Below are 114,848 nucleotides of genomic sequence, written 5' to 3'. Positions count from 1 at the left end.
GACCGGACCGTACATATCCGGGAATTTCCTGAGGCTTGAGGAGGACCGGGACGATTTCAGGATCGTTCGAACTAAGCCACAGCGTCCGGGACTCTCCCTTGAATTGCAGACCAACGCGTTCGAACATGGCCATCGTTGATTCCTGCAGGCTCCCCTTCGGGATACCTAGACGAAGTTTGTTCTTCTCAGAGAACACGACTACTCAGCCCTTCTGAAGTGCGTAGCCTTCGGCAAATGAGGTTTACGTGCTTATGCTTCATTTTCTACTCTCTAAAGTTCATAGATTTCAGCGAGTCGACGACGAAAGCTCGTCAATCGTCTTTCGGATGTCAATGTCCTGGGCCGCCACCTGGCCGTAGAGCGCACCCTCTTTGCCGTAATATTTGGCCCATTCTTTGTCGCCGTACGAGAAGTGCCACCACTCGCCGTCGAATGGAGCAAAGCCGGCTGCCATCATGGCGCGACGCAGCAGTTGCCGATTTTCCCACGCCTCGCGCGAAATGAAAGGAGAAAACGTGAATGCATCGCGAGTCGAATAGTCCCACACTTTGGTGCCCATGCCGACCGGCTCTCCATCACGCAGGATATGCACGTCGACGGCCCCGCCTGTCGGGTGGCCGGCGACGTCCGGCACCGCAATCTGTCGGTGAGCCGCTGCAAGCAACTCTTGCTCGTCGTCGTACTCAGCCGCCAGGGAACTACGGGCTTCTTGGAACAGCTCTTCTTGTACCTCCAAGGCGCGGTAGCCGTAAACCAGCTCCAGTTGCAGGTGCTTGTCCAGCGTCTTCAACTCTTGGCCGGCCCAGTAGAGCTTGTCGGCGACAGCGCTGCGCAACATGATCTCGTTGCCAGTGTATTGAATAGAATCGCGACTCATCGGATTGACGCCGAGAACTGTCGATGGCTGCACAGGCACAAAGCCCACTTCATCTTCTTCGGGGATGACAGGGATATCCATGTAATCCCTGTAACTGAGCATCTTCTGCTCTAGCAGTTGGTATATATCTTTCTTACTCATACTCATGACAGTTGAACCTCTCCGTCAAACATTACTTTTACTGGACCGGCGATGGCCGACGATCCGACGCCCGAAGCGGCATATGTTGCCCTAGTGGCGATAGTTTCGCCGGATGGCTGGACGACGTTCAGCGATATGTCTTTCCTCGCCGCTTCTGCGAGCGCGATGCCGATGGCACTCGTACCGCTGCCGCAGGCAGTCTCATCGAACACTGTGTTGACGTCTCGAACCCATACACTGAAGTCTGCGGCGCTGGTGTCCGGGTCATAGTAAGATACGCCGACCGCTGGCATCTTGTTGAGGTCGTACGCTCCTTGGGCGAGCAGCTGGGTCAGCAGTTCGCGGGGAGTCAGTCGGCCCCTGGAAAGAGGGCCGGTTACGACCAGGTGGGTGATCCCCTCCAGCTCGACCAGCGTCCCTTCGTCTACCGATCGCGTTGCACTACTACCACTTGGCAAGGGCATATCGAGCTCGACAGTTCCAGCGTGGACTTCGAACCGCAACACACGGGCGACCCCGGAAACCTCGATTGAGCCTGCGTAGTCCTGGTCACCGATGATCGACCAGATGACGCTACGGGCAGCGTTGCCGCAGAACTCTCCGCCGAACATCTCCATACGGCCGATGGCGCTCGGGTCGTGGTCGGGGGTTGTCACGAAGCAGCACTGCTCGACCCCAGGCAGTTCGGGATACTGTTCGCCCAGGGCGCGGATCAGCCGGGTATTCAGATCCTCTCGGTCAGCGCCGAGCAGCTGGTCAAAGACCACCGCAGTCGCGTTGCCGCCCGGATAGGCGACTACGACGCGGCGCAACCGGTCAGCGGGTTCGATGTTCATCTGCTCATTCTTCCGGCAGACCAGGTAGGCCCGCTCGTCGACTGCCACTCTGCCGTCCGTCCGCAGGTGTGCTGCTGCCTGTGTGGGGGGTACGTCGACAAAGCCCTCCGAGCGGTACAGTCCGCGTGCGACAACATTCTTGGCAGTAGTTCGGATCTCGTGCCAGTCAGCTTGCCGAGCCTGATTGGTTTGCTGCAGGGCACGCAGCATCAGACGGCCGATGCCTTGCTGCTGGAACGCGGGGAGCACAGCCATTTCTTCGATGAAATAGCCAGCACCCTGCGGGTAACCACCGGACAGGGCAACGACCCGGCCGTCGAGCGAACCGAGGATGAGGTCGCCACCCTTGCTAAACAGGTAATCCAGCGCCTCGCGGGCGGCCGTCTCGCTGAACTCCTCACGGTACGGCTCTGCTCGGAACGCCTGGCGGTAGACCTCAATGGCCTCGGCGAATGTGTCCGGATGGAGGCCGTCGAGATCGGTGACGCTTGTGTAGGTCAGCGCGGCAGGTATCAGCCGCTGGGCATCAGATGTCATTGCTTCAAGTCTCCATTTAGTGTTAGCCAAAAGAACAAAACGCCAGCCGATGCTGGCGTCTTCGTTCGGCCTGGAGACCGTAGGGAAGCGGCTAGCCAGCAGCGCCTGGCGACAGATGGTGATGATGGACAACCTGAACGACAAAAAAACCGCGGTCGAAGGCGGCACTCAGAGTCTCATCTACACTACTGCTGGCATTTGACATAACTTTGCCAGTTTATCATCTGTCACTCAGGGTGTCAAGCGGCAATTTGATACCAGATTCCTCCTTTCGCCTTGGGCGCACCAAAAATAGTGCCAGTCAGCATTCGGTTTCCCCGGTGGCCCGCGTAGCGTCTATCCTCTGGGGCGAGCGTACCGAGCGGCCTGGCTGAACGCGTCGCGAAAGAAAACATTCCGCCGAGTCTGAAGTTGTGATCAACCAAGCCGCCGTTTGGTATCTGCAACCGGCAGTGGCGGCGAAGTTCCATGCGACAGCGGCGTGACTGTCGGTCGTTCGTCGGGTCGCGGATAAGATGAGCTTGACGCCAAAGACATGATGAATGATATTTAGTGAAGGAGAAAGTATGACAGCCCCAACATCTATTAGCGGTTTTCCAGAGTACACCCCAGAAGAACAACTTGCTTTCAACCGGCTGCTCGACATCATCCGACAGGGATACGAGCGCTTTGGCTTCTCGGCAATCGAGACCCCTGCCGTCGAGCGTCAGGAAGTGCTGCTCGCAAAGGCGGGTAGCGAAAATGAAAAGCAAATCTATTCGCTTGCTCGGCTGGCGGCCAACGAAGAAGAAGACGATTCGACCGGGCTGGCGCTGCACTTCGACCTGACGGTGCCCCTCGCGCGGTATGTCGCGACTCGGCAGGACCAGTTGACTTTCCCGTTCCGCCGTTACCAGATCCAGAAGGTATGGCGTGGTGAGCGCCCGCAGTCGGGCCGCTTCCGTGAGTTTTACCAATGCGATATCGACATCATCGGCAACGAACAGCTCAGTTTGTTCGCTGACGCGGAAATTCCCAGCGTGATTTATCATGTCTTTTCGGCCATGGATATCGGACGCTTCAAAATCAGGGTGAGCAACCGCAAGGTCCTTCAAGGTTTTCTGGAAGTCCTCGGCGTTGGCTCGGAAGAGCAGTCGCGCGCAGCGCTGCAAATTGTTGACTCGCTCGAAAAGATCGGAGTCAACAGGGTCATGACTGAACTTGGGGCCGATACCGATCTAGATGCCGCCGGGATACGACGCTTGATCGAGTTTGTCACGTACGACGGCGATACAGATGCCCTCCTCGCCTACCTGGACAGCGTGCAGTCGACGCAGGACAGCGACGGTACCGGTACGGCCGGCCTCAAGCTGAAGGAGGGCGTCGAAGAGCTGAAGACCGTCGTTGTATCAGTGCGAGCGCTCGGAGTTCCGGACGACTTCTTTGCCGTCGATCTGAGAATCGCCCGCGGCTTGGACTACTACACAGGCACGGTCTATGAGACGGTCCTTGTTGATCACCCCAGCCTCGGCAGCATCTGCTCGGGTGGACGTTACGATAATTTGGCAAGCCACTTCACCAACAAGCAGTTGCCGGGCGTCGGCATCTCGATTGGATTGACCCGCCTGTTCTCACGGTTGGTCCAGGCTGGGATCGTGGCCACCAGCAGGTCGACACCGTCGCAAGTCATGGTGGCGGCGATGAACGAGACCCGCATGGCTGACTACTTTGGCATTGCCAACGAGCTGCGAACCGCCGGAATCAACACCGAGGTCTATATCGACAACAAGCGTCTGGGCGGACAGCTGAAGTATGCCTCCCGCAAAGGCTTCGACATCGCCGTTATCGCCGGTGACGATGAACTCGCCAAAGGCACGCTGACCGTCAAGGATCTGCAGTCGGGTAGCCAACGAGAGATCGCCCGAGCAGACCTCCTGACTACCGTCCAATCCATCCTGTCGACCGAGTAACGATGTCAACCCGGGCCGTCCAGGACAGTTACACGAATTCGTGTCTCGTGCGACTTTCTTGGACAAGGGCCTCGAAATCGTCAGGAGAGAGGTAGCGCCGATACAGCGGATCATGCTGCAGTTCCCGAGTCGTGCGTTCGCGAAAAGCCGCTTCCAAATAGATCATTCTCCGGAAGAAGCGGCCGTGAATCCAGTGGCGCGTGATGTCGAGTGTTTCGTCTGACGCAAGTGCTCTGAGTGCGTTTGTATTGACTAGGCGGTTCGTATCCAAAAGCCGGAGATCTCCGGCCCGGTCGATGACTAGGTTGCGGAAGCGGTCGTCAAAGATGTCGGGCAGGAGAGTCGGCCGCCGCTGAGCGTTCTCTACAAGCGTCCGCGTGATGGCGATGAACTGATCGAGCTGAGCCGCGGTGCCGTGGCGGAGCTGCGTGCGCCGGATGCGACCCAGCGGCAGCATGACGTCAGTATGGACCCACCGCTTGACCACCACAGCTTCGGAGATGTGGTGATTTAGACTCCGCACGAACAGCCGCTGCCACGGGATGAGTTGGGGCAGAGCGTCATACACCTTGCGGAGGTAGTCGTATTCAAGCCGCACTTTGTGCGGCGTCAGCTCTGGGCAATTGAGCGTGAACAACTGGATGCAGTAGCGGCTGCTGTGGCGGCGGAAGACTTGGCTGTGTTCCCCGTCACCGATCAGTGTGTAAGCCGATGGTGGAGGCTTACGAAGCTGCGGCATCGACATCGCCCCCCACTGCTCCCGAAAACAGCACCAGATCTTCTTCTGCCACGACGGCATCCACGCCCAGCCGAGCAGCACAGCGCAGCGCCTGATCGGCCGTCTCGACAATCGGTTCGCCGGGACCGTTGAAGGACGTGTTAAGCAGCACTGGCGGATGGCCCCGCTTCACTAGCTCGTCAAGCACATCGGCGATAAATCTCTCATCCTCTCGCATTAGTTGCTGTGGTCGGGTCGTACCGTCAACATGCCGAACCGCGGGGATCGTGCCTTCGCCGCTGTCAGTGAGCGTCGTGGCTCCGATCATGTAGCGCTCCAAGAACCCGGTGGGCTTCCACAAGTCGCTCGGGCCATGGGTGACTGGCCCGAACGGCCTCCAGCCCTCACGCCGTTTGACCCGATTCATGTGGTCGCGCATATCGACATGTACGGGGGAGGCCAGTAGAGACCGATGGCACAGCGCCCGCGGCCCCACTTCGCTCCGGCCTCGGCATATGCCCACGACCGCACCGCGCAGCAGCAGCTCGGCAACGGAGTCGACATCGAGTGGCTGGCTGGCGCCAATCTCGCGGCCAGCCTCCGCGTTGCCGGGGGCACCGCCAGTGAACGGAGACAACAGCTGTGCCGTTCGTGGCGGCACCAGAGACCACGCTGCCCCGAGCGCCACTCCCGCATCGTGCGGAACCGGGGGGACGTAGACCGGTTGTGGCAGCAGGCCGTTGGCGGCGCAGTTGAGTCCGACGCCGCCGGCCAGGCACAGTGATTCCGTGTTGGCGAGAGCCCGTGCTCGATCGGTCAGCCACCGCATGACGTGCTCGGTCGTTCGCTGGACCGCTGTTGCCACCCTTACCGCGGTCCCGTCCATGTGTAGCTCCGCGGCTCGATGACGTGGCCCGGATGCACCGGCATAGTCCGAGATGCGCTTACGCCAGCGTGGCCGGGTGGATTCGTAGTCGGCGCGGGCATCGTCGCCGAGCGCCGAAATCAACTGGTCTCCAAGAGGGACGATCCACCCAGGGTCGTCTAGGTCGAGATCGGCACCGTACGCGGCGAGCCCCATCGTTTTGCCCGCGCCCCGCTTGCCCAAGCCGAGCCAGTCGCTGGCCGCCTCATAGAGATGACCCAGGCTGTGGATTTGCGGCCAGCGTTCCAGTCTGATTAACGGCTGCCCGCGCTGAGCCCGGTAGATCGAGGTCGACTCATCCTCGCCGTTGCCGTCCACCACCGCGACCGCCGCTTCCTCGAAGTCACTGCCGTAGAAAGCTGAGACCGCGTGGGCAAGGTGGTGTGGCACGAAATACACGTCGGGCAGGCGCGAGCGTTGGATGCCCAATGCGGCCAGTAGTTCTCGCGGACTGTCGAATGCCCACCGGCCATCGCCGAGGCGGTGGTGGCGCGGTTCGTTCCAGCCAACCGCGACAGCATCAATCTCGCCGGGGTCGATGGCTGCCAACTGCAAGCATCTGGCGACGGCGAAGATCGGAAACCGGACGTTCGGTGCGTGCCGGATTCTCGACAGCCGTTCCTCTTCGATGAAGGCCAGTATCTCGCCGCGGCCGTCGACCACACAGGCCGCCGCGTCGTGATAGGTGTAGCTTCCGGCGTTGACACCCAGGATGTACGTCATCTCGTAATCCCCCTCTCGATTGTCCCCACGGTCTGACTGCGAATCACTGCCTCGTAGCCATCGACCATTGCGTCAAGTGTGAATCTGCGGGCACTGGCCCGGCCTGCGCTACCGATCCTGTCGTGCAGGTCCGGATCGCGTAATAGCCGGCGAAGCGCAGTTGCCAGTGCTGCCGGATGATCGGGAGGTATAAGAAGACCGGAGACGCTATCGGTGATGTATTCCAAGGGACCACCGTGAGCCGTGGCCACCACCGGCACCCCAGCCAGCATGGCTTCGATATTTGCGTAGCCGAACGGCTCTGGTTCCCGCGACGGCAGCACAGCGACATGCGCCGCCGCATAGCATGCTGCCACCTCGTCCTGCGTGAGCTGATCGAGCAAGAAGACAGTATCGGTCAAGTGGAGTCCGGAAATCAGCTGCCGCAGTTCGGAGTCGTATCCCATCGACCGAGAATCCTGTAACCCGGCGCCATTGATAACCACGCAGCTGTTGTCAAAATCACCCGCCGAAACTAATTGAGTCACGGCGTGAATGAGATCGACATGCCCCTTCCATGGCACACGACGTGCTGACATCAGGACGATCTTCTTGTCGGAAGGTACTCGATTGCGTTGGCGCACGACCGAAAATGTGTCTTCGCTGCGCATACGCTGGATACGCCGCGAAAACGGTTCGATGTCCATGCCGTTGACCACCTTGCGCACGCGCTCGGCTGGCACACCGGCCTCGCAGAGTGCCGTCCGCACAGACTCCGACACGGCAATCAGCGACAGTTGCGAACGTCGGGTGGCCATCACACGCCGGGCCAAGTAGCGAAAGCGACCGAGCGAACCAGCGCTATCATGGATTACCCCTGTCATCCGGAGGCGAGAGTCCAATAGCCCCAGCTCGATAGCCTTGAGGACGGCAATCAGCGGATTGATGTTCTGCAGCAGCAGATTGCAGGTCTCGGCCGCATTCACGCACGAGGCATACTGCCGCGCCAGCGACGCCCACACGGGGTTGCGCTGGTCTTCGACGCTGTCCTCGTAGAACTGGCGGACCAGCTCCGCGTCCTTGTGGTTCGAGCTCCCTGCCATGAGCTGCGGCATGTGCGTCGCCACCCGGTAAAGTCCGACCGTCGCTCCCTCCGGCGTCCGCAGCTGGCCGAGCTGTTCTAGTCGCTGACCGCCGGTAATTGTGACGGAAAATCGGGTCCGAGGGTGACAACGTGCCAACCCGCCGAGTAGCTGATGAGTATGGCCAACCAATCCTGATTCTCTGGTGGGCCACGGTGCCGACGCCCCGCTCAGCGTGCCACGGATATCGTAGGTGCTAATCATCAAGGAATGAGGGAATGACGACCCCACCACTCGGACCTCCTGGATTTATCATTGTGAATCTGGCGGGCGATGCAGCGATCCACGCCCGTCCTTGATCGCTAGACACAGCGCGTAGTAACCCCGATCATCGGTCCACCACGAGTGCAGGCCCAGCCCTGCTTGTGCTAGTTCATCTGCCATCTGTTGGCGAGTAAACTTTGCCGATATTTCGGTACGGATGTATTCGCCCGCACGGAACGACACCTCAAGCTCGGCGCGGTCGATCCGCACAGTGTGTGATTTGTTGGCATAAAGCCGCATCTCGATCCAGCTCGGATCGTCTTCCCACGTAGCGGCATGATCGAAATTGGCGAGGTTGAAATCCGCCTGCAGCTCGTTGTTGATAACCGACAGCACGTTCTTGTTGAACCGGGCGGTCACCCCTGCGCTATCGTCGTAGGCGGGAATAAGCACATCGGGAGATTTCCTCAAGTCAACACCTACCAAAACGCAACCGCCCTCGTTGAGAAGATGCGCCATCTCCCTGAGTAAGGCAATGCGCTTTTTCGGCATTAGGTTGCCGAGCGATGCGCCCAGGAACGCGATCAACGTCGGGTCAGCAAATGCCGGCAGTTGGCCAAGTTGGGTTTCGTAGTCAGCGACAATCGTGGACACGGCGACGTGGGACTTCCCGAGCATAGAACGGATAGCGTCGCTCAGCCAGCCGTCCGAAAAGTCAATCGGAACGTATGAGCGTAAACCTGCCGAAATAAGCGGCAGCAGGAATAACTCAGCTTTGGCACCCGAACCTGGTCCTAGCTCGACGACCGTGTGCGGCTGCGCAATCGAGGCCAACTCACTGGCATGTGCGACAAGCAATTCACTTTCGATGCGCGTTGGATAGTACTCGGGGAGCCTAGTGATGAGGTCGAAAAGCTCGCTGCCATGTTTGTCGTAGAGCCATTTGGATGGCAACCACCGCTGCGTCGCCGTCAGTCCCGTAACCACATCTGCACGGAACTGTTCTTTTACGTAACGGTCGCTAATCAAAACAGTGGTAGTCATAGCACCCTGCCAGGTTCGAGAAGAAGTTTGGAAAAGACCCCCGCCTGAGAGATTATACGGCGAAGACCACCGCATCTGCCCGGTCATTTCGACGTTCGGGTGCCCACCCGCATGACAGCTAACCGGTAGCGTCAAGAGTTGCCAACGAGAATTCGGATCAATCTCAAGGAGAACCCTAGGCGCCGTGCGTGAAGCAACGTCGAATGTTCGACTTGAGTAGACATCCGGCTAACTTTCCGGCGGCTTAAAACATACTTTACGGTTTTTAGTGATTGCCGTAGTCGTGCAGCATGTTCAGTCGTGGCAGTACTCTGGGTTGTGGACGACGAGTTATGGGCAGTGATCGAACCGCTACTCCCGATCAAGCCAGCCGGAACACCCGGACCGGCGCGGATGGACGACCGGCTGGTGTTCCAGGGGATCCTGTTCGTGCTGTTCACCGGCATCGGGTGGGAGGACCTACCGCAGGAACTCGGGTTCGGGTCCGGGATGACCTGCTGGCGGCGGGTCCGGGACTGGACCGAGGCCGGGGTCTTCGACCGCATGCACCAGGCGATGCTCGACCACTGCAACGCCGCCGGGCTCATCGACTTCGACCGCGTCATCGCCGACGCCTCCCACATCAGAGCGAAAAAAGGGGCGCCGAGACCGGCCCGAGCCCGGTCGACCGGCGCAAGACCGGCTCGAAACACCACACCCTGACCTGCGGCAACGGGCTACCACTCGTCATCACGATCTCAGCAGCCAACCTCAACGACCACCTGGCACTGCCCGCCCTGCTCGACGGCCTCCGCCCACTACGCGGCAGACCAGGACCACCGCGGCGCAAGCTGCGGGCCCTCATCGCAGACAAAGGCTACGACTACCCCCGCGTCCGCCAAGAGCTGCGCGAGCGCGGCATCACCGCCCACATCCCGCGCCGCGGCACATCCGACAACGTCACCCCGGCCCGCTGGGTCGTCGAGCAGACTCTCGCCCTGCTCCACCAGTTCCGCCGGTTGGCGATCCGCTGGGAACGCCGGACCGACATCCACAGCGGATTCCTGTCCCTGGCGGCCGCGCTCATCTGCTGGCGACGCCTCAGCAACAGAACCCGTTAGGAGCTCTTAGCTGCAACGACACAATATGTCGGACTCCTCTCCCCTTGGGCCTCGATTCTGCTGATGTAGCCGTCTAGCGATGTATGATATGCGAATTAGAACAAATGAAGAGGGCCGAACTGCGAATCGCAATGCGGCCCTGCCCCTTCATTCCACGCCAGCTGCCAGCTGATCTTCGAGATCGTTCATCGCCGAGAAGTAGTCCTCGGCCAGATCGAGCCGTTCGGCATGCTCCTCCAGGCGGTACCCGAAGCAGACGATCGTTTTCACGAAGCTCATTGACACGCAACAGATTCCGACGAAAACCAGCAGTCGCAGCAGAGGCCACAAGTCGTCCCACAACAGTAGGAGGACCAAGCACTTGGCCACGAAGAGTGCCGGTTCGCAGGCTGCATGAATGAATACGCCCAGCCAGCTGTAGCGCCAGTCTTCACGGCGCTGGTTGAAGGAACGGATGATCGCCGCCATTTTGACCTCCGAAGGCGAATACCTGACTAGAGTTCAGGGGTCGCGACGGGAATGCCGACGACCTCAACATCTACTGCTTTAAGTAGGTGCTGAGGTACTATTATTGTATCATATTTTGTATTAACAGTCAATACTCACAGCACTATCGCAGCCAATGAGACTTGCTCGAATGATGCACCAGGCTCCGACGAGTAGAGGCCGTAATATACGCCATTTTCCATAGATAACCCGCCAATTTGAGATTTGAAGTATCCCGGATCTTCAACCCATTTGACGGTTTTCAGTAAGCCATCTTCTGAAAATATCCAGTCAACGGCCACGATCGGTGAAGGCTGGATTCCACATCGGAATATCGGATTCTTGGGGGTCTCTTCATTCACCGCAAAGACCATCTCGTAAGTATTCACTTCTGGGGCCGATATTAGAATTCCCGTCATAGACAAACATGACGTTCCGTCGTGCAAGATTACTTCGTACGGCCATGGCGCCGCTCCTGGAGGAACTGGATTATGTTCAGGAAGTTCCACAGCTGGCGCACGCCATTTCGTATACTTCTTTTCAGAGCCCAAACTTGGGCACGCTACCGCCCCTTGCTGGACAGCAAAACATGGATCCAGCTTTATGCGCGTAGCACCATCGGGGCCAGGAACGAGACATAGATAGGCGTCTGACCGGTTAGTAGCCGGAGAGTTCCCACAAAATGCTTCTCCCGGCGTGCTTTCATAGGGAACATCGAAGAATCTGCTCCCCGCCACATAAATTACATTGGTATGGCCAGGCGCTGGAGCTTTCGAGTCTCGAACGATTACTGCGACGATGGAAGCAACTGCAGCGAGAACGGTCAAAAGCCCAACAAAGACAGCCCACTTGGGAGAGCGCGCTATCTTCCGCGCTGAACGATCGAGCCTTCGATTTAATTTTTTCCACCAGCGACTCCAAGCAGAGGCGTTCGCCCGAGTAGATTCACTCCTGTGACTCTTTCTTGAACTGTCCTCGCCGCCAGGACTTTCAGAACTTCCCGCCGTGCTTTGCGCCAGCATTTCTTCACAATACTCTCTGATCGAAGCCGCCAGCTTCTGTATCAAAGGGTTTTCTTTGTGCCGCCTGAACCCATCTGCGGTCAAAAATAGAGACCGAGCCGCTTTCTCTCGACGGTGCGTCAACGAGGTTCGGCGAACCTCAGGCCGAATTCCAAATAGTAGGCTAAGCGCGTCCCGCTCTCCATCGTTATCAAAACGCTCGATACCCGACGATATTACGTTTTCTAGCTCCTTACCGGTCGTCTTTGATCCACCTGAGCCAGCTGCGAGAGCGCACCGCCGTAGCGACGGCACCTCGACCTGTCCAACTGAGTTCACCCCCTTCTTCCGCACAACGACAAGGTCATGGCGAACTGCGTCGATAGACGGCAGCTGCGAGCTGTCGGTCATCCTCAGATCATGCCTCACTAGCGAATGAGCATGGGTAGCCGGATCAGGCACCCTCCGCCGCCGACGGTTGCGCCCACTCTTGCCCACTCTGCTGATTGACATCCGCCCAGTTCAGCCCACTTTTTGGCCTGATGATGGTGATCGTCAGCAGTTTTCGCGAGAAGGAGAATCTCATGACTCGATCTGCGGTGTTGCCGATCCGTGCACCATCTGCGCGTACAGCCCGCTTCGCCCGTACCGGAGTCACTACCGCCGTCGCACTGTCCGCACTGCTCGGCGTCACCGGATGCGCGCCGGCTCCTGCGGATACTCCGGCCGGAATCGTCCTCGTCGTTAGCGCCACCAGCGCGGAACCTCGCCCAGCCGTAGCGCATTTGATGGCCGATAAGTTCACCAGCATCGCAAAGCAGTCCAAGCGCCCCGGCGGCGCCACCGTGCACCTCGTCGCCTCCACGACTGGAGAGGCCCGCAGCACCGACCTGACGCCACTTCGGCCGAACGGCCAGGTGCAGCACGCTGCAGCTGGTGCCGAACGCCAGATAGACGCCGCCGTAGCCAAGCTCGGCGATTCGCTGAGCCAGATCACAGCCCCGGTTCCGGGCCTGGCGGTACTGCCGCTACTCGACCGGGCTGCGCAAATCCCGGATGTCGACATTCACGTCCTCTCGTCCGGCATCAGCACGGAAGCCCCGATGGACTTCCGGGTCATCGGCTGGAACACCAACGTGGACAGCGTCATCGACAGCGTCGCCCGACAAGGACAGCTCCCTCGCCTGACTGATCGTCACGTGACTTTTCATGGCCTGGGTATTGCTGGCGGCTCTCAGCCGAGCTTGCCGCCCTTTGCCCGCGCCATCGTCGAACGGGTTTGGGTCGGCATCTGCCAGCGAGCCGGAGCGGCGAGCTGCACTGTCGCCCATGACGCGCCGTCCACAGCGGCACCCGTGGCCACGATGCCCGTGCCAGTCATCCCTGTACCGGAGGCGATCACCGAGGGCGGCTGCCCGGTCTGGCTGAACCTCTCGGATGCGGTGCTGCACTTCGCGGGCGGAAGCGCGGTCCTGTCGGCCAGCGCCGACGAGGCCCTGCGTCCGATCGTGGAGGCCACGACCCGCTGCACCATCCGGTCCATCGACATTATCGGGCACATCGCCGATACCGGCGACGGCGATGACCACGACGACCTGGCCGGTCGCCGCGCCAGCGCAGTGGCAGATCGGCTGATCGCGCTTGGGCTGCCGCCTGCGCTGCTCGGCGCGGTCTCCGGCCACGGCGCCCGGGAGCCGGTGATCTTCAACTTCACCGGCGGCCTCTTCGACGAGTCCAAAGCCGCGGCCAACCGCCGCGTCGAGATCACCTTCCACCAGAACGGCCAGTGATGTCTGCTGACCATCCCCTGATCCCCGAACCCGCCTCCTCCAACCAGAACGGAGACCTCGCCATGACCATCACGCCCTCCACCCAGAGGAATGGGCAGCATCCTGCGTCGCTGCCGCCGAGGACGGTGACGCTGCGCAAGCCCACCGATCCGCCGGCCGCCGCACCGGCGCCGTACACGCGGAGCAAGGTACCGAAGAAGGAGATCGCCACCTCGCTGCTCGGCCGTGGCCCGATTCCGCTGGAGTGGCTGGTGATGGTGCTGGCCCTGGTCGCCGAACAGTGGCGCATCGGCGTCCGGCGCGCGGGCGACGCCTTCAGCAACATGGAAGCCCTGGTGCTCAGCAAGGGCATGGCCGGTGCAGGCAAGGTCCGCGACAAGGGCGCCGAGCAGCTCACCAAGCTGGCCGAGCAGTACCACCGCGCCGAAGCCGAAATCGACGTGATCAACGCCGAACTCGCTCGGCTGGACGAGCAGCCGGTGACCGGCATGAACGGCGAGATCACCAGCGCGAAGAACGCCGGGCAGCGGATGCAGGACGTCTCGGCGACCGTGCAGACCGAGCGCGACGCGGGCAGCCTCAAGCACCGGAGGGTACCGCAGTGGCTGCACCGATTCTCGACCTGGGCGGCGCTGCTGGACTTCCCGGTGCTGCTGTACTTCGTGACGCAGGTGTTCAACGTCGACCTTGTCGGTCTGAGCAGCGGCGACGGTGCTGCGTGGGGTGAGAGCCTGATCCCTCTGATTACCTCGATCGTCTTCGCGCTGCTCGGCACCGCGGCGGTGGCAATCGGCCTGAAGTTCTTCGGCCGCGACCTCAAGGGCTTCAAGGACGAGCACGGCCACATCCTGCTGCCGAAGGGGCAGGCGCGGGCGATCCCGTTGCTGTTCATCGGCTTGGCGACGCTACTGGCCATCGGGGCTGGCATCGTTATGGCCTACCGGATCGTCAGTGACAGCTTGGCCGCTGGCAACGGCATCACCAGCGCACTGATCCTGGGCGTGTTCTTCGCGGTCATCGTGGTCGTGGTGAATGTGGCGGTCTTCGCGGTGTACTACCGCGACGGCTCGCTCCAGACCGACGAGATCGGGCACCTGGCGGCCAAGCTCGCCCCGCATGCCGCCCGTCGGGCCGAGTTGCACCGCAAGCTCGACCAGCTCACGCCCGAACTCGATCTGCTGCGCGCCCGCGGTGAGCGGGTGTACTCCACCACGCTGACCAAGATGGGCGAGGCGATCAAGGGCGCGGATCAGCTGCGGCTGCTCGCGCGGTCCTACCACCAGGGCTGCGGCGCCGAGGCGGAGCTCACCGACCAGCAGGACCGGCCGCTACGCGGTCTGCTGCTGCCGGATGTATCGGTCGATACCTCGCTGCTGGACGGGCTGCTCAAGCAGCTGGAGCCGAGGCCCGACACCAGCAAGAACGAGAACACCATGAGCGGGGAGACCGCGCGGCGCGGTGATGCCGCAACGGCCGCACGGTCCGAGACCGTCGGGTCCGACGACACGGAAGACGACGACCTCGGTGGGGAGTGGTGATCCTATGAGCGACGACCTGAACATGGCCGAGAAGTTCAAGCGCGGCTGCATCAGCGTGCTGGTCGGCACCATCGCTGTCTACTGCGCGATCAGCGTCATCGAGTCCATCTGGCCGACGCTGGCGATCATCATCGGGGTGCTGGGAGTGGTGGCACTGCTGGTCGGCGCGGTCATCCTCTACCGCAAGATGCGTTCCGGCTGGTAGATGAAATGACTGTGGAAAACTGGCGCTCTCCACCCCAGTGGAATGTGTTCGCCCCGCTGTAGTAGTTTCCACAACCTTTCTTTGCAATTGCGTTCACGCAACGCATAGTGGCACTTGAACTTGTTGCGCGAAAGCAACAATGAGTCGCCGACGCGACATTCGCGTCCATTCGAAGAAATCAAGTAATTCATCGAGGAGGAGAGCTATGTCCAAAACAGGAAGAACAAATCATCGCCGCGCCGATCGAGAAGCCAAGCGCCGCAGGGGATCAACCAGCGCCAATCGACACATCACCGTGCGCAGCGAGCAGCGCACCCCGCCTGATCTGTACAAACTCAGCCGCGCGGTGATCGCCATCGCAATGGCAGACGCCGAGGCAGAGAAGAAGGCTGGGAGCGACGGTCCTCGCATCGACGAACCAACGACCGGAAAGGAGGGCACACATGACGACAAATAGCCCCTCCCCCGAGCTCACCGCCGATTCCCTGATCTGGCAGTTGTTGTTCTGGCCGAGCCCATTTCGGGAAGGAGCCGCCACCTCGCTCCTGCGCCACTGGGCCGCCCAGAAACACGCACCGCAGCTCATTCTGGAAGCCCGCGCTACCAGTGACGGGGTCGAGTACCTTGTCGGCAGCCGACTACGACATGCTCACGGCGTTCGGCGCGCCGTCGAGCAGCTGGTCGGCGGCGCGGTGGTGACGCCATTCGATCCGACCGAGCGCGGTGACATCGTCACTGCCCGCCGGATGAGGCTGACCGCGACGGACTGGCCGCTGGAGCCAGTCGACCGGGTTGCCTCCAGCCGCTCCATCCTCTCGGCGCTGACAGCAGTCAAAGCCGGGGAGCGCCTCGTGATCCAGGTTGTGCTCGGGCCCCGCCGCCAGCCCACGTTGCCGCCGGTCGAGCAGCCCCACGGCGGGCACCAATCGACGGCGTCGAAGGTCTGGCACGGGCTACTGCCGGATAAACGCCCGAACGCCCGCCAGGCCCTCGTCCGCAAGCTCGGCCAGCACGGTTTCGCCGCGGTCGTGCGGATCGGCGTCGAGGCCGGCACCGCCGAGCGTCGCAAGTCCCTGCTGCTCGGTCTGGCCGCGGCCATCGGCACGGTGGAAACAGCCGGGGTGCACTTCAAGCTGGCCGAGGAGAAGGCCGGGAAGCTCAACCAGCCCAAGGCCACCTGGTCGATCCTGACCCCAGCTCAGCCGCTCAGCGTGCCGGAGCTGAGTCACCTACTGGCCTGGCCGGTCTCGGACAACCGCGACGACCGGTTTCCCGGGCAGCCACCCGTCCACCCGCGCCCGATTCGCCCCACCACGGCAATCCTCAGTGGTGAACGGGTGATCGCCGAAGCCAACGCGCCGGGCACCTCCGGCACGGTCGGCTACGACGTCCTCGACGCCATGCGCCACAGCTGGGTCATCGGGCCAAACGGCACCGGCAAGTCGACCCTGCTGCTCAACCTGATCGTCCAGGACCTCCAGGCCGGACGGCCGGTGGTGGTGATCGAGCCCAAGGACCTGGTGGCAGACGTTCTAGCTCGGATTCCTGAGCATCGCAAACAGGACGTGGTCCTCCTGGACGCCCTTGATGATGCGCCGGTCGGCATCAACCCGCTGGCGCACAGCGAGGGCCGTACACCGGAGGTGATCGCCGACTCGCTGTTCGGGACCATCCATGCCATCCACGGCGACCTCGGCCCGCGCTCCGCAGACATCCTCCGGAACAGCCTGGAAGTGCTGGCCAAACGTGACGACGCCAGCCTGACCATGCTGCCGCTGCTCCTCACCAATCCCGGGTTCCGCCGGTCGCTGACGCAGCGGGTCATCCGCGACGATCCGTTCGCGGCCGGACCGTTCTGGGCCTGGTTCGACTCATTGTCGCCGGAGGCGGTCGATACCAAGATCGCCCCGCTAAGCAACAAGCTGCGTCCATTACTGACCAGGCAACTCCGAGCCGTGCTGGCCCAGCGCAACCCGAAGTTCAACATCCGCCAGGTGCTGCGGGAAAACAAGGTCCTGCTGGTGCCGCTCCAGAAGGGCGTGATCGGACCGGAAGCAGCGCAGCTGATGGGGGCGATCATCCTGGCCGAGCTCTGGCAGGCGGTTCGGGAGCGAGCAGGCACGCCGGAGGAATCCCGAACGCCGGTGATGGTCTACATCGACGAGGTCCAGGACTACCTGCGCCTGCCGACCGATCTCGGCGACGCCCTGGCTACCGCGCGCAGCTTGCGCGCCGGGTTCCATCTGGCCCACCAGTACCAGAAGCAGCTCCCGCCCGCGATGCTCGACGCCTTCCGCAACAACGCCCGAAGCCGGATCACCTTCCAGCTCCAAGCGGGCGATGCCAAGGACATGGCCACTGGGCAATCCGTCCTCGCCCCAGAGGACTTCGGCGCGCTGCCCGCCCACCACGTCTACGTCAACCTGATGCGCGACAACACCGTGCAGCCGTGGGCCTCGGGCGTGACGCTCCCACCGCCGCCGGTCACCAGCGACCCAGCCGAGATCCGGCACCTCAGTCGCGAACGCTACGGCCAGCCCCTGGACGAGATCGAAGCCGGATTCACTGAACTACTGGAGCAGGTGAGTGGCGGCGCCGACGAGGGAGCTGGCGGTCGACGCCGAAGGAGGCAGGCATGACGGAGAAGTCGTACAGAAGTAGCGGAAGCGACGTAGAAGTCACATCAGTTGGCCGTATTCGTTCCGCTATTCGCTCCGGCCCGACCACGAACTCCCCCTTGACCTTGTCATCCCCCGCCCTGCGGAAGCCGAATGATGGTGCCCATAGGGGCACCACACCACCCCGGCGGTCAGTCCGCGATCTTGGCAAGATCGCCCAGCAACTTAGCGACCGGGACTGGGAGGTGCTCCGTTCGGTTGCCGAGCACCGCTACCTGAGCGTCCCGCATATCCGGGTCCTCCACTTCGGCGAGATGCCCCAAGCCAGCGGTCTGCGCACCACCCAACGGGTACTGGCCCGACTGCGCCGCGACCGCGTACTCGCCAGTTTGCCCGCCCGGATCGGCGGCCACCGCTCCGGAAGCGGTGCCACCATCCACTACGTCGACGAGATTGGCGACCGGCTCCTCCGCCAACAGGCAGAGCGACGCACGCGCCGCCCCTTCCGCGAACCAACGCAGCGGTTCCTTGATCACCAGCTGGGCATCGCCGATGCACATGTTGCTTTCGTGGAGGCCGCCGCCGTCGGTCAGCTCGAACTCCTACGCTGCGAGGTCGAACCCGCCTCCTGGCGGGACTATCTCGGCCTCGGCGGAGCACGACTGACGCTCAAGCCGGACCTCTACGCCGAGATCGCCAGCCCGCCGGGCAGCGACAACGTCGACGCGGCATTCATCGAGATCGACCGCGGCACCGAGAGCATCCCAACCCTGCTGAAGAAGTGCCGCGAGTACGAGTCCTACCGACGCCAGGGCATCGAGCAAGACCGCAGCGACGGAGCCTTCCCGCTCGTCATCTGGAGCATGACCGCCCCCACCCACGCTCGAGCCGAACGACGCCGCATTGCCCTGCGGGAGGCCATCAGGAGGGACCGCAGCTTGCCGGATGGCCTCTTCGTCGCCATCGCCCCGGAGCAGCTCATACAACCCCTACAGAAAGGAACCGAATCATGAAGGAGACCGACGCAACCGACACATCCACACCGGTCAGGCGCTACCGCACCATATTGGCCGACCCGCCCTGGGACATCCTGCAGCAGGGTGACCGTGGCGCCGAACACCACTATCCGCTGATGACCACCGGCCAGATCGAGGCGATGCCCGTCGCCGACCTCGCTGAAGACGACGCCCACCTGTGGCTTTGGGTCACCAACGGCTCGTGGCGGGCCGGATACGACGTCATGACCGCCTGGGGCTTTACGTACCGCTCGCCGCTCACCTGGGTCAAACCCCGCCTGCAGCTCGGCCACTACCTGCGCAACATGACCGAACACGTTCTGTTCGGCACCCGTGGGAAGGCACCGGTCAACTTCCGCGCCCAGCCGACCTGGTTCATGGCTCCCACCCAGGAGCACAGCCACAAGCCCGAGGAGCAGTTCGGCATCATCGAACGGGTCAGCCCCGGGCCGTACCTGGAGCTCTTCGCTCGCCGCCGTCAGCCCGGCTGGGACGTGTGGGGCAACGAGATCGACTCCGACCTCGTGATTCCGGGCTACCCAGTGCCGTCCGACTCCGCCCAACACCGCGCGGACCGCTGAGACCGCCCGGTGCCTACTCGTGACATCCCACTCCGAGCTCAACCGCCGCCTCGTCGGTGTCGTGCGGCCGTTCTCGTGAACACATCGCGTGTTCGCCGGCCGCTCGCACCGAGGAGGAGCGACATGTCCACACCCGACCCGTCGAGCACGGCCAAGGAAATCACCCTGGCCATCCGCATCGACACCGCCCGGCACGCCCAACTCACCTGGATCGCGGAACTGCGCGGCAGCAACCTCAAGCGCGAATGCTTGAAGGCCGTCGATGCCCACATCGAAGCCGCCAAGAACGATCCCGAGCTGATGGCCAAGGCCGACGCCGCCCGCGCGGCGATCGAAGCCGAGGCCCAGGCTCGCCAGGCGGCCATCGCCAACCTGTTCACCGCCACCCAGCCTCCCGAACCCGTACAGACCGACGCGCCCGACGACGGGGGTAGCGGCGAGGGCGACTCAGCGAAGGAGGCACCGCGAAGCACGCGGGGGCGGCGCGGCCAGCAGGCCAGCGAGTAGGAGTCACCGGGTAGCGGGCAGCGTAGCTCGTACTCCCCGACAGGGCCGGGCGGATAGCACATGCAGGCGAGGTCCAGAGAGGACCTCATTGCTATCCGGTCGGCCCGCCACTCCATATTTTTCACGCAGATGCATTACAGCAAATTACTTAATTGTATTTCTGCATTTTATTGTTGCTTTCGTGCAACAAAGGAGTTATGGTCAATGGTAGGGGAAATTGAATAAGGAGAATAGCGAATGAGAGCATCGCACAAAGAAGCGGCAATAGCGATCGGAAAAGCGATCGACGCGCGATGCAAAGAATTGAAGCTCACGCGAGCTGCAATCGCAGCACGATCCGGACTGAGTCGATCGACAATCACACGGATCGCGCAGGGAGTCTTCGTCCCCACGCCAAATAGCCTCATGGCTATCGCGGATGCTATCGAAGTACCGCATGAGGAGCTGTTCAATCTGGCGGGGTGGAGAGATTCGCTCGCAGCAGCCTCTCGCAGGCAAGGTCCCCATGCCCAAATCACGTACCACAATATTCCACGCGAGATCGCACAGGAGATCGACATCGCGATCAACGAAGTGGCAGCGCGCCACAACCTATGCCGGCGACCAAACTGCGCTAAACCAGAGTGTCATCACTGAGCAGGCGGCATCAATATACGACAGCAGCGAGAGGAGGTACCAGAATGAGGAAACAAGAACACAAGTCCGAATCCCCGCGGAGTACCGCACCTCAATGTGGCAACCTCCGACCGGCGCTATTTAGCGAGCTTCGTAAAATCGCCCGAAATGAAACACATCCGATCGGATACGCCGGTACGCTGCGTATTGCACAGCAGCAGGCCGCCCTGCTGCTTGCCGGGCACGGATCAATCGCTCCCGTTCCCATAGAAATCATCTCAAGTCTGCGACGAGTGCGCGTAGAATACCTCGACGATCAACATCTGCCGAGCGCGGGGTTCTGGGACACTTCGGCCCACCGATGGGTTATCCAGGTTTCCTCAAGGCTCGAACTGGCGCAGCGCCGAGTGGCCATCGCGGGTGAGTTCAAACGAATCCTCGACCACCCGGAAGCCACGACTGGCGTCAACGAGTTCGTCGGCCACTTCCTCGTCCCCGGAAAGTTGCTCCGTGAGGCGATCGAAGCCGGTCACACCACGCTCAAAGAGCTCTCAGAATACTTTGACGTGCCCGAGTCTGTAGTCAGCCGACGGCTCCGAGAGGTTGGTCTGAGCCCATGGGATGGAGCGCGGGCCCGGATTGAGATCCACGCCTCCGCGAATCGTCCACAGACGAGCGTGGACAGCGCCTCCAAGGGCAGTGAGCCGCAGTTCCCAGCTGCGGTGTTGTATCTCTCTATTGAGGCCCTGTCTGCTGCCGATAGTGCAGCCGGAGGCAAAGAGCCCATCCAGATCGGGATACAGCGTGAGATTGGAAATCGCCTTGCGGTCGACCGTGGTATGGGAATCGTTAAGGAGTTCGTCGAGACCGGCATACCAGCAGCGAGCCTGCGGCGCCGACCAGTCCTACGGCGGCTGCTGACCTTCCTCGAAAATCACCCCGACATCAGCTACGTGGTGGTACCGGGCCCGGTCCCCTCGATCAGTACTCGCGCTCATGCCGAACTGTTGGTGAACCATCTCAAGCGCCTTCAAGTACGCGTCGTAATCACCGACGAGACCATCGCTACTGCCCCTGAACTATCGATAGAGCCGGGAGTTCTCGCATGACCAAAACGACCGACGCGATCGACATCGCATCCCCAGACTTCGCGCTCGACTTCGCCGTATCCTACCTCCGCGTTTCCAGCAAGAAGCAGATGGACACCGCTCGCGACATCGATCCTGATGGCAACTCCATCGCCACCCAGCGCATCTACGTCGACCGTAAGGCCGGCGCGCTCAACGCCCGCATTATCGAGGAGTTTCTTGATCCCGGCCTGTCGGCGAAGTCGATCGACAAACGCCCCGATTTCCAGCGGATGATGGAGTACCTCCGCGAACATCCCGAGATCAAGTACGTCGTTGTCTATGCCCGCTCACGCGCCTTCCGCAATTACATCGACGCGGCGCTGACCAAACGCCTGCTCGACAAGCTGGACGTCAAACTCATTTCCGCCCGCGAGGATTTCGGTGATGGCATCTACGCTGAGATGATGGAGGCGGTCACCGATATCTTCAACGATGTCCAGATCAAGCTCTCCGGCGAAGACGTGCGCATGAAGATGCGCAACAAGGCCATCAACGGCGGCACCATCGGCGTCGCCAAACTCGGCTACCTCAATGCCCGCGTCGACGTCGGCGGGCGCCTGGTCAACACCATCGAGATCGACCCCGATCGAGCACCGTTAGTACTGCGCGCCTTCGAGCTGTATGCCACCGGTGAATACAGCATGGATTTGCTGGAAGCGACCATGGGCGACCTCGGATTGACCTCACGACGCAGCGGCAAGCCCGTCACCGACGGCACGTTGCACAAGATGCTCTCCGACCCCTACTACCTCGGCTACGTCGTCTACAAGGGCGAACGCTACGAAGGACGCCACCCGGCCATCATCACCCCAGAACTCTTCCATCGTGTGCAGGATGTCCTCGATGCTCGCAGCGCCCGCGGTCAACGCGACCGCGTCCTGACCCACTACCTCAAAGGCGGACTCTTCTGCGACCGCTGCCACCGGGCCGGACGGCACGCTCGCCTGATCTACACCGAAGTCACCAACCGTCACGGCACGCGATACGGCTACTTCCTGTGTCGCGCCCGGCAGGAGGGCTTCTGCGACCTACCGCACCTATCCGCCGCTCTGGTCGAACAAGCCATCTCCGACCACTACCGCACCCTCCAACTACCCGCCGACTTCGCTACCGAGACCCACAGGCGCCTCGAAGCGGCCATCGGGCAGGAGCAGTCAGCCACCCAGGAGATGCACAACAGCCTCAAGAAGCGTCTGCGCGAGATCGAGCAACAAGAGAGCCGACTCATCGAGCTCGCCGCCCACGACACCATGCCGCAAGCCAAGATCCGCGTGCGGCTCTTGGAACTGAGCGAGGAACGAAAGCGCGCCGAGGCCGGGCTCAACGACACCAGCGCCGAACTGCAAGTCGGCGCCCAGGTCCTACGAGACGCGCTGCACCTCGTTGCCGACCCGCATGCGCTCTACCGCGACGCACCCAACAGCGCACGCCGCCATCTCAACCAGACCTTCTACGAGCGGCTCTACCTCGACGACACCACCGTCGCTGACGATGAACTCAGCCCGCTCTTCCAGGAGATCAATGACGCCATGCGCGAGTACATGCGCACCACACCCGGCACGCGCCCACGAACTGCTCGCACGCAGCCGGAGCACACCACCACGCCGGTGCGACAACACGAAGGAAGCCCCCGCGATGCGGAGGCTTCCAGATCAACTACCTTGACCGATCTGCTCACCCTTGCCGATGTTTTTTCGGTCAAGGGTTCGAGTAAACCTGTCATGGTCGGGGTGACAGGATTTGAACCTGCGACCCTCCGCTCCCAAAGCGGATGCGCTACCAAGCTGCGCCACACCCCGTGACCTCGGGCGGCGCCGAGGGATCCGTCCGTGGAGCGGGTGACGGGAATCGAACCCGCACCATCAGCTTGGAAGGCTGAGGTTCTACCATTGAACTACACCCGCAGGCATACGACATCAATGGGATCGCCACGATGTCGTGTGCGAAGCGACTGTACCGAACGGCGGACCGCTTGCGCCAATCACGCGGGCGGGGGCGGGGGCGGCAGGGGGGTTGACGGGCGGGTGGGCAGCGGCGAGCTCGGAAAAATAAACAGCAGTATGTTCCGTGAAATCGCGGCGCTTTCGGGCAATGCGAGCAAACATGGAGGCACGACCCGATCCGGCGGCGCCGGAGAGGGTCGGCCAGCATCGTTGGAGCACCATCGTCAGGGGCAGCATGGGGAGTTCTGCGCACGTCGCCGGGGGCGGAGCCCGGTGCGCGCACCCCCGGCGGCCCGGGGCGGGGGCGAACTCCGCGCATCCGGGGGCGGCGGGGCGCGGGCCGCCGGGTTATGGAGCACGTGCCGCCGGCCCGCGATCGAGCAGCGAACAAAACGCTCCGAAGGTCACGCGGAGGTCACGGTGGTGTCATACTCTCCCCATCGCCATTGCACGGCACCGTGAACCCCGACAACCATTGTCAAGTGGCGTTTTTCGGTGCCGAGTGGCTTGCTAGGATCCTTTTTGCCGGACGGGGGTATCTGGAAAGGGGGCGGTGAGCGTGCACCGAACTCGGTGGACCCGACCGCATAGCAGTGGGCTCTATCGGGGTGACGCGGGTACCCGCGGCACGGGCTTCCACGTCACCCGTCGCCGGTGATCTCGATGTCCACCTTCGAGCCACCGGTCGCCGTCATGGCCAGGGCGTGGGCGCAGGCGATCTGCGCGGAGCCGGGGTCGAGCACGACCGTGCAGCACGCGGAGCCGAAGCTGGCCGAGATCATCCAGCGGCTGCTGTACCTGGCCGGGTCGGAGCCGTTCCCGGTCCGGGAGGCGCGCAGGCTCGGCGCCATGCTGGCCGAGGAGCCCTTCGAGCGCACCCGCATGCTCGCGCAGGCCACCCGCTGGCTGCTCGGCTTCCCGTCGGGCACACCGGGTTCGCTGGTCGCGACGCGCTGGCCGCTGGTCGCCAGCCAGGCCATCGACAGCTACGCGGAGACGCTGCAGAACCGCGCGCTGGCCCAGGAGAAGGAGAAACAGGAGGCGAAGACGTCGCAGCGGGTGCGGGAGATCGCGGCGCTGCAGCACCGGCTGCGGCACGAGGCGACGCACGACGCATTGACCGATCTCGCCAATCGCACCCTGCTATTGGACCGGGTCCGCGCCATCGCCGCCGACCGCGGCAAGGGCATCGGCGTGCTCGTGGTCGACCTGGACCGCTTCAAGCAGATCAACGACGGCTACGGCCACGCGGTGGGCGACGAGGTGCTGGTCGAGCTCTCCCGCAGGCTGCGCGAGGTGAGCACCCCGGAGATGATCATCTGCCGGTACGGCGGCGACGAGTTCGTGCTGGCGGGCAGCGTCTCCCCGACCGCGCTCACCGAGCTCGCGACCGTGATCGTCGGCGCGCTGCGCGAACCGGTGTGGTCCAGCGTGGGGCCGGTGCCGGTCTCGGCGAGCGTCGGCACCGCCTACAACCTGCCGGGCACCCCGTGCGACTTCACCGAGCTGCTGAGCCGCGCGGACGGCGCCATGTACTCGGCGAAGACCGCGGGCGGGCGGCGCTACGCCCCGGCGGAGTCCGGCGGCACCGACATCGACACGGCGGTCGCCGGCTAGCCGGGCTGACAGACCGGGCACCAGAACAGATTTCGCGCCTCCAGGACGGCATGCCGGATGGGCGTGGCGCAGATTCGGCAGGGCTCGCCCTGCCTGCGGTAGACGTAGGTGCGCGGCCGGTCCGGCCCGTAGGCGGGGGCGCCGTGGTCGTCCTCGGGGCGGATGACGACGATCTTGCCGACCCGCACCCCGACCCGCATGAGCGCCACCAGATCCGTCCACATGGCCGCCCACTCCGCCGCGCCCAGCTCGGCGCCGGGGCGGAAGGGCGAGACGCCGTGCCGGAAGAGCAGCTCCGCGCGGTAGATATTGCCGATCCCGGCGACCACCCTCTGATCCATCAGCAGCGCGCCGATCGGCCTGCGCGAGCGGTGCATCCGGTCCAGCGCGCGGGCCGGGTCGGCGCCGCGGCGCAGCGGGTCGGGGCCGAGCCGGTCGGCGAGCGCGGCGACCTCGGCCCGGTTCAGCACCTCGCAGGCGGTGGGGCCGCGCAGGTCGGTGCCGAAACCGGCGGCGCCGACCATGCGCATCCGCACCTGGCCGGTCGGCTCACCCATGGGCAGCGGCAGCTCGGTGAAGACGCCGTACAACCCCAGGTGCACGTGCACGGCGAGCCCGGACTCGTAGTGGTGCAGCAGGTGCTTGCCGTACGCCTCGGCGCGGGTCAGCACCTGGCCGTCGACGAGCGCGGCACCCGCGGCGAAGCGGCCCTGCGGGCTCCGGACCCGCACCGGCGCACCGGCATAGCGCGTCCGGTGCAGCTTCGCGAGCCGGTGCAGGGTGTGCCCCTCCGGCACGGGCTCAGGAGGCGGGCAGCGCCGGGGCGACGCCGGTCTTCTCGTACTCGGCCAGGATGTCGATCCGGCGCTGGTGCCGCTCCTCGTCCGACCACGGGGTGCTGATGAAGGCGTCCACGATGGCCAGCGCCTGCTCGGCGGAGTGCATGCGGCCGCCGATGCCGATGAGCTGGGCGTTGTTGTGCTGGCGGGCGAGCTGCGCGGTCTCGACGCTCCAGGCCAGCGCACAGCGGGCGCCGGGCACCTTGTTGGCGGCGATCTGCTCGCCGTTGCCGCTGCCACCGAAGACCAGGCCGAGGCTGCCCGGATCGGCAACGGTGCGGCGGGCCGCCTCGATGCAGAACGCCGGGTAGTCGTCGAGCGCGTCGTACTCCAGCGCGCCGCAGTCGACGACCTCGTGCCCCGCCTGCTCGAGGTGGGCCTTCACGGTGTTCTTCAGCTCGAAGCCGGCATGGTCGGCACCCAGGTATACGCGCATGGCAGCGATTGTGTCAGGCGCGTTTCCGGGGCCGCACGGGGGCGGGTTCCGGCGATCCTGCCTAGAGTTCTTCCCATGCTGCCGTACCATCCGCCGCCGTCCGCGCCCGCACCGCGCGGGCTCTCGCCCTTCGGCCTGCCCGCCCGGCACACCTGGGAGATCCCGCTGCTGGTCGTGGTGATCGTGGTCACCGTCATCGGCTACCTGATCGCGCTGGCGGTGCTGGTGGCGGGCAGCGTCAACCAGTACGTGCTGCTGATCGCGGGGGCGCCGATCGTGGTGTGGTTCGGCCGCGGCGTGAACTACGCGTCGCAGCGGGTGGGCGCGGTGAAGATGTCGCCGACCCAGTTCCCGGAGGGGTACCGGCTGGTGCAGGAGGCCGCGGCGCGCTTCGGGATGAAGCAGGCGCCGGAGGCGTACGTGCTGCTCGGCAACGGCCAGATCAACGCCTTCGCCTCCGGGCACGGATTCCGGCGGTACGTGGTGGTGTACAGCGACCTGTTCGAGATCGGCGGCGCGGCACGGGAACCGGACGGGCTGGCCTTCATCATCGGGCACGAGGTGGGGCACATCGCCGCCGGGCACGTCTCCTACTGGCGGCAGCTCGGCATGTTCCTCGCCCCGTTCCTCCCGCTGCTCGGCTCCGCGCTGATCCGCGCCCAGGAGTACACGGCGGACAACCACGGGTACTGCAACCGGCACACCGGGGCGCCCGGCGCCATGGGCACGCTGGGGGCGGGCAAGTACCTGAACTCGTCGGTGCGGTTCGACGAGATGGCGGATCGGGCCGCCTCGGAGCGGGCGTTCTTCATCTGGCTGGTGAACGCGCTCTCCTCGCACCCGGTGCTCACCTGGCGGATGTGGGCGCTGCGCGATCGGAGCAGGCACGGGAAGCTGTTCTGGTGGCCGTCGGCGCCGGTGCCGTACGCGCCGGGTTTCCCGCCGCCGTACCGGGCGGTGCCGCTGGACAAGGGCGATGCGCCGTACGGGACGCCGGGTGCTCCCGGACCGTACGACACCGGCGCGCAGCCTCCCGGGCCGTACGTCACCGGCGCGCAACCGGCGCAGCCGCAGCCGTACGGGCCGGGCGATCCCTACGGCAGCGCGTCGGGCGGAGGTCCGTACGGACCCGCGTACGGGGGGCCGTCGTGGAGCGCCGTGCCGCAGGCGGCGCCGCAGTGGGGGCCCGGCAGTGTGCCACCCTCGGCCGCACCGCACGGGGATACCGGCCCGGCAACGCAGTGGGCCCCGCCCCCGAACCCCGCCGCCGAACCGCCCGCGCCCGGCCCGGCGGACAGCACCGGGCCCGGCGGACCGAACCCGGCGAACTAGGACCCGCCGCTCAGTCGAACTCGGGCCCCTCGTGCCTGGTCCGCTTGAGCTCGAAGAAGTGCGGGTAGGCGGCGAGCGCGACGGCACCGTCCCAGACCTTGCCCGCGTCCTCGCCGCGCGGGATGCGGGAGAGCACCGGGCCGAAGAAGGCGACGCCGTTGATGTGGATGGTCGGCGTGCCGACGTCGTCGCCGACCTTGTCCATGCCCGCGTGGTGGCTGGCGCGCAGCGCCTCGTCGTACTCGGTGCTCTGCGCCGCCTCGGCGAGCTCGGCGGGCAGCCCGAGCTCGGCCAGCGAGTCCGCGATCACCGCGGCGAGCGACTCCTCGCGGGTCGGGCGCTCGTACTCGTCCTTGCGCTGGTGGATGCGGGTGCCGAGCGCGGTGTAGAGGTCGGGCAGGATCTCGTCGCCGTGCTTCTGCGCGGCGGCGATCGCCACCCGGACCGGGCCCCACGCGCTCTTCATCATCTCGCGGTACTCGTCGGGCAGGTCCTTGCCCTCGTTCAGCACGGCGAGGCTCATGACGTGGAAGCGGGCGTCGATATCGCGCACCTGCTCCACCTCGAGGATCCAGCGCGAGGTGATCCAGCACCACGGGCACAGCGGGTCGAACCAGAAGTCGGCAACATCCTTGCTCACGGTCGGAGTCCTTCCACAGCCTCGGCAGCGGTGGCGCGCGCCACCCTCTCCCGGAGCAACCACCCCGGCTGCCGAATCGTTCCCGAACCGCGCCGCGATTCCGGAGCCCGCGGGCGACCGGCCGCACTAGGGTGGGCGAGGTCGCCGCCAGGCCCTTCCACCGTGAGGAGTCCGTCATGACCACGGATCGCCGCTTCCTCGTCGTCGGCGCCGGACTCGGCGGCGCCGGTATCGCGAAAGCATTGCGGGACAACGACTTCGACGGCCTGATCACGGTGATCGGGGCCGAAACGCACCTGCCCTACGAGCGACCGCCGCTCTCCAAGGAGCATCTCGCGGGCGACAAGCCCTTCGCCGAGTTCACCGTGGCGCCCGCCGCCTGGTACCGCGATCACCACGTCGAGCTACTGCTCGGCACCGAGGTGACGGCGATCGACCCGGCGGCGCACACCGTCACCCTGCCGGACGATTCCACGCTCACCTACGACAAGCTCGCGCTGGCCACCGGCTCCCGCCCGCGTGCCCTCGACCTGCCGGGCGCGGACGCCCCGAACGTCTACACCCTGCGCACCCTCGACGACTCCGACACGCTGCGCGAGCTCTTCGGCGGGGGCACCCGGCGGCTCGCGGTGATCGGCGCGGGCTGGATCGGGCTCGAGGTGGCCGCCGCGGCGCGCAACGCCGGGGTCGCGGTGACCGTGGTGGAGAACGCCGAGCAGCCGCTGCTCGGCGTGCTCGGCCCGGAGATGGGCGCGGTCTTCGCCGAGCTGCACCGCGAGCACGACGTGGACTTGCGGCTGAACACCGGCGTCGCGGAGATCGTCACCAGGAAGGCGGGCGCGGCCCACGTCGCGACCGGGCTGCGGCTCGACGACGGCGAGGAGATCGAGGCCGACGCCGTGCTGATCGCGGTGGGCGCCGCCCCGGAGATCGGGCTGGCCGAGGCCGCCGGGCTCGACACCGAGCACGGGGTCCTGGTCGACGAGCACCTGCGCACCAGCGACCCGGATATCGTCGCGGTCGGCGATATCGCCGAGCAGCAGCACCCGGTGCTCGGCGCGCGGATCCGGGTGGAGCACTGGGCCACCGCGCTGAACCAGCCGGAGGTCGCGGCCGCGACCATGCTCGACCGCGAGGCGAGCTACGACCGGATTCCGTACTTCTTCACCGACCAGTACGACCTCGGCATGGAGTACACCGGCTACGTCGCCCGCGGCGCCGCGGAGCGGGTGGTGGTCAGGGGCGATACCGCGGCCCGGGAGTTCGTCGCCTTCTGGCTGGACGGCGAGAACCGGGTGCTGGCCGGGATGAACGTCAATGTCTGGGATGTCACCGACCGGATCCGCGAGCTGGTCGTCGCGGGCGAGCCGGTCGATCCGGAGCGGCTGGCGGACACCTCCGCCGAGCTGTGACCGCCACTGTGTCGAGCGGGCGCGATCGGCTCCGACCATGCTGTGAGCGCGCCCGCCGGGCGCCCGCACCGAGGAGCATCCCGTGAAGTACATGCTGTTGAAGTCGCACCGCCCCGCCGCCTACTGCGACACCCCGCTGCCCGAGTGGGAGCCCGCCGATATCGCCGCGCACATCGACTTCCAGCAGACGCTGGCCGCGCAGCTCGCCGCCGCCGGTGAGCTGGTCGACGCGCAGGGGCTGGCCGGGCCGGACCAGGCGCTGGTGGTGCACGCCGACGGCCGCACCGCGCCGGTAGTGACCGACGGGCCGTTCCCGGAGACCAAGGAGTTCCTCGCCGGATTCCTGGTGGTCGACGTGCCGAGCCGGGAGCGGGCGGTGGAGATCGCGGCGCGGATGTCGGCCGCGCCGGGCCCCGGTGGCGAGCCGATCGGGGAGTTCATCGAGGTGCGCGCGGTGATGTCCGCGCCGCCGCGGTGAGGGAAGGGCGGCCGCCCGAGGTCGAACTGCTGCTGCGGGAGCTCGCCCCGCAGGTGCTCGGCGTGCTCGCCCGGCGCTCCGGCGATTTCGGCGCCGCCGAGGACGCGGTGCAGGAGGCGCTGATCGCGGCCGCCGCCCAGTGGCCCGCCGACGGGCTGCCGGAGAGTCCGCGCGGCTGGCTGCTCCGGGTGGCGCAGCGGCGGCTCACCGATACGGTGCGCGCCGAGATTGCGCGGCGCAGGCGCGAGGAGACCGTCGTCGACCGCGAGGTCACCGACGCCGAGGTGTCCGCGCGCGACGACACCCTCGCCATGTACGTGCTCTGCTGCCATCCGGCGCTGCCGGAGGCCGCGGCGGTCGCGCTCACGCTGCGGGCGGTCGGCGGGCTGGAGACGAGAGCGATCGCCGCGGCGTTCCTGGTGCCGGAGGCGACCATGGCGCAGCGCATCGCCCGCGCCAAGAAGAAGCTCGCCGGGCTGCCGTTCATCCGGCCGGAGCCCGCCGAGTGGCGGGAGCGGCTGGAGCCGGTGCTGCGGGTGCTGTACGTGATCTTCACCGAGGGCCACACCGCCAGCGCGGGCGCCGAGCTGCACCGCGCGGACCTGGCCGCCGAGGCGATCCGGCTGACCCGCGCCCTGCACCGGCTGCTGCCGGACGACCCCGAGATCACCGGGCTGCTCGCGCTCCTGCTGCTCACCGATGCCAGGCGGGGTGCCCGCACCGGGCCGCACGGTGAGCTGATCCCGCTGGCCGAGCAGGACCGGGGGCGCTGGGATCGCGCCATGATCGGCGAGGGTGTCCGGCTGGCGACCGCGGCGATCGGCGCCGGGCTGGCGGGGCCGTACCGGATCCAGGCGGCGGTGGCGGCGCTGCACGCGCAGGCGCTGCGGGTCGCCGAGACCGACTGGGCGGGGATTCTGGCGCTCTACACCATGCTGGAGCGGGTGGCGCCGAGTCCGGTGGTCACGCTGAACCGGGCGGTCGCGGTGGCCATGGTGGACGGCCCGGCGGCCGGGCTGGCGGCGACCGAGGGGCTGGAGCCGGCCTTCGCCACCAGCCACCGGCTGGACGCGGTACGCGGGCACCTGCGCGAACTCGCCGGTGACACCGCCCGCGCGGTCGCGCACTACGACGCGGCCGCGGCGAAGACCACCAGCACCCCCGAGCGCGACTACCTCACGCTGCGCGCCGCCCGGCTGCGGCATACTGCTGGACCGTGAGCGAAACGTTCAGCGCCGGCGTGCTGCTGTACCGGGAGTCGGGGGCTGGCGCCGAGGTGCTGCTCGGGCACATGGGCGGCCCCTTCTGGGCGAAGAAGGACGCGAGCGCCTGGACGCTGCCCAAGGGCGAGTACGACCCGGAGGGCGAGGACCCGAAGGCCGCCGCCGCGCGGGAATTCACCGAGGAACTGGGGCTCCCGGTGCCCGAGGGCGAGTGGAGCCCGCTCGGCGCGGTGCGCTACCGCAGCGGGCGCAACCACAAGAACCTGACGGCCTGGGCGGTGCGCGGTGAGCTGGACCCGGCGGCGATCGTGCCGGGCACCTTCGACCTGGAGTGGCCGCCGCGCTCCGGGACGATCACCGCGTTCCCGGAGCTGGACCGGGTCGAGTGGTTCGACCTGGCGGCCGCGCGGGAGAAGCTCGGCGCCGGGCCGCGGCCGTTCCTGGACCGGCTCGCGCGGCACCTCGGCGACGAGCCGAGCTGATCCCCGGCCCGCGAGCCGGTGCTCCGGTCAGGCCGGGACGCCCGCCCAGGTGCGGCCGGTCACCAACTCGTACGCCTGCACGTACTTGGCCCGCGTCGCCTCGACGATATCGGCCGGGATCTCCGGCCCGGGCGGCTCTTTGTCCCACCCGGTGGAGGTGGCCCAGTCCCGCACGAACTGCTTGTCGAAGGAGCGCTGCGGGCGCCCCGGCTCCCACTCGGCGGCGGGCCAGAAACGGGAGGAGTCCGAGGTCAGGACCTCGTCACCGAGGGTGAGAACGTCACCGTCCCAGCCGAACTCGACCTTGGTGTCGGCCACGATCACCCCGCGCTCGGCGGCGTGCGCGGCGCCGCGCGCGTAGATGTCCAGGGTCAGGTCGCGCAGCCGCTCGGCGACCTCGCGGCCCTCCTGGTCCACCACCTCGGCGAAGGTCAGGAACTCGTCGTGCCCGGTGTCGGAGATCTTGGTGGTGGGGGTGAAGATCGGCTCCGGCAGCCTGTCGCCCTCGCGGAGCCCGGCAGGCAGCTTCACCCCGGAGACGGCGCCGTCGCGCTGGTACTCGCGCAGCCCCATGCCGACCAGGTAGCCGCGGGCGATGCACTCCACCTGGACCATGCGCAGCGGCTTGACCCGGATGGCCCGCCCGGCGAACTCGGCGGGGACGTCGGTGGTGGAGAGCACGTGGTTCGGGATGTCGCCGAAGAATTCGAACCACCAGTTCGAGAGCTGCGTGAGCAGCGCGCCCTTCTCCGGGATCGGCGTCGGCAGCGACACGTCGTAGACCGAGACCCGATCGGAGGCGACCAGCAGCAGGGTGTCGCCGTCCTCGTACAGATCCCTGACCTTCCCGGCGTGCACGTGCTTCACTCGGACCTCCGTCGCAGGTTGATGACCCCACCATATTTCGTAGGGTGAAAACTACAGACCGTGGCATCGTTGCCGTCACCCGAACCCAGAAGGAGCGCTGTGTCCGCACCCAACCTGACCCGCGACCAGGCGATCGAGCGCGCCGCGGTGGTGCAGGTCGAGAACTACCGCATCGACCTCGACCTGACCGACGGCGCGGGCAAACCGGGTGAGGGAACGTTCCGCTCCCACACCACGATCACCTTCACCGCGACCCCGGGTGCGAGCACCTTCGCCGACATCGTCGCCCGCACGGTGCGCTCCGCCACGCTGAACGGCACCGCGCTCGACGTGAGCGGCTACGACGAGGCCACCGGCATCGCGCTGACCGGCCTGGCCGAGCGGAACGAGCTGGTGGTCGAGGCGGACTGCGAGTACTCGCACACCGGCGAGGGGCTGCACCGCTTCGTCGACCCCGCCGACGGCAGCGTCTACCTGTACTCGCAGTTCGAGACGGCCGACGCCAAGCGCATGTTCGCCTGCTTCGACCAGCCGGACCTCAAGGCCACCTTCGACGTCACCGTCACCGCCCCCACCGACTGGCAGGTCATCTCCAACGGCGCCGCCGCCGCGCGGGAGAGCGCCGCGCCCGGCACCCACGTCTTCGCCACCACCCCGCGCATGAGCACCTACCTGGTGGCGCTGATCGCCGGGCCGTACGCGCAGTGGACCGACGCCTACACCGACGAGCACGGCACCATCCCGCTCGGCATCTACTGCCGCTCCTCGCTCGCCGACTTCATGGACGCCGAGCGGCTCTTCACCGAGACCAAGCAGGGTTTCGCCTTCTACCACGAGAACTTCGGCGTGCCCTACGCCTTCGGCAAGTACGACCAGCTCTTCGTGCCGGAGTTCAACGCGGGCGCCATGGAGAACGCGGGCGCCGTCACCTTCCTGGAGGACTACGTCTTCCGCTCCAAGGTGACCCGGGCCTCCTACGAGCGCCGCGCCGAGACCGTGCTGCACGAGATGGCGCACATGTGGTTCGGCGACCTGGTCACCATGAAGTGGTGGGACGACCTGTGGCTGAACGAGTCCTTCGCCACCTTCGCCTCGGTGCTCTGCCAGGCCGAGGCCACCGAGTACAAGAGCGCCTGGACCACCTTCGCCAATGTGGAGAAGTCGTGGGCGTACCGGCAGGACCAGCTGCCGTCGACGCACCCGATCGCCGCCGACATCCCGGACCTGGCCGCGGTGGAGGTGAACTTCGACGGCATCACCTACGCCAAGGGCGCCAGCGTGCTCAAGCAGCTCGTCGCCTACGTGGGGCTGGAGCCGTTCCTGGCCGGGCTGCGCGCCTACTTCGCCGACCACGCCTACGGCAATGCCACCTTCGACGATCTGCTGGCCGCGCTGGAGAAGTCGTCCGGGCGCGATCTCTCCGGCTGGGGCGCGCAGTGGCTCAAGACCACCGGGCTGAATATCCTGCGGCCGGAGTTCGAGGTCGGCGCGGACGGCGCCTTCACCGCCTTCGCGGTGGTGCAGGAGGGCGCCGCGCCGGGCGCGGGCGAGCAGCGGGTGCACCGGCTCGCCATCGGCGTCTACGACGAGCAGGACGGCAAGCTGGTCCGCACCACCCGGATCGAGCTGGATCTGGAGGCGGCCGAGCGCACCGAGGTGCCGCAGCTCATCGGGGTCCCGCGCGGGAAGTTCGTGCTGGTCAACGATGACGACCTGACCTACTGCTCGGTGCGGCTGGATCCGGATTCGCTGGAGGTGCTGGTCAATCGGATCGCCGATATCGCCGAGCCGCTGCCGCGCACGCTGGCCTGGTCGGCGGCCTGGGAGATGACCAGGCAGGCCGAGTTCAAGGCGCGCGATTTCGTGGCGCTGGTGCAGCGCGGGGTCGGCGCGGAGTCCGAGATCGGCGTGGTGCAGCGGCTGCTCATGCAGGCGCACGCGGCGCTGGCCTCCTACGCCGAGCCGGAGTGGGCGAGCGGCACCGGCTGGCCGGAGTTCGCCAACCGGCTGCTGGAGCTGGCGCGGGAGGCCGAGCCGGGCTCGGATCACCAGCTCGCCTTCGTCAACGCGCTGGCCGCGGCGCGGCTCTCGGCCTGGCACACCGAGGTGCTGCGCGAGCTGCTGGACGGCGACCCGGCCGGGGTCGGGCTGCCCGGGCTGCTCGTCGACACCGATCTGCGCTGGCGGATCGTGGCGGCGCTGGCGGCGGCGGGCGAGCTCGACGCCGACGGCACCGAGTCCCCCGCCATCGACAAGGAGCTGGCGAACGATCCCACCGCGGCGGGCAAGCGGCAGGCGGCGGCCGCCGCGGCGGCGCGGCCGATCGCCGAGGTCAAGGCGCAGGCGTGGGCGACCGTCATGGAGGACGACACGGTGCCGAACATCACCGCGCGGGCCATTGTCGGCGGGTTCGCGCCGACCGGGCAGGGTGAGCTGGTCGCGCCGTACCTCGATCGGTACTTCGGCGATATCGCCGGGGTGTGGGAGCGGCGCTCCAGTGAGGTCGCGCAGACCGTGGTGGTGGGGCTGTACCCGTCCTGGGTGATCAGCGAGGAGGCGGTCGCCAAGGCGGACGAGTTCCTGGCGGGTGAGCACCCGCCGGCGCTGTATCGGCTGGTCAGCGAGGGGAAGGCCGGCGTCGAGCGCGCCCTGCGCGCCCGCGCCTTCGACCAGGGGTAGAACGAAACGCGTTCGGCGCGGTCCTATCGGACCGCGCCGAACGCGGAGAAACGGTGCTGCGCACCGCGGCCGGGCCGCCGCGCGACCCGGTGCGGCTGGCCTGGCCGGGCGCGGTAGCGCCGGAACCTGCGGCCGCGTCAGCGGCCGATGGCCGCCGCCATGACGCGGACTGCGGAGACGAGACCGTCGATCAACTGCCCCTGGCGGAACGAGCTGGAGGCGGCGGTGACGCCGAGCTGGCAGACCCGGTCGTTGGCCCGGTCCTCGATCTCGTGCCCGGAGCGCACCTCGATGGCGCGGTCGTTGGGCGAGACGGCGATGAGCACGGCGCGCTCGGCGTCGGGGACGGTCGGGAGGAGCGCGTCGGCGCCGGCCGCCGGATCGCCGCCGAGATCACCGATGAAGACGGTGAACCGGACCCCGGTGGCCCTGGTCGCCTCGGTGAGGGCGTTGTCCAGCGCGACCCGCTCGTGGTCGGAGAACGGCGGCCTGCGGAACTCGGTGCCGGGCTCGTGCACCCCGGAGACCCGCCCGCTGCTGGTCAGCGCGAACCCGTGCGGCAGGTCGGTCTCGACCACCGCGGGCCACTTAGAACTTGCCACTTGCCCGGCCTCCGATCAGTTCCGCGGCGGCACCGTGCCCACCGTGGTGCCCGTGCCCGATCACCTCGTCGGTGGCACTCCACAGCACCGGATCCTGCGTCCACGGCTGACCGAGTTCGTAGTGCACCGGCTTCTCGCCGGGCAGCGGCTTGCCGAGGTACGACAGGCCGGCGATCGCACCGTAGATCACCAGCGGAACGCCGCCGAAAATCAGCACAGTCTCGAGAATGCTCACCGACCCAAGATATCCGATCCTGTGTAGTAGTTCTTCCTCCGACCCACCGTCAGACCAGCCAGGCGGCGGTATCCGGCGGCAGCTCGCCGTCCGCGAGCGGGCCACTGGCCAGCAGCAGCTCGCCCGGCGGCAGCGCGATCGGCGCCTTCGAGGCGTTGAGCACGCAGGTCAGCCCGCCCGGCCTGCGCACCGCGACGGTGTCCGCCGGGGTGTCCAGCCACGCCAGCCCGTCGGCCGCGAACTCCGGCCTGGTGCGGCGCAGCCCGAGCGCGGACTTGTAGAACGCGAGGGTGGAGCCGGGCCGCGCGAGCTGGGTTTCGACGGTGCGATCGGCCCACGCCGCGGGGATCGGCAGCCAGCTCTCCGCGCCGCCGGTGAAGCCGAACGGCGGCGCCGCGCCGGACCAGGGCAGCGGCACCCGGCACCCGTCGCGGCCGCGCTCGGTGTGCCCGGAGCGCTCCCAGACCGGGTCCTGCAGCACCTCGTCGGGGAGGTCGTCGACGTTCGGCAGCCCGAGCTCGGCGCCGTTGTAGACGAAGACCACGCCGGGCAGCGCGAGCTCGAGCAGCGCCATCGCGCGCGCCCGGGCGAGCCCGGCCGCCCCGCCGCCGTACCGGGTGACCTCGCGCTCGATGTCGTGGTTGGAGAGCGTCCAGGTGGGGGTGGCGCCGACCGGGCCGACCGCGGCCAGCGAGTTCTCCACCGCGTCCCGGATGTCGGCGGCCTCGAAGGAGGTCTCGGCGAGCCGGAAGTTGAAGGCCAGGTGCAGCTCGTCCGGGCGCACGTACTCGCCGAAGCGGACATTGTCGTCCACCCAGACCTCGCCGATGCTCACCGCGCCGGGGTACTCGTCGATCACCTTGCGGATGCGCCGGTGGATGTCGTGCACGCCCGGGTTGTTGAAGCGCGGGTCGTGGTCGTCGTGCACGAGCATCTTGGTGTCCACCCGCGCCATGTCCGGCAGCCCGGGCGGCTTGGCCATGCCGTGTGCGACATCGATCCGGAAGCCGTCGACGCCGCGGTCCAGCCAGAACCGCAGGGTCTGCTCGAAGTCGGCGACGACGTCGGCGTTCTCCCAGTTCAGGTCGGGCTGCTCGGCGGCGAAGATGTGCAGGTACCACTGCCCCGGTTTGCCGTCCGGCTCCACGATCCGGGTCCAGGCCGGGCCGCGGAAGATACTCGGCCAGTTGTTCGGCGGCTCGGAGCCGTCCGCGCCGCGGCCGTCCCGGAAGATGTAGCGGGCCCGCTCGGGGCTGCCCGGCCCGGCGGCCAGCGCCGCCTGGAACCAGGCGTGCTCGCTGCTGGTGTGGTTCGGCACCAGGTCCATGGTCACCCGGATGCCGCGCTCGTGCGCCGCCGCGATCAGCTCGTCCATCGCGGGCAGGCCGCCGAAGAGCGGGTCGATATCGCGCGGGTCGGCGACGTCGTAGCCGCCGTCGGCCATGGGCGAGCGCATGACCGGGCAGATCCAGAGCGCCTCCACCCCGAGTTCGTGCAGGTAGCCGAGGCGCTCCCGGATGCCGCCGAGATCACCGACCCCGTCACCGTCGGAATCGGCGAACGAGCGCGGGTACACCTGGTAGAAGACGGCCGACTTCCACCAGGGCGTGGACTCTGCGGGGGGAACAGTCACACCCGCCATAGTGCCGAACAATCGGACATCACGCCCGCCGGGCGGCGCTCACCATGTCGCGTTCATCAGCGAATTCGCGGCCATCTCCAGGTAGTCGAGCAGCTGCTTGCGGTGCCGGTCGTCCAGCACCTCCGGTTCGATCTCCGCGACCGCGGTGCGCATGCAGCGCAGCCAGGCGTCCCGCTCGATCGGGCCGATGCTGAACGGCATGTGCCGCATCCGCAGCCGGGGGTGGCCGCGCTCGTCGGAGTAGGTGCGCGGGCCGCCCCAGTACTGCTCCAGGAACATCAGCAGCCTGCGCTCGGCCGGGCCCAGATCCTCCTCCGGGTACAGCGGCCGGAGCACCGGGTCGGTGGCGACCTCGCGGTAGAAGGTCGCCAGGATCCGCCGGAACGTCTCGGCGCCGCCGATCTCCTCGTAGAACGACGTCGTCGGTTGCTCGCCGGAAGTCATGGGTCCTCTCGGGGCTGGTTCGGATGCGGTGCCGCGGCTCCATTCTGCCGTCTCCCCGGCGGCCGCGCCGCCACGGGCCGGGGGCACCGGAAGCGGCTACCCCACCCAGGGTCATTCAGCCGCCGTTAACCGGAGATTGCGCGAAATCACCGTGCAATCCAGGGGAAACCGTGGTCAACTGGGGGACAATCTCAGCTGAGATAACACATGATCCTGCCAATCATGAAATCGAGGTCCCCCGATGAAGCAGCGGCACGGCGCGCGGTCCCCCGAGGCGCGTGGGCACCGACAACTCCAGCCCGCCGACGTCCACAATCGTGGGTCGGGGGCTACTCCGCTGCACATCCTGTCCGACCGATATCCGGGTTCCCATCACCCCACCGGCCACCTGCCGGTCCTGCGATCGGCCCCGCCGCCCGAGGCTCCCAGTTGGTTGAAGCGCCGGGTGCTGCTACTGAACGCCACCTACGAACCGCTCACCGCGCTCTCCGCCCGGCGCGCCGTCGTCCTGCTCATCTGCGGGAAGGCCGACCCGGTGCACCAGGCCCCGGAGAATCCGGTGGTGCACTCCGCCGAGTCCGCGGTCGCCGTGCCGTCGGTGATCCGGCTGCGCACCTACGTGCGCGTCCCCTACCGCGCCCGGGTCCCGATGACCAGGGCCGCGCTCATGCACCGCGACCGCTACCGCTGCGGCTACTGCGGCGGCAAGGCCGAGACCATCGACCACGTGGTCCCGCGCAGCCGCGGCGGCGAGCACTCGTGGGAGAACTGCGTGGCCAGCTGCGCGCCGTGCAACCACCGCAAGGCCGACAAGATGCTCAGCGAGCTGGGCTGGGTGCTGCGCGCCCCGCTGGTCTCGCCGAAGGGGCCGCACTGGCGGCTGCTCTCCACCACCGCGGAGCTGGACCCGCAGTGGCTGCAGTACCTCGGCGAGGGCGCCGCCTGAGTCAGGTGTACTCGACCACGAGCAGCGCCCAGGTGCCCGGCTCCAGCGCCTCGAAGACGTGCGGGCGGTCACCCGGGTAGGAGATGTAGTCGCCGGGGGCCAGCTCCACCGGCTCCGCGGTGGGTCCCGCGAGGGCGCGGCCCGCGGCGAGCAGGATGTGCTCGACCACGCCGGGGATGTGCGGGTCGGAATCGCGGGCGTGGCCCGGCTCGCTGGTGATCCGGAAGAGGTCGCGGCGGGAGTTCACCGGCCCCGCGGCCAGCAGCGTCGCCCGGTAGTCGGCCTTGGCCGAGGCGACCACCGGCCCCTCCCCCGCGCGGATCACCTGCACCGCCGGGTGCGGCGGGTCGAGCAGCCGGGAGAACGGCATGTCCAGGGCGACGCAGAGCGCCCACAGCGTCTCCAGGCTGGGGTTCCCCGCGCCGGATTCCAGCTGCGAGAGGGTGGATTTCGCGATGCCCGCGCGGTTCGCGACCTCGCTCAGCGAGAGCCCGGCCCTGGTGCGCTCGCGGCGCAGGGCGGCGGCGATCGCCGCCTGCGGCGGGGCGGATGCGGGGTCGGGCCTGGCCATGCGCCCAAGGAAACCACGTGCCCGGCCACGTTGACGAACAGGCGGCCGGGCGTTCAGTATAAAAGTCATGCGTTCGATATGGCGAACACTCGTTCCCGATGTGCTGGACCGGGGCACGCTGCGCGGCATCGTCGCGGTGTGCCTCGCGGTCGGCGTCATCGGCGTCTCGTACGGCGCCACCGCGGTCGCGGCCGGGCTGCCCGCCTGGGTGCCGATGCTGCTCTCGGTGCTGGTGCTGGCCGGCGGGTCGGAGTTCCTGTTCGTCGGGATCGTCGGCGCGGGCGGAAGCGTGGTCGCCGCGGTGCTGGCCGGGCTGCTGGTGAACACCAGGCACCTGCCCTACGGGCTCGCGGTGCCGGACGTGGTCGGGCGCGGGGCGCGGCGGCTGCTCGGCGTGCACGTCATGAACGACGAGGCGGTGGCGCTCGCGGTGGCGGAGTCGGAGCCGGAGCGGCGGCGGGCCGCCTACTGGCTCGGCGGGGTCGGGGTGCTGCTGGCCTGGCCCGCCGGTGCCGCGCTCGGCGCGATCGTGGGCAGTCTGGTGCCGGATACCGCCGCGTTCGGGCTGGACGCGGTGTTCCCCGCGGTGCTGCTCGCGCTCATCCTGCCCGCGCTGGCCCAGCGCCGGACTCGGCGGGCGGCGCTCACCGGCGCCGTCCTCGCGGTCGTCAGCACCCCGTTCCTGCCCGCCGGGTTACCCGTGCTGGTCGCCCTGGCCGGGCTCGCCGTGGCCTGGCCAGCCCGCGATGCGCGGGAACCGGCGCCGTGCTGATCGCTGAGCGGCCCGCCCGCAACGCGCGGAAGCCAGCGGCGCTGACCGCCGGGCAACTCGCCCCCGCTGCGCGGGAGTCGGCGCCGTGTTGATCGCCGGGATGCTGGCGCTCGCAGCGGGCACGTATGCGCTGCGGGCGGCGGGGCCGGTGCTGCGCGAGCGGGTCCGGTTCCCGGCACGGGTGACCGAGCTGCTGGAGATCGCCGCGGTGGTGCTGCTCGCCGCCATGATGGCGACGCGGACGTTCCCGCTCGGCGAGCGGGTCGGGCTCGCCCTCCCCTGCGGGGTCGCCGTCGCGGGGGTCCTGGCCTGGCGCCGAGCGCCCTTGCTCGTCGTCGTGCTGGCCGCGGCGGGCGTAACCGCCGGGTTGCGCCTGCTCGGCGTCGCCTGACGCAGGCACACGCTGTCGGCCGCGCGCCGAGGCGCCCGCCCCGAAAAGGCGTCGATGGCAACCCCCGCGGTGCGGCTTCACTCCCGTTTCTGTGAGCAGATCGGCGACGACCCATGTCCCGCGTGGTCATCCGAATCGCGCACCCGGTGCGACCGGGCCCCGGCTCAGGTCGGCAGGAGCGGAATTCCGCCCCCGTGCCTGCGCGCGACCGACCCGTAGCGGGCGTCGATCCGGAACCAGGTGCGGGTGCTGCGGACCCGGACGACCTCCTCGGCGGGAATCCGCCGAGCCTCCGCCCTGTCCCCGGAGTGCGGAATGAAATCCATGGCGGTGAGCGCGAAGACCACCCGCATGGGCACCGCGACCTCGGTCTCCGCCGCGGTCACGGTGAGCACCGGCTGGTCGAGCAGCGAGGCGGGCGGCCCGTGCCCGCTCCCGTGCTCCCTGGCCAGCTCGACCCCGCGCTCGGCCAGCTCGACGAGGGTGCGCGCGGGCACGTCGTCCACGTGCGCCCACCCGTCACCGGGGGGAAGCGCGCCGCGCCAGGCGGAGTCGAGCGAGTAGCCGAGGTCGATCGGCAGCCCGGTGCCGAGCCCGTTCAGCAGCAGGTCGGCGGAGACGGTCACGTCGTCCAGCGCGAGATCGGCGGAAACCGTCCGTACCGCGAGCGTCTCGAAGCCGGTCGCGGCCCAGGCCGAAACCTGCTTCGGCCCGCGCCTGCGCAGCCGGACGACCGCCGCCGGGTCCAGCCGGACCGCCCGATTCGCGAAGGTCGCCAGGTTCTCCCGCTCCGCCGGATCGGCGACGTGCAGAACCCGCTGGTCCCCGGTCAGCAGCTCACTCCATCCACTCCGCGAGGTAGCCGCGCTCCGCCTCGGTCAGCCGGCGCAGCCGCTGCGTCCTGATGTCGAACGCCGCGATCTGCGTCGACGCCGTCACCGCCGGGGTGGAGTCCGGCGCGGCGCCCGCCGCCCGCACCTCGTACCCGATGGTGAAGTCGACCGCCCGCAGCTGGGTGATGTGCATGGCGATATCGAGCGGCGTGTCCTCGTGCCGCAGCTGCCCGCGGTAGCGAACGCGCAGGTCGGCCAGGACACAACCCTCCCGCATGGCCGCGGTCGGCCTGCCGTCCTCGAAGAGCCACGGGATCCGCGCCTCCTCCAGCAGCGTGACCATCCTGGCGTGGTTCACGTGCTGGAAGACGTCCATATCGGACCAGCGAATATCCACCTTCGCGTGGAAGCGGAGCGGGAGCGCCCCCGCTCCCCGGACACGGTTGCGTACGTCGACGCTGGTCACTTGTGATACCTCCGGTTACGCACCCACGCCGCTCACCATGCTTCGGACCTGCCGCGCCGCAACCGAGAGGGTGGCGAGGTCGTGGGTGCCGGACTCGAACAGTTCGGCCAGTGCCGCCCGGGCGCGCCCGAGGCGGGACTGATTCCTCGACTCCCAGTATGCAATCTTGTCGCCCGGCTCCTCGTCCGGCTCCGAGTCGCTCAGCACATCCATGGTGAGCGAACGGAGCGAACCGTACATATCGTCGCGCAGCGCGAGCCGGGCCAGCGCGTGCCAGCGATCGCCGCGCTCCAGGCCGCTCACCGCGGCGAGCAGCCAGTCGATCTTGAGGTGCTCGTTCAGCGCGTAGTACAGCGCCCCGACCTCGTCGCCGTCCCGGTTCACGATGTCGGCGACGTCCAGGATATCGAGCAGCGGATACAGGTTGAGCAGGCCGAACACCTCGGTGGCGAGGTCGGTCGGGGCGCCGCGGGCGATCAGGTCGGAGGCCTGCTCGGTGAGGCTGGCGACGTGCGGCCCGCGCAGCCAGTTCGGCGCCGCCTCGCGCAGCTCCGCCACCCCCGCGGCGTACCGGTTGATCTCCGCACCGACCGCGATGGGCTGCGGGCGATTGATCAGCAACCAGCGCGAGGCGCGGTCGAGTGTGCGCTTCGTCTCGAGTTCCAGCTGGTCGCGGACCACGGCGGGGGCATCGCAGTCCCGGATCCGCTGCCAGAGCGCGGGCAGGTCGAAGATCTGCGCGGCGGCGGCGAAGGCGCGCACCGCGTCGGTGGTGCCCGCGCCGATCTCCTCGCGCAGCCGGTAGGCGTAGGTGATGCCGCCGTAGTCGACCACCTCGTTCACCACCATCGTGGTGATGATCTCGCGGCGCAGCCGGTGCCGCTTGATGGCGGGGGCGAAGCGCTCGCGCAGCGGGGTCGGGAAGTACTGCGGCAGCCGGTTGGCGAAGTGCTGGATATCCGGCAGGTCGGAGTCGAGCAGGTCGGCCTTGAGCGCCAGCTTCACGTGCGCCATGAGGTTGGAGAGCTCGGGCGAGGTGAGCCCGCTGTGGTGCTCGTAGCGGTGCTCCAGCTCGGTGTCGGCGGGCAGCGCCTCCAGCTCCCGGTCCAGCCCGCGGCGCTGCTCCAGGTCGTCGATGAGCCGGCGGTGCACGCTCACCATGTGCGCCGCCTCGGTGCGCGAGACGCCCATGAGCATGTTCTGCGTGACATTGTCGCGCAGCACCATCTCCGCGACCTCGTCGGTCATGGAGGCGAGCAGCGGATTGCGGTCGGCCTCGGCCAGCTCGCCGCTGCTCACCACGCCGTCGAGCAGCACCTTGATATTGACCTCGTGGTCGGAGCAGTCGACGCCGGCCGAGTTGTCCAGCGCGTCGGTGTTCATCTTGCCGCCGTCCAGGCAGAACTCGATGCGGCCGAGCGCGGTGACGCCGAGGTTGCCGCCCTCGCCGATCACATCCACCCGCAGCTCGTTGCCGTTCACCCGGACCGGGTCGTTGGACTTGTCCCCGACGTCGGCGTTCGATTCGCTGCTCGCCTTGATGTAGGTGCCGATGCCACCGTTCCAGAGCAGCTGCGCCGGCGCCTTCAGAATGGCGCGCACCAGCTCCGGCGGGGAGAGCGCGGTGACGCCGTCCGCCAGCCCGAGCGCCTGCCTGGCCTGGGCGCTGATCGGCACCGACTTCACGGTGCGCTCCCACACCCCGCCGCCCGCGCTGATCAGCGCGGTGTCGTAATCGGCCCAGGAGGAGCGGGGCAGCTCGAACATCCGCTGCCGCTCGGCGTACGAGGTGGCCGCGACCGGGTCCGGGTCGAGGAAGATGTGCCGGTGGTCGAAGGCGGCCACCAGCCGGATGTGCGCGGAGAGCAGCATGCCGTTGCCGAAGACGTCGCCGGACATGTCGCCGACGCCGACGACGGTGAAGTCCTGCGCCTGGGTGTCGACGCCGAGCTCGCTGAAGTGCCGCTTGACGCTCTCCCACGCGCCGCGCGCGGTGATCCCCATGGCTTTGTGGTCGTACCCGGCCGAGCCGCCGGAGGCGAAGGCATCGCCGAGCCAGAAGCCGTACCGCTTGGCCACGTCGTTGGCCTCGTCGGAGAAGCGCGCGGTGCCCTTGTCCGCCGCGACCACCAGGTACGCGTCGTCGCCGTCGCGGCGCACCACCCGCGCGGGCGGGCGCACCGCGCCGGTGGAGAGGTCGACATTGTCGGTGAGGTCGAGCAGCCCCGCGATGAAGGTGCGGTAGCAGGTGACGCCCTCGGTGGCGAGCGCCTGGCGGTCGGCGGCCGCGTCGCCGGTGGCCGCGGGCGGCCGCTTGACCACGAAGCCGCCCTTGGCGCCGACCGGCACGATCACCGCGTTCTTCACCGCCTGCGCCTTGACCAGCCCCAGGATCTCGGTGCGGAAGTCCTCCAGCCGGTCCGACCAGCGCAGCCCGCCGCGCGCCACCGAGCCGAAGCGCAGGTGCACGCCCTCGACCCGGGGCGAGTAGACGAAGATCTCGTACTTCGGCCGCGGCTTGGGCAGCTCGGCGATCTCGGCGGGCTCGACCTTGATCGAGAGGAAATCGCGCGGCTCGCCCTCGGCGCCGGTGACGTAGTAGTTGGTGCGCAGGGTGGCGCGGATCAGCCCGAGCAGGGCGCGCAGGATGCGGTCCGCGTCCAGGCTGACCACCTCGTCGATCCGGGTGCGCAGCCGCCCCTCCAGCTCGGCGGCGCGCTCGGCGGAGTTGGCGTCCGGGTCGAACCGGGCCGCGAAGAGGTCGACCAGCAGCCGCGCCGCCTCCGGGTAGACCAGCAGCACCCTGGCGATATTGGCCTGGCTGTAGGGGAACCCCGCCTGCTGCAGGTACTTGGCGTAGCCGCGCAGCACCGAGACGTCGCGCCAGGCCAGCCGGGCGCGCAGCACCAGCTCGTTCAGCCCGTCGGCCTCGGCCCGGCCGAACCAGGCCGCCTCGAAGGCCTGCACGAACCGGTCGCGCAGCCCCTCCAGCGGGGCGTGCACCGCGGTGGTGCCGTTCGGCGAGCGCAGCAGCTCGGCGTCCAGGTCCTTGTCCAGCGCGTCGCGCAGCAGCTCGGGGCGGGCCTGCACGCCGAAGTCGTAGATCCACCACTCGGCGCGCTCCGCGGCGCCGGTGCCCGCGCGCGGCGCGATCCGGTACGGTCGCTCGTCCACCACCTCGACGCCGAGGCTCTGCAGCACCGGCATCACCTGGCTGAGCGAGACCCCGGAGCCGCCGATGTAGAGGCTGAACCGCCACGACCCCGGCGCGGAATCGGGGGTGCGGTAGAGGAACTGGTCGATGGTGTCGGCGCCGAGCCGCTCCAGCCGCACGATGTCGGCCAGCGCGCGGGCCGGGTCGAAGTCCTGCTTGTAGCTCTCCGGGAAGGCGCCGGTGTAGCGGTCGAGCACCTCGGAGGTGACGACGGCGGTGGCGGCGAGCTCCTCCTCCAGCCGGTCCTGCCAGGACCTGCTGGTCTCCACCAGCTGCCGCTGGATCCGCCTGCGGCTCTCGTCGCCGGTGTCGGGCAGCTCGGTCCCCCGCGGCATCCGCACGGTGAAATAGACGCTGGCGATTTCATTTTCGCTGACCCGAACCGAGTACTCGATGTCGTCGCTGCCGAACTCCTGCCCGAGGATGCCCTGCATGCGCAGCCGCACCTCGGTGGTGTAGCGATCCCGCGGCATGTAGACCAGGCAGGCCACGAAGCGGCCCTGCCGATCGGCGCGCAGGAAGAGCCGCACCTGCCTGCGCTGGCGCACGGTGAGCACGGCGGCGGCGGTGTGCTCCAGGCTGTCCGCGTCGGAGGAGAAGAGCTCGGTGCGCGGCAGCGACTGGATGGTCTCCAGCATGGCCTGGCCGGAGTACGAGGACAGCTCGTGCCCGCTGCGCGCGATGGCCCGCTGCACCCGGCGCGCGATGACCGGGATGTCCAGCACGTTCTCGTGCACCGCCGTGACCGTGAAGACGCCGAGGAAGACGTGCTCGCCGACGACCGCGCCGGATTCGTCGAAGTCGGCGACCCCGACGAAGTACGGGTAGGCCGCCCGGTGCACGGTGGCCCGCACCAGCCCCTGGGTCAGCACCAGCAGCGGCCGGTCGGCGCCGGCGAAGGGGACCGCGAAGTCGGTGCCGACGTCGGGGGCGAGCACGCCGAGGCAGCTCTCCCGCACCGGCTCCGGCACCTCGTCGCCGTCGTGGTAGCGGTATCGGCCGTAGCCGAGCACGGTGAAGTTGCCCTCGGCGAGCCAGTCGAGCAGCTTCGCGGTGTCGCCCAGATCCTCGGCCGGGAACGGCGCGTCACCGCGCTCCGCCGCGGCCCGCAGCGCGGCGGCGACGGCCTCCTGCTGCCGGAGGATCTCGTCGGTGTCGGCGACCACCTGGCGGACGTCGTCGATGACGTCGGTGATCGAGCCGCGCACCTTCTCCAGCAGCGCGGAGCTGACCGTCGGCGGCAGCTGAACGAACATCCAGGACTCGGGGACCCCGGCCGCGCCCCTGCTCCCGGCCTCGTGCGGGGTGACCGCGGTGAGGACGCCGTCCGTGCGGCGCACCTCGAAGATGGGGTGCACCAGCTCGACCATCCGCACGCCGAGCTTGCCGAGCGTCGCGGTGACCGACTCGACCAGCAGCGGCATGTCGTCGGTGACGATCTGCACCGCGGGGCCGAAGTCCGAGGCGTCCGGGTGGAAGACCCGCACCACGGCCTCGCCGCGCCGCCGCACGCGGGCGAGTTCGATGTGCAGGCGGAAGATGTCGGTGCCGCCGCGGATGGCGTAGTCGACGTCGCCGGCGTCGACATGCCGGAAGTACGCCTCCTCGAGGTCGGCCAGCGACCCGCGCACCTGCTCCGGCAAACTCTCGGACCACTGCTCTGTGGACACTTCGGACGACACCGTCATGCTCCTGACATCTCCCTCGGTACGGATTCGGTGATCTGCCGTGCATCGGCCCTGATGCGGGGAGAACCACCTCGGCGAAGCGCGCCGGAGATTCCAGCGGGTCCGGGAACATGCACTGCGACGGCGGATTTCACCACTCGGCGGTGGAGGGCGAGTGCACGGCGGAGCGAGGAAGGTTCAGACCGAACCTGGAATTGCACGTAACCCACACTATCGACTCCGCGCGAATACGGCGCGACAGTCCGGAAGCTACTGGTGGGGCAATAAGTTACGAGCCGTGGGGAAGGGCGAAGCGAGCCGGCCGGATGGGTCCGACCGGTCGCGATCGAACCCACCCGGAAATTCCGGCCGGAAAAAACTAGTCGCGGGTCAGTTTGCGGTGCGTGAGCCGGTGCGGGCGGGCCGCTTCCAACCCGAGACGTTCGATCTTGTTCGCCTCGTACGCCTCGAAGTTGCCCTCGAACCAGAACCACTTGGCCTCGTTGGACGAGTCGCCCTCCCACGCCAGGATGTGCGTGCAGGTGCGGTCGAGGAACCAGCGATCGTGCGAGATCACCACGGCGCAGCCGGGGAACTGCTCGAGCGCGTTCTCCAGCGAACTCAGAGTTTCCACGTCGAGGTCGTTGGTCGGCTCGTCGAGCAGGATCAGGTTGCCGCCCTCCTTGAGGGTGAGCGCCAGGTTCAGCCGGTTGCGCTCGCCGCCGGAGAGCACCCCGGCCGGCTTCTGCTGATCCGGGCCCTTGAAGCCGAAGGCCGAGACGTAGGCGCGGGAGGGCATCTCCTGCTGGCCGACCTGGATGAAGTCGAGCCCCTCCGAGACCACCTGCCACACCGTCTTGGCCGGGTCGATCCCGCCGCGGCTCTGGTCGACGTAGCTCAGCTTCACCGTGTCGCCGACCCGGACCGTGCCGCTGTCCGGCTGCTCCAGCCCGACGATGGTCTTGAACAGCGTGGTCTTGCCGACGCCGTTCGGGCCGATGACGCCGACGATGCCGTTGCGCGGCAGGGTGAAGGACAGGTCCTTGATCAGCTGGCGGTCGCCGAAGCCCTTGTCCAGGTGCTCCACCTCGACCACCACATTGCCGAGCCGCGGCCCGGCCGGGATCTGGATCTCCTCGAAGTCCAGCTTCCGCATCTTCTCGGCCTCGGCGGCCATCTCCTCGTAGCGGCCGAGGCGGGCCTTGTTCTTGGCCTGCCGCGCCTTGGCGCCGGAGCGCACCCAGGCGAGCTCCTCCTTGAGCCGCTTCTGCAGCTTCTGGTCCTTCTTGCCCTGGACCTCGAGCCGCTCGGCCTTCTTCTCCAGGTAGGTGGAGTAGTTGCCCTCGTACGGGTAGGCCCGGCCGCGGTCCAGCTCCAGGATCCAGCCGGCCACATTGTCCAGGAAGTACCGGTCGTGGGTGACGGCGAGCACGGCGCCCGCGTACTGCGCCAGGTGCTGCTCCAGCCAGAGCACCGACTCGGCGTCGAGGTGGTTGGTCGGCTCGTCCAGCAGCAGCAGGTCGGGCTTGCTGAGCAGCAGCTTGCAGAGCGCGACCCGGCGGCGCTCGCCACCGGAGAGGTTGGTGACCGGCTCGTCCGGCGGCGGGCAGCGCAGCGCGTCCATGGCCTGCTCCAGCTGGGAGTCGACGTCCCACGCGTCGGCGTGGTCCAGATCCTCCTGCAGCTTGCCCATCTCGTCCATGAGCTCGTCGGAGTAGTCGGTGGCCATGAGCTCGGCGATCTCGTTGAAGCGGTCGAGCTTGACCTTGATCTCGCCGAGCCCCTCCTCGACATTGCCGCGGACGGTCTTCTCCTCGTTCAGCGGCGGCTCCTGCTGCAGGATGCCGACGGTCGCGCCGGGCGCGAGGAACGCTTCGCCGTTGTTCGGCTGGTCCAGTCCGGCCATGATCTTCAGCACGCTCGACTTACCCGCGCCGTTCGGACCGACGACACCGATCTTGGCGCCGGGAAGGAAGTTCAGCGTGACGTCGTCGAGCACGACCTTGTCGCCGTGCGCCTTGCGAACCTTCTTCATTTGGTAGATGAACTCAGCCATGGAGCAAAGCCTATCGGTGGAAGGAAACGGATAACGTGCGGGAGCTGGCCCGGTCGGCACCCCGCCGACCGCGCGCTCAGGCGTCGACCGGCTCGGCGATGCGGGTGGGACCCGGGCGGCCAACCGTACCCGATCCGGCCGCTCGATCCGGGAACGGGCCGGGGGCGGCGGCCGCCGCTTCCGGCAGCGCCCGCGGCGCCACCCCGGCCTCCGGCATGGGCTCGGTGACCGCGTCCGGCTCCGCGCCCTCCGGCCGCGGCCGCTCGGCCCGCCTGCTGATCGCCGCGGTGCACCTGGCCAGGTCGGGCCCGATGGCGACGGCCCGCATCTCCAGGTCGCGCCGCTCGACGCCGTCCTTGGCCCGGTACTCGTGCGTCCGCAGCTGGCCGTGCACGAGCACCGGGTCGCCGCGGCGGACCGAGGCGTGCACCCCCGGCACCAGCCGCCGCCAGCAGCTCACCGTGAGGAACAACGTCCCGTTGTCCACCCATTCCCCGGACGCCTGATCGAACCGCCGGGAATTGCTCGCCACCCGGAAGGTGATCACCGGCTCCCCGTTCGCCAGCTCCCGCTTCGCCGGGTGGGTGACCACCGTGCCCGCCACCGTCGCCATCGCCTCGTACATGGTCGCGCCCCCTTCGCTGTTTCGTGTCCGGCTCCCAGGGTGCCGCAGCGGGCCCGGCGAAGACCCGCGCCGACGGCGTGCCTGTGGATAACTCCGCCCCTGTGGAATTCCGGGCTCAGCGCGCGGCCGGGTCACCGTTCGCGCCGCACAGCACCACGATGGTCCGGCGCCCCGGCTCGGGCACGAAGGCACCGCTGAGCAGGGCGGCGAGCGCCGCCGCGCCGGAGGGCTCGACCACGATCCGGAACTCCCGCCAGAGCTGCTCGCGGGCCGCGTCGACGGCGTCGTCGGTCACGGTGAGCGCGGGCACGGCGGCGCGGCGGGCGAGGTCGAGCGCGATCGCCCCGACCCGGTCCGGCCCGGCGGAATCGGCGGCGGGCACCGCGACCGGCCGCTCCGCCCGCAGCGCGGCGCGCAGCAGCGCCCTGCGCTCCGGCTCGACCCCGATGACCGGCTGCCGCCTGCCGAGCGCGGCGGCCAGCCCGCCGATCAGCGCGCCGCCGCCCACCGCGGCCAGCACCGGCGGCCTGCCGCGCACCTGCTCCTCCAGCTCCAGCCCGAGCACGCCTGCCCCGGCGACCACCGCGGCGGTGTCGTGCAGGGGCAGGTACAGCGCGCCCCGCTCGGCCGCGAGTTCGGCGGCGTGCGCGCAGGCCGCGGCGTGCGTGGTGCCGTGCCAGCGCACCTCGGCGCCGTGCGACCACATGGCGGCGACCTTGCTGTGCGGCGCCGTCTCCGGCACCACGACGGTGCAGCTCCGGCCGAGCCGGGCGGCGGCGAGCGCGGCCGCGACCCCGGTATTGCCGCCGGAGGCGAGCACCACCTGCTCGGGGTACTCGGCCGCGGTGAGCAGCGCGTGCAGCGCGCCGCGGAGCTGGAAGGTGCCGCCGTGCTGCAGGTACTCCAGCTTGAGCGAGACCGGGAAGCCGGCGACGCTGGTGTGGAAGACGGGGGTCTTGCGGAGCTGCCCGGCCAGCCGCCTGCGGGCCGCGCGCACGTCGGAGCGGAACACCCGGGCCGGCGCGACGGTGGTCGCGGCGTCAGTCACCGCGCGGCCCACGGTCCCGGCGCGCGAGCTCGGCGTACATGGCGTTGTGCGCGGCCAGGTCGGCGTCGTGGTCGCGCTCCGCGGCGCGGTCGGTGCGCTGGGCCAGCCGCTCGTCGCTGCGCGACCACTGGATGAGCAGCGCGAGCATCACGACCACCAGCGGCACCTCGCCGCTGGCCCAGGCCAGGCTGCCGCCGGTGCGCTGGTCGCCGAGCAGGTCGCTGTTCCAGTCGATGCCGAGGCTGCGGTAGAACCAGGCGCCCATCACCGTGGTCATGCTCATCAGCGCGATCCCGAAGAAGGCGTGGAACGGCAGCGAACCGAAGACCATGCCGAGCCGGGTCAGCGGCTCCACCCGGCGCGGCTTGGGGTCGATCCCGATCACCACCCAGTAGAAGAGGTAGCCGCTGAGCAGGAAGTGCAGGTTCATCAGGACGTGCGCGGCGTGCGAGTCGGCGTAGGCGTCGAAGATGCCGCCCAGGTAGAGCGCGTAGAAGCCGCCGACGAAGATCACCGAGGCGACGATCGGGTGGGTCAGGAACCTGGACACCGGGCTGTGCACCGCGGCCAGCAGCCACTCCCGCGGCCCCGGCGGGTTCTCCCGGCCTGCCGGGGGCAGCGCGCGCAGCGCCAGCGTCACCGCGCCGCCGAGCGCGAGCAGGATCGGCGTCAGCATGGAGAGCGCCATGTGCGCGCCCATGTGCACGCTGAACACCGCCGGGGAGTACCGCCCGACCCCGGACGAGGTCGCGACGAGCAGCACCGCGCAGCCGGAGAGCCAGGCGATGGTGCGCCCCACCGGCCAGCGGTCGCCGCGCTTGCGCAACCGGCGCACACCGAGCAGGTAGAGCACCGCGAGCACGACCGCGGCGGTGCCGAAGAGCAGGTCGAAGCGCCAGTCGACGGCGAGCCGGGCGAAGGTCGGCGGCCCGGCCAGGTCGTACCCGAGCTCGACCTCGGTCGGCGATGGCACGCTGCCGGGCGCGGGCGGCGGGGTGCGGCCTAGCCCGGCGGCCAGCCCGAAGGTGGCCGCCAGCAGCAGCACCTCGACGCCGGCGAAGCGCACCAGCGCCCTGCGGTCGCCCGGGTCGGCCGCCAGCGCGGGCAGCGCGGCCCGCCGCTGCAGGTACCCGAAGATCCCGAGCACGATCAGCGCGGCCGCCTTGGCCAGCACCAGCCGGCCGTAGGTGGTGTCCAGCAGGTCGCCGGGCGGCACCCGGACCCAGGCATTGATCACCCCGCTCGCCGCGATCACCGCGAAGGCCACCGCCGCGACGGCGGAGAACCGGCGCGCGGCGAGCGCGGTGTGCGAGCCGTCGCGCAGCGCGTGCGCCAGCACCGCGGCCAGCCCGCCCGCCCAGACCGCGGCCGAGACGAGGTGCAGGATGAGCGAGTTGGTGGCGACGTCGTGCGCCCCGCCGGAGGAGGAGTGCCCGGTGAGCGCCAGCGGCATCATGGCGATCACCGCGCCGAGCAGCAGCAGCGGGGTCCAGCCCCAGCGCAGCGCCAGCCGGGCGCCGACCGCGACGATCAGCGCGCAGAGCACCGTGCTGCGCCAGGCCCCGGCCAGCTCGATCTGCCCGACCGCGCGCCACAGCTCGGCGGGCTGCCAGACCTCCCGCACCGGCCGCCCGGTGGTGTCCGAGGCGGTGAGCGGCACCAGCAGCGCGGCGCAGCAGGCCCACACCAGCGCGGCGTCCGATCCGCGGCGCACCGCGCGGTACCCGGCCACGTCGAGCAGGCCGTCCCGCTGCGGCGGCACCAGGAAGGCCGCGAAGAGCAGCGAGCCGACGGTGAGCGCCGCCGCCAGATCGGCCAGCGCCCGCACCGCGGGCAGCCCGTAGGTGGTGAGCGGCCCCGGATCGGGGATGCCGAGCAGCGTCAGCGCCTCGGCCGCGGAGAGTCCGACGACGAGCGCGGCGACCACCGCGCCGGCGGCACCGGCGACGGCGAGCAGGACGGGAAAGGTGAAGGGCCCCGCGACCGGCGCCGGAGCGTCCGCGGGAACATCGCTCACCGGAGCGGATTCGTGCGGGGCGGACATACGACCCAGCGTAGTGGGAGCGCGAAACTCCGTGACGGACGGCTGCCGGGTCGACCTCGCACCGGGTCGCTATACTCGCCGTGCCGGTTCGCGCGGGGTTGCGGCCGGCCACCGTGGATGCGACTGCCTCCGTAGCTCAGTTGGATAGAGCAAGGGCCTTCTAATCCCTAGGTCGCAGGTTCGATTCCTGCCGGGGGCGCACACCACTCTCGACCGGTGCTGTGCACGCAGGTCCCCGGAAATTTACCCGGTACGCCCGGCAGGCAAACCAGCAAATCTCAGTCGCAGACCGCGGCCACCGCGGTGCCGATCAGCCCGAGCCCGTGGTCCAGCTCGTCCGTGCTCAGGGTCAGCGGCGGCATGAGCTTGACGACCTGGTTGGTCGAGCCGGAGGTCTCCACCAGCAACCCCAGCTCGAAGGCGGCCTGGGAGACCTTGCCCGCGTGCGACGGGTCGGTGAAGACCAGGCCGTGGATGAGGCCGCGGCCGCGGGTGGTGGTGCCGGGGCACCCGGCGGCGATCTCGGCCAGTCCGGCGGCCAGCCGCTCTCCCTTGGCCAGCACCGAGCGCTCCAGGACGTGGTCGGACCAGTACTGCTCCAGCGCCACCCGCGCGGTGACGAAGGCCGGGTTGTTGCCGCGGAAGGTGCCGTTGTGCTCGCCGGGTGCCCACTGGTCGTGCTCGGCCTTGAAGAGCACCAGTGCCATGGGCAGGCCGTAGCCGCCGATGGACTTGGACATGGCGACGATGTCCGGGGTGATGCCTGCCCGCTCGAAGGAGAAGAACGGCCCGGTGCGGCCGCAGCCCATCTGCACGTCGTCCACGATGAGCAGGATGCCGCGGGCGGCGCAGAGCTCGGCCAGCTCGCGCAGCCACTCGACCCTGGCGACATTGATGCCGCCCTCGCCCTGCACCGTCTCCACGATCACCGCGGCGGGCTTGTCCAGCCCGGAGGAGGTGTCGTCCAGCGCGCGGCGCATCCAGCGCAGCTCGTCCTCGCCGCCGAGGAAGCCGTCGTAGGGCATGGGGTTGGTGTACGGCAGCGGGACGCCGGCGGCCGCGCGCTTGGCGGCATTGCCGGTCACCGAGAGCGCGCCGAGCGACATGCCGTGGAAGGCATTGGTGAAGTTCAGCACGGTCTGCCTGCCGGTGATCTTGCGCGCCAGCTTGAGCGCCGCCTCCACCGCATTGGCCCCGGTCGGGCCGGGGAACTGCACCTTGTAGTCCAGCCCGCGCGGCACGAAGACCAGGTCGCGCAGCGCCTCGAGCAGGCCGCGCTTGGCGACGGTCGCCATGTCCAGGCTGTGGATGACGCCGTCGTTCAGGATGTAGTCGACCAGCGCCCGCTTGAAGACGGGGTTGCTGTGGCCGTAGTTGAGCGCGCCCGCCCCCGCGAAGAAGTCCAGGTAGTCCCGGCCCGCCTCGTCCCGGAGCCAGCTGCCGCTCGCGGTGGCGAAGACCGTGGGCCAGGCCCGGCAGTAGCCGCGGACGTTCGATTCGACGGTCTCGAAAATGGAGGCGGTCATGGGCGGTCCCCGATCGGTGAGCGACGGCGCTGTCGAACATTCTGAAGCGCATGCGTTTCTAACACTGCGCACCGGGGTTCTGCAGGGTTTTTGCCGAAAACCGGGAGGTCAGTGCGCGGAGTAGAGGCTGACCTCGCCGTTCTCCCCGAGGAAGGCGTTCACCAGCAGGATGCCGCCGGCCCGCAGCTGATCCGGCTCCGGCGCGGTGGTGGTGACGTTGATCTGCGGGATGGCGGCCCAGTTCACCACGAACCGCTCGGGCAGCGCGTCGTCGTCGGAGAGCCGGGCCAGCCGGAATACCGAGACGGTCTTGCCGACCACCAGGTCGCGCACCACGTCGGCGACCCGCTCCGGATCCTCGAGCGCGAACAGGAACCCGAACGTGAGTTCCGGGGAGGAGACGTAGGCGGGCACGACCCGAAGATTAGCTGATCGCTCGCCGGAGCGGCGGGCGCGCGATACGACCCCACCGGGCAGCTCGCGGCTACAGCACGCGGCCGGGCCGGACCCACACGACGCCGGACAGCGCGGTGCCCCGGCCGCCTGGTTGCAGCCGGGGCACTGCGCGTCGAACTCGGGTCAGCGCGGCCCGTCGCCCGGGTGGTCGACCACCTCGGCGTCCAGGATCACGCCATCGGGCTTCACCGCGGGGGCGGGCGCCGGGCGCTCCGGCTCGGGCGCGGCGAGATCCTCGTCCTCGGCGCGCTGCGCCGCCGCGTCGCGCTTGGCGGCCGCGGCCGCCTCGCGCATCTCGATGGCGTCGGTCATCCACTCGCCGATCTCGCGGGTGACCGCGCCGACCGTGTCGGTGATGATCGAGGCGATCGTGCCGACCCGCTTCGCTCCGGACACGGTCAGTTCCTGGATGAGATCCTTGTTGCTCTCGAATTTCCCGATCATCTACACGCCCGCTTCGGTCGCCTCTCGCTTACGCATGACGATAACACCGGGGGTGGGATCGCCCTTCGTGAAGCTGTCGGGCAGCGCGAGCTTGAAGATCTTGGCCCAGACCGAGCCGATCTGCTTGGCGAACGGCCCGGTGTTGTAGGGCAGCCCGAACTTCTCGCAGAGCGCCCGCACCTCGGGCGCCATCTCCGGGTACCGGCTCGCGGGCAGGTCCGGGAAGAGGTGGTGCTCGATCTGGTGCGAGAGGTTGCCGGACATGATGTGGAAGAGCTTGCCGCCCTCGATATTGGCGGAGCCGAGCATCTGCCGGATGTACCACTCGCCGCGGGTCTCGTCCATCGTCTCGTCCTGTGTGAACGTCTGTACGCCGTTCGGGAAGTGGCCGCAGAAGATAATCGAGTAGGCCCAGACATTGCGGACCAGGTTCGCGGTGGCGTTGCCCGCCAGCGTGCTGAGGAAGAGCGGGCCGGTGAGCGCGGGGAAGACCACGTAGTCCTTGAGCGTCTGCCGCCCCGCCTTCTTCCACCACCCCTTGATCAGCGGCTTGAGGTCGGCCCACTTCCGCTTGCCCTGCACGATGTTCTCCGCCTCGGCGTCGTGCAGCATGACGCCCCACTCGAAGAGCACCATGAGCAGGAAGGCGTAGAGCGGGTTGCCCAGGTAGTACGGGTTCCACTTCTGGCCCTCGTCCATCCGCAGGATGCCGTAGCCGATGTCCCGGTCCATGCCGTGGATATTGGTGAAGGTGTGGTGCATGTAGTTGTGCGAGTGCCGCCACTGGTCGGCGGGGCAGACGTTGTCCCACTCGAACTCGCGGGAGTTGATGTCCGGCTCGCGCATCCAGTCGTACTGGCCGTGCATGACGTTGTGGCCGATCTCCATATTGTCGAGGATCTTCGACACGGAGAGCGAGGCCACCGCGGCCAGCCAGAACGGCGGCAGGAAGCCGAGGTACATGAGCCCGCGGCCGGCCACCTCGAAGCCGCGCTGGGCCTTGATGACCTTGTAGAGGTACTCGCGGTCGCGCTCGCCCAGGTCGGCGCTGACGCGGTCGCGCAGTTCGTCGAGGGCGCGGCCGATCTCCTCGATGTCCTCGGGGCTGAGAACGAGCGGGCCGTCCTTGGTCTCGGTCAGGATGGTCATGGTGACTCCCTTCAGATCTCGATGTCGACGTCGCCGACGGCCGCGCTGACGCACAGCTGGATGGGCTGGTCGGGGTCGCTGTCGGTCTCCCCGGTGCGCAGGTTGCGGGTGCAGCCGGTGCGCTTGACCGCCGTGCAGGAGAAGCAAATCCCCATGCGGCAGCCGAACTCGGGGGTGAGCCCGGCGGCTTCGGCCTGCTCGAGCAGGCTCTCGCCGGTGTTGTCGGAGCGGACGTCGCTGGCGGAGAAGGTGGTGGTGCCGTGCACGTCGGCGTCGGCGATCGGGGCGAGCGCGACGGTGAACTCCTCGCTGTGCACGCGGTTCGCCAGGCCGTCGGCCGCGAAGACCTCGCGCACCCCGTCCATCAGCCGGGCCGGGCCGCAGACGAAGGTCTCGGCACTGCGGTACCAGGGGGCGAGCTGCTCCAGCTCGGCCCGGTCGAAGTAGCCGGTGCCCGCACGGCGATCCGGGTAACGGAACTCCACCCGGATATTCGGGTGCTCGGCGGCGATCCGGGCCAGCTCGTCCCGGTGCGGCACGAAGACCTCGGCCTTGGCGAAGTGCAGGAAGAGCACCTCGCCGCGGTAATCCTCCTCCGCCAAGGTGCGCAGCATGGAGAGCACCGGGGTGATCCCGCTGCCGCCGCTGACCAGCAGCACCCGCTCCGGGCGCGGCTCGGGCAGCGCGAAGGTGCCGGCGGCCTGCTCCAGATCGACCACCAGGCCGGGGGCCGCGTGCTGGTACAGGTACTGCGAGACGATGCCGCCGGAGTGCGCCTTGACGGTGAGTTCCAGCCTGCGCTCGCGGCCCAGCTCGCCGTTCACCGGCGAGTAGCAGCGGGTGTGCCGCACCCCGTCGACCACGACGCCGAGCGTGACGTACTGCCCGGCGGTATGGCCGCGCCAGTGCCGGGTGGGCCGCAGGGTGAGCGTCACCGAGCCGGGGGCGGAGCGGTTCACCCGGGTCACCTCGGCGCGCATGCGACCGACGGTGAGCGTCGGGCGCACGAGTTCCAGGTAGCGGTCGACTGGGTGCGGGGAGGTGAGGGTCTGCACCAGGTTGACGAGATCCACCATGTCGCTGCTCCATACCGTCGATGACTGTCGTCGACAGGCATGCCCACTTATTTTCAGTGCACGCCTGTACACTCATCCAGTGTGACAAACGGGTACAGGTATGTGTCAACCGCGCAGACGTGTGACGGCAGCAACAATGACGCGAGGAAGTCATGGTGAACGCATGTATGCTCAGCGAGATGACTGAGCAGGCGGTGACCAGGGGCGAGCGCAAGGAGCGCACGCGGCAGGCGCTGCTCGACGGCACGCTCGCACTCGCCGCCGAGCGGGGCTTCGCCGCGCTCAGCCTGCGCGAGATCGCCCGGTCGGCGGGAATCGTACCGACCGCCTTCTACCGCCACTTCCCCTCCCTCGACGACCTGGGCCGGACCCTGGTCGACGACGGGGTGAAGGCGCTGCGGCTGGCGCTGCGCGAGGTCAGGCGCAATTCCGGGACGCAGCTCTCGGAGATCGTGCGCTTCGTCTTCGATCAGGTGCGGGCGAAGCGGGAGCTCTTCGGCTTCTTCGCGCGCGAGCGGCACGGCGGCTCGGCGGTGATCCGCGGCGCCATCGCGCTGGAGATCCAGCTGATCGTGCGCGAGCTGGTCACCGACCTCTCCCGGGTGCCGACGCTGGACACCTGGAGCTCCGACGATCTGGAGATCGCGGCGGAGCTGCTCGTCGCCACCGTCTCGGACGGGATCGCCGCGTTCGTCTCGGTGCCGGAGCGCGAGGAGTCCGCGATCGTGGAGCTCACTGTGCGCAAGGTCACGCTGATCGGCGTCGGTATGGGCTCCTGGAAACCGCCCCGGGCCTGAGCGCTCAGTACTCCGCCACCTCGGCCCGGTCCGGGCTGCGCACCGGGAGCAGCACCAGCAGCCCGGCCCCGAGGACGAGTACCAGCCCGACGATGCCCGCGCGGTCGGCGTCGAAGAGCCAGACGAAGAGCCCGAAGAGCCCCGGCGCCAGGAACGACACCGCACGCCCGGTCGTGGTGTAGAGCCCGAACAGCTGCCCCTCCCGGCCGGGCGGTGCGAGCCGGGCCAGGAACGAGCGCGCGGCCGCCTGCGCGGGCCCGACGAACGCGGTGAGCAGCAGCCCGAACACCCAGAACAGCACCGGCCCCGACACCAGCAGCAGCGCGAGGCCGCAGACGATCATGCCCGCCAGCGACACCACGATCACCGGCTTGGGCCCGATGGTGTCGTCGAAGCGGCCCGCGGCCACCGCGCCGATCGCGGCGATGACGTTGGCGGCGACGCCGAAGAGCAGCACGTCGGAGTCGGCGATGCCGTAGACGTTCACCGCGAGCACCGCGCCGAAGGTGAAGACCCCGGCCAGCCCGTCCCGGAAGACCGCGCTGGCCAGCAGGAACTGCACGGTTCGGCGATCCACCCGCCAGAGTTCGCGCAGGTCGCGCCAGAGCACCCGGTACGAGCCGAGCAGCCCGGCCTCGGCGGCGCCGGGGTCGGCGTCGGTGCGCGGCAGCTCCGGGACGGCGAAGAGCACCGGCAGCGCGAAGGCCGCGAACCAGACCGCGGCCAGCATCGCCACCAGACGGATGTTCAGCCCGTCGTCGGTCGGCACGCCGAGCAGCCCGCGGCTGTCGCCGTCCCCGGAGATGAAGCCGAAGTAGCAGATGAGCAGCAGGAAGATGCCGCCGAAGTACCCCATGGCCCAGCCGAAGCCGGAGACCCGGCCGATGGTCCGCGGCGTCGAGACCTGGCGCAGCATGGCGTTGTACGGCACGTTCGCCAGCTCGAAGAAGGCGGCGCCCAAGGCGAGCAGCACCAGCCCGAGCCAGAGGTCGCTGTAGTCGTCGTGCACGAAGAACATGCCGGTCATGCAGGCGACGGTGAGGCCGGTCAACACCCCGAGCCCACGCTTGCGCCCGGCCGCGGCGTCGAAGTACTGCCCGCTGACCGGGGCGGTCAGCGCCACCACCAGCCCGCCCGCGGCGAGCGCCCAGGCCAGCCAGGCGCTGGCCGAGGTACCGCCGGGCAGGTCGTCGCCGACCGTGTCGGTGAGGTACACCGAGAAGACGAAGGTGAGGATGACGGCGTTGAACGCCGACGACCCCCAGTCCCACAGCCCCCAGGCCACCACCTGTCCGCGCGTGGCCGCGCCACCGACGGTGGCCCGGGCGTTCACCTCCGCCATACCGGGCAGCCTAACCGGCTCCGGCCCGGGAATCGCGGCGAAACGCCCTATGCACTCAATTGCATAGTACCCGGTGTTACGACTACCCTTCCGGCATGGCCCTCGAGCACGCCCTGCTGGTTTCGCTCACCGAGCGGGCCGGTTCGGGGTACGAACTGGCGCGCCGCTTCGACAAGTCCATCGGGTACTTCTGGCGCGCGACCCACCAGCAGATCTACCGGGTGCTCAAGCGTATGGCCGAATCCGGCTGGGTGACCGGCGAATCCGTGCCGCAGGCGGGCAGGCCGGACAAGAAGGTCTACGCCGTCTCCGAGGCGGGCCGGGCCGAGCTGGCCCGCTGGATCGCCGAGCCCACCGATACCGGCGTGCCGCGCAACGAGCTCGGCGTGAAGATCCGCGGCGCCGCGCACGGCGACGTGGCGGCGCTCTGCGTCGAGGTGGAGCGGCACCGCGAGCAGCACGCCGCCCGGCTCGAGGTCTTCCGCATGTTGGAGAAGCGTGATTTCCCCGCGCCGGAGCAGCTCTCCGGCACCACCCTGCACCAGTACCTGGTCCTGCGCGGCGGCATCCGCGTTGAGGCCGGGTTCGTCGACTGGTGCGACGAAGTACTCCGGGCGCTGCGCCCGGGAAAGGCCGGGCCCGCATGACTCGCTTCCCGCACCTGTTCGCCCCGCTCGACCTCGGCCACGTCACGCTGCCCAACCGGGTGGTCATGGGGTCGATGCACACCGGGCTGGAGGACCGGGCCCGCGATATTTCCAGACTCGCCGCGTACTTCGCCGAACGCGCGCGCGGCGGGGTCGGGCTCATCGTCACCGGCGGCTACGCGCCGAACCGCACCGGCTGGCTGCTCCCGCTCGGCGCCAAGCTCACCACTACCGCCGAGGCGCTGCGGCACCGGCAGGTCACCGGCGCGGTGCACGAGGCGGGCGGGCTCATCGCGCTGCAGATCCTGCACGCCGGGCGCTACTCGTACTGGCCGGGCAGCGTCTCCGCCTCCGCGATCAAGGCGCCGATCAACCCGTTCCGGCCGCGCGCGCTCTCCGCCCGCGGCATCGAGCGCACCATCGACGACTACGTGCGCTGCGCCCGGCTGGCCCGGCTGGCCGGGTACGACGGGGTCGAGATCATGGGCGGCGAGGGGTACTTCCTGAACCAGTTCCTGGCGCCGCGCACCAATCGGCGCGGGGACCGCTGGGGTGGCTCGGCGGAGAATCGGCAGCGCATCGCGGTGGAGATCGTGCGCCGGATCCGCGTCGAACTGGGTACCGACTTCCTGCTGCTCTTCCGGCTCTCCATGGCGGAGTTCGTGGAGAAGGGGCAGACGCTCACCGAGATCACCGCACTGGCACGGGAACTGGAGGCCGCCGGGGTGGACATCCTGAACACCGATATCGGCTGGCACGAGGCCAGGGTGCCGACCATCGTCACCTCGGTGCCGCGTGCCGCTTTCACCGAGTTCACCGCGCGGATCACGCGGGCCGTCTCGATCCCGGTCTGCGCCTCCAATCGGATCAATATGCCCGAGGTGGCCGAGGAGATCCTGACCCGCGGCGATGCCGCGCTGGTCTCCATGGCCCGGCCGCTGCTCGCCGACCCCGACTGGGTGCGCAAGGCCGCCTCCGACCGGGTGGACGAGATCAATACCTGCATCGCCTGCAACCAGGCCTGCCTGGACCACGCCTTCAAGCACAAGACCGTCTCCTGCCTGGTCAATCCGCGCGCCTGCCACGAGACCGAGCTGACGCTGCTGCCCACCCGGCGCGGCAAGCGGGTCGCGGTGGTCGGCGCGGGGCCCGCCGGGCTCTCGGCGGCGGTGGCGCTGGCGCAGCGCGGGCACACCGTCGAACTCTTCGAGGCCGAGGAGCGGATCGGCGGGCAGTTCGACCTGGCCCGGCGGATTCCGGGCAAGGAGGAGTTCGACGAGTCGATCCGGTACTTCGCCCGCATGCTCGAGGTCACCGGCGTCACGGTGCACCTCGGCCGCCGGGTTACCGCGGCCGAGCTGGTCGAGGGCGGGTACGACGAGGTCGTGCTCGCCACCGGGGTGCGGCCGCGGATTCCGGAGATCCCCGGGATCGACCACCCCATGGTGATCTCCTACGCCGAGCTGGTGCGCGCGGAGAAGCAGCCCGGCGCGCGGGTCGCGGTGATCGGCGCGGGCGGGATCGGCTACGACATCAGCGAATTCCTCACCGTCGAGGGGCATCCCACGCTCAAGCTCGACGAGTGGAAGGAGGAGTGGGGGGTGAGCCTCGACGAGGAGCTGCCCGGCCAGCTCACGGCGCCGCGCCCCGCGCGCGCCGCCCGCGACGTGGTGCTGCTGCAGCGCAAATCCGGCGCCTTCGGCGCCACGCTCGGCAAGACCAGCGGGTGGGTGCACCGGGCGGCGATCAAAGCCAAGGGCGTCGAGCGGATCGGCGGGGTGAACTACGAGCGCATCGATGACGCCGGGCTGCACATCAGCTTCGGGCCGAAGCGCGAGCGGCCGCGGTTGATCCCGGTGGACACCGTGGTGATCTGCGCGGGGCAGGAGCCGGTGCGCGAGCTCGCCGAGCCGCTGCGCGCGGCCGGGGTCGCCCTGCACGTCATCGGCGGCGCCGACGTCGCCGCGGAGCTGGACGCCAAACGCGCCATCGACCAGGGCACCCGCCTCGCCGCCCGGCTCTGAGCCCCGCATCCCCTAGGCTCACCCGGGTGAGCCTGCCCTCCCCCACCACCGACAACCGCGCCGTCGTCACCGGCGCCTCCTCCGGCATCGGCACGGCGCTCGCCGCCGAGCTCGCCGCGCGCGGCTACTCGCTGATCCTCGTCGCCCGGCGCGAGGAGCTGCTCACCGCGCTCGCCGAGGAACTCACGGCCAAGCACGGCATCACCGCCGAGGTGCGCGCCGTCGACCTCGCCGACCGGGCCGCGCGGGCGCCGCTCGCCGAGGAGCTGGCCGGCCGGGACATCGCGGTGCTCTGCAACAACGCCGGTATCGCCACCTTCGGCGCGGTCGCCGAGCTGGACCCCGCCTACGAGCGGGACCAGCTGGAGCTGAACGCCGTCGCGGTGCACGACCTGAGCCTCGCGGTGCTGCCCGGCATGCTCGCCGCCCGCGCCGGCGGCATCCTGATCAGCGGCTCCGCGGCGGGCAATATGCCGATCCCGAACAACACCACCTACGCCGCGAGCAAGGCCTTCGCCAATACCTTCTCCGAGTCGCTGCGCGGCGAGCTCAAGGGCACCGGCGTGCACGTCACGCTGCTCGCCCCCGGCCCGGTGCGCACCGAGATCCCGGACCCCGCCGACGCCTCCATCGTGGACCGGCTGGTGCCCGACTTCATGTGGGTCTCCTCGGAGTACACCGCCAAGGTGTCGCTGGACGCACTGGCCAAGAACAAGATGCGCGTCGTCCCGGGGCTGATCAGCAAGGGCATGAGCGTCGCCGGGCAGTACGGCCCGCGCGCCGTCACCGCGCCGGTGGCCGGCGCCTTCTACCGCAAGCTGGGGAGCTGAGCGCGGCCGCTCAGCGACGCTTGCGGGTCCCGAAAATCGAGCGGCTGATCTCCCGCCCGGCCGCACTGGCCGCCGAGCGCAGGAAGCTTTTCACCGCCGGGTTCTTCATGATCCGCTCGGCCGCCGACTCCTCCGCCCGTTCGGCGCGGCCGGGCACCGGCTCCGGCTGCGCGGCGGCCAGTTTCGCCGCCATGATCTCGTACGCCGACTCGCGGTCGATGGTCTGCCCGTACTTCCCGTGCAGCCCGGAGGAGAGCGCGCGGGAGCGGATCGCCTCGGCACCGATGGTGTCCATGAGCGAGCGCGGCGGCGCGATCCTGGTCCAGGCCACCGGGGTGGGCGCGCCGCGCTCGGAGAGCACGGTGACGATCGCCTCGCCGGTGCCGAGCGAGGTCAGCGCGGACTCCAGGTCGTACACCTCGGTCCTCGGGTAGGTGCGCACCGTCCTGGCCAGCGCCTTCTGATCGTCCGGGGTGAAGGCGCGCAGCGCGTGCTGCACCCGGGCGCCGAGCTGGGAGAGCACCGCGTTCGGGATGTCGGCGGGCAGCTGGGTGCAGAAGAAGACGCCGACGCCCTTGGAGCGGATCAGCTTCACCGTCTGCTCCACCTGCTCCAGGAACGCCTTGGAGGCGTCGGCGAAGAGCAGGTGCGCCTCGTCGAAGATGAAGACCAGCTCCGGCCGCTCGACATCGCCGACCTCGGGCAGGGTCTGGAAGAGCTCGGCCAGCACCCACATGAGGAAGGTGGAGAAGAGCACCGGCCGCGCCGCCTGCTCGCCCAGCTCGAAGAGCGTGATCACGCCGCGGCCGTCCACCCGGCGCACCAGGTCGGCCGGGTCCAGCTCCGGCTCGCCGAAGAAGGTGTCGCCGCCCTCGGCCTCCAGGTTCACCAGGGCGCGCAGGATCACCCCGGCGGTCGCCGCCGAGACGCCGCCGATTCCGGCCAGCTCGGCCTTGCCGTCCGGGCTGGTCAGGTGCGTGATGACGGCGCGCAGATCCTTGAGATCCAGCAGCGCCAGGCCATTGCTGTCGGCCCAGTGGAAGATCAGCCCGAGCGTCGACTCCTGGGTGGGGTTGAGCCCGAGCACCTTGCTCAGCAGCACCGGGCCGAAGGAGGTGATGGTGGCCCGGATCGGCACCCCGATCCCGGCGGTGCCGAGCGAGACGAACTCGACCGGGAACTCCTCCGGCGCCCAGTCCCGCGCGCCGGTCTCGGCCGCGCGGGCGGTGAGCGTGTCGGTGCGCACGCCACGGGCCGCGAGCCCGGAGAGGTCGCCCTTCACGTCGGCCATGACCACCGGGACGCCCGCGCGCGAGAGCTGTTCGGCCAGCCCCTGCAGCGTCTTGGTCTTGCCCGTTCCGGTCGCGCCCGCCACCAGCCCGTGCCGGTTCACCGTGCGCAGCGGCAGGCGGACCACCGCCTCCGGGTCGACGACGCCGTCCACCAGCACCGTGCCCAGCGTGAGCGCCGCGCCCTCGGCCAGGTACCCCGCCGCGATCTCGCGCGCCGCGCCCGGCTCGCCCGCGACCGCGTACCCCGCGTTCGCCGCCTCCACCGCGGCCACCTCGCCCGCCACCGCCGACGCGCTGGTCACCGCGGGCTGGCCGAGCACCAGCTCGAGCTCGGCCGCCTCCGCGGCGGCGACCGCCTCGGCCGCGACCCGCGCCGCCTCGTCGGCGGCCCGCCTCGCCGCCGCGGCCCTCTCCTGCGGGGTCGTCATCGCGTGTCCTCCTGTACTCGAAACCGTGGCAACTCCGGGGCGAACCGGGATCCACTGTATCCGCGCCGATCCGGTCCGTGGCGTCACCGGTAGCCGCGGCGCCCGCGTTATGGTGCTCGGATGTCGGACAAACTTGTGGTGTGGATGGATTGCGAGATGACCGGGCTGCGGCTCGACAGCGACAAGCTGATCGAGGTGGCCGCGCTCGTCACCGACAGCGATCTCAATGTGCTCGGTGACGGCGTGGACATCGTGATCCACGCCGACGAGGCCGCGCTCGCCGCCATGCCGCCGGTGGTCACCGAGATGCACGCCCGCTCCGGGCTCACCGAGGAGGTGCGCCGCTCCGCCGTCACCGTCGCCGAGGCCGAGGAGCAGGTGCTCGCCTACATCAGGCAGTTCGCCCCCGCCCCGCGCACCGTGCCGCTGGCGGGCAACTCGATCGCCACCGACCGCGGCTTCCTGGCCAGGGACATGCCCGAGCTGGACGCGCACCTGCACTACCGGATGATCGACGTCAGCTCGATCAAGGAGCTGTGCCGCCGCTGGTACCCGCGCATCTACTTCGGCCAGCCGGAGAAGGGGCTCGCGCACCGCGCGCTCGCCGACATCACCGAATCCATCCGGGAGCTGGACTACTACCGGCGCACCGCCTTCGTGGCGCCGCCCGGGCCGTCGAGCGCCGAGATCGCCGCCGTGACGGCCGAGCTGAACGGCGCGCGAACCCCCGGCGGCCAGGGCGATTAGTGGTTCCGGCGCCGGGCACGCTACTATCGAGCGCGCCGGTTCTACCGGTGATGGTGAGTGTAGTTCAGTTGGTAGAGCACCAGGTTGTGATCCTGGATGTCGCGGGTTCGAGTCCCGTCACTCACCCTTCGAGGGCCCGGGAGCGTTTCGCTCCCGGGCCCTTTCCCTTTCCGCCATGCGTGGCAACTATGTGACAGAAACGTTTTTCACTCCGTAGACTGCCCGAGCGGAGCGCGTCGTCGGAATGTCGCTCCGTTCGACAGAGAGACGATCCACCTGTGATGCGTTCCGCAGTATTCGCCGCCGTCGCGGGTGCCACGCTGCTCGCCGGGGTCCCGGCCACCGCGGCCGCGGCGCCTGCCCCGAGGGCGGTCGCCGGCGGTGCCGTGCAGCCCGTTCAGCTGAACGCGGGCACCGGCTCCGCCGCCGCCTTCGACACCGGCTCCTCCGCAGGCGCCACCACCACCGGCTCCTCCGGCACCGGCTCGGCGACCGCACTGGAGAGCCTGCTCTTCGGCGGGCCGCTGCTCTGCGCCGCCATCGGCAGCGCGATGAACCGCAACCTCACCTGCCCCGGCACCGCGGGGCCGGTCATCCCCTGAACCCTCCGGCCACGCGAAAGGCCCCCGGAATACCGGGGGCCTTTCGCGTCGGGGGGCGCGGGTCAGACGTCGGCGTTGCCCGCCTTCCACTGCGCCCACGGCATGTTCCAGTCACCGAGGCCGTCCACCGGCGAGAGCGTGCCGCCCACGGTGTTCTTCACGATGGCGATATCGCCGAGCTTGGCGTTCTCGTACACCCAGCGGGCGTTCTCCGGGCTCAGGTTCAGGCAGCCGTGGCTGGTGTTCGAGTAGCCCTGCTGCCCCACCGACCACGGCGCCGAGTGGAAGAAGATCCCGCTGTAGGACATCCGGGTGGCCCAGTCCACCGGGGTGCGGTAGCCGTCCGACGAGCTCACCGCCACGCCGTAGGTGGAGGAGTCCATGATGATGTGCTCGTGCCGGTCGGCCAGGATGTAGACCCCGTTGTCGGTGGGGGTGTTGTTCTTGCCCATCGAGGTCGGCATGGTGCGGATCACCTCGCCGTTGCGCTCCACCACCACCTGCTTGGTGTTGTCGTCGGCGGTGAAGATCACGGCGTCGCCGATGGTGAAGTGCGTGTTCGCGTCCTCCTGGCCGAAGAGCCCGTCGCCGAGGTCGCGGCCGTACACATTGACCTTGACCTCCACCTTGGTGCCCGGCGCCCAGAAGTGCTCCGGCCGCCAGCGCACCTCGCGGTTGTTCACCCAGTAGAAGGCGCCCTCCACCGGCGGGGTGGTGGTGACGGTGATGGCGTCCTGCGCGGCCTTGCGGTCCGGGATGTTCTCGTCGAACTGGATCGCCACCGGCTGCCCGATGCCGACCACCGCGTCCTCGGCGATATTCAGGTACGGCTTGGTTTGGCTGTCGGGTGAGCTGGTGGTGAAGCTCACAGCGGCGTTCTGCGCGCCGCCCAGCCCGATCGCCCTTGCCTGCATGGTGTAGGTGCGGCCGTAGCCGAGCACCTCGGCCGTCTGCCAGGTGCGGCCGTCCGGGGAGAGCGTGCCGTTCACCGGCTTGCCCTGGTTGTTCAGCAGCTGCACATCGGTGAACTTGCCGTCATTGACCTGGAACGTCATCGGCATGGCCGGCGAGACGCCCTTGTCGCCGTCCTTCACCGGGGACACCAGCTTGGGTTTGATCAGCTCGGTGATGGGGTTGCGGTCGATGGCGACGCTGTCCGCCTGCACGCCCGACGAGGTCGAGCACGCCGACAGCGCCAGCACCAGTACCGACAGCACCACCAGGGGCACGGACGCGCTCTTCCACCTCGGCCGCCGCCGCCCTCGATCAACTCTCATGTCAAACCCCGTTCCCGATGACCTCTTCTGTCATTCTGCCAGCAGAACCGGGCCGGCCCGTGCTGGACCGGGCCCCGTTCTCGCACGGCACCTCCCTGCGGATCGCGGGTACCCGCGAAAGCGTTAACAGCAGGTCACGGTGGGCGTGCGGGGCCGCCGGATACCGATTTCACTTTCCGGCCCCCGGCCTGTTAAGGTCTCTCTCGCACCGGAACACAGCGGAGCACGCGCCATTAGCTCAATTGGCAGAGCAGCTGACTCTTAATCAGCGGGTTCGGGGTTCGAGTCCCTGATGGCGCACTCATAACACCAGTTCAAGCCCACCTTAGCGGGTGGGCCTGTTTCGTTCTACTGGACGATTACCAAGAAACACCAAACCACGCAGTCGGCCATTCATTAGCCAACGAACCGCGCACGCCGATCCGGCGGCCGGGCTTCACCGGCCTGGGCTGCAGGTCCCCGACCACCATCTGCACCATCGCCGATCGCGCGGCGAGGTGACACGCGGGCACGCGGCGAGATCGAACAGTGCCCGCAGCTCGCTCGTAAACCGGGAACGTAGGGCCGATTCCCACGGCGACCGAGCTGGCCGATAGCAGCGCCCCGGATCACCCAGCGATCTCGCCCATTGCATCAGCGGAAGGCGCTCCGGCGCACTGTAGCCAGGTGTTGCCAGCCTGTTCAATAATCGGTCGTGTTACGAACGCGGCCGATCAGCGGGCAGCTGGTGCTCGACCGGGAGGATGACGTCCTCGGCGGGGATGTCGGTGCTTAGCCCGCGCCAGCTCGGATGGCACCGCGCGGCGCCGGTGAACTCCCGGTACCGACGAGCACCGGGCTAACCCACCGCACTGGCGCCACGCGCCCGCCCGCCGCCGCGGCCGCAGCGTTCCGGAGCGGCGGGCGGTCGACGGCGAGCTGGTCGAGCTCGCCGCAGTGCGGGCGTCAGCGGGTGGCGGGAAAGCGGTGCCGGGCGGCGTCGAAGCGGGTATGGATCAGGGCCGGTCGGCGGAGGAGAACCGGCGCTCCAGCGCCGCGGACCCGGTGAGCATCACCGACGTAGTAGTTGATGGGTTGCGATGCATGGGTTTTCACGGAAATGACAGAGTGACGCAAGCCTGAGCGACGGCTACGATCTCCAGGAAAAGCATCCAGGGGTGGTTACGTTGGTGAGCGTTCTTCCGTCTGTCGCAGAACCCGCGATTCAAGAGGTCTGACGTGTTCGGGAGAAAGAAGAAGCCCGGGGCGGCGCAGGCGCCGACTGTCAGAGGTGCGACCGCTGCGGAGCACATCATCGTCCTCTACCGCGACGCCGCCCCCGACCGCGATGAACTCATACAACTCATCGCCACGACCCTCGGCCCCGCCTTCGGCAGTGTGCCTGTCTCGACGTACCGCGTGGACGAGCCAACGAGAGACATGGCCTTGGCGATGGTCGCGATGCTCATCGCCAAGAGGGAGGTGAACGCCGACGCGCTCGAGCGGACAAGCACCAAACCGTTCGAGACGAGGAAGGGGCCGGTGGTCCTGGCGGTCGTGGGGCAGTCCGTCCCCGGCACCGTCGGGCAGAGACTGTGCCCGCACTGCGGTTCGCCGGACCTACGGACGGACCGGCGGCCTTCCACCGTCGAGAGGCGGCTCGACGACAAATGCCGCATCGCGGTCGATATCACCGTGACCGTGCTCCAGTGCGGCGGCTGCGGCACGCTGCTGAACGACGATATGAACGGCGATGTCGCGGCCACGCACGCGCGGCTGGCCGCCCAAACCGAAAAGCCACGGACGCGGACCTCCGCGACGGTGCGCGACGCACTGGAGCAGGCACGGCGGTTGCCAGCGCTATCCGAACTCGAGCGGCAGCAGGACCACGACCGGGTGCGCGGGACCTGGGGGTGCCTGGGCCTGCGCCATGTCGCCGCGGAGAACCTGGAGGACGCGGTGGTCACGATCGTGGATGGATTCATTGCCGAAGGTGCGTCCGAGATCCAGGTGCGGACCTTGAAGCAGCATGTGTTGCAGCTGTCCTTCATCACCGCGGCTGGCTTCTGCCCGGCCAGGATCGCGCGCGCCGCCGAGGGTGGGTTCGCTGTGTACGGAGTGGCGCCCGTCTACCGCTTCCTGGACAGCCGCGGCTCCAACGTGCAGTTCCATGCGTCGCCGTCTGCGGGGGAAATGCACGCGCAGTCCCGGCCGATCGACGCTCCCGCACAGGGTTCACCGCTGACAGCCGCCGAGATCGCCGAGCCGGGACGGGTCGGACGGCAGCTGATCACACTGATCGAGAGCACCGGGCAGGATTCTGCCGAAGTCACCGAGGCGCAGCGCGACCTCCGCATGAACCGGGATCACCTCGATTCCGAACTGGCGAGCGGTCGACCGCTCGACACCTGGCTGCGCGCATATGCCGAGGTTCGCACGATCGGGCACCACCTCAATCGCGTCGGCGGACTCACCCTCATGCGGCGCGTGCACGACACGATCGACCCCAGGCAGCACCGGAGGGCCGTGGTCCTCGTCAGCTACCTGTGGGACGGGATCGGCGGGTGGTGGGACTAGGTATCGCCCGGGCCGGGACACCACGCGCTCGAAGTGCGGCCACAGACGGCACACGTGATCGAAAGTGTTCGAAAATCGTTCGTTTTTCGAACATCCGAGGTGTAGGTTCCATCCGCTGTGGCGAGGATCATTTGCCAGGTGGGGAGAGGTTGTAAGGCCGCGGTGAGGTACACGCGGGCATGTCGCTAGGTGCCTGTGGTGAGAACAGACGCTGGAGGTCATCGGGGCGAGGTCGATGTCCTAGGCTGCGCCGGTGCCTAGTATCTCGTTTTCCAACCCCTTCCTGGATAGGCCCGTGGTGGTGTGGATCGAGCCGTGGGGTCAGGACTTCTGGATGCGGCACAACGATGCGATCACCATCGAGTTCGATGGCGCCCACTTCATTGAGGGCATGACTCACACGAATCAGCCTTTCGATGTGTACTGGGACGAAGACGGCATGGTCGTTTGGGTAGCGGCCTGGGACTGCAGCGTGCGCGACCAAACGGGTACCGAGCTCGAGAGTGGTCATCAACGTCCGGAGGATGCAGACCGGACCTAACGTGGGAAAGTCCCGGCCCGGTTGACGCCCGCGGCTCTCGGTTGGGTGTTCGAGATCGTTTGGTTTCCGAGCGCGGCAGGGCCGGTGGGGCCGCCAGATCGAGGGCGATCGGCTCTGCGGTCGCGCTGGTAGGTTCGCTCCGAGTGCGGCAATGGGGAGGGTGATGACCGGCCGGGTCGTGACCACGCTGGAGGACTTCCAGCTGGGTATGTTGCACGCGATGTGCGTGGGTGCGCCCCCGCGTGCTGCGGACCTGCTCGTGCGGGTGGGGGCGACTCGTGCTAATGCCGCGGCTGCCGAGAAGCGCTGGTGGTACGCCGACCGGGTCAACGACTTCACCTCGATCGCGGAATACGTGGAGGCCTGGGGTGCACCGGCTGCGGAGCGGGTCGAACGCCACGATGGGGGCGAGACCCGGTGGGCGGCGTGGGACCTGACGTTCTGGCCCGACTACCGGGTGGAGTGGATGCAGGTCTCCACGTACCCGCACCTGTTCAGGCAGGTCATCCGGCACCCCGATAGCCCACCGCCGCAGTGGGACTCCGTGGCCGGGTTGACTCCCTGGTCGTGCACGCTGACCGAGTTCCACGACAGCCCCTTCGCCCCGGTCGACCACATCGACGGATTCGGTAGCACCAACGATGTGGGGTTCTTTCGGGCGGTCGCTCCCGAGTCCGGGGAGCTGCGGGTGTACCGGATCCGGTTCGACTGGCACCTGCTGCAGTCCGTCGAGCCGGCTCCCGACAGCTACGTATGGAAGCTGTGAGCCCCATCGGCGGTGCTGCCCAGCCATGCCGCTCGCGCCGAGCTCGGACTGCCCCGCCTCTTCCTCGAATCGGAGTGCTCTATGGCCGCGACCCCCGACACCTACTACGTGTGGTGCCGCAAACCGACGGGTACGTGGCGGCGACCTACTACCCGCCGAAGGACCGCGAGGGCGCGACGTTCGAGATCCTGCACATCACGCAGGACTGGCTCGAAGCTCGCGACCGCATCCGCGTTGAACGCTCGGCCGCCTAACCGTCCGCGCGGTCTGCCCCGGTGCCGAGCGCGCGCGGCCCGCGTGTCGGAAATGGATCGTTTTCCGACACCCACCCCCGGATGACGGTCGGGCCTGGTGGTGAGTGTCGGCAACTCGCGTCGAAAATCAACGTCGCAAAACCTCTGTCCGGCGGTATTTTCGACGCATGTTGATCGGGTACGGGCCGGTCTCCACCGCCGAGCAGCGCGCCGACCACCAACGCGACGCGCTCATCCGCGCCGGGGTGGCCGAGCGCGACGTCCACATCGACGTCGCCTCCGGCGCCAAGGCCACCCGACCCCAGCTCGACCTCGTGCTTCGGATGGGGCTGGTGCACGAACAGGTGACGGTGGTTAGGCAGCCTGTCGGGCTGCAGGGGTCATAATTGCTTCGTACTCGATCGGGGTCAACCGGCCGAGCCGGTCCTGGCGCCGACGCCGGTGGTAGGTGCGCTCGATCCAGACCACGATCGCGATCCGGAGTTGCGCGCGGTTCTCCCAGCTGCGCCGGTCCAAGACGTTGCGCTGCAGCAGGCTGAAGAAGCTCTCCATCGCCGCGTAGTCACCGGCTGAACCCACCCGACCCATTGAACCCACCATGTGAAACCGGTTCAGCGCGTGCACGAAGCGACGGGAGCAGAATTGCGACCCCCTGTCGGTGTGGACCACGCAGCCGGCCACCTCACCGCGGCGAGCGACCGCGTTGCGCAATGCCGTGACGGCCAACCGTGAAGTCATGCGTGAGTCGATCGAATAGCCGACGATCCGCCCGGAGAAGACGTCCTTGACGGCGCAGATGTAAAGCTCGGAATGGGCAACGAGTAGTGCCGCGCCGCCCACCCCGGCGCTATTGGCCCTTGCTGTACTGCTCATTCTGTTCGCCAGCTGCGGGTATGCAGGTGCAATCCGTTGTCGCGCTGCACCGCGATCAGGCCCGCGCCGCGGCGGCGCTGTGCGTGTCGGTGGCGGTTCTGTCGTCGATCACGGTGTGCGCGGCGGTAGTCGAACCCTCTTCCATCGTCTCGACCCCACTGACCCTTGCGACAGCGCTGGGGCATTTCTGTTCGCGATCCAGTTCCCGAACGACGTGGGTGCCCGCGAGACGCGATGAGTCGCACGTGCGATCGGCGGCAGCGCCCTCGAGCCATCCGGCCGAAAAAGCGGCTGCGCGGCGGTGGATGATCCGGCATGATCATGATGAATCTCCGACAACGGGCGTGAGGCTCGAATCCCTGACAGCGCACCACGACGCACCTCACGAGGCCGATGTGATCGACTGGTACACCGCCGATCTGCACATCGGCCACCGTCTTCTCTCCGGCCTGCGCGGTTTCCCCGACATCCCCGCCCACGACGACGAACTGGCGCGCCGCTGGGACGCGCTCGTCGGCCCCGAGGATCGGGTGTGGGTGCTCGGCGACATCTCGGTCGGCGGTAAGCGGCAGGAGACCGCGGCGCTGGAGTGGATCGCCCGCCGCCCCGGCGAGAAGCACTTGATCACCGGCAACCACGACGGGTGCCACCCCATGCGCTCGCGCGCCGCCGCCTGGCAGGCGACCTACCTGGCGGGCGGTTTCGCCTCGGTGCAGCAGACGGCGGTGCACAAGATCGGGGGGCGGCGGGTGACGCTGTCGCACTTTCCGTTCCGGTTCGATCCGGAGGGGGATCACACGCCGGAGAATCGGTTCGAGGAGTGGTGGGTGCCGGATATCGGGCAGTTTCTGCTGCACGGGCATACGCACTCGAAAATCAAGGTGCGGGGGCGGCAGATTCATGTCGGGCTGGACGCGCACGAGTTGCGGCCGGTCACTCGTGCCTGGGTAGCCGAGCAAATCGAGCGCGCGGGGTAGCGGTTCGGGTACGCCGACAGCGGGGACGGGATCGGGCCGAGCGCAATGCTCGCCCCGCCCTGACCGCGCGGCAACAATCGGCCCCATGCGAATCGTGGCGGGAATCATCGCGGCGGGGGTGATCGCGGGCGTGCTCGCGGCGGGGAACGCACAGGCGGCGCCGCCCGCGCCCGATTACGAGCAGCCCGCGAACGGGGCCGGGAACGATCCGGCAAAGAACCTCACCCCGGGGTTCTCGCCGGTCCAGGTGCCGCCGGTGCGGATCGAGGAGAGCCAGGAAGCTACTACGGTGGTCGCGCAGCCGTACCTGGCGCCCTGGGTGCACGACCTGGTGCCGCTGGAAGGCGTCGAGCTGTACGGTGCGGCACGGATCACGCTTCCGGGCGCGGACGGGCGGGCGGTGGTGATCGCGCCGAGCGGGCACTGCGATTTCCGCGGGACGGGAACTCCGGCGACGCCGATCCGGATCGATACGCCTGCCTTCGGACTCGCCATAGACCTCTCTCTGCGGGGCTGAAACGCGCGAAACGCGAATCGTCACCGTTGTAATTCTGTGACGCTACGCACAAGGCGTTTACTTCCATCTACCCCGGTCACGGCACGATTTCCGGCGCGGGTGCTGGATTCGATCAGGCGCCAGCGTCTCCGAGACGGTTTCTGTTCACCTTCCGTTAACCTTCCGTGACCATTCTGCAATCTGGCCCGAGCGGCCACGCTCCGTTCGAGGAGGAGTGGGACGTAGGTCCCCGACAACAGAACCCGACAAGAGCACATCGTCCGGAGACACCGGAAATCCCCCGCACCACTATCGCAGAACCGGCCGGCGGCCGGTCGATCGGTGCTGCCCGGAATCGGGTTCGGGGCCCGTCACCGACCGAAGCAAGGAATCGAATTCGCATGCCCGACTCACGTTTGTCCACCCTGCGGCGCCCCACCCTGCGCGAGAGCATCACCGGCGCGGTCGCGGCCGCCGGCGTGGTCGCCGTCTGCGCGTCCTCCGCGGTCTCGGTGGCCGACAACAGCGTGCCGTCGCGCATCGCCCTGATCGCCGACCAGCAGCCCGCCGCCGAGCAGGCCGCACAGCCGGCTCAGCCCGCCGCCCCCGAACCCGCCGCCGCCGACGCGGTGGCCGGGGTGCTACCGGCCGCCGCGCCGCTGGTGGAGCAGGCCGAGATGCGGGCCGCGACCGCCTTCTACCCGGACAACCTGCACGGCTGGATCAGCCAGGCGCTCGACATCATGCACGCCAACGGCATCCCGGGCAGCTACGAGTCGATCCACCGCAACATCATGCGCGAGTCGACCGGCAACCCGCGGGCGATCAACCTCTACGACTCGAACGCCGCGGCAGGCATCCCGTCGAAGGGGCTGCTCCAGGTGATCGACCCGACCTTCGCCAAGTTCCACGTCGAGGGCACGCCGTTCGACGTCTGGGACCCGGTCGCCAATATCGTCGCTGCCTGCAACTACGCGGCACACACCTACGGCTCGATGGACAACGTGCACGGCGCCTACTGAGTCGGTGCGGCTCGCCATACTTGGCGCGATGCCCGACTACACGCACAACGAGCACGCCGCCCGCAGCCGGGCGGAGAAGGCCCGCGCGCTCGCCACCTACCTGTGGGACCGCGATATCGGCGCGGCCGAACTCCAAGCCCTCACCCCGGCCGCGCGCCGCAAGCTGGCGCGGGCGGCGGGCACCAATCCGCCGAGCACCGACGAGACCTGGGACGCGGTGGCCGAGCTGCTGACCGAGAAGTCCGCGTGGGCGGCCCGCAACCCGGGCCACCCGGCGGCGCGACGACCGCACGCCGACGAGAAGCTGATGTGGGTCAAACCACCGGTGACGCCGTGGAACTGAAATTCACAGCACCTCGGCCTCCGAGCGGGTCACCACCTTGGCGGCCAGCGAGCGCAGCGAGCGCGCCTCGTCGGCGCTGAGCGCGTCCACGAAGAGCCTGCGCACCAGCTCGACGTGGCTCGGCGCGGCCTGCTCCAGCGTGCTCCGGCCCTGCTCGGTGAGGACGACGAGCACGCCGCGGGCATCGTCGGCCACCGGCTTGCGCTCGACCAGCCCGCGCCCGGCCATCCGGGCCAGGTGCTTGGAGAGCCTGCTCTTCTCCCAGCACACCTCGGCCGCCAGGTCCTTGGCGCGCAGCGCGCCGTCGGGCGCGGCGGAGAGCGCGACCATGAGTTCGTAATCCGGCGTGGACAATCCGTGCCGGGCCAGCCCCTGCGCGATGGCCGCGTCCAGCCGCTGGTTCAGCCGGATGAAGGCCTGCCAGGTGGTCTGTTCGTCATCGGAGAGCCATCGGACCATTCCCGCATCCTAGAGCGCTCACCACAGCCCGGTCCCGGCGCCGATCTGCCGCTCCAGCTCCGGGGTGAGGGTGCGGACGTAGCTGGCGGTCAGGTGGTGCTCGTCGTGGTACACGAGCACGTTGCCCTCGACCACCCGGCACACCAGCGGCCCGCAGACCGCGTCGCTCAGGTCGAGCAGGTGCACATTGGGGAAGGCGGCGGCGGGCTCGAGCGCGGGGTTGACCGGGGCGAGCGCGTCGGCGCGCCGCATGCCGCAGCTCTCCGCGGTGCCGCCCGCCGCCAGGCAGTCGACCGCGCTGTAGCGGGCGTAGCGGGTGCGCAGCCAGGGGGTGTCGCGCACCGCGAGCACCCGCAGGTCACGCTCGGCGAGCGCGCCCCACACCTCGACGAAGCCCTGCGGCACCTCGTCGCCGCCGACCGGCCAGACCGGGGCGGTGGCGGTGGTGAAGACCCAGTCCGGGCGGTCGACGGTGAGCCGGTCGAGCACCGCGCGCGACCAGTCCCGGCAATCCGAGATCGGCTCGCCGCGGTAGAGCGAGTCCTCGCGCAGGTTCAGCGAGCAGCCCATCTTGAGGTAGACCGCGATCCGGACGCCGCGCGCGCGGCCGATGGCGTCCAGCGCGGTGAGCCAGTGCTCGGCGTGCGAGTTGCCGACGACGGCGATGGTCCGCGCGCCATCCGGGTCGCCGTAGTCGCAGGTGACGACGGCGGTGGTGTGCCAGTCCGAGATGCAGCCGTCGGTGGTCGAGGCGGGGACGTCGCGCGGGGCCTCCAGCATCGAGGGCCGGACCGCGGCGGGCGGCGCCGACACCCCGGCGACGAGCGCGTCCGCGCCCGGGTAGACCACGGGATCCAGTGCGCTGAGCGGCCTTTCGTTGTCGAAGAGCACGGCCTGCCAGAACCAGGCGGCGCCGAGCACGGTGATCCCGGCCAGCGCCACCGCCGCGCCGATGCCGCGGCGCACCAGCATCGGCGCCCCGGTGCTCGGCCGCCCTGCGCGCTGCCGCAGCGGCTCCTCGATGCCGTGCCTGGTGAGCACCGCCAGCAACAGCGCCAGCCCGACCACCACCAGCCCGCTGCCGACCCCGGCGCCGCCCGAGCGGGTGTAGATGAGCGCCCCGATGAGCAGCGGCCAGTGCCAGAGGTAGAGCGCGTAGGCGATGGCGCCGAGCTCGACGAAGGGCCAGCTGGCGAGCAGCCAGGAGATCGCGGGCGGGCGCTCCCCGGCCCCGGCCACGATCAGCGCGACGGTGGCGAGCACCGGGAAGAGCGCGGCGGGGCCGGGAAACTGCTGCGCCCCGTCGAAGAGCACGCCGCAGGCGAGCACCGCCGCCAGCCCGCCGAGCGCGAGCAGCCCGCGCAGGAAGCGGGCCACCCGGCCGGTCGGCAGCGAGACCGAGGCGAGCAGCACCGCGAGCAGCGCGCCCGCCAGCAGCTCCCATGCCCGCGCGGCGCTGTCGTAATAGGTCCAGTCCTGCTCGACGGCGGGGCGGGTGGCGGCGTACCAGAAGGACGCCGCCGCACCGGCCGCGACCAGCACCCCGACCGCGGGGCGGAGCAGCCGCGGGCGGCGCAGCACCCGGCGGCAGACCAGCGCGACGACCGCGATCAGCAGCAGCACCGCCAGGTAGAACTGGCCCTGCACCGCCATCGACCACAGGTGCTGCAGCGGGCTCACCGACGGGTCGGCGGCGAGGTAGTCGGCGGCGGCGCTGGCCAGCTGCCAGTTCTGGTAGTAGAGCGCCGAGGCCAGCACCTGGCGGGAGAGCTCGGTCCACTGGGTGTACGGCAGCGTCGCGACCGCCCAGGCCGCCACCGAGGTGAGCACGACGAGCAGCGCGGGCAGCAGCCGCCGCAGGGTGCGCACCACGACCGCGGGCACCGAGACCCCGCCGCCCGCGCCGCGGCGCAGCAGCATGGCGGTGAAGAAGAAGCCGGAGAGCACCAGAAACACGTCGACACCACCGGAGACCCGGCCGAACCACACGTGGAAGATCACCACCAACGCGATCGCCACCCCGCGCAGCCCGTCCAGGTCGTGCCGATAGCGCTGCGCCGGTGGTCGATCGTCGTGCATGTCGAAGGAGTATCACACCGGATTGTTTCGACGGAATTCCTCGGCGGCGCCCGGAAGGGAGCGCTGACCGGCGGCTCGGTTGACAACGCGGCGAGGGCTCACGACAGTGGGGGCGGCGTCTCATTCGGACGCCGCTCCACCGCAGCACACCACAGAGGAATACATGAACGTTCGCCGGCTCACCGTCAGCGCTGCCGCCGCGGGGCTTACGCTCCTCGCGGCTCCGGCCGCCCATGCCGTGCCCACCGGTTCCGCCGGAACCGGGTCCTCCGCCATCGACGCCGGGGTCGGGATCACCGGCTCGGCCGGTCTGACCCAGACCGGTTCCGCGGGCGGCGCCTTCGCCAACTGCGAGGATGCCAAGGCCGCCGGGCGCGCGCCGCTGTTCCGCGGGGAACCGGGGTACGGCCCGCACCTGGACCCGGACGGCGACGGCTTCGCCTGCCCGACGGTCTGAGCGACCCGAAACCCGACGACCCCCGGTGCGCAGCGCACCGGGGGTCGTCGTTTCGAGCGGGTCAGCGGAAGAGCTTGACCAGTACCAGGCCGACCACGACGGCGCCCGCGCCGATCAGGCTGTACTTGACCTTGGGCTCGTTCAGCTTGGCCAGCACCAGGTTCTTGGTGTCGCCGGCGATCCGCTGCGGATCGGCCCGCACCGCGAGCTCGTCCAGCGTGCCGGCCAGCCGCGTGCGCGCGGCCTCGATGTCACGCTCGATCCGCTCGGTGTCCCTTGCCACGTTCCACGCCTCCTGTCGGTCGATGTGCCCGCGGAAACCCCGCAGCCGCGGAACTCGCCCGAGTGTATCCATAGCCCTGGTGTCGGGCGGTTCGGTTACCGTGCTGGACGTGACCGACACTCGACTCTCCCCCGGCGACCCGGCCCCCGATTTCAGCCTGCCCGACGCCGACGGCACCACCGTCGCCCTGGCCGACTACCGCGGCCGCAAGGTGATCGTGTACTTCTACCCGGCCGCGAGCACCCCGGGCTGCACCAAGCAGGCCTGCGACTTCCGCGACAACCTGGCCGAACTGGACGGGGCCGGGATCGCGGTGCTCGGCATCTCGCCGGACAAGCCGGCCAAGCTGGCCAAGTTCCGCGACGCCGAGCAGCTCACCTTCCCGCTGCTCTCCGACCCGGACCGCGCGGTGCTGCGGGCCTACGGCGCCTTCGGCGAGAAGACCATGTACGGCAAGACCGTCACCGGCGTCATCCGCTCCACGTTCCTGGTGGACGCGGAGGGGAAGATCGAGGTCGCGCAGTACAACGTGCGCGCCACCGGGCACGTGGCCAAGCTGCGGCGCGATCTGTCGATCTGACCCGGGGTCAGGGCCGCAGGCCGCGGACGAAGTGCTCGTAGCCGTCCAGCGTGCGGTCCAGCCCGAACTCGAAATCGGCGCGCGCCCAGTCGATCTCGTCGTCCTCGAAGGCGCCCTCGGCGGCCGCGGTGAGCAGCGCGGGGAAGCGCCGCGGATCCAGGGTGGCGAAGAGGCTCTCGAAGGTGTCGTCGTCGGCGTCGGCCTGGCCGAGCTCCAGGCTCAGCCGCATCCGGCCGATCACGTAGAGCGTCAGGTTCATCACCAGCCGCAGCCGGACCGCCGCCGGTAGCCCGGTGCGCTCCAGGATCGTGAGCCCGGCGTTCAACCACGCCATATTGTTCGGCCCGAGCGGCGGGGTCGTCATGGGGATCTCCAGCCACCACGGGTGCCGGACGGCCAGCTCGTACTCGGCCAGTGCCCACCGCCGCAGCCCGTCCCGCCAGCCGAGCGCGGGGTCGAGGGCGGGCGGTTGCCCCAGCACCCGGTCCGACATCAGCTCGATCAGCGTGGTCTTGCTGTCCACGTAGCGGTACAGCGACATGGCGGTGCGGCCGAGCTCCTCCGCCACCCGCTTCATCGAGAGCGCCGCGTACCCCTCGGCGTCCGCCACCGCGATGGCCGCGTCCACGATGCCCTCCAGCGAGAGCCCGCGCTTGGGCCCGCGGGTGCCCGCGGCCTCCATCCCCCACAGCAGCCGCAGGGCGCTGCCCGGATCCCGCTTCTCCACCGCACCTCCTCGATCGCCGCTCTTGCGCCGAAGAACTGTTTACTCTATAAACTGAGTTTATTCGATACACAGTTTTCCAGTCTGGAGCCACCATGACCTCCGCACTCTCGATCTCCGCCCTGCACAAGGGTTTCGGCGATCATCCGGTGCTGCGCGGCCTCGACCTCGAGGTTGCCGCGGGCACCGTCTTCTCGCTGCTCGGGCCGAACGGCGCGGGCAAGACCACGCTGGTCCGGATCCTGGCGACGCTGGCCGCGCCGGACCGCGGCAGCGCCAGCGTCTTCGGCCACGACGTGGTGGCCGAACCCGACGCGGTGCGCGCGCTGATCGGCGTCACGGGGCAGTACTCCGCGGTCGACGGCGTGCTCACCGCCAGGGAGAACCTGCGCCTCACCGGCAGGCTGCTGCACCTCCCCGGCGCCGAGCTGGCCCGCCGCACCGCCGAGCTGCTCGACCGCTTCGACCTGACCGCGGCCGCGGACCGGCGTACCGCGGGCTTCTCCGGCGGCATGCGGCGCCGCCTCGACCTGGCCATGAGCCTGATGGGGCGGCCGCGCATGGTCTTCCTGGACGAGCCGACCACCGGGCTCGACCCGCGCAGCAGGCGCGAGCTCTGGGCGGTCATCCAGGGGCTGGCCGACGAGGGCGCCACCGTCTTCCTGACCACCCAGTACCTGGAGGAGGCCGACCAGCTCGCCGACCGGATCGCGGTGCTGGACAACGGCACCGTGGTCGCCGACGGCACCCCGGACGAGCTCAAGCAGCGCGCCCCCGGCGGGCACCTGCGGCTGCGCTTCCCCGCCGCCGAAGAACTCGACGCGGCCCGCCGCACCCTCCCGCTGCCGGAGGGCTGGCGCGCCGACCCCGAGCAGCTGGTGCTGCAGCTGCCATCGAGCGGCAGCGCCGAGGAGGTGCGGGCGGTGCTGAACCGCTGCGCCGAGCTCGGCATCGAGGTGGCGCGGCTGACCGTGCACACCCCCGACCTCGACGATGTCTTCTTCGCGCTGACCGGGCACCCCGCCCCGGCCGAGGCCGCGTGAGCCCCGTGCTGACAGGAGCCACCATGACCGTTCTGCTCGACACCCGCACCATGCTCGACCGCAACCTGCGGCACTCGCTGCGCAGCCCGGACGCGCTGATCATGACCATCGCGGTGCCGGTGATGATCCTGCTCATGTTCGTCTACGTGCTCGGCGGCGCCATCGAGGTGGGCGGCGGCACCTACGTCGACTACGTAGTGCCCGGCATCCTGCTGCTCTGCGCGGGCTTCGGCTCGGCCACCACGGCGGTGGCGGTCTGCGCCGACGTCACCGAGGGCATCGTGGACCGCTTCCGCACCATGGCGGTGGCGCGCTCGGCGTTCCTGAACGCGCACGTCGCCGAGAGCCTGCTGCGCAACCTGGTCACCACCGCGTTGGTCACCGTGCTCGCGGTGCTGATCGGGTTCCGGCCCACCGCCGACCCGCTGCGCTGGCTCGCCGCGCTCGGGCTGGTCGCGCTCTTCGTGCTGGCGCTCTCCTGGATCTCGGCCGCGCTCGGGCTGCTCACCCGCAGCGTGGAGGCGGCGAACGGCTCCACCTTCGCCTTCCTCTTCCTCCCCTACGTGAGCAGCGCCTTCGTCCCGGTGGAGTCGATGCCGGGGTGGCTGCGGCCGGTGGCCGAGCACCAGCCGGTGACGCCGGTGATCGAGACCGTGCGAGGGCTGCTCATCGGCACCCCGATCGGCTCCAGCGCGGTGCTCGCGGTCGGGTGGTGCGCGCTCTGCACGGTGCTGGGGTACGCGGGCGCGCTGGCCGCGTTCCGTGCCCGCACCAGGGAGTGAGGCTCAGCCGGGCAGCACCTGCTGGATGGCCCAGGCGACGGCGAGCCGGACGTGGTTCTGCCACCAGGCGGCCGCGTCCGGGGTGAACGGGGCGGGGGCGGGCGGTTCGCCGGGGAAGAGCAGCGCGGCGTCCGGGGCGCCGATCCCCTCATCCCGCGCGGGTACGCCGGTGCCGGGCGCGGCCGGGTCCGGCGAGCACGCCGTGGACAGCGCGGGATCGGCGGCGGGTGCCCCGGGGGTGGCGGCGCTGCCGGTGGACGGCGCCGCAGTCGCCGCTCCCGCGGGCAGGGCCGCGCAGGCGTCGGCGGGCGCCCGCGCCGGCTCCGCCGCGCTCTCGGCGGCGACCAGTGGAAGCGGCTCGCTCGCTCGGACCTGCGCCGCCACCGGCAGCCACAGCCGCTGCGGAGCCCCGGCGGCCTGCTCCAGCTGCGCGGCCGCCGAGATGTGCTGCGGCAGCATCGGAGCGGGCACCGGCAGCGTGGGGGCGGCGATCCCCGCCGCCAGCGGAGCAGGCACCGGCCGCTCCCCGCTCACCAGATAAGCCCCACCGGCGACGGTGAAGCCCGCCGCCAGCGCGGCGGCGCCGAGCAGCGCGGCGGTGCGGGCCGAGCGCGAGGGCGGTACCGGCGCCTCGGCCACGCCGCCCGGCTCGGCCGCGATGGCGAGCGCGGCGCCGAGCGCGGGCGCCAGCACCGCCACCGTGCAGGGCAGTACCGGGGCGCCGAGTGCGCGCACCGCGTCCGCGACGGCGGGCTCGGCGGCGGCGGAGCCGATCAGGACCACGGCGTCCGGCCTGGTCTCGGCGGCGTCCAGCTGGTCGCGGGCGGCGGTGACGGCGGCGCCGAGCGCGTCGCTGGTCACCCCGCCGGTCCGGGCGACCCCGGCCAGCACGCGGCCGCGATCCCGGTCCACCAGGGTGAGCGTGAGGTGGCCGGGGACCACGTCGCAGAGCAGCAGATCGTCGAACTCGGCGAGCCAGGTCATGGCGCCCGCGACATTCAAGTGCGCGGCCCTGGTGGAGACCAGCGAGGCGGCGTGCCAGCGGCCCGCGGCCAGCCCGGTGACGAGCGCGCGGCGCTCGGCGGGGTCGTGGTAGGCGACCGCGACCCCGGCCGGTTCCCGGCGCAGCTCGGCGGCGAGCCGGTCGAGCGCGGCGATGACGGCGGCCGGTGCGGCGCGCCGGTCGTCGGCGCAGGCGACGGTGCACTGTGCGAGCACCCGATCCGCCAGCCGCTCCCCCGCCCCGCCCAGCGCCACCGCGTGCACCGCGCCGCGCTCGGTGCTCACCCCGAACACCACCGGCGCCGCGCTCGCGCCGCTCGCTCGTGCCGCCACAGCCACGCCTCCTGCCCGCGGGGGCACCGGCGCCGCGGCCTCGGCGTGCGCCGGTCGATCCCGCCCCTGGTGGATAACGATCATCGCGCGCGGAACGCCGTTCCCGGCTCAGGTACCGTCCGACACGCGGATATACCGGTGGTTCGGCACGGGATGTGCGCCGGATGGGCGTGAACTGTCACAGACGAGGGGAAACGCCCGTTCCGGGCAGTGGTGGGGTCACGTTAGCCTGGACGGGTGGAACTACGCGCGGAGGCCAGGTCGAGACGCAGACCCGACCCTGCGTTGGAGATGCAGGACGATCCGCAGGAGCTCATGCCGCGGCGCCGCCCGACCCAGGAGCGCAGCAAGCGGAAGTTCGACGCGCTGCTGCAGTCCTCGCGGGAACTGCTGGTCGAGGTGGGTTTCGAATCGTTCACCTGTGAGGAGGTCGCGGCCCGCGCCGAGGTGCCGATCGGCACGCTCTACCAGTTCTTCGCGAACAAGTACGTGATCGTCTGCGAGCTGAACCGGCAGGATCTGGTCGCGGTCTCCCGGGAGCTGGCCGATTTCCACGGCGGCGTCCCCTCGCTGGACTGGCTGCGGCACATGAACCAGTTCGTCGACCACCTGGCGAATCTGTGGATGACCGACCCCTCCCGCCGCGAGGTCTGGCTGGCCATGCAGTCCACCCCCTCCACCCGGGCCACCGGCGCCAAGCACGAGAAGGAATTCGCCGAGGTCGTCTCGCAGATGCTGCGCCCGCTCACCCCGCGCACCCCGCGCGAGCGCCGCACCACCATGGCGGAGGTGCTGGTGCACGTGGTGTATTCGATGCTCAACTTCTCGGTGCAGGATCAGCAGAGCCACGAGGAGGCGGTGGCCGAGCTGAAGCGGCTCATGGTGGCGTATCTGCTGGTGGCCGAGAAGGAATCGCGCTCCTAGCGCGGAAAGCAGCGGGGCCCGAGCCGTTTCCGGCTCGGGCCCCGCTTTCGTTCAGCTCGAGGCTTCCCTGCCCTCGATGAGGTCGGCGAGTTCGCCCGGGTCCTCCAGGACGACCATGGCCGCCGCGGTGTCGCCGTCGTGGGTGAGCGAGAGGTGCACCCGCACCCGCGGCAGGAACTCCGCGGCCAGGCCGTGCAGCCGGATGCTCGGCCTGCCCCACGCGTCGTTGACCACTTCGATCAGCGGATACGGGTTGTCCCCGATCTGCGGGCGGCGGGCGAACCGGGAGGAGGCCCATGCCTTGAGCACGGCCTCCTTGGCCGCCCACCGCGCCGCGTAGCTGCGCGTGGGATCCGTCGCCTTGCTCTGGCAGTAGCGCCGCTCGGCGGCGGTGAAGCTCTCCCTGAGCATGGTGGTTCCCACGCGCTCCAGCTGCTCGCCGAACTCCGAGATGGTCACCAGGTCCAGCCCGATACCGATGATTGCCATGGGCCGGGAGCCTACGACCGCTCGGTCTCGGACGCCGGGGCGAACCGGCCCGTCTCGCAACCCCTGCCGTCGGCACGGTACGTGCCGTCGGCACCGAGACGGGCGGCCCCGGAGAGCAGCATGTCGGCCTCGAGCTGACGGATTCGCGACGCCGGGGTGCCGTCCCCGCCGAGCCGCCGGTCGCCCGGGCGCTCGTAGAGGTCGGAGCCGCCGCACATCGCCTCGGCGAAGCGCTGCCTGCCGTTGAGCCGGCGCTGCTCGGCGCGGTGCAGGTAGTCGTCCCTGCGCTCGGCCGGGAGCGCCGCCACGAACGCCTGCGGGTGCACCACCGCGAGCAGCCCGGAGACGTGCCCGAAGCCGAGCGAGGTGACCAGCCCGGCCTTGAGCGGGAACCGCTCGCCGAACCGCAGCGCCTCGCGCACCCACACCAGGTGCGGGTACTCCTGCATCTTGTCGTCGACGCAGTCCAGGCTGCGGTTCGGCGGCACGACGCCCTGCTCGAGCACCTGGCAGAGCCCGATCAGCTGGAAGGCGGCGGCGCCGCCCTTGGCGTGCCCGGTCAGCGACTTCTGCGAGACCACGAAGAGCGGGGCTCCCGCCGACCGGCCGATCGCTGTGGCGAGCCGCTCGTGCAGCTCGGACTCGTTCGGGTCGTTGGCCGCGGTCGAGGTGTCGTGCTTGGAGACCACCGCGACCTCGTCCGGGGTGACGCCGAGCCCGCGCAGCTCCGCCGCGAGCTTGGACTCGCGCCCGCCGCGGCCCGCGCCCAGCGCGCCGAGCCCGGGCGCCGGGATGGAGGTGTGCACGCCGTCCGCGAAGGACTGCGCGTAGGCCACCACGCCGAGCACCGGGAGCCCCATCTCCAGCGCCACGTCGCCGCGGGCCAGCAGCACGGTGCCGCCGCCCTGCGACTCCACGAACCCGCCGCGGCGGCGGTCGTTGGCCCGGGAGAAGTAGCGATCGGCGATGCCCTTGCCCGCCATCACCGCGGAGTCGGCGGTCGCGGACATGTCGCCGAAGCCGACGATGCCCTCGATGCCGAGGTCGTCGAAGCCACCGGCCACGACCACGTCGGCCTTGCCGAGCTTGATCTTGTCGACGCCCTCCTCGACCGAGACCGCCGCGGTGGCGCAGGCCGCCACCGGGTGCACCATCGCGCCGTAGCTGCCCACGTAGGACTGCACCACGTGCGCCAGCGCGACGTTCGGCAGCGCCTCCTGCAGGATGTCGTTCGGCCGCGGCTCGCCGAGCAGGTTGTCGACGTAGAGCGAGCGCATCGACGACATGCCGCCCATGCCGGTGCCCTGCGTGTTCGCCACCTGGCTCGGGTGCACCCAGCTCATCAGCTCGGCCGGGTCGAACCCGGAGCTGACGAAGGCGTCGACCGTGCAGGCGATGTTCCACAGCGCGACCCGGTCGATCGAGGACGCCATGTCCGCCGAGATGCCCCAGACGGTCGGATCCCAGCCGGTGGGGATCTGGCCGCCGACGGTGCGGGAGAGCTTGGCCTTGCGCGGCACCCGGATCTCGGTGCCCGCCTTGCGGGTCACCTGCCAGTCGCCGCCGTCGCCGGCCGGGACCACCACGGTGTGCTCCGGCGCCGCCGACTCGAAGGCGCGCGCCTCGGCCTCGGAGCCGACCGTGAAGGTCAGATCCTTGTCCAGGAAGACCGAGGTCATCAGTGGCGCGCTGTTGTCGACCATCGAGGCGTCGTCGGCGTAGCGGCGGACGCCGCAGCGCTCCACCACGGCATCGTGGTAGCGCTCGGCCACCTCGTGCTCCGGGACGAAGTCGCCGGAGGCGACGTCGTACCAGCCCGGCTTGGGGTCGTTCTCCCAGGTCACCAGCCCGGTGGTCCAGGCCAGCTCCAGCACGCCCGCGGCGGAGAGCTCGTCGGAGACCTCCATCTCGAAGCGGGTGCGCGCCGAGCCGTAGGGGCCGAGCTCACCGGCGCCGACGATGACCACCATGTCGGCGAGGCCGGTGGTGACCTCGCTCCACTCCGGCACCGGCAGCGCGGAGCTGCGCGTGGGCGGGGCGGGCAGCGCGGCGACGGTCGGGGTGGTGTCGGCGGGCTCCTCGGCCGCGGCGGCCTCCTCGGCCGCCTGCTTGGCTAGCGCGGGCAGGTCCAGCTCGACGCCTGCCAGACCGCCGGTGAGGTCGATCTGCTGCGGTGCGGTGACGGTGATCGCCCGCGCCTGCGAGGTGCACCACTTGAGCAGCTCGTCGGCCATCTCGGTGGTGGACCAGGTCTGCACCCCGGCCTGCTCGACCGCCGAGACCATGGGGTCGTTCTGCCCCATGAGCCCGGTGCCGCGCACCCAGCCGATCAGCGCGTGCACCAGGGTGACCCGCTGCGACCAGGACTTCTCCGCCCGCCAGCGGCCCACGACCGCATCCAGCGCGGCCTTGGACTCGCCGTAAGCGCCGTCGCCGCCGAAGAGGCCGCGGTTCGGCGAGCCCGGGAGCACCACGTGCAGCTTGGCGTCCACGTCGTGATCGGCGTTCAGCGCGGAGAGCCCGCCGATCAGCCGCTCCACCGACCAGAGCAGGACCCGCATCTCCATCTCCGCGCGGGAGCCCGCGTCGGCGAGGTCACCGGCGACCCGCGGCGCCGCGAACGGCAGCAGCAGGGTCGGGGTCATGGCGTCCTTGATCTTGACCTTGGCGCCACCGGCCGAGTCGACCTGCTCGGTGCCGACCCAGTCGATCACCGCGTCGATATCGGTGTAGGAGGCCATGTTCGCGGGCACCACCCAGAGCGCGGCGCCGCTGCGCGCGTGCTCCCGGTAGAGCTGCTTGTAGAAGCCGAGCCTGGTGTCGTCCAGCCGCGAGGTGGTGACCACGACGGTCGCGCCGCCGGCGAGCAGCCTGCCGGTGACGGCGGCCGCGATCGAGCCCTTGCTCGCCCCGGTGATCACGGCGACGTCGGCCGACCACTCGCCCGGCTCCTCGGCGGTGAGCGCCGCGGTGGCGATCCGCTCGTAGGCGCCGGCGAGCACCGAGCGGGCCTCGTGCCTGGCCTTGTCCCGCCACCAGTTGGCCTGGGTGGCAACGGCTTCGCCCGCCCCCAGGTAGCCGTTCACCGGCAGCTCGGCGGCGTCGGCGTCGGCGCCGAGCCAGAGCCGGGCCAGGTCCTCGCGGGCGCTGGCCCAGCGGTCGTCGAGCAGCACGGCCTTGCGGCTGTCGAAGGCCGGGGCCACCAGCCGCGGCCAGTCCGAGCCGAGCTCGGCGGCGACCAGGTCGACCAGGGTGTCCGGGGTCGCGACGGCCGCACTGGCCTGCTCGGCCAGGCCGAGCTGCTCCAGCACCACGCGGGCGGCACTGGCGAGCACGCCGTCCCTGCCGGTGATCTGCTCGGTGAACTCGCCGAGCGCCGCGGCGTCGACGGTCGCGCCGCCCCCGCCGCCCGCGCTGGGCAGCGAGACCGCGACGCCGCGCCGGGCGGCGACCGCCTGCACGGCGGCGTCGATCGCGGCATCCACCGAGGCGCCGTCGCCGAGCGCGCCGGCGACCAGCCCGCCCAGGTCGCCGCCGCGCACGCTGGCGCCCTCGCGGGTGCCGAGCGAGAGCTCGGCGGTGACGTGGCTGGCCCAGCCGTCGCCCAGCTCCCAGACCTTGGCCACCCGGTCGGCGACCGCGGCCGGGCGCTTGCCGGACGGGCCGAAGACCTTGCGCAGGTGGTCGTTGATGGCGTCGGAGAGCACCGTGCCGAACGGCTTGTAGGTGCGCGCCAGCCGCTCGACGGTGGCCGAGAGCGCGCCCATGTCGGCGTCGGCGGCGCCGTCGATGGCGCCGAGCGAGAGCTCGGAGCCGAGGTCGACCAGGAGCTGGTTGCGGCGCGAGGAGACGCCGTCGCAGAGCCCCTCGATGGTGTCGACCGGGCCGATCTGGTCCAGCCGCAGCTTGGTCCAGAGCGCGATGAGCACCTTGGTGGCGTCGGCGGCGGTGAAGGCGATGTCGTCCGGGCGCGGGCCGCCGCCGGCGGCGACCGGGGCGGCGGCCGGAGCCGCTGCCGCGGCGGGCGTCTCGGCGGCCGCGGTGGGCTCCTCCACCGGCTCGTCGGCCGGGGCCGGGTCGGTGTCGGTGCCGAAGACCACGCCGGCCTCGCGCTCGATGTTCAGCACCTCGACCGCGGTATTGCCGAAGGCGGGGAGCTTGAGCGTCTGGCTGGCCAGGTTCGCCACCGTCGGGGTGGCGGCGAGGCCGATCTCCACGAACCGCTCGACCCCGAGGCCGCCGTGCGCGACGTCGGTGAAGAGCACGTCCTGGGTCTCGATCCAGCGCACCGGGCTGGCGAACTGCCAGGCCAGCAGCTCGACCAGGACCACGCGGCAGAGCTCGATCGGGCGCGCGGCCCAGCCGTCGAAGTCGCTCAGCACCTCGGCCAGCGGCTCGGAGGGCACCAGGTCGGCGATCTCCTGGACGAACGAGCGCTCCAGCGAGAAGGGCCGCGGCACCAGGTTCGGGATGTACCGCCCGACCAGGATCTCCGGGTGCAGGTCGGCCGGGAGCAGCTGCTCCAGCTTCTGCCGGAACTCCGGCACGCCCTTGCGCAGCACCGTGGAGTGGAAGGGGACGTCGATGCCGGGCACCAGGATGAAGGCGCGCTTGCCGCCGGTGATCTCGCGGCGCCGGTCGATCTCGGTCTCCAGCGCCTCCAACCCGGCCAGCGTGCCCGCGATGGCGTACTGCGAGCCGCGCAGGTTGAGGTTGACGACCTCGAGGAACTCGCCGGTGCGCTCGGCGATCCCGGCGACGAAGCCGATGACCTCCTCGTCCGGCAGGTCGATCTGCGAGGGGCGGATGGCGGCCATCCGGTAGTCGCTGCGGCCCTGCGAATCGCGGGGCACCAGCTGGTGCATGGCGGAGCCGCGCTGGAACACCACCTCCAGCGTGGCCTCCAGCGGCAGCACCCCGGCGACCGCGCAGAGCGCGTTGTACTCGCCGACCGAGTGCCCGGCCAGCACCGCGCCCTCCACGAAGGCGCCGGCCTCGCGCAGCTCGGCCACCTGCACCACGCCCACGACGGCCATGGCGACCTGGGTGAACTGGGTCAGGTGCAGCACGCCGTCCGGGTGCCGGTGCTCGACGCCGCGGGCCTTGAGGTAGGTCGGGTTGTCGCGCACGACGGCGAGGATGGAGAAGCCGAGCGCCTTGCGGGTGTGCTTGTCGGCGCGGTCCCAGATCTCCTTGGCGGCCTTGGAGCGCGTGCGCGCCTCCATGCCCATGCCCTTGCGCTGGATGCCCTGGCCCGGAAGGGCGTAGGCGGTCTTCGGCGCGGCGGTGCGGCCGGTCGCGGCCATCACCAGGTCGCCCTCGGCGCGGCAGGAGACCTCGACGATCTCGTCGCCGGCGTCGATCGCGACCCGCTCCACCCGGACGTCGATCTCCGCGCCGGGGCGGACCATGCCGAGGAACCGGGTGGTCCAGGCGGTCAGCCTGCGCGCGGGGAGGCCGCTCGCCGGGTCGAGCGCGGCCACCACGTGCTGGGCCGCGGCGGAGAGCCACATGCCGTGCACGATCGGGCTGCCCAGCCCGGCCAGCTTGGCCGCGGAATCGCTGGTGTGGATGGGGTTGTGGTCGCCGGAGACGGCGGCGAAGGCGTGCATGGCCCGCGGCGCGCGCACGGTGACGTCCCTGCGCCTGCGCCGCGCGGTCTCGCGGGCCTCCTCGGAGACCGAGCCACCGGCGCGCGGCGGGTCGGTGAGCTCGCCCGCGCCGGTGCGGCCGCGGATGGCGAAGCGCTCGGTGAGCGTGGCCAGGGTGGGCATGGAGAGCCCGGTCTCCGGCTTGTCCAGCATGCCGGTGATCCGCACCTTGACCTCGACCACGCGGCCGAGATCGGTGTCGAGGGTCTCGCCCGCCTCGGCGCGCACGGTGAGCACGCTGGTGGCGTCGGGGAGGTCGGAGACCAGGTGCACCTGGTGGTCCAGGTGCACCAGGTCGAGCATGCCCTCGATGACGCTGCCGCCCGCGGTGGTGCGGGAGGCGCCGAGCACCGCGAAGACCGCGGGCCAGCAGGCGCCGACCAGCACGTCCGGCACGACCCGGCCGAGCGTGCTCAGCGACTCCGGCAGCCCGCCGCCGGTGACCCCGGCGTGGTCGGCGCCGAGATCAGGCGTCCAGGCCACATTGACGTGCGCGACCGAGCCCCTGACCTCGGGCAGCGACTGCCCGGCGGCCACCGCGAGCAGCGCGCTCATGGCGGTCTCGGCATCGGCCTCGGTGATCACCGGGGCGCCGCCGTTGTAGACGGTGACCGGAACGGTGATCCGGATGGTGACGGCGTCCCGGCCGAGCAGCGGCACGGTCAGCTCGACGTAGCTGTTCTCGGTGTCCGGGCCGGTGGTCTCGGCCAGCGTGGCCCCGGTCGGCGGGTGCACGGCGCCCTTGCCGTCGACCACCCAGGAGTCCAGGTCGCCGAGGCGGTGCACCGGGTTCACGGTGGTGCGGCCGGACCAGCGCACGTCCGGCGCGGCCAGCACGGCGTCGATCGGGCCCGCGGTGACTCCCGCGACCCGGCGCGCGTCCACCGCGGCGGGCACGACGCCGTCGCGGACCAGCGAGTACGCGGTGTCCTGCTCGAAGCGGTCGAGCAGCTCGCCGACCGGCTCGTCGACCCGGGTGATCCCGGCGACCGCGACGGTGCCGGGGATGATGCAGACCTGGTCGGCCGAGTAGCGCGGGTCGTGCGCCTGCCACAGCGAGTCCGAGCGCCACCAGCGCCGCACATCGCCGTCGACCACGGGCACGAAGTTCACCGGCTTGCCGGGGATCTTGCAGAGCGAGACGAAGAAGGGAACGTCGGCCGGGTGCAGCAGCGTCTCGGCGGCGGCCGGGTAGCGCTGCTTCAGCGTGCAGATGGCGCCGACCGGGTCCTCCAGCTCCTGGTCCGAGCCGAAGAGCGTGGGGATCTCGCCGCGGTCGGCCGGGTGCAGCCGCGCCTCGGCGCGCCGGATCATCTCGGCGAAGCGGTCCCGCCAGGTGATGTCGAGCCACTGCGAGCGGGTGGCCTCGCGGATGGCGTCGCCCAGGTCGGAGCCGCAGTCGAAGTCGCGGCGCCGGTCCAGCCCGACCGCCAGCTCGACGTAGCGCTCCAGCCAGTCCAGGTAGGTCATGGTGGCGACATCGCCGAAGTACGGCTTGGCGGTGGCGTTCAGCGCGGCGATGATCTCGTCCCGGCGCGCGGCGACGGCGTCGGCGTCGCCGGCGACCTCGTCCAGCAGGCGGCCGGTGCGCGAGGCGGCATTGTCGATCTCGTGGATGTCGACGCCGAGCTGCGAACGGCCGGAGGCCATTCCATTGATCGCGGTGCCGGCGCCCACCCAGTCCGGGGTGCCGGGGGTGTCGACGAGCAGCTGCTTGACCTCGGGCGCGGTGGTCGCCTCCAGCGTCGCCATGGCGGCGGTGCCGACCAGCACGCCATCCAGCGGCATGGCCGGGTAGCCGTGCCCGATCGACCAGCGGCCGGTGAGGTACTCGGTGGCGCGCTCCGGCGTGCCGATGCCGCCGCCGACGCAGACCACGACGTTGTCGCGGGTGCGCAGCTCGGCGTAGGTGGTGAGCAGCAGGTCGTCCAGGTCTTCCCAGGAGTGGTGCCCGCCGGCCCGGCCGCCCTCGATGTGCACGATCACCGGGTAGCCCGGGACCTGGTCGGCGATCCGCAGCACCGCGCGGATCTGCGCCACGGTGCCCGGCTTGAAGGCCACGTGGTGGATCCCGGCCTCGGTGAGCTCCTCGATCAGCGCGACGGCTTCCTCCAGCTCGGGGATGCCCGCGGTGACGATGACGCCGTCGATCGGCGCGCCCGCCGCGCGGGCCTTCTGCACCAGCCGCTTCCCGCCCAGCTGCAGCTTCCACAGGTAGGGGTCGAGGAAGAGCGAGTTGAACTGCACCGCGCGGCCCGGCTGCAGCAGCGTCTGCAGCTCCGCCACGCGATCGGCGAAGATCTGCTCGGTCACCTGGCCGCCGCCGGCCAGCTCGGCCCAGTGGCCCGCGTTGGCCGCCGCGGCGACGATCTTGGCGTCCACGGTCGTCGGGGTCATGCCCGCGAGCAGGATCGGGGAGCGCCCGGTGAGCCGGGTGAAGGAGGTCTCGACCACGATCCGGCCGTTCGGCAGCCGCACCGGCTTCGGCGCGAACTCCGACCAGGGGGCGGGCACCCGCGGCGCCGCGCCCGGGGTGAGCAGGCTGCGCTGCCCCTCGCGGGTGGCGGCGGCGACCACGCCGACGCCGGTGCCCTTGAGCGAGCCCGCGGTGAGCCGGGAGAGCAGGTCGCCAGGGCCCAGGTCGAGGATCCACTCGGCGCCCGCCGCGACCACCTCGTCCACCGTGCCGACCCAGTCGATCGGGTCGACCAGGATCTCCTGCGCCAGCGAGCCGGCCAGCTCGGCGTCGAGCCCGCACTGCCGCGCCCAGCCCGCGACCAGGTCGACGGTGTCGGCCAGCGCCGGGTGGTGGAAGGCGACGTCGACCGCGAGGTCCTCGAAGACCGGCGCGAAGACCGAGCCGCCGCGCGCCTTGGCATCCCGCTCGGCGCTCTGCTCGTCGTGGATCTCGGTGCAGCGCTGCCGAACCCGCGCGATCTGCGCCGGGGTGCCGGAGAGCACCGCGCGCCTGCGCCCGTTACGGATCGAGACCACGGCCGCGACCGTGGGATCAACGCCATCGGACACCTCGGCGACGACCGCCCGCAGCTGCTCCGGATCGACATTCGAGACGGCGACCATCGGCGACTGCTCACCGACCGGCATCAGCCCGCGCCGCCGCCCGACCAGGCTCGCCGCGGCGCCGATCATCTGCCCGAAGGCGAGCAGCTCGGCGTCCCGGCGGCCGCCGTCGCGCAGCGCCGCGGCCGCGAGCACGCCCTGCGAGTGCCCGATCATCCGGACCGGCGGGTGCGCGGCGACATCGAGCCCCTGCAGCTTGAGCGCGCGCAGCGCGGCCAGCTGGGTGAGCAACACGCCGGGCATCGAGACCGCGGCGGAGCGCAGCACGCGCTCCGACGGCGCGGCCGAGCTCTCGGCGTCCTCGGCATCGTCGTCGGCGAGTTCGTTCTCCAGGATCCAGCCGATCGGGTCGAAGCCGACCGGCCGCACCACGAGCAGCTGGCTCGCGACCGGCTCCAGCAGCGCGGCGGCCTCGTTCACCAGGGCGGTGAGCTCCGGCTCCAGCGCGCTGTCCCGTCCGATCTCCTCCAGCTCGCCCAGCCACTTGGCGCCCTGCCCGCCGAACGCCAGCGCATACGCGGTGCCGTTCAGCAGACGATCCAGCAAGGGCGACCGGGACGCCTCCACCTCGGGGGACCGTCCCGCCGTGCGGCGCGATCCGGTCCCGGTCTCAGTGTTCTCGTTGATCGTCAAGACGCTCGACTTCCTACTCTTCGCGACGTAGCCCGGGGGGACGCTCCGCTCCGGTGCGCAGGGGTCTCCCCCGTCCAGGGCCTGGTAATGGCGAGGATGCCAGAGAATCATGAGGAAAACCTCACGTTCCTCTTCCGGCGCGGCGGCTACTCTCGAGTTTTCTCGCACCGCCGTACCAGAATGCGGGGAAACATGACCCTCCCTCACATTCGATCCCGCTGGTGAGGTCCATGTACACCCGCTCGAAACATGAGTGCCCCTCACATTGACCGTTACCGCATCGTTATAATCCCAGGTCGGGTTACTCGTGAGTAGAGACACTCCGCGCGGTGCTTCGCACAGCGGGCTCCGGCCGGTAGAGTTTGGACGGCCGTACCAGCACGCGCGAGTGGCGGAATTGGCAGACGCGCCAGATTTAGGTTCTGGTGTCTTCGGACGTAGGGGTTCAAGTCCCCTCTCGCGCACAAGCTCGTAGCGATCGTGCTATCCGGCGGTGCCGTGTGCTCGAATGCCCCAGCCGTTTCCGGGTGCCTAGGCGTTGCGGGTCAGGAATTTCGCCGCTTGGTGCACCGCTGCCGGCACCGGCCGATCGCCTACGTCGCTTCCGAGATGGGGATCTCCTCGCACATGGGATCTCAGGTCAGGGCGGCGGCCACGACCTCGAATCGTGGGGCCGGCTACTGCTCGGGTGGCGCCGGCCGTGGCCGGATCGTCGAGTGCGTATGGTTCCTCTCGTCGGGTCCGCCACAGCCTGCAGGCTGAACCTCGGAGCCGCGTCCGCCCGATCACCGTCAGGCTCGACCACCGTCACCATCGCAGTTCCGCGGCGCTCACGCGGGGCACCCTCAGTCCTGGTGTGGGCCTGTAGGTGTGCATCGCGACGGGACGACGGATCCGGTCGTAGGCCTGGAGTCCAGCCTCGACGGTGGGCGAGTCTCGGATGGCCCTGGCCAAGAAGACGGCATCTTCGATCGCGGAACTCGCCCCTCGGCCCGCCGCAGGTGAGACAGCATGTGCGGCATCACCGATGAGGACCGTGGTCGTGGTGTGCCAGATGCCGCTCGGCTCCAGTTCATACAAGGCCACCGGGCGACTCACCCGCGACGACTCGACCAGCTTCGCGATCGGCAGGTCAGCGAGCGCCGCGAGCAGTTCCGGCTGCCCCGTCGCGGACTGAGCCGACTCCGCATCTCCGCGGCTGAACCAGAACGACCCGTGCCCGCGATGCCCCGCGTAGCCGGCGACACCGTCGGGACGGCTCCAGAAGTGCAGGACCCCTTCCGGCAATTCACCGAGTACGTGCTCACTGTGGCCGTAACAGATCAGTTGGCCGGCGAATGTCGGATCGCGGTGATCGCCGAGCGCGCGCCGCGTCATGGAGCGAGCTCCGTCGGCACCGACCAGCAGATCCGCAGCCACGTCAGCGGGATCGACCCGCGAACCGAAACAACTCGTGACACCGACCTCGGCGAGCCGCGTTCGCAGCACCGACAGCAGGTCCCGCCGCCATACATGGGTACTCGGCCACCGATGCGTCTCTTCGAATCGCTCGAAGCTGTGCTGCCGGCCCGACACGGTGTCGGTCGTGGTCACCCGGGTGACCGGAAAGCCCCGCCGCCGCACTTCGGCTCCCACTCCGAGCTGGTCCAACACGGTCGACGCCGACGGCCCCAGGGTGACCCAGCCACTCACGTCCGCGGATCGCTCAGACGCCTCGTAGATCTGCACTGTCACACCGATTTCGGTCAGCGCCAGAGCCGCGCACGCACCTCCGACCCCCGCGCCGATCACCACAGCCCGCATCGCTACCTGCCTGTCCCTTCGACGAGTGCACCCACAGGCACCGGTATGCGCGATTCGCCCTTCCCCCGGCCGTGCGCCGAACCCCTACCCGTGCCGCGCGACGTCGGCGCAGAGGATGCCGGGCCAGCGGGCCAGATCGGCGGGGGTCTCGGCGACTTCGAGGGTGGCGTTCGGCAGCAGCTCGACCAGCGTTTCGGCGGTCGTCACCGGGTGCGCGGGGTCGTCGACCCAGGCCAGCACGGTGGCGGGCACGGCGAGCGCCGAAATGGCCTCGGGGGCAGGCAGATCGCTCAGGGCGGCGCCGCGGAAGAGGGCGGGCAGCAGGTGCTCGGTGACGTCGGGGACGGTCTCCGGGGTGCCTGCGGTGGCGGGCGGGCGGGGGGCGGCGAGGTCGGCGGCGAGGAAGGCGGCGAGGCCCTGCTCCTCGATCAGCCGGGCGTTCTTGCGGTAGATCTCGGCCTTCGCGGCGCGGGTCTGCCAGGCGGTCGCCGGTACGAGCAGGGTCAGGCCGGCGAAGCGGCCGGGGTCGCGGACGGCGGCGTGCAGCAGGGTGCCGGTGCCCATCGAGGGGCCGACGCCGTGCACCCGCTCGCCGGGGAACCAGTGGTCGAGCAGGCGCAGCAGGTCGTCGGCGAGCACGGGCCAGGTGTAGTCCGAGGGGACGGCGCGGCCGGTCGAGAGGCCGTGGCCGCGCGCGTCGTAGCGCAGCAGCCGGGTGCCGCTGAGGCCGCGGCCGAGGTCGAGATCCATCAGCCGGTCGCGGTGCCTGCTCGAGGTGAGGCCGTGCAGCTGGACGACGGGGTGGCCGCCTTCATCGCTCACCTCCACGTCGAGGTCGGCGCCGGAAACGTGGAAAGTCGGCACGATGGCTCCAGAATGCTGGGACACGGGATCGCTCGGAAGGAGCCTAGGATACCGCCATGCGGCTGACCAACGTCGCGCACCTGCGCCTGCCGTTCGGCCGTCTGCTCGGCTTCGACGTCGCCGCGGGCGAGCTGGGCGCATCGCTTCCGGTCTCCTTCGACCAGCGGCGCCATGTGGGCGCGGGTGATCGCGCGGGGTCGTGGATGGCGTTGTCCTGCAGGCTCTCCGCTCCGGTGCCGCTGGACGAGCTCGCCACCGCCTGGCTGGCGGTGATCGAGCGGCACGGCACGCTGCGGTCGGTCTTCGTGCCGGGCGCGGACGGCGAGCCGCGGCTGCACGAGGTCGAGATCCGCCCGGCCGGCTGGGTCGAGCACACGATCGCGCCGGGGCAGGCGGTGAACGACGCGCTGCGCGCCGTGCTCGACCTGGCCTGTTCGCCGTACGCCCGGCCGTCGCACCGGCTGTGCGTGCTGGAGACCGCGGCCGGGCCGACCGTGGTGGTCGCCGCCGACCACGCGCACGTCGACATGTGGTCGATGCTGGTGATCGCGCGCGACCTGCTCACCGCGCTGGCCGCGGTGCGGCGGGACGGCCCGCCCGCGCTGCCGCCCGCGCCCGCCTTCGCCGAGCACACCCGCGCGCTGCGCGAACGCCCGGCCGCGCCGGCCGAGGTGCGCCGCCGCTGGGCCGAGGTGCTGGCGCGCAGCGGCGGCGTGATGCCGCGCTTCCCGCTCCCGCTCGGCGAGGCCGCGCCGCAGGAGGAGCGGGTCGAGGTGCGCGACGTGCTCGATGTCGACGACAGCGCCGCCTTCGCCGCGCAGGCCAGGGACGCGGAGGTCTCCACCCTCGCGCTCGTGGTGGCCGCCATGACCGAGGTGACGCACGAGCTGGCCGGGACCGCGCTGCGCGTGGTCTTCCCGGTGCACAGCCGCTACGACACCACCTGGCACGAGTCGGTGGGCTGGTTCATCACCAACTCGCTGCTGGAATCGGCCGACCCGGCCCCGCGGGCCGGTGCGGCGGCGGTGAAGGAGGCCGTGCGCCTCGGCTCCTGGCCGCTGGCGGACATCCTGCGGCCGTGGGGCGGGATGCCGGAGGCGCCGGGCATGTTCGCGATCTCCTGGCTCGACCTGCGCCGGTTGCCGGTGCGGGTCGACGCCACCGGGCTGGAGGCGCAGTACGTCGGCGCGACGATCCGGACCGACGGCGTGATGCTGTGGTTCGTGCTCGACGAGGCCGGGCTGCACCTGCGCTGCCGCTACCCGGACACCCCCGAGGCCAGGAGGCACGTCGGCGGCTGGCTGGACACCCTGATCGCCCGGCTGCGCTCGCGCGCCGCGGCGGGCAGCCTGCTGCGCGTCGGCGACCGGACCTACCGGGTGCGGCGCGCGGCCCGCGCCGATGTGCCCGCGCTGGTCGCGCTGCTCTCCGATGAGATCGCCCGCGACCGGGAGACTTCCGAGATCGCCAGGTACGAGGAGGCGTACGACGCCGTCACCGGGGATCCGGCGCACTACCTGGCCGTGGTGCGGGACGAGCGCGACCGGATCGTCGGCACCATGCAGCTCACCATTATCGCGGGCCTCTCCCGGGGCGGCGCCGCGCGGCTGCAGATCGAAGGGGTCCGGGTCGCCCCGGCGGAGCGCTCCCGCGGCATCGGCACGGCCATGCTGGAGTGGGCGCACGACCACGGCAGGCACCGCGGCGCCACCCTCGCGCAGATCACCACGGACCGGGTGCGGGCCAGGGCGCACACCTTCTACGCGCGGCTCGGGTACGACAACAGCCACGTCGGGTTGAAGCGGGCGCTCTGACGACACCGGGATACCGCGGCCGAAGAGTTATCGAACATATGTTCTAAGGTGCGGTAGCCTCACTCGGGTGACCAAACAATCGACTGCGCCGGCGCCGCGCGTCCCGGCCCGCGGATGGCCGGAACTGGCCGATGTCGACGTGCTTCGCATCCTCGTCGAGACCGAACGGCGCAGGCGGCAGCTGGATGCGTCCATGCGCGCGGCCGTCGCCGAGGCCGAGCGGCGCGGGCTCGCGGCGGGCACCGGTTACCGGGATACCGCGGAGCTGCTCACCGATCTGCTGCGGATCAGCGTCCACGAGGCGCGGCGGCGGCTCGGGCACGCGACCCCGCAGGCGCGGCCACGCTCCAGGAGGGTATGGAAGGTGCTGGCGGCGGCGAGTTGAGACGGAGCCCCACCTCGGGAGCCCAGCCTAGGTTAGCCTTGGCTCAATTGCGCCGGAGCGACTTTCGGCGCCGGACCGAGGGCTGGTCCTCGATGAAGGAGACGACGATGCACGCTGTCCGGACCCGGCGGGTCGCCAGGCGCGCGGTGATCGCCGCACTGGCTGGGGTGCTCGCGCTCGGTATCACCGGTTGCGGCTCGGACTCCGGATCGGGCGGCGGCGGGGACGGGGCGGTCACCGTGCCGCACGCGCTCGGGGAGACCACCGTGGCGGGGACGCCGGCGAAGGTCGTGGCGCTGGGGAACCAGTGGCTCGACACCACGCTGGCCTTCGACGTGGTTCCGGTCGGGTATGTGGACAATGTGGCGATCGCGTCGCGGAGCACGCCGCCGTGGCAGCCGGACAAGCTCGGGTCGGCGAAGTCCATCGCGAGCATGGCGGGGATCGCGGAGCAGGTGGCGGCGCTGGAACCGGATCTGATCCTGGCGGATCCGTTCATCGCGGATCAGGCGACCTACGACAGCCTGTCCAAGGTCGCGCCGACGATTCCGGGGCTCTCGAAGAACTCGGCCGCGGTGTGGCAGGACCAGGTGACGGCGCTCGGGAAGGTGCTGCGCCGGGAGGACGACGCGGCGGCGATCATCGGCGGGGTGCAGGACAAGATCGACGGGATCGTGGCGGCGAATCCGGGGCTGAAGGGGAAGACCTATGCCAGCACCTGGCTGGGCACGCCGACGCAGCTGATGGTGCTCACCGACCCCTCGGACGGGTCGGGGCAGGTGTTCACGGCGCTCGGGCTCACCATCCCGAAGAACCTCAGTGACCAGCCCGCGACCGGCGGGCGGCTGGCGCTGTCGACCGAGCGGATCGACGAGCTGACGGCGGATCTGCTGCTGGCGGGGTACTCCCCCGGGTTCGACGAGAAGTTCCGGCAGCTGCCGGGGTACAGCGGGCTGCCCGCGGTTCGGAACGACGCGACGGTCTTCCTCAACACCATGGAGATCACCGCGGTGAACCAGCCGACGGTGCTCTCGGTGCCGTTCATCCTGGACAAGCTGAACCCGGCCCTGGTCGCCGTGAGCAAGTAGGGATTCGGCCGTGCCCGTTCTCATGTCGTCCGGGGAGACGCGGCTCGCGCTCCGGGCCGGTGCCACCTGTGTGATCACCCCGGCGGGTGCGGTGCTGCTGAACCCGCCGCGGAAGCAGAAGCTCAGCGGGCTGCCGCGGGGGCAGTTGCTCGCGCTCAAGGCGCTCAATCGGGCGCCCGCGACCGTTGCCGAGCTGGCGGCGGTCGCGGGTGACGATGTCACCGCGCTGCTGGATCGGCTCGCGGGGGCGGGCTGGCTGGCGGTGACGGTGCGCGCGGAGGGGCGGGACCTGTACACGGTGCAGCCGTTCGGGACTCCGCCGCGGGACGAGCCCGCGCCGCTTCCGCCGGGCGCCACGCTCTCCAAGTTCGCGGTGCTGCATCGGGATTCGGACGGGTTCGTGCTGGAGCATCCACTCTCCTGGTGCGATATCCGGATTCACGATCTGCGGTTGCTGACGCTGCTGGAGCAGTCCGGCGCTGAGGATTCGGGGCTGCCCGCCGGTTTCCTGGCGGATCTGCACCGCGGTGGGTTCCTGGCCGATCCGGCGGCCGAGGCGGCGGAGTTCCGCAGCCGCAGCTGGAGCGCGCCCGATCTGTGGTTCCATCGCCGGAGCACGCTCGGGGAGCGCATCGTCACCTGGGAGCATTTCGGGCCCACGAAGTGGGCGAAGGGGCGGTTCCCGCAGCCGCCCACGCGCAAGCCGGACTACCCGGCGGCGCCGATTCCCCTGCCCCGGCCCGATCTGGCTGCCCTGCGGGCGGCGGATCCGACGCTGACCGCCGTGCTGGAGGATCGGGTCTCCACCCGCGCCTTCGACGACGCCGCGCCGATCACGGTCGCGCAGCTCGGCGAGCTGCTCTTCCGCACGGCGCGGAGCCGGGGGGTGCGGTCCGAGGCGCCGGGTGAGGAGCTGGTGTCGAAGCCGTACCCGAGCGGGGGCAGTGTGTACGAGCTGGAGCTGTACCCGGTGGTGCGGAATGTCGCCGGGCTGGAGCCGGGGATGTACCACTACGACGCGCACGGGCACACGCTGCGGAAGATCGCCGAGGCGGGGAGTCCGGCGGTCGCCACACTGGTGAAGTCGACCTCGGCGACGCTCGCCGACGGGGCCGAGCCGCAGGTGCTGCTGGTGCTCGGGGCTCGGACCGGGCGGGTCATGTGGACCTACGAGCAGGTCTCCTACGCGGTGATCCTCAAGCACGTCGGGGTGCTCATGCAGACCGTGTACCTGGCCGCGACGGCCATGGGGCTCGGGGCCTGCGCGCAGGGCTTCGGCGATACCGCCGCGTTCGTGAGCGCGGCCGGGGTGGACGAGCTCGAGGAGTGCAGTGTGGGGAGCATTATCGTCGGGACGCCGCGGGCGGGGTGATCCCGGGCCGCCAGTGCCGGCTGGTGCTGGGCCACCGCTGTCGGGTGGTCTCAGTGCCCCCCTGCCGGCCGGTCCCGGTGCCCCCCTGCCGGCCGGTCCCGGTGCCCCGCTGCCGGCCGGTCCCAGTGCCCCCGCTGCCGGCTGGTCTCTGGCTCGCGGCAGCGCGGCGCCGCCGGTCGGCGCGGTACGCGGACCGGCGGCGTAGCGCGCGGCTATCCCGAGGCCATGACCTCCTCATCGCTCATGGCGGCGACCTCCAGGTAGAGCTGGGCGACCACCGGCAAGCGGCCGGGGGTGCCGCGTTCGGCCTCGCGGGCGGTCAGCCGGGCGGCGAGCGCGGCGACGGTGCGGGCGGCGAAGACATCCGAGACCAGGGCGTGGTCGGTCTCCAGCCACTCCCGGACCCGGGCGACGAAGGTGGTCGCGAGCACGGAATCGCCGCCGAGGCCGAAGAAGTCCTCGTGCGCGCCGATCGGGCCGGAGCCGAGCACGCCGCGGGCGATATCGGCGAGCGCGGCCTCCAGATCGTCGCGCGGCGCGACGTACTCGGCGGCCCCGGCGGCGGGTTCGAGCAGGGCGAGGACGGCGCGGCGGTCGAGTTTGCCGTTGGCGGTCAGCGGCATGCGGTCCAGGTACTCGATGCGGGCCGGGATCATGTAGGCGGGCAGCAGCTCGGCCAGGGTGCCGGTGGGGTCGGCGATGCCGGCGCCGGCGACGGCGGCCACCAGCGTCGTCCCGGCCACCGCGGCGACGGCGTGCCGCACGCCGGGGACGGTGCGCAGTGCACTCTCCACCTCGCCCAGCTCGACCCGGTAGCCGCGGAGCTGGACCTGGTGGTCGGCGCGGCCGAGGAACTCGATGGTGCCGTCGGGCCAGTACCTGGCCAGGTCGCCGGTGCGGTACCAGCGCAGCCCGTCGTGCTCGACGAAGCGTTCGGCGGTGCGCTCCGGGTCGTTGCGGTACCCGGCGGCCACATTCGCGCCGCCGACCCAGAATTCGCCGGGCACCCAGTCCGGGCAGTCCCGACCGGCGGGTGAGACCACGCGGCAGCGCACATTGCGCAGCGGCACCCCGAACGGCACCGTCGCCCAGTGCGCGGGCGGCTCGCCGGAGACTTCGCAGATGGTGTTGTGGATGGCGGTCTCGGTGGCGCCGCCGAGGCCCGAGAACCGGCACCCCGGCACCTGCTTCGCGAGCCTGCGAGCCAGGTCGGCGCCGACCCAGTCGCCGCCGAGCGTGACCGCGCGCAGCGAATCGCCGAGATGCTCGCCGCCGATCTCCAGAATCATGTCGAGCATGCTCGGCACGCAGTTCAGGAGGGTGACGCGGTGCTCCACCAGCAGCCGGACCCAGGTGGTGGCCTCGGCGCGCTGCCCGGCGTCGACCGCCACGATCGAGCCGCCCGCGGCGAACATGCCGAAGATGTCGTAGACCGAGGCGTCGAACTCCAGCGCCGAGAGCGCGAGCACGCGGTCGGCGGGGCCGACGCCGAAGTGCTCGTTCACCGCGTCGATGGTGTTCATGGCGGCGCGGTGCGGCACGTCGACGCCCTTGGGGCTGCCGGTGGAGCCGGAGGTGAAGATGACGTAGGCGATGGATTCGGGGTCCGGGTACACCGGTTGGGGCAGTGGGTCCGCCCAGGTTCGGGCTTCGTCGAGGGGAACGGTCGTGACGCCGGGGCCGAGGTCGGCGCCCGCCACGGTGAGCGCGACCGTGACTGCGCCGGTGCGGAGGATCTCGGCGCGGCGCGCCACGGGCTGGTCGAAGCCGATGGGGATGTAGGCGGCGCCCGTCGCGAGCACGCCGAGGACGGCCAGGATCTGGTCCGGGCCCTTCGGGAGCTGCACCGCGACGGCGTCGCCCGGACGCACCCCGGCGGCGGTGAGCGCGCCCGCCACGGCCAGCGCGGCGGTGGCGAGCTCGCCGTAGCTCCAGGCGCCCGTCTGCCTGACCACCGCGGATGCGGCGGATTGCGCGGCAGTGAGCCCGCCATCACTCCAGACCACGGCGGACGCGTCCGGATGCGCGGCGGCGTGCTCGAAGAAGCCCTGGTGCAGGCGGCGGCCGCTGACCGGGCCGTCGGTGGCGTTCACCGCGGCGCGCACGGCGGCTTGCGCGGCGGGGAGCGCGGGGGCCGCGCCCGCTGTCCAGCCGTCGGCGCCGGCGCCGAGCCGGGCGACGGCGGCGGTGTAGTGCGCGAACATGGCGTCGACCAGCCCGGCCGGGAAGGCGGAGTCGCGGACGTCCCAGTTCAGCAGCAGCCCCCCGCGCACCTCGGTGACCTGGGCGTCAAGCAGCACCTGCGGGCCCTGGGAGATGATCCAGACCGGGTCGCCGAAGGTCTCGGTGACCCGCTCCGCGAAGAGCTCGCCGAGGTTCAGCGCGCTGGTGTAGACGATCGGGGCCAGTACCGGCTCGCCGCGCTGCCTGCCCAGGTCGCGCAGCACCTCCAGCCCGGACCACCCGGCGTGCGCGCCGCTCTCGTGCACCGCGCGCTGGAGCGCCCGCGCCCGCTCGGTGACCGTGAGGTCGTCGGTGACGTCGACGTCGAGCATGATCGAGGAGGTGAAATCGCCGATCACGCGGTCGATCTCGGGGTGCACCGGCTCGCGGTGGAAGAGCGGCACATTGAGCAGGAAGCGGCTCTGCGCGGACCAGCCGCCGATGGTGTCGGCGAAGACCGCGGCCAGCGCCATGGCGGGGGTGATGCCGCGCTCGTGCGCGGCGGCGAGCAGGCGCCGCTTGGCCTCGGGGGCGAGCCAGTGGTCGTAGCGCACGGTGCGGTGCGGGGCGGTGCGCTCGCCCACCGGGACCGTCGGCAGCTCCGGGGCGCCGGGTAGCTCGGGGAGCCGCCGCTGCCACCACTCGCGGTCGCGGGCCCTGGCGGCCTCGTCCACGCGCCGCTCGGTGCGGTAGCGGCGGTAGGTGTAGCCGGGGGCGGTGATGGTGGCGCCGTGGTAGAGCTCGGCGAGTTCGGCGACCAGGACGCGGTAGCTCATGGCGTCGCCGGCGATCATGTCGACATCCAGGTGCAGGCGGCAGCGGTCGCCGGGGCGCAGCGTGAGGGTGACGTCGATGACCTGGCCGTCCTCGATGGCGAGGCGCTGGTGGGTCTTGCTGTCGCGCAGCCGGTTCAACTCGGCATCGATGGCCGCCGGGTCGTGGTCGCGCAGGTCGGCGACGGTGAAGACCGGACGGCCGGGGGCGGGCAGGGTCTGCTGGGTGCCGTCCGGGAGGACCCGGGTGCGCAGCATGGGGTGCGCGGCGACCAGGCCGGCCACCGCCCGCTCCAGCCGCGCGGGATCGATGGCGCCGCCGTCGAATTCGACGTAGAGGTGCGCGGCGACGCCACCCAGCTCCTGCTCCTCGGCGCGGCCGATCCAGTAGGCGTGCTGCATGGTCGCGAGCGGGAAGGGCTCGTGCTCGGCGCCCCGCTCGGCCGGGAGCGGCTCCGGCGCCGGGGGTTCCGGCTCGCCCGCGCCGAGCAGTTCCTGCCACGCGGCCACGGTGGGGGCGGCGGCGAGCTGGGCGAAATTGACGGTGGCGCCGCGCTTGCGCCAGCCGCCCGCCAGCTTCATGATGCGGATGGAGTCCAGGCCGAGCTCGATGAGGTCGGCGTCGCCGGCGATGGCCTCCGGTTCGATGCCGAGTGCGGCGGCGACGGTGGCGGTGATCTCGGTGCTGTCCACGGTGCTCACTCCCGGCCCGGTTCGATGTCGCGGATGGCGATGAAGACCCGCTGGTCCAGTGCGGCGACCGGGTGGTCGGGCTGCGGTAGCACCAGGTCGGGGGTGAGGCCGGCGGCGCGCAGTTCGCTGCGCCACTCGTCCTCGGTGAGGAAGATGCGGTCGGTGCCCGCGCGGACGTCGCTCAGCCCGGCGTGCGGCTTGCCGGGCTGCGGGGACATCAGCAGGTGCACCGAGGTGAGCTGTTCGCAGTGCGCGTGGCAGGTCTCGATGACCACCAGCGCGCCGCCGGGGTGCAGCAGGTCGTGCAGGTGCCGGAGGGTGACGCCGATGTCGTCGGCATTGTGCAGCACATTGGCGGCGATGACGATGTCGGCGGGGGCGGCGGTGCCGAGGTCGCGGTTCATGTCGAGCAGGGCGTAGCGCATCCACGGGTAGCGGGCGAAGCGGTGCTCGGCGGCGGTGAGGAAGAAGTCCGAGACGTCGGTGAAGTGGTACTCCACCGGGAGGCCGTCCAGCGCCGCGGCGACATCGTCGGTGGTGCCGCCGATTCCGGCGCCCAGTTCGAGGACTCGAACGGGGGTGTGGTGGCGGGCGATGGTGGTGACCAGGTCGGCTACCGCGCGGCCGGCGGCGAGGTTGAGGTACCTGCTGCTGAGGTTGTCGCGGTAGGCGGCCTCGGCGGTGGTCATGTCGCCGTCGGGGAAGAGGAGTTCCTGCAGGCGCATGGTGTCCTGGACCAGCTCGGTCAGGTGGTCGTCGGAGGATTGCAGGAACTCGGCGAGCGGGCGGGGGTAGCCGAGGTCGGCGCAGACCTGGATGAGGTCGGCACGCTGCGGTTGTGCGACCTCGCGGGTGTAGCGGTAGCCGGTCTGTGTATCGCCCCGGAGGCTGCCGTCGGCTTCGAGGGCTTGGAGCCACTGGCGGAGGAGCCAGCGGTGGCGCGGGGCGAAGCGGAGGCGGTCGGCGAGGTCGTCGACGGTGCGGGGTTCGGTGTCCGACAGGTGCGGGCGGAGGGTGGTGAGCATGGCGCGGAGGCCGAAGAGGTCGATGTCGCGGCGGGCGGAGCGGAAGGTGTGGTCGTCGAAATCGGCCGGGACCGCCAGTTGGGCGGCGGCTTTCGCGCGGGTGAGGCGGTCGGCGCGGGTGAGTTCGGTGGTGTCCGCGAGGACCGGCTGTGCCACCCGGTCCGGGACGCCGATGAGGCGGACGACGTCGTTCAGCGATGCGCCGCCGATGAGCTCCGAGACCGGCACATCCACACCGAACGTGCCCTTGACCTGTCTGCGCAGCGCCAGCGCCTGCAGTGAGTCCAGGCCGATGGCGACCAGCGGGCGGGTGCCGTCGATGGTGCCGGGGTCCTCGGCGCCGATGATCCCGGCCAGCAGCGCGGCGACCCGGGCGGCCACGTCACCCGTGGGCTCGGCGGCGGGTGCGGGCTCGGCGGCGGGACGGAGCGCGGGCGCCGGGACCGGCGCCTTCAACTCCGAGAGCAACGGCCCGTACCCGAGCACGGTCCGCCCCCGCTCCCAATCGAACGCGGCGACAATGGCATCGGTGCGCAACCCGCCCAACCCGAGCGCCAGCGCATCCCCCGGCTCCATCGGCAGATACCCGGCCTCCGCGAGCCCGGCCAGCTCCGCTGCCCCGCTCCCCCGGAACACCGCCCACTGCCCCCACTGCACGGCCACGCACCGCCGCCCGCCGGCGCGGTACCGCTTGGCCAGCGCGTCCACCATGCGGTTCGCCGCCGCGTACAGCACGGTGCCGCGGCCGCCGATACTCGCCGCCAGCGAGGAGCAGAGCACGATCTCGCACCCCGGCGCGAGCCGCTCCAGCACCGGCTCCAGCCCGGCGACCCGGCCGCGCATGGCCTTCTCGACCTGGCCGGGGGTGATATCGGTGAGGCCGCCGCCGATCGCCGCATTGTCGGCGGCGGCGTGCACCAGCAACCCCACCTCCGCGAGCCGATCGCTCAGCGCGGCGACCGCGGCGGGGTCGGCGATATCGCAGCTCAGCACCGAGATCTCGGCGCGGCCGAGCGCGCGGATCGCGCGCAGCCGAGCGCTCACCGCCGCGTTCTCGCCGGACCGGCTCAGCAGCGTCACCCGGCGCGCGCCGGAGCGCACCGCGTGCTCGCAGAACTCCAGCCCGAGGCTACCGGTGCCACCGGTCACGAGCACATCGGCGGCGGCCACCGGCCCGGTGAGCAGCGCGGCCGGGTCGGCCTCGGTGAGCCGCTTGGCGTAGAGGTTGCCGTCGCGCAGCGCCAGCTCCGGCTCCCCGGCGGTGTGCAGCGCGGTGACGATCGCGGGCGCGGTGTACTCCGCGCCCAGATCGAGGTGCCGGAAGGCGACGCCGGGGTACTCGGCGCCCGCGGCGCGGAAACCCGCGCTCGCGGCGGCGTGCACCGGGTGCGGCGGGGCGTCGGCGGGCAGCACCGCCTCGCCGCCGACGGTGATCAGCCAGTACTCGGTGATCGCGGCGCCGGGCGCGCTCCACCAGCCGCGCTCGCCGAGGAACCGCGCGAGTTCCTCGACGGCCGCGCCCGCATCCGGCGCCGGGCGCGGGGGCAGCAGCACCACGACGGTGTCGATGTCGTCCGTCGAGCCCTCCGGGGTGAGCAGCCGCCCGCCCAGCCCCTGCCCGCTCGCGTACTCGGCCAGCTCAGCGGCGAGTTTCGCCTGCTCGCCGGTGTGGTCGGCGATGCCGAGCCGCCGCGGCGCGGTGACCGAGCGCCTGCTCAGCCGGACCCAGTCCTCCACCAGCAGCTGCGGTTTCGGCCCGGCGGGCGCGACGGGAGCGGGGCGCGGGGTCGGCGCGCGCCCGATCGAGGCGTCGAGCGGCAGCCACAGCGTGAGCTCGTTCATGGCGACATTGGGGAAGTCCGGCAGCGGCGGCGGGGGCGGGGTGGCATCGCCGGTGCGCAGGCCGTCCCAGTCGAAACCGAGGTCGGCGACGGCGAGTTCGGCCAGGTTGGCGGTGAGTTCGCGCAGGTCGGTGGCGGTGCGCAGCGAGGTGCCGAGCGTCTTGGTCGCGGGGGCCGCGGCCAGGTTCTCCTCGATGGCAAGCTGGAGTGTCGGGTGCTCGGCGAGTTCGACGAAGGTGTCGACGCCACCGGCGACGGCCGTGGTGATCGCGCGGTCGAAGCGCACGGGGTTGCGCAGGTTCCAGAACCAGTACTCGTCGACCGGCAGCTCGGGCGTGACGGCGGCGCCGAGCGTCGCGCCGATGCACGGGATCTCGGAGTCGAGGAAGCGGGTGCTGTCCAGGCGGCTGTGCACCGCGTCGTGGATGAGGTCGCGGAACTCGGTGAGCAGCACGGTGTGCGCCGGGTAGCCGACCTTGATGACCCGGGCGAAGCGGCCGCGCTCGGCGAGCGCGGCCACCACGGCCCGCACGGTCGGCCGCTCCCCCGAGACCCCGACCATGCGCGGCGAGTTCTGCACCGAGACCTGGGCCCAGCCGGGCAGCCGGGCGATGACCTCCTCGCACTCGTCGCGGTCGGCGGCGACCACGGCCATGGCGTAGCGCTCGGAGCTGATCTTGTCCACGGCGTGCGCCCTGGTCCCGACCACCACGACGGCGTCGGCCAGGCTCATCGCCCCGGCCAGGCACGCGGCGGCGATCTCGCCCTGGCTGTGCCCGACGGTGGCGGCGGCGCGCACACCGAACGACCGCCACAGCGCGCCCAGCGCCACCATCTGGGTGAAGAGCGCGGGCTGCACCACGGCGGCGGACTCCTCCGCCGGGTCACCGGTGCCGAGCAGGTAGGGCAGCGGGGAGGCGCCGAACTGCTCCTGGAAGAGCGCGGCGCAGCGGTCGGCCGCGGCGCGGTACGCCTCGGCCCCGTCGTAGAAGACGCGGCCCATGCCGCGGCGCTGGGTGCCCTGGCCGGGCAGCACGAAGGCGACGGTGCGCTCGGTGGCCGGCTCGGCGGCGGTGACGACGGCGGGGTGCGCGACCCCGTCCCGCACCGCGGCCAGCGCGGCCGCCAGCTCGGCCCGCTCGGTGACGGCGAGCAGCGCCCGGTGCCTGCGCGCGACCCGGGTGCGCAGCAGCTGCTCGGCCACCCGCCCCGGCGCGACGGCGGGGTGCTCGGCGAGGTAGCCGAGCAGCGCGGCGGCCTCGGCGCGCAGCAGCGCCGGGCTGTCCGCGGAGAGCAGCACCGGGACGGAGCCGTCGGGCAGGCGATGGCTAGGCATCGTCGTTCTCCTCGTGAACGGGCATCGCGAGGATCGCGTGCGCATTGGAACCGCCCGCGCCGAAGGAGGAGACCGCGCCGTAGCGCTGCCCGTCCCTCGGCTCCCACGGCTCGACCTCGGTGGCGAGCCGCAGGCTCGACCGCTCCCAGTCGACCCGCGTGGTCGGGTTGTCGGCGAAGAGCGTCGGCGGGATCAGGCCGTGCCGCCCGGCGAGCAGCAACTTGACCAGGCCGAGCATCCCCGCCGCGGCCTGGGCGTGCCCGGCGTTCGACTTCACCGAGCCGAGCAGCGTGCCGGAGCCGGTGGCGCCGTAGGTGTTCTGCAGGGCGCGCAGCTCCACCGGGTCGCCGGCGCGGGTGGCGGTGCCGTGGCCCTCGACCATGCCGATATCGGCGGGGTCGATCCCGGCCTTGGCGATGGTGGTGCGGATCAGCCGCTCCTGGGCGTCGGTGCGCGGCACCAGGATCGGCTTGCCCGCGCCGTTGTGGTTGTGGTGCGAGGCGAGCAGCCTGCCGTGCACCCGGTGCCCGAGGCGGCGCGCCCGCGACTCGCGCTCCACGATCACCACCCCGGCGCCCTCGCCCCAGAGCGTGCCGGTGGCGTCGTCGGAGTAGGAGCGGCAGTGGCCGTCCGCGGAGAGCGCGTTGTGCCTGGCGAACTCGTAGAACGCGATCGGCGAGCCCATCACGCAGACGGCGCCGGCCAGCGCCCACTCGCAGTCGCCGTCGCGGACCGCGGCGGCGGCCAGGTGCAGCGCGGTGATCGAGGAGGCGCAGGCGGCGTCGACGGTCATGGACGGCCCGAGCAGCCCGAGGCAGTGCGAGATCCGCGCCGCGGCGCTGAGCAGCCCGTGGCCGATGATCCGCAGCCCGCTGTACTCGTTGACCTCCGCACCCGGCGGCCCGTACTCCATGGGCGAGCAGCCGATGAAGCAGCCCGCCTCCGCGCCGGCCAGCGCACCGGGGTTGATCCCGGCGTTCTCCAGTGCGCGCCACGCGACCCGCAGCGCGACCCGCTGCTGCGGGTCGGTGGCGATGGCCTCGCGCTGGCCGATCCCGAAGAAGGATGGGTCGAATTCGGCGGCGCGGGTGAGGAACCCGCCCGCGTCCCGCACGGTGCCCCAGCCGTCCAGCTCGGAGACCGAGAGCAGGTCGTCGATCGGCCAGCCGCGGTCCCGCGGGAACGGGCCGACCAGCTCGACGGCGGATTCCAGCGCCGACCAGTAGGCGCGCGGGGTGTCGATGCCGCCGGGCGCCTCGACGGCGTACCCGGCGATGACGATGTGGTCGGGGTCGGTCACCGCGGTCACGCCTGCTCGGCCAGCAGCTCGGTGACGGCGGCGCGGTGCTGGTTCAGGTAGAAGTGCCCGCCCTCGAACATGGTGACCTCGACATCGTCGCTGTGCTTGCTCCAGCCGTGCAGGTCGGCCATGGAGACGATGGGGTCGCGGTCGCCGCCGATGGCGTGCACCCTGGTCGCGACCCGGACGTTCTCCGGGCAGCGGTAGGCCTCGGAGGCCAGGTGGTCGGCCTTGATGGCGGGCAGTGAGAACCGCATCATCTCCCGGTTGGCGAGCACGTCGGAGTCGATGCCCTCCAGCGAGATCAGGTGGTCGAGGAGCTCCTCGTCGCCCTCCGGGGTCTTCGCGCGGAACTGCGCGCGCGAGGGCGCCACCGCGGCCGAGACGGTGAGCTGCCTGACGTCGACGCCGGTCGCGATGGCCAGCCGGGCGAACTCGAAGGCGACGAAGGCGCCCATGCTGTGCCCGAAGACGACGATCGGCACGTCGCGGTTGTACGGCGACATCCGGAACTCGCCGTAGGCGCCGACCGCGATGTCCGGCAGCGAGCCGAGCGCGGGCTCCTTGGCGCGGTCCTGGCGGCCCGGGTACTGGAGGACGATGACGTCGTAGTGCTCGGCCAGCGCCGCGGAGAGCTCGCGGTAGGCCGAGGCGCCGGCACCGGCGTGCGGGAAGATCAGCAGCGGCAGCCGGCTCGGCGCGCCCGCCTCGTGGAACTTCCTGATCCAGCCCTGGTTGTGCTGCATCTACTGACCTGCCTTCCTGGAGAGTGCCGCCAGCGCCGTCACGGCGCGGCGCAGCAGTGCCGTGAGATCGTCGATCTCGGTGTCGGTGAAGAGCTCCCGGCTCCAGCGCCAGGTGAGCGTGAGCTCCGGGCCCGGCCCGACCGCGGCGATCAGCCCGAGCGCGTAGCGCAGCGGCAGCGCGGGCTCGGGCGCGATCGGCAGCGCGGCGGTGAGCGCGGGGTCGGTGACCATGCCCCAGGCCCGCTCGCCGCCGCCGAGCAGGTCGGTGCGGCCCAGGTAGTTGAACTCGAGCTGCGGCCACGGCGCGTCGGCGAGCTCGGGCACCCGGGCCACCGAGTGCAGCAGCCCGAAGTCGAGCCCCTGCGCCGGGACTGCCGCGAGCTGGGCGATGACCGAATCGAGCAGGGCGCGCGCGGCTTCGGGATCGCGCTCGGCCTCCTCGACCCCGATGGCGGCGCCGGCGCCGAGCCGCACCGGGTAGGGCGCGGAGAACCAGCCGACGGTGCCGGAGGTGTCGGCGCCGACCACGGCGTCGGCGCGGCCGTGGCTCTCCAGCCCGACCAGGGTGCCGCCGTCGGCGGGCTGCCCGCGCTCGCGGCGCCGGGAGACCACGGTCAGCGCCAGCGCCGCGAGCAGTAGTTCGCGGACGCCGTCGCCGCGGGCGGCGCCGCCGAGCAGCCCGGCGGTGGTCGCGGCGGGGATCGTCGTCGTGCTGAGCCGCAGTGTCGCCCAGGTGTCGCCGGGCGCGAGCGCGCGGCGCCCGAGCTCCGGGTCGGGGCCGCGCAGCTGCCCGGCCCAGTACTCGCGCTGAGCGTGGACCTCGGCGCTCTCGGCGCGCTGCCACAGCAGCCGGGACCACTGCCGGTAGCTGGTCGTCTCGGCGACGGCCTTGGGGACCGCGCCCGCCTCCAGCTGCTCCCAGGCGGCGGCCAGGTCGGCGAGCACGATGCCCCACGACACCACGTCGATGGCGAGGTGGTGGACGGTGAGCAGGAGGAGGTCGCCGCCGGGCACGCCGCGCAGCCACACCGCGCGGACCAGCGCACCGGCCACCGGGTCGATGGCCTCGAGCGCGGCTGCGCTCTGTGCGGCCAGCGCGGCGGCGGTGTCGCCGGTGGCGTCGGCCTCGGTGATGAGGTCGGTGGCGGTGACGGCGCCGGGCTCGCGGGTGACCAGCCGGGGGCCGTCGGCGGTGTCGCCGAGGTAGCCGCGCAGGGTGTCGTGGCCGTCGAGGACGGCTTGCAGCACCGCCGCCAGATCGGCGCGGGTCATTCCGTCGGGGAGCCGGGTGAGCAGGCTCTGCGCCAGGCGCCGCGAGACCGGGAGGCCGTGCAGCCACCGCACGATGGGCAGCGGCGGCACCGGGCCGTACTCGTGCTCCGCGAGCGGTGCGGCCCCGGTCGCGGCGCGGTCGACGGCGGCGGCCAGATCCCGGATCGACGGCGCCGCGAGCACGGTGCGCACCTCCAGCGCCAGGCCGTGCCTGCGCGCCCGGTTCACCAGGGAGATGGCGACGATGCTGTCCATGCCGAAGGCGAAGAAATCCTCCTCGACCCCGGGCGTGCGGCCGTCGAAGACCTCGGTGAGCACCGCGGCGAGCCTCCGCTCGGTCTCGGTCTCCGGCACCGAGGGGCCCGCGCCGGCCCCGGCCAGCGCGGCCTCGGCGTGCCGGGCCAGCGCGCGGAGGTCGAGCTTGCCATTGCTCGTGACCGGCAGCTCCGGCAGCGCGAGCAGCCGGGCCGGGATCATGTAGGCGGGCAGCCGCTCTGCCAGCTCGGCGCGGAGCGCGACGGTGTCCGGCTCGGCGGCGGCGACCACGAACCCGACCAGGGTGACCGCGTCACCGCGGCGCACCACGGTCGCCGCCGCGGCGGTGATGCCGGGCGCGCTGCGCAGCGCGGTCTCCACCTCGCCGATCTCGATCCGGTAGCCGCGGATCTTGACCTGGTCGTCGGCGCGCCCCAGGTAGCCGAGCGCCCCGCCGGGGAGCCTGCGCACCAGGTCGCCGGTGCGGTACCGGCGCGCGCCGTCCGGGCCTGCGACGAACCGCGCCGCGGTGGTCCCCGGCTGCCCGGCGTAGCCGCGGGCCAGCTGCGCCCCGGCCAGGTACAGCTCCCCCACCACGCCGACCGGCACCGGCCGCAGCCGCGAATCCAGCACGTACGCGGTGGTTCCCGCGGTCGGCGCGCCGATAGTGGGCGCCGAGTAGGCGGGGCCGTCGGCGGCGGTCACATCGGCGACCACGGCCTCCACCGTGGTCTCGGTCGGGCCGTAACAGTTGTGCACCGCGACCCCGTCGAGCGCGCGCAGCCGCGCCCACAGCGCGGTGTCGACGGCCTCGCCGCCCAGCGCGAGCACCGCGGGCGGCCGCTCCAGCAGCCCGGCGGCGACCAGCTGCCGGAAGAGCGACGGCGTGGTGTCGAGCATGTCGATGCGGTGCTCGCGAACCCCCTCGACCAGGCGGTTCGCATCGCGCATGGCGACCTCGTCGAAGAGGTGCACGGTGTGCCCGTCGAGCAGGCCGGCCAGCGGCTGCCAGGAGGCGTCGAAGCTCAGCGACCAGGCGTGCCCGATCCGCAGCGGGCGGCCGAGCCGGGCGGTGGCGGGGCGGTGGACGCGGGCGCGGTGGTCGGTGAAGTACGAGACCACCGCCGCGTGCGTGCCCGCCACGCCCTTGGGCTCGCCGGTCGAGCCGGAGGTGAAGATGAGGTAGGCGAGGTTGTCCGGCCGCGGCGCGGCGGGTACCGGGGCGGTGGTGGCGCGGGCGGCGAGGTCGAAGTCGTCCAGGTCGAGCAGCGGGACCCGGTCGAGGTCGTGGCCGTCGGCTACCAGGACGAGCGCCGGATCGGATTGCCGCAGCAGGGATTCCACCCGGGCGGTGGGCAGCGCGACGTCGACCGGTACGTAGGCGGCGCCCGCCGCGAGTACCGCGAGCAGTGCCACGACGGCGCGCTCGGAGCGCGGCAGGTACAGCGCGACGGCGTCCTCCGGGCCGATGCCGCGCGCCACCAGCTCGGCGGCGAGGCCCCTGGCCCGCGCGGTCAGCTCCCGGTAGCTGAGTTCGCCGTCGGCGCTGCTCAGCGCGATCGCCTCCGGGGTGGCGGCGGCCTGCCGCTCGAGCAGCGCGAAGAGGGTGGCCTCCGGCTCCAGCTCGGGCAGCGCGGGGGTGGCCTCGCCGGCGGCGGCCGGGCCGGTGGCCAGGTCGTCGCAGCGCAGCTCGGCCGCGCCCGGCAGCGCGCGCAGCAGGGCGAGCAGGGCGGCGCCGATGTCCTCCGGCAGGTACGGGATGGCCGCCGGGTCGGCCTCCACCACCACCGCGAGGTCGTCGCCCTCCAGGTAGGCCACGACGGTGAGCGGGTAGTGCGTGAGGTTCTTGGCCATCTGCGGCCGGAAGCCGACCGCGCCGGCGGCGCCGCCGCCGAGCACCTCGGTCA

94 protein-coding genes, 6 tRNA genes and 3 pseudogenes (2 of these 103 cut by a window edge) are annotated in these 114,848 nt (G+C 70.1%); 51 read left to right on the top strand and 52 right to left on the bottom strand.

What is annotated here, in order from left to right; translation table 11 throughout:
• From hisG to AB0H71_RS16590, 3 genes are all read right to left on the bottom strand, one after another.
• Window positions 1-196, bottom strand: partial view of an ATP phosphoribosyltransferase gene (hisG, locus tag AB0H71_RS16600; protein ID WP_357020980.1) — the start only. Its footprint begins 752 nt before the window's first position; only the first 196 of its 948 coding nucleotides appear in the window; it begins with the start codon at window positions 194-196; its stop codon lies beyond the left edge, outside the window.
• Between the two features lie 90 nt (window positions 197-286).
• Entirely contained in the window at window positions 287-1,018 is a 732-nt protein-coding gene (locus tag AB0H71_RS16595; RefSeq protein WP_357020976.1) for a M15 family metallopeptidase, read from the bottom strand.
• Window positions 1,019-1,020: 2 nt separating this feature from the next.
• On the bottom strand, window positions 1,021-2,523 hold the full coding sequence (locus AB0H71_RS16590) for a GNAT family N-acetyltransferase (protein ID WP_357020973.1): 1,503 nt from the start codon (window positions 2,521-2,523) through the stop codon (window positions 1,021-1,023).
• A 434-nt stretch (window positions 2,524-2,957) separates the two neighbouring features.
• Here AB0H71_RS16590 and hisS point away from each other — a divergent pair, with 434 nt between their 5' ends.
• Entirely contained in the window at window positions 2,958-4,340 is a 1,383-nt protein-coding gene (gene hisS, locus AB0H71_RS16585; RefSeq protein ID WP_357020970.1) for a histidine--tRNA ligase, read from the top strand.
• A 28-nt stretch (window positions 4,341-4,368) separates the two neighbouring features.
• On the opposite strand, the gene AB0H71_RS16580 is transcribed toward hisS, so the two are convergent.
• From AB0H71_RS16580 to egtD, 4 genes are all read right to left on the bottom strand, one after another.
• Window positions 4,369-5,085 carry a hypothetical protein gene (locus AB0H71_RS16580; protein WP_357020967.1) on the bottom strand — a complete coding sequence of 239 codons (717 nt, stop codon included), beginning with the start codon at window positions 5,083-5,085 and terminating at the stop codon, window positions 4,369-4,371.
• On the bottom strand, window positions 5,063-6,706 hold the full coding sequence (locus tag AB0H71_RS16575) for a carbamoyltransferase C-terminal domain-containing protein (protein ID WP_357020964.1): 1,644 nt from the start codon (window positions 6,704-6,706) through the stop codon (window positions 5,063-5,065). Before AB0H71_RS16575 ends, AB0H71_RS16580 begins: the two co-directional genes overlap by 23 nt.
• Entirely contained in the window at window positions 6,703-7,800 is a 1,098-nt protein-coding gene (locus tag AB0H71_RS16570) for a glycosyltransferase family 4 protein (protein ID WP_357020961.1), read from the bottom strand. Before AB0H71_RS16570 ends, AB0H71_RS16575 begins: the two co-directional genes overlap by 4 nt.
• Before the next feature lie 279 nt (window positions 7,801-8,079).
• A complete protein-coding gene (gene egtD, locus AB0H71_RS16565; protein WP_357020958.1) occupies window positions 8,080-9,075 on the bottom strand; it encodes an L-histidine N(alpha)-methyltransferase in 996 nt (331 codons plus the stop codon).
• A gap of 300 nt (window positions 9,076-9,375) precedes the next feature.
• Between egtD and AB0H71_RS16560 the strand changes: the two genes are divergently transcribed.
• A protein-coding gene (locus tag AB0H71_RS16560) for an IS5 family transposase (RefSeq protein ID WP_357020955.1) occupies window positions 9,376-10,175 on the top strand; the annotation gives its coding sequence in 2 pieces (ribosomal slippage) (window positions 9,376-9,706 and window positions 9,706-10,175; 801 coding nt in all).
• Between the two features lie 147 nt (window positions 10,176-10,322).
• Here AB0H71_RS16560 and AB0H71_RS16555 read toward each other — a convergent pair.
• Both AB0H71_RS16555 and AB0H71_RS16550 read right to left on the bottom strand, forming a co-directional pair.
• A complete protein-coding gene (locus tag AB0H71_RS16555; protein ID WP_357020952.1) occupies window positions 10,323-10,643 on the bottom strand; it encodes a hypothetical protein in 321 nt (106 codons plus the stop codon).
• Window positions 10,644-10,777: 134 nt separating this feature from the next.
• On the bottom strand, window positions 10,778-11,728 hold the full coding sequence (locus tag AB0H71_RS16550) for a hypothetical protein (RefSeq protein WP_357020949.1): 951 nt from the start codon (window positions 11,726-11,728) through the stop codon (window positions 10,778-10,780).
• 476 nt (window positions 11,729-12,204) lie between these two features.
• On the opposite strand from AB0H71_RS16550, the gene AB0H71_RS16545 reads away from it, so the two are divergent.
• From AB0H71_RS16545 to AB0H71_RS16495, 11 genes and pseudogenes are all read left to right on the top strand, one after another.
• Window positions 12,205-13,452 carry an OmpA family protein gene (locus AB0H71_RS16545; RefSeq protein ID WP_357020946.1) on the top strand — a complete coding sequence of 416 codons (1,248 nt, stop codon included), beginning with the start codon at window positions 12,205-12,207 and terminating at the stop codon, window positions 13,450-13,452.
• 62 nt (window positions 13,453-13,514) lie between these two features.
• Entirely contained in the window at window positions 13,515-14,990 is a 1,476-nt protein-coding gene (locus AB0H71_RS16540) for a hypothetical protein (protein ID WP_357020943.1), read from the top strand.
• 4 nt (window positions 14,991-14,994) lie between these two features.
• Window positions 14,995-15,195, top strand: a complete 201-nt coding sequence (locus tag AB0H71_RS16535; RefSeq protein WP_357020940.1) for a hypothetical protein — start codon at window positions 14,995-14,997, stop codon at window positions 15,193-15,195.
• A gap of 205 nt (window positions 15,196-15,400) precedes the next feature.
• Complete coding sequence (locus tag AB0H71_RS16530; RefSeq protein WP_357020937.1) at window positions 15,401-15,652, top strand: hypothetical protein; 252 nt, start codon at window positions 15,401-15,403, stop codon at window positions 15,650-15,652.
• Window positions 15,639-17,834, top strand: a complete 2,196-nt coding sequence (locus AB0H71_RS16525; RefSeq protein ID WP_357020934.1) for a type IV secretory system conjugative DNA transfer family protein — start codon at window positions 15,639-15,641, stop codon at window positions 17,832-17,834. The genes AB0H71_RS16530 and AB0H71_RS16525 overlap by 14 nt, the downstream gene beginning before the upstream one ends.
• Window positions 17,831-18,826, top strand: a complete 996-nt coding sequence (locus AB0H71_RS16520; RefSeq protein ID WP_357020931.1) for a replication-relaxation family protein — start codon at window positions 17,831-17,833, stop codon at window positions 18,824-18,826. Before AB0H71_RS16525 ends, AB0H71_RS16520 begins: the two co-directional genes overlap by 4 nt.
• A complete protein-coding gene (locus tag AB0H71_RS16515; RefSeq protein WP_357020928.1) occupies window positions 18,823-19,410 on the top strand; it encodes an MT-A70 family methyltransferase in 588 nt (195 codons plus the stop codon). Before AB0H71_RS16520 ends, AB0H71_RS16515 begins: the two co-directional genes overlap by 4 nt.
• A gap of 123 nt (window positions 19,411-19,533) precedes the next feature.
• Entirely contained in the window at window positions 19,534-19,917 is a 384-nt protein-coding gene (locus AB0H71_RS16510; RefSeq protein ID WP_357020925.1) for a hypothetical protein, read from the top strand.
• Between the two features lie 237 nt (window positions 19,918-20,154).
• Window positions 20,155-20,553, top strand: a complete 399-nt coding sequence (locus AB0H71_RS16505; protein WP_357020922.1) for a helix-turn-helix transcriptional regulator — start codon at window positions 20,155-20,157, stop codon at window positions 20,551-20,553.
• A gap of 44 nt (window positions 20,554-20,597) precedes the next feature.
• A complete protein-coding gene (locus AB0H71_RS16500) occupies window positions 20,598-21,641 on the top strand; it encodes an ImmA/IrrE family metallo-endopeptidase (protein WP_357020920.1) in 1,044 nt (347 codons plus the stop codon).
• Window positions 21,638-22,450 (top strand): annotated as a pseudogene (locus AB0H71_RS16495) (recombinase family protein); the annotation flags it as partial. The gene AB0H71_RS16500 and the pseudogene AB0H71_RS16495, both read left to right, overlap by 4 nt.
• Here AB0H71_RS16495 and AB0H71_RS16490 read toward each other — a convergent pair.
• The 4 genes from AB0H71_RS16490 to AB0H71_RS16475 form a co-directional block, all read right to left on the bottom strand.
• Window positions 22,346-22,585, bottom strand: a complete 240-nt coding sequence (locus tag AB0H71_RS16490; protein WP_357020917.1) for a hypothetical protein — start codon at window positions 22,583-22,585, stop codon at window positions 22,346-22,348. The pseudogene AB0H71_RS16495 and the gene AB0H71_RS16490 overlap by 105 nt on opposite strands.
• Window positions 22,586-22,816: 231 nt before the next feature.
• Window positions 22,817-23,008 carry a hypothetical protein gene (locus AB0H71_RS16485; protein ID WP_357020914.1) on the bottom strand — a complete coding sequence of 64 codons (192 nt, stop codon included), beginning with the start codon at window positions 23,006-23,008 and terminating at the stop codon, window positions 22,817-22,819.
• A gap of 376 nt (window positions 23,009-23,384) precedes the next feature.
• Window positions 23,385-23,461, bottom strand: a tRNA-Pro gene (locus AB0H71_RS16480).
• 31 nt (window positions 23,462-23,492) lie between these two features.
• A tRNA-Gly gene (locus tag AB0H71_RS16475) sits at window positions 23,493-23,566 on the bottom strand.
• 702 nt (window positions 23,567-24,268) lie between these two features.
• Here AB0H71_RS16475 and AB0H71_RS16470 point away from each other — a divergent pair.
• The gene (locus AB0H71_RS16470; protein ID WP_357020911.1) at window positions 24,269-25,222 is read left to right on the top strand and encodes a GGDEF domain-containing protein; all 954 of its coding nucleotides are present in this window, start codon (window positions 24,269-24,271) and stop codon (window positions 25,220-25,222) included.
• On the opposite strand, the gene AB0H71_RS16465 is transcribed toward AB0H71_RS16470, so the two are convergent.
• Window positions 25,219-26,019: a DNA-formamidopyrimidine glycosylase family protein gene (locus AB0H71_RS16465; RefSeq protein WP_357020909.1), complete on the bottom strand. Its 801-nt coding sequence runs from the start codon at window positions 26,017-26,019 to the stop codon at window positions 25,219-25,221. The two genes, AB0H71_RS16470 and AB0H71_RS16465, sit on opposite strands and share 4 nt — an antisense overlap.
• A gap of 4 nt (window positions 26,020-26,023) precedes the next feature.
• Window positions 26,024-26,497 (bottom strand): ribose-5-phosphate isomerase, encoded by a 474-nt coding sequence (locus AB0H71_RS16460; protein WP_357020906.1) that lies wholly within the window; start codon window positions 26,495-26,497, stop codon window positions 26,024-26,026.
• Between the two features lie 75 nt (window positions 26,498-26,572).
• Here AB0H71_RS16460 and AB0H71_RS16455 point away from each other — a divergent pair.
• Window positions 26,573-27,400: pseudogene (locus tag AB0H71_RS16455) on the top strand (M48 family metallopeptidase); the annotation flags it as partial.
• Window positions 27,401-27,839: 439 nt separating this feature from the next.
• Here AB0H71_RS16455 and AB0H71_RS16450 read toward each other — a convergent pair.
• Window positions 27,840-28,469, bottom strand: a complete 630-nt coding sequence (locus AB0H71_RS16450) for a DsbA family protein (RefSeq protein WP_357020902.1) — start codon at window positions 28,467-28,469, stop codon at window positions 27,840-27,842.
• A gap of 176 nt (window positions 28,470-28,645) precedes the next feature.
• On the opposite strand from AB0H71_RS16450, the gene AB0H71_RS16445 reads away from it, so the two are divergent.
• The 4 genes from AB0H71_RS16445 (at window position 28,646) to AB0H71_RS16430 (ending at window position 32,064) form a co-directional block, all read left to right on the top strand.
• The gene (locus AB0H71_RS16445) at window positions 28,646-29,881 is read left to right on the top strand and encodes an FAD-dependent oxidoreductase (protein ID WP_357020899.1); all 1,236 of its coding nucleotides are present in this window, start codon (window positions 28,646-28,648) and stop codon (window positions 29,879-29,881) included.
• An 82-nt stretch (window positions 29,882-29,963) separates the two neighbouring features.
• Window positions 29,964-30,359, top strand: a complete 396-nt coding sequence (locus AB0H71_RS16440) for a YciI family protein (RefSeq protein ID WP_357020896.1) — start codon at window positions 29,964-29,966, stop codon at window positions 30,357-30,359.
• The gene (locus tag AB0H71_RS16435; protein ID WP_357020894.1) at window positions 30,356-31,579 is read left to right on the top strand and encodes a DUF6596 domain-containing protein; all 1,224 of its coding nucleotides are present in this window, start codon (window positions 30,356-30,358) and stop codon (window positions 31,577-31,579) included. Before AB0H71_RS16440 ends, AB0H71_RS16435 begins: the two co-directional genes overlap by 4 nt.
• Entirely contained in the window at window positions 31,576-32,064 is a 489-nt protein-coding gene (locus tag AB0H71_RS16430) for an NUDIX domain-containing protein (protein WP_357020891.1), read from the top strand. Before AB0H71_RS16435 ends, AB0H71_RS16430 begins: the two co-directional genes overlap by 4 nt.
• Before the next feature lie 27 nt (window positions 32,065-32,091).
• Here AB0H71_RS16430 and AB0H71_RS16425 read toward each other — a convergent pair whose 3' ends face one another.
• On the bottom strand, window positions 32,092-32,931 hold the full coding sequence (locus tag AB0H71_RS16425; RefSeq protein ID WP_357020888.1) for a phosphoribosylaminoimidazolesuccinocarboxamide synthase: 840 nt from the start codon (window positions 32,929-32,931) through the stop codon (window positions 32,092-32,094).
• 99 nt (window positions 32,932-33,030) lie between these two features.
• Between AB0H71_RS16425 and pepN the strand changes: the two genes are divergently transcribed.
• The gene (gene pepN, locus AB0H71_RS16420; protein WP_357020885.1) at window positions 33,031-35,610 is read left to right on the top strand and encodes an aminopeptidase N; all 2,580 of its coding nucleotides are present in this window, start codon (window positions 33,031-33,033) and stop codon (window positions 35,608-35,610) included.
• 137 nt (window positions 35,611-35,747) lie between these two features.
• On the opposite strand, the gene AB0H71_RS16415 is transcribed toward pepN, so the two are convergent.
• Genes AB0H71_RS16415 through AB0H71_RS16400 form a run of 4 tightly spaced genes read right to left on the bottom strand, consistent with a single transcriptional unit; the run spans window position 35,748 to window position 38,533 of the window.
• On the bottom strand, window positions 35,748-36,212 hold the full coding sequence (locus tag AB0H71_RS16415; RefSeq protein ID WP_357020882.1) for a DUF5130 domain-containing protein: 465 nt from the start codon (window positions 36,210-36,212) through the stop codon (window positions 35,748-35,750).
• Window positions 36,199-36,447 (bottom strand): hypothetical protein, encoded by a 249-nt coding sequence (locus AB0H71_RS16410; protein ID WP_357020879.1) that lies wholly within the window; start codon window positions 36,445-36,447, stop codon window positions 36,199-36,201. Before AB0H71_RS16410 ends, AB0H71_RS16415 begins: the two co-directional genes overlap by 14 nt.
• A 49-nt stretch (window positions 36,448-36,496) precedes the next feature.
• Window positions 36,497-38,080 (bottom strand): glycoside hydrolase family 13 protein, encoded by a 1,584-nt coding sequence (locus tag AB0H71_RS16405; RefSeq protein ID WP_357020876.1) that lies wholly within the window; start codon window positions 38,078-38,080, stop codon window positions 36,497-36,499.
• A gap of 48 nt (window positions 38,081-38,128) precedes the next feature.
• On the bottom strand, window positions 38,129-38,533 hold the full coding sequence (locus AB0H71_RS16400) for a globin (RefSeq protein WP_357020873.1): 405 nt from the start codon (window positions 38,531-38,533) through the stop codon (window positions 38,129-38,131).
• Between the two features lie 241 nt (window positions 38,534-38,774).
• Here AB0H71_RS16400 and AB0H71_RS16395 point away from each other — a divergent pair, with 241 nt between their 5' ends.
• Entirely contained in the window at window positions 38,775-39,479 is a 705-nt protein-coding gene (locus tag AB0H71_RS16395) for an HNH endonuclease (protein WP_357020870.1), read from the top strand.
• A gap of 1 nt (window position 39,480) precedes the next feature.
• On the opposite strand, the gene AB0H71_RS16390 is transcribed toward AB0H71_RS16395, so the two are convergent.
• Window positions 39,481-40,050: an XRE family transcriptional regulator gene (locus AB0H71_RS16390; protein WP_357020867.1), complete on the bottom strand. Its 570-nt coding sequence runs from the start codon at window positions 40,048-40,050 to the stop codon at window positions 39,481-39,483.
• A 67-nt stretch (window positions 40,051-40,117) separates the two neighbouring features.
• Between AB0H71_RS16390 and AB0H71_RS16385 the strand changes: the two genes are divergently transcribed.
• Both AB0H71_RS16385 and AB0H71_RS16380 read left to right on the top strand, forming a co-directional pair.
• Window positions 40,118-40,822, top strand: coding sequence for an AzlC family ABC transporter permease (locus AB0H71_RS16385; protein WP_357020864.1), 705 nt, complete (start codon window positions 40,118-40,120; stop codon window positions 40,820-40,822).
• Between the two features lie 100 nt (window positions 40,823-40,922).
• Complete coding sequence (locus tag AB0H71_RS16380) at window positions 40,923-41,213, top strand: AzlD domain-containing protein (RefSeq protein WP_357021934.1); 291 nt, start codon at window positions 40,923-40,925, stop codon at window positions 41,211-41,213.
• A gap of 164 nt (window positions 41,214-41,377) precedes the next feature.
• Here AB0H71_RS16380 and AB0H71_RS16375 read toward each other — a convergent pair whose 3' ends face one another.
• The 7 genes from AB0H71_RS16375 to AB0H71_RS16345 all read right to left on the bottom strand — a co-directional run bounded on the left by AB0H71_RS16375 (window position 41,378) and on the right by AB0H71_RS16345 (window position 53,166).
• The gene (locus tag AB0H71_RS16375) at window positions 41,378-42,046 is read right to left on the bottom strand and encodes a hypothetical protein (RefSeq protein WP_357021931.1); all 669 of its coding nucleotides are present in this window, start codon (window positions 42,044-42,046) and stop codon (window positions 41,378-41,380) included.
• A gap of 4 nt (window positions 42,047-42,050) precedes the next feature.
• Complete coding sequence (locus tag AB0H71_RS16370; protein WP_357020861.1) at window positions 42,051-42,512, bottom strand: thioesterase family protein; 462 nt, start codon at window positions 42,510-42,512, stop codon at window positions 42,051-42,053.
• 15 nt (window positions 42,513-42,527) lie between these two features.
• Window positions 42,528-47,414: an NAD-glutamate dehydrogenase gene (locus AB0H71_RS16365; protein ID WP_357020858.1), complete on the bottom strand. Its 4,887-nt coding sequence runs from the start codon at window positions 47,412-47,414 to the stop codon at window positions 42,528-42,530.
• A 358-nt stretch (window positions 47,415-47,772) separates the two neighbouring features.
• Window positions 47,773-49,449: an energy-dependent translational throttle protein EttA gene (gene ettA / locus AB0H71_RS16360; RefSeq protein ID WP_357020855.1), complete on the bottom strand. Its 1,677-nt coding sequence runs from the start codon at window positions 49,447-49,449 to the stop codon at window positions 47,773-47,775.
• Between the two features lie 76 nt (window positions 49,450-49,525).
• Complete coding sequence (locus AB0H71_RS16355) at window positions 49,526-50,074, bottom strand: single-stranded DNA-binding protein (RefSeq protein ID WP_357020852.1); 549 nt, start codon at window positions 50,072-50,074, stop codon at window positions 49,526-49,528.
• Window positions 50,075-50,189: 115 nt separating this feature from the next.
• A complete protein-coding gene (locus AB0H71_RS16350) occupies window positions 50,190-51,122 on the bottom strand; it encodes a pyridoxal-phosphate dependent enzyme (protein ID WP_357020849.1) in 933 nt (310 codons plus the stop codon).
• Window positions 51,115-53,166 (bottom strand): cytochrome c oxidase assembly protein, encoded by a 2,052-nt coding sequence (locus AB0H71_RS16345; RefSeq protein WP_357020847.1) that lies wholly within the window; start codon window positions 53,164-53,166, stop codon window positions 51,115-51,117. Before AB0H71_RS16345 ends, AB0H71_RS16350 begins: the two co-directional genes overlap by 8 nt.
• Before the next feature lie 125 nt (window positions 53,167-53,291).
• Here AB0H71_RS16345 and AB0H71_RS16340 point away from each other — a divergent pair.
• Window positions 53,292-53,365: transfer RNA gene (locus AB0H71_RS16340), tRNA-Arg, on the top strand.
• A gap of 79 nt (window positions 53,366-53,444) precedes the next feature.
• Here the strand turns inward: AB0H71_RS16340 and ectB are convergent.
• The 5 genes from ectB to AB0H71_RS16315 form a co-directional block, all read right to left on the bottom strand.
• Window positions 53,445-54,692, bottom strand: a complete 1,248-nt coding sequence (gene ectB, locus AB0H71_RS16335) for a diaminobutyrate--2-oxoglutarate transaminase (protein WP_357020844.1) — start codon at window positions 54,690-54,692, stop codon at window positions 53,445-53,447.
• Between the two features lie 108 nt (window positions 54,693-54,800).
• Window positions 54,801-55,106 (bottom strand): hypothetical protein, encoded by a 306-nt coding sequence (locus AB0H71_RS16330; protein WP_357020841.1) that lies wholly within the window; start codon window positions 55,104-55,106, stop codon window positions 54,801-54,803.
• A 165-nt stretch (window positions 55,107-55,271) separates the two neighbouring features.
• Window positions 55,272-55,592, bottom strand: coding sequence for a hypothetical protein (locus AB0H71_RS16325; RefSeq protein ID WP_357020838.1), 321 nt, complete (start codon window positions 55,590-55,592; stop codon window positions 55,272-55,274).
• Window positions 55,593-56,741 (bottom strand): acyl-CoA desaturase, encoded by a 1,149-nt coding sequence (locus tag AB0H71_RS16320; protein WP_357020835.1) that lies wholly within the window; start codon window positions 56,739-56,741, stop codon window positions 55,593-55,595.
• A gap of 11 nt (window positions 56,742-56,752) precedes the next feature.
• Window positions 56,753-57,817: a ferredoxin reductase gene (locus tag AB0H71_RS16315; RefSeq protein ID WP_357020832.1), complete on the bottom strand. Its 1,065-nt coding sequence runs from the start codon at window positions 57,815-57,817 to the stop codon at window positions 56,753-56,755.
• Between the two features lie 179 nt (window positions 57,818-57,996).
• Between AB0H71_RS16315 and AB0H71_RS16310 the strand changes: the two genes are divergently transcribed.
• Window positions 57,997-58,614, top strand: coding sequence for a TetR family transcriptional regulator (locus AB0H71_RS16310; RefSeq protein ID WP_357020829.1), 618 nt, complete (start codon window positions 57,997-57,999; stop codon window positions 58,612-58,614).
• A 4-nt stretch (window positions 58,615-58,618) separates the two neighbouring features.
• Here AB0H71_RS16310 and AB0H71_RS16305 read toward each other — a convergent pair whose 3' ends face one another.
• Window positions 58,619-59,965, bottom strand: a complete 1,347-nt coding sequence (locus AB0H71_RS16305) for an MFS transporter (RefSeq protein ID WP_357021928.1) — start codon at window positions 59,963-59,965, stop codon at window positions 58,619-58,621.
• A gap of 86 nt (window positions 59,966-60,051) precedes the next feature.
• Here AB0H71_RS16305 and AB0H71_RS16300 point away from each other — a divergent pair, with 86 nt between their 5' ends.
• The 3 genes from AB0H71_RS16300 to cmrA are packed head-to-tail and all read left to right on the top strand — an operon-like array spanning window position 60,052 to window position 63,457.
• Window positions 60,052-60,603, top strand: coding sequence for a PadR family transcriptional regulator (locus AB0H71_RS16300; RefSeq protein ID WP_357020826.1), 552 nt, complete (start codon window positions 60,052-60,054; stop codon window positions 60,601-60,603).
• Window positions 60,600-62,627 carry an NADPH-dependent 2,4-dienoyl-CoA reductase gene (locus AB0H71_RS16295; RefSeq protein WP_357020823.1) on the top strand — a complete coding sequence of 676 codons (2,028 nt, stop codon included), beginning with the start codon at window positions 60,600-60,602 and terminating at the stop codon, window positions 62,625-62,627. Before AB0H71_RS16300 ends, AB0H71_RS16295 begins: the two co-directional genes overlap by 4 nt.
• Before the next feature lie 26 nt (window positions 62,628-62,653).
• Window positions 62,654-63,457, top strand: a complete 804-nt coding sequence (gene cmrA, locus AB0H71_RS16290) for a mycolate reductase (protein WP_357020820.1) — start codon at window positions 62,654-62,656, stop codon at window positions 63,455-63,457.
• A 10-nt stretch (window positions 63,458-63,467) separates the two neighbouring features.
• Here cmrA and AB0H71_RS16285 read toward each other — a convergent pair whose 3' ends face one another.
• Entirely contained in the window at window positions 63,468-65,177 is a 1,710-nt protein-coding gene (locus AB0H71_RS16285; protein WP_357020818.1) for a helicase HerA-like domain-containing protein, read from the bottom strand.
• A gap of 120 nt (window positions 65,178-65,297) precedes the next feature.
• Between AB0H71_RS16285 and orn the strand changes: the two genes are divergently transcribed.
• The 3 genes from orn (at window position 65,298) to AB0H71_RS16270 (ending at window position 66,526) form a co-directional block, all read left to right on the top strand.
• Window positions 65,298-65,924, top strand: a complete 627-nt coding sequence (gene orn / locus AB0H71_RS16280; RefSeq protein WP_357020814.1) for an oligoribonuclease — start codon at window positions 65,298-65,300, stop codon at window positions 65,922-65,924.
• A 53-nt stretch (window positions 65,925-65,977) separates the two neighbouring features.
• Window positions 65,978-66,050 (top strand) — tRNA-His (locus tag AB0H71_RS16275).
• 155 nt (window positions 66,051-66,205) lie between these two features.
• Window positions 66,206-66,526, top strand: coding sequence for a hypothetical protein (locus AB0H71_RS16270; RefSeq protein ID WP_357020811.1), 321 nt, complete (start codon window positions 66,206-66,208; stop codon window positions 66,524-66,526).
• A gap of 62 nt (window positions 66,527-66,588) precedes the next feature.
• On the opposite strand, the gene AB0H71_RS16265 is transcribed toward AB0H71_RS16270, so the two are convergent.
• On the bottom strand, window positions 66,589-67,803 hold the full coding sequence (locus AB0H71_RS16265) for an Ig-like domain-containing protein (RefSeq protein WP_357020808.1): 1,215 nt from the start codon (window positions 67,801-67,803) through the stop codon (window positions 66,589-66,591).
• A 227-nt stretch (window positions 67,804-68,030) separates the two neighbouring features.
• Here AB0H71_RS16265 and AB0H71_RS16260 point away from each other — a divergent pair.
• From AB0H71_RS16260 to AB0H71_RS16235, 6 genes are all read left to right on the top strand, one after another.
• Window positions 68,031-68,103: transfer RNA gene (locus tag AB0H71_RS16260), tRNA-Lys, on the top strand.
• A gap of 918 nt (window positions 68,104-69,021) precedes the next feature.
• Entirely contained in the window at window positions 69,022-70,359 is a 1,338-nt protein-coding gene (locus AB0H71_RS16255; RefSeq protein WP_357020805.1) for a hypothetical protein, read from the top strand.
• Window positions 70,360-70,654: 295 nt separating this feature from the next.
• Window positions 70,655-70,900 carry a hypothetical protein gene (locus AB0H71_RS16250; protein ID WP_357020802.1) on the top strand — a complete coding sequence of 82 codons (246 nt, stop codon included), beginning with the start codon at window positions 70,655-70,657 and terminating at the stop codon, window positions 70,898-70,900.
• Window positions 70,901-71,078: 178 nt separating this feature from the next.
• A complete protein-coding gene (locus AB0H71_RS16245) occupies window positions 71,079-71,666 on the top strand; it encodes a hypothetical protein (protein ID WP_357020799.1) in 588 nt (195 codons plus the stop codon).
• A gap of 113 nt (window positions 71,667-71,779) precedes the next feature.
• A complete protein-coding gene (locus tag AB0H71_RS16240; protein WP_357020796.1) occupies window positions 71,780-71,920 on the top strand; it encodes a hypothetical protein in 141 nt (46 codons plus the stop codon).
• A 167-nt stretch (window positions 71,921-72,087) separates the two neighbouring features.
• Window positions 72,088-72,306 carry a recombinase family protein gene (locus tag AB0H71_RS16235; RefSeq protein WP_357020794.1) on the top strand — a complete coding sequence of 73 codons (219 nt, stop codon included), beginning with the start codon at window positions 72,088-72,090 and terminating at the stop codon, window positions 72,304-72,306.
• On the opposite strand, the pseudogene AB0H71_RS16230 reads toward AB0H71_RS16235, so the two are convergent.
• A pseudogene (locus AB0H71_RS16230) lies at window positions 72,275-72,727 on the bottom strand (DDE-type integrase/transposase/recombinase); the annotation flags it as partial. The gene AB0H71_RS16235 and the pseudogene AB0H71_RS16230 overlap by 32 nt on opposite strands.
• A gap of 86 nt (window positions 72,728-72,813) precedes the next feature.
• Here AB0H71_RS16230 and AB0H71_RS16225 point away from each other — a divergent pair.
• From AB0H71_RS16225 to AB0H71_RS16210, 4 genes are all read left to right on the top strand, one after another.
• Complete coding sequence (locus AB0H71_RS16225) at window positions 72,814-73,770, top strand: metallophosphoesterase (RefSeq protein ID WP_357020791.1); 957 nt, start codon at window positions 72,814-72,816, stop codon at window positions 73,768-73,770.
• 85 nt (window positions 73,771-73,855) lie between these two features.
• Window positions 73,856-74,287 (top strand): hypothetical protein, encoded by a 432-nt coding sequence (locus AB0H71_RS16220; RefSeq protein ID WP_357020788.1) that lies wholly within the window; start codon window positions 73,856-73,858, stop codon window positions 74,285-74,287.
• 380 nt (window positions 74,288-74,667) lie between these two features.
• A complete protein-coding gene (locus AB0H71_RS16215; RefSeq protein ID WP_357020785.1) occupies window positions 74,668-75,288 on the top strand; it encodes a transglycosylase SLT domain-containing protein in 621 nt (206 codons plus the stop codon).
• A 28-nt stretch (window positions 75,289-75,316) separates the two neighbouring features.
• A complete protein-coding gene (locus tag AB0H71_RS16210; RefSeq protein WP_357020783.1) occupies window positions 75,317-75,631 on the top strand; it encodes a hypothetical protein in 315 nt (104 codons plus the stop codon).
• A 3-nt stretch (window positions 75,632-75,634) separates the two neighbouring features.
• Here AB0H71_RS16210 and AB0H71_RS16205 read toward each other — a convergent pair whose 3' ends face one another.
• Together AB0H71_RS16205 and AB0H71_RS16200 are read right to left on the bottom strand one after the other, a co-directional pair.
• The gene (locus AB0H71_RS16205) at window positions 75,635-76,090 is read right to left on the bottom strand and encodes a MarR family winged helix-turn-helix transcriptional regulator (protein ID WP_357020780.1); all 456 of its coding nucleotides are present in this window, start codon (window positions 76,088-76,090) and stop codon (window positions 75,635-75,637) included.
• Window positions 76,091-76,108: 18 nt separating this feature from the next.
• Window positions 76,109-78,169, bottom strand: a complete 2,061-nt coding sequence (locus tag AB0H71_RS16200; protein WP_357020777.1) for an acyltransferase family protein — start codon at window positions 78,167-78,169, stop codon at window positions 76,109-76,111.
• 163 nt (window positions 78,170-78,332) lie between these two features.
• On the opposite strand from AB0H71_RS16200, the gene AB0H71_RS16195 reads away from it, so the two are divergent.
• Window positions 78,333-78,626, top strand: coding sequence for an excalibur calcium-binding domain-containing protein (locus tag AB0H71_RS16195; protein WP_357020774.1), 294 nt, complete (start codon window positions 78,333-78,335; stop codon window positions 78,624-78,626).
• 61 nt (window positions 78,627-78,687) lie between these two features.
• On the opposite strand, the gene AB0H71_RS16190 is transcribed toward AB0H71_RS16195, so the two are convergent.
• Entirely contained in the window at window positions 78,688-78,909 is a 222-nt protein-coding gene (locus AB0H71_RS16190; protein WP_067654418.1) for a DUF3618 domain-containing protein, read from the bottom strand.
• Between the two features lie 109 nt (window positions 78,910-79,018).
• Between AB0H71_RS16190 and bcp the strand changes: the two genes are divergently transcribed.
• Window positions 79,019-79,489: a thioredoxin-dependent thiol peroxidase gene (gene bcp / locus AB0H71_RS16185; RefSeq protein WP_357020771.1), complete on the top strand. Its 471-nt coding sequence runs from the start codon at window positions 79,019-79,021 to the stop codon at window positions 79,487-79,489.
• A 7-nt stretch (window positions 79,490-79,496) separates the two neighbouring features.
• Here bcp and AB0H71_RS16180 read toward each other — a convergent pair whose 3' ends face one another.
• The gene (locus AB0H71_RS16180) at window positions 79,497-80,216 is read right to left on the bottom strand and encodes a TetR/AcrR family transcriptional regulator C-terminal domain-containing protein (protein ID WP_357020768.1); all 720 of its coding nucleotides are present in this window, start codon (window positions 80,214-80,216) and stop codon (window positions 79,497-79,499) included.
• A 92-nt stretch (window positions 80,217-80,308) separates the two neighbouring features.
• Here AB0H71_RS16180 and AB0H71_RS16175 point away from each other — a divergent pair, with 92 nt between their 5' ends.
• Together AB0H71_RS16175 and AB0H71_RS16170 are read left to right on the top strand one after the other, a co-directional pair.
• A complete protein-coding gene (locus AB0H71_RS16175; protein WP_357020765.1) occupies window positions 80,309-81,256 on the top strand; it encodes an ATP-binding cassette domain-containing protein in 948 nt (315 codons plus the stop codon).
• A gap of 23 nt (window positions 81,257-81,279) precedes the next feature.
• Complete coding sequence (locus AB0H71_RS16170) at window positions 81,280-82,038, top strand: ABC transporter permease (RefSeq protein ID WP_357020763.1); 759 nt, start codon at window positions 81,280-81,282, stop codon at window positions 82,036-82,038.
• Window positions 82,039-82,041: 3 nt separating this feature from the next.
• Here the strand turns inward: AB0H71_RS16170 and AB0H71_RS16165 are convergent, their stop codons facing one another.
• Window positions 82,042-83,373, bottom strand: coding sequence for a hypothetical protein (locus AB0H71_RS16165; protein ID WP_357020760.1), 1,332 nt, complete (start codon window positions 83,371-83,373; stop codon window positions 82,042-82,044).
• 291 nt (window positions 83,374-83,664) lie between these two features.
• Here AB0H71_RS16165 and AB0H71_RS16160 point away from each other — a divergent pair, with 291 nt between their 5' ends.
• Entirely contained in the window at window positions 83,665-84,297 is a 633-nt protein-coding gene (locus AB0H71_RS16160) for a TetR/AcrR family transcriptional regulator (protein ID WP_357020757.1), read from the top strand.
• 51 nt (window positions 84,298-84,348) lie between these two features.
• Here AB0H71_RS16160 and AB0H71_RS16155 read toward each other — a convergent pair whose 3' ends face one another.
• Window positions 84,349-84,786, bottom strand: coding sequence for a holo-ACP synthase (locus tag AB0H71_RS16155; protein WP_357020754.1), 438 nt, complete (start codon window positions 84,784-84,786; stop codon window positions 84,349-84,351).
• Between the two features lie 11 nt (window positions 84,787-84,797).
• Complete coding sequence (locus AB0H71_RS16150) at window positions 84,798-94,151, bottom strand: fatty acid synthase subunit beta domain-containing protein (RefSeq protein ID WP_357020751.1); 9,354 nt, start codon at window positions 94,149-94,151, stop codon at window positions 84,798-84,800.
• A gap of 382 nt (window positions 94,152-94,533) precedes the next feature.
• Here AB0H71_RS16150 and AB0H71_RS16145 point away from each other — a divergent pair.
• Window positions 94,534-94,615, top strand: a tRNA-Leu gene (locus tag AB0H71_RS16145).
• Window positions 94,616-94,958: 343 nt separating this feature from the next.
• On the opposite strand, the gene AB0H71_RS16140 is transcribed toward AB0H71_RS16145, so the two are convergent.
• Both AB0H71_RS16140 and AB0H71_RS16135 read right to left on the bottom strand, forming a co-directional pair.
• Window positions 94,959-95,954: an NAD(P)/FAD-dependent oxidoreductase gene (locus tag AB0H71_RS16140; protein WP_357020748.1), complete on the bottom strand. Its 996-nt coding sequence runs from the start codon at window positions 95,952-95,954 to the stop codon at window positions 94,959-94,961.
• An 84-nt stretch (window positions 95,955-96,038) separates the two neighbouring features.
• Window positions 96,039-96,818, bottom strand: a complete 780-nt coding sequence (locus AB0H71_RS16135; protein ID WP_357020745.1) for an alpha/beta hydrolase — start codon at window positions 96,816-96,818, stop codon at window positions 96,039-96,041.
• A 56-nt stretch (window positions 96,819-96,874) separates the two neighbouring features.
• On the opposite strand from AB0H71_RS16135, the gene AB0H71_RS16130 reads away from it, so the two are divergent.
• The 4 genes from AB0H71_RS16130 to AB0H71_RS16115 all read left to right on the top strand — a co-directional run bounded on the left by AB0H71_RS16130 (window position 96,875) and on the right by AB0H71_RS16115 (window position 101,477).
• The gene (locus tag AB0H71_RS16130; protein WP_357020744.1) at window positions 96,875-98,632 is read left to right on the top strand and encodes a GNAT family N-acetyltransferase; all 1,758 of its coding nucleotides are present in this window, start codon (window positions 96,875-96,877) and stop codon (window positions 98,630-98,632) included.
• 67 nt (window positions 98,633-98,699) lie between these two features.
• A complete protein-coding gene (locus tag AB0H71_RS16125; protein ID WP_357020741.1) occupies window positions 98,700-99,017 on the top strand; it encodes a DUF222 domain-containing protein in 318 nt (105 codons plus the stop codon).
• A 107-nt stretch (window positions 99,018-99,124) separates the two neighbouring features.
• The gene (locus tag AB0H71_RS16120) at window positions 99,125-100,105 is read left to right on the top strand and encodes an ABC transporter substrate-binding protein (RefSeq protein ID WP_357020738.1); all 981 of its coding nucleotides are present in this window, start codon (window positions 99,125-99,127) and stop codon (window positions 100,103-100,105) included.
• A 22-nt stretch (window positions 100,106-100,127) separates the two neighbouring features.
• The gene (locus tag AB0H71_RS16115; RefSeq protein WP_357021925.1) at window positions 100,128-101,477 is read left to right on the top strand and encodes a SagB family peptide dehydrogenase; all 1,350 of its coding nucleotides are present in this window, start codon (window positions 100,128-100,130) and stop codon (window positions 101,475-101,477) included.
• A 212-nt stretch (window positions 101,478-101,689) separates the two neighbouring features.
• On the opposite strand, the gene AB0H71_RS16110 is transcribed toward AB0H71_RS16115, so the two are convergent.
• The 5 genes in view from AB0H71_RS16110 to AB0H71_RS16090 are tightly spaced (at most 5 nt apart) and all read right to left on the bottom strand, a layout consistent with a single transcriptional unit that may run on beyond the window.
• Complete coding sequence (locus AB0H71_RS16110; protein WP_357021923.1) at window positions 101,690-105,166, bottom strand: amino acid adenylation domain-containing protein; 3,477 nt, start codon at window positions 105,164-105,166, stop codon at window positions 101,690-101,692.
• Between the two features lie 5 nt (window positions 105,167-105,171).
• The gene (gene nbtC, locus AB0H71_RS16105; RefSeq protein WP_357020735.1) at window positions 105,172-109,368 is read right to left on the bottom strand and encodes a nocobactin polyketide synthase NbtC; all 4,197 of its coding nucleotides are present in this window, start codon (window positions 109,366-109,368) and stop codon (window positions 105,172-105,174) included.
• Window positions 109,361-110,677: a polyketide synthase gene (locus tag AB0H71_RS16100; RefSeq protein WP_357020733.1), complete on the bottom strand. Its 1,317-nt coding sequence runs from the start codon at window positions 110,675-110,677 to the stop codon at window positions 109,361-109,363. The genes nbtC and AB0H71_RS16100 overlap by 8 nt, the downstream gene beginning before the upstream one ends.
• The gene (locus AB0H71_RS16095) at window positions 110,674-111,414 is read right to left on the bottom strand and encodes an alpha/beta fold hydrolase (RefSeq protein ID WP_357020730.1); all 741 of its coding nucleotides are present in this window, start codon (window positions 111,412-111,414) and stop codon (window positions 110,674-110,676) included. Before AB0H71_RS16095 ends, AB0H71_RS16100 begins: the two co-directional genes overlap by 4 nt.
• Window positions 111,415-114,848: the 3' portion of an amino acid adenylation domain-containing protein gene (locus AB0H71_RS16090; protein WP_357020728.1), read on the bottom strand. It continues 1,051 nt past the right edge of the window; only the last 3,434 of its 4,485 coding nucleotides appear in the window; its start codon lies off the right edge, out of view — the gene reads right to left on this strand; it ends in the stop codon at window positions 111,415-111,417. It lies immediately after the preceding gene.

Source organism: Nocardia sp. NPDC050697, from assembly GCF_040654395.1.
Classification (GTDB): Bacteria; Actinomycetota; Actinomycetes; order Mycobacteriales; family Mycobacteriaceae; genus Nocardia.
This window is presented reverse-complemented; position numbering and strand designations above follow the sequence as displayed.

What these genes read in the sequence shown, in the direction of transcription:
- AB0H71_RS16595 (WP_357020976.1), bottom strand. Translation starts at nt 1,018, where the DNA reads ATGAGTAAGAAAGATATATACCAACTGCTAGAGCAGAAGATGCTCAGT.
- hisS (WP_357020970.1), top strand. Translation starts at nt 2,958, where the DNA reads ATGACAGCCCCAACATCTATTAGCGGTTTTCCAGAGTACACCCCAGAA.
- AB0H71_RS16580 (WP_357020967.1), bottom strand. Translation starts at nt 5,085, where the DNA reads ATGTCGATGCCGCAGCTTCGTAAGCCTCCACCATCGGCTTACACACTG.
- AB0H71_RS16575 (WP_357020964.1), bottom strand. Translation starts at nt 6,706, where the DNA reads ATGACGTACATCCTGGGTGTCAACGCCGGAAGCTACACCTATCACGAC.
- AB0H71_RS16570 (WP_357020961.1), bottom strand. Translation starts at nt 7,800, where the DNA reads ATGCCGCAGCTCATGGCAGGGAGCTCGAACCACAAGGACGCGGAGCTG.
- egtD (WP_357020958.1), bottom strand. Translation starts at nt 9,075, where the DNA reads ATGACTACCACTGTTTTGATTAGCGACCGTTACGTAAAAGAACAGTTC.
- AB0H71_RS16555 (WP_357020952.1), bottom strand. Translation starts at nt 10,643, where the DNA reads ATGGCGGCGATCATCCGTTCCTTCAACCAGCGCCGTGAAGACTGGCGC.
- AB0H71_RS16545 (WP_357020946.1), top strand. Translation starts at nt 12,205, where the DNA reads ATGATGGTGATCGTCAGCAGTTTTCGCGAGAAGGAGAATCTCATGACT.
- AB0H71_RS16540 (WP_357020943.1), top strand. Translation starts at nt 13,515, where the DNA reads ATGACCATCACGCCCTCCACCCAGAGGAATGGGCAGCATCCTGCGTCG.
- AB0H71_RS16535 (WP_357020940.1), top strand. Translation starts at nt 14,995, where the DNA reads ATGAGCGACGACCTGAACATGGCCGAGAAGTTCAAGCGCGGCTGCATC.
- AB0H71_RS16530 (WP_357020937.1), top strand. Translation starts at nt 15,401, where the DNA reads ATGTCCAAAACAGGAAGAACAAATCATCGCCGCGCCGATCGAGAAGCC.
- AB0H71_RS16525 (WP_357020934.1), top strand. Translation starts at nt 15,639, where the DNA reads ATGACGACAAATAGCCCCTCCCCCGAGCTCACCGCCGATTCCCTGATC.
- AB0H71_RS16520 (WP_357020931.1), top strand. Translation starts at nt 17,831, where the DNA reads ATGACGGAGAAGTCGTACAGAAGTAGCGGAAGCGACGTAGAAGTCACA.
- AB0H71_RS16515 (WP_357020928.1), top strand. Translation starts at nt 18,823, where the DNA reads ATGAAGGAGACCGACGCAACCGACACATCCACACCGGTCAGGCGCTAC.
- AB0H71_RS16510 (WP_357020925.1), top strand. Translation starts at nt 19,534, where the DNA reads ATGTCCACACCCGACCCGTCGAGCACGGCCAAGGAAATCACCCTGGCC.
- AB0H71_RS16505 (WP_357020922.1), top strand. Translation starts at nt 20,155, where the DNA reads ATGAGAGCATCGCACAAAGAAGCGGCAATAGCGATCGGAAAAGCGATC.
- AB0H71_RS16500 (WP_357020920.1), top strand. Translation starts at nt 20,598, where the DNA reads ATGAGGAAACAAGAACACAAGTCCGAATCCCCGCGGAGTACCGCACCT.
- AB0H71_RS16470 (WP_357020911.1), top strand. Translation starts at nt 24,269, where the DNA reads ATGTCCACCTTCGAGCCACCGGTCGCCGTCATGGCCAGGGCGTGGGCG.
- AB0H71_RS16460 (WP_357020906.1), bottom strand. Translation starts at nt 26,497, where the DNA reads ATGCGCGTATACCTGGGTGCCGACCATGCCGGCTTCGAGCTGAAGAAC.
- AB0H71_RS16445 (WP_357020899.1), top strand. Translation starts at nt 28,646, where the DNA reads ATGACCACGGATCGCCGCTTCCTCGTCGTCGGCGCCGGACTCGGCGGC.
- AB0H71_RS16400 (WP_357020873.1), bottom strand. Translation starts at nt 38,533, where the DNA reads ATGACTTCCGGCGAGCAACCGACGACGTCGTTCTACGAGGAGATCGGC.
- AB0H71_RS16395 (WP_357020870.1), top strand. Translation starts at nt 38,775, where the DNA reads ATGAAGCAGCGGCACGGCGCGCGGTCCCCCGAGGCGCGTGGGCACCGA.
- AB0H71_RS16390 (WP_357020867.1), bottom strand. Translation starts at nt 40,050, where the DNA reads ATGGCCAGGCCCGACCCCGCATCCGCCCCGCCGCAGGCGGCGATCGCC.
- AB0H71_RS16385 (WP_357020864.1), top strand. Translation starts at nt 40,118, where the DNA reads ATGCGTTCGATATGGCGAACACTCGTTCCCGATGTGCTGGACCGGGGC.
- AB0H71_RS16380 (WP_357021934.1), top strand. Translation starts at nt 40,923, where the DNA reads ATGCTGGCGCTCGCAGCGGGCACGTATGCGCTGCGGGCGGCGGGGCCG.
- AB0H71_RS16365 (WP_357020858.1), bottom strand. Translation starts at nt 47,414, where the DNA reads ATGACGGTGTCGTCCGAAGTGTCCACAGAGCAGTGGTCCGAGAGTTTG.
- ettA (WP_357020855.1), bottom strand. Translation starts at nt 49,449, where the DNA reads ATGGCTGAGTTCATCTACCAAATGAAGAAGGTTCGCAAGGCGCACGGC.
- AB0H71_RS16355 (WP_357020852.1), bottom strand. Translation starts at nt 50,074, where the DNA reads ATGTACGAGGCGATGGCGACGGTGGCGGGCACGGTGGTCACCCACCCG.
- AB0H71_RS16345 (WP_357020847.1), bottom strand. Translation starts at nt 53,166, where the DNA reads ATGTCCGCCCCGCACGAATCCGCTCCGGTGAGCGATGTTCCCGCGGAC.
- ectB (WP_357020844.1), bottom strand. Translation starts at nt 54,692, where the DNA reads ATGACCGCCTCCATTTTCGAGACCGTCGAATCGAACGTCCGCGGCTAC.
- AB0H71_RS16325 (WP_357020838.1), bottom strand. Translation starts at nt 55,592, where the DNA reads ATGATCGGGAAATTCGAGAGCAACAAGGATCTCATCCAGGAACTGACC.
- AB0H71_RS16320 (WP_357020835.1), bottom strand. Translation starts at nt 56,741, where the DNA reads ATGACCATCCTGACCGAGACCAAGGACGGCCCGCTCGTTCTCAGCCCC.
- AB0H71_RS16315 (WP_357020832.1), bottom strand. Translation starts at nt 57,817, where the DNA reads ATGGTGGATCTCGTCAACCTGGTGCAGACCCTCACCTCCCCGCACCCA.
- AB0H71_RS16310 (WP_357020829.1), top strand. Translation starts at nt 57,997, where the DNA reads ATGACTGAGCAGGCGGTGACCAGGGGCGAGCGCAAGGAGCGCACGCGG.
- AB0H71_RS16300 (WP_357020826.1), top strand. Translation starts at nt 60,052, where the DNA reads ATGGCCCTCGAGCACGCCCTGCTGGTTTCGCTCACCGAGCGGGCCGGT.
- AB0H71_RS16295 (WP_357020823.1), top strand. Translation starts at nt 60,600, where the DNA reads ATGACTCGCTTCCCGCACCTGTTCGCCCCGCTCGACCTCGGCCACGTC.
- AB0H71_RS16285 (WP_357020818.1), bottom strand. Translation starts at nt 65,177, where the DNA reads ATGACGACCCCGCAGGAGAGGGCCGCGGCGGCGAGGCGGGCCGCCGAC.
- orn (WP_357020814.1), top strand. Translation starts at nt 65,298, where the DNA reads ATGTCGGACAAACTTGTGGTGTGGATGGATTGCGAGATGACCGGGCTG.
- AB0H71_RS16270 (WP_357020811.1), top strand. Translation starts at nt 66,206, where the DNA reads ATGCGTTCCGCAGTATTCGCCGCCGTCGCGGGTGCCACGCTGCTCGCC.
- AB0H71_RS16265 (WP_357020808.1), bottom strand. Translation starts at nt 67,803, where the DNA reads ATGAGAGTTGATCGAGGGCGGCGGCGGCCGAGGTGGAAGAGCGCGTCC.
- AB0H71_RS16235 (WP_357020794.1), top strand. Translation starts at nt 72,088, where the DNA reads ATGTTGATCGGGTACGGGCCGGTCTCCACCGCCGAGCAGCGCGCCGAC.
- AB0H71_RS16225 (WP_357020791.1), top strand. Translation starts at nt 72,814, where the DNA reads ATGCAGGTGCAATCCGTTGTCGCGCTGCACCGCGATCAGGCCCGCGCC.
- AB0H71_RS16220 (WP_357020788.1), top strand. Translation starts at nt 73,856, where the DNA reads ATGCGAATCGTGGCGGGAATCATCGCGGCGGGGGTGATCGCGGGCGTG.
- AB0H71_RS16215 (WP_357020785.1), top strand. Translation starts at nt 74,668, where the DNA reads ATGCCCGACTCACGTTTGTCCACCCTGCGGCGCCCCACCCTGCGCGAG.
- AB0H71_RS16210 (WP_357020783.1), top strand. Translation starts at nt 75,317, where the DNA reads ATGCCCGACTACACGCACAACGAGCACGCCGCCCGCAGCCGGGCGGAG.
- AB0H71_RS16205 (WP_357020780.1), bottom strand. Translation starts at nt 76,090, where the DNA reads ATGGTCCGATGGCTCTCCGATGACGAACAGACCACCTGGCAGGCCTTC.
- AB0H71_RS16200 (WP_357020777.1), bottom strand. Translation starts at nt 78,169, where the DNA reads ATGCACGACGATCGACCACCGGCGCAGCGCTATCGGCACGACCTGGAC.
- AB0H71_RS16195 (WP_357020774.1), top strand. Translation starts at nt 78,333, where the DNA reads ATGAACGTTCGCCGGCTCACCGTCAGCGCTGCCGCCGCGGGGCTTACG.
- AB0H71_RS16175 (WP_357020765.1), top strand. Translation starts at nt 80,309, where the DNA reads ATGACCTCCGCACTCTCGATCTCCGCCCTGCACAAGGGTTTCGGCGAT.
- AB0H71_RS16170 (WP_357020763.1), top strand. Translation starts at nt 81,280, where the DNA reads ATGACCGTTCTGCTCGACACCCGCACCATGCTCGACCGCAACCTGCGG.
- AB0H71_RS16160 (WP_357020757.1), top strand. Translation starts at nt 83,665, where the DNA reads ATGCAGGACGATCCGCAGGAGCTCATGCCGCGGCGCCGCCCGACCCAG.
- AB0H71_RS16155 (WP_357020754.1), bottom strand. Translation starts at nt 84,786, where the DNA reads ATGGCAATCATCGGTATCGGGCTGGACCTGGTGACCATCTCGGAGTTC.
- AB0H71_RS16140 (WP_357020748.1), bottom strand. Translation starts at nt 95,954, where the DNA reads ATGCGGGCTGTGGTGATCGGCGCGGGGGTCGGAGGTGCGTGCGCGGCT.
- AB0H71_RS16130 (WP_357020744.1), top strand. Translation starts at nt 96,875, where the DNA reads ATGCGGCTGACCAACGTCGCGCACCTGCGCCTGCCGTTCGGCCGTCTG.
- AB0H71_RS16120 (WP_357020738.1), top strand. Translation starts at nt 99,125, where the DNA reads ATGCACGCTGTCCGGACCCGGCGGGTCGCCAGGCGCGCGGTGATCGCC.
- AB0H71_RS16115 (WP_357021925.1), top strand. Translation starts at nt 100,128, where the DNA reads ATGTCGTCCGGGGAGACGCGGCTCGCGCTCCGGGCCGGTGCCACCTGT.
- nbtC (WP_357020735.1), bottom strand. Translation starts at nt 109,368, where the DNA reads ATGCCTAGCCATCGCCTGCCCGACGGCTCCGTCCCGGTGCTGCTCTCC.
- AB0H71_RS16095 (WP_357020730.1), bottom strand. Translation starts at nt 111,414, where the DNA reads ATGCAGCACAACCAGGGCTGGATCAGGAAGTTCCACGAGGCGGGCGCG.